Genomic DNA, 113738 nt, shown 5'->3' with positions numbered 1-113738 from the left:
GTGGTCGACCTGTGGGGTGGCGTCGCCGACGTCGACACCGGCCGACCGTGGACGCGGGACACCTTGCAGCTGGTCTACTCGGCAACCAAGGGAGCCACCGCGACTGCGGCGCACATGCTGGTCGAGCGCGGCATGCTCGACCTCGACGCGCCGGTGGCGAAGTACTGGCCGGAGTTCGCGGCGAACGGCAAGGCGGACATCCCCGTCCGCTGGCTCCTGTCCCACCAGGCCGGCCTGATCGCCCTCGATCAACCGCTGCCACTGGTCGAGGCGCTGGCCTGGGATCCCATGGCGGCAGCGCTGGCAGCCCAGCGCCCGCTATGGACTCCGGGCACTGCACACGGGTACCACGGTCGCACCTGGGGCTGGCTGGTCGGTGAAGTGATCCGCCGAGTCGCCGGCCGTTCGCCGGGCCGTTTCTTCGCCGAGGAGATCGCGCGCCCTCTGGGGCTGGACTTCTTCATCGGCCTGCCGACGAGCGAACGCGAGCGAGTCAGCCGCATGGCGTACCGGCGCCCGGCCGTCGACCTCACCACCGTGCCCGCCGAGGAGGTTCCCGAGGAACTCCGCGAACAAGTCGCCGCCTGGCGCGACCCGAACTCCTTCAGTAACCGGGCCTTCGCGGTCACCGACCCGGCCGCGATCGACTTCGACTCCCCCGAGGTGCAGGCCGCCGAACTCCCCTCCTCTAACGGAATCGGCACCGCACGGGCACTCGCGCGCATGTACGCGGCTGTGATCGGCGAGGTGGACGGCGTGCGCCTGCTCACCCCGGAGACCCTGGCGTCGGCGACCGAGGAGCAGGCCAGCGGGATGGACCAGGTGCTGGTGTTCCCGAGCCGCTTTAGCACCGGATACATGCTCCCTACCGAGGGCAACCTCATGACTGGCCCGAACGCCTTCGGTCACACCGGCCGCGGCGGCTCACTCGCCTTCGCCGACCCTGCACAAGGCATCGCCTTCGGCTACGTCATGAACCACGTCATCAGCGGCGCAGACGACGTACGCGCGGTATTCCTGACCGAAGCGGTCAGGAAGTCGCTGGCGTAGGCGGTCGCCCTCGGGGCCGGCGTCTTCACTCTGGCCCCGAGGGCGGGCGCTATGTTGGCCCGCAGTGCTTCCACATGACATCAGTCTGCGGAGGCCAGATTCGTTCGCGCAGTCAGCCTTGGTTCCCGGTGCTTGGCGGTATGTGCTGCCTCGATCTCACAGCCCGGCTCACCTCCTGCGCGGCTTCATCGGGATCTTGGTGTTCCCACACTCGAATGACGAGCCATCCCGCATCGCGCAGCGCTTCGTTGGTCTCAAGGTCGCGAGCTCGGTTTCCAGCGATCTTCTCCCGCCAGAACGTCGCGTCCTTCTTGGCGGGGCGGTGATGCTCTGGGCAGCCATGCCAGTAGCAGCCATCGACGAAGACAGCGACTCGCGCCTTCGTGAACACCACGTCGGCCGTACGGCGTAGATCCGGCACTGGCCTGATTCCCACGCGGTACCGCAGACCACGTCGGTGAAGAGCGGACCGCAACAGCTTCTCGGGCTTCGTATCCCGCCCTTTGTTGGCGGACATCACGGCTCGGGAAGCGGGAGAGGACGCCCATGAGTCGGGGGGGAGCGTCTCAGTGGTTACATAGCCAGCGGCGTGAGCCATCTTCCAGGCTTGCGCCAAGTTCGCGGCGCGGGTCTCGGCGTCCACCTCTCCGACATACCGCTCCTGTGTCTCACCCTCCTGGGACCACCGCAGGTACGCCCGAATTCGGCGTGTGCTGCGGTAGACGCGCAGGGCGATGGAGGCACGCGCGTACCGGCCTTCGCCGCACTCGACAGCGCGAGCGAGACGGCTGCCGGCGGCCCGATCTTGCTCAGCCGCTCGGGCCTCCCTGTTCATTCCCGGTCTCGGCTTCCACGCTCGATCGGGAGGCATCCGGTCATTCCAGCGCCTCTGCCGATCGCTCGCGGGGTCAGTCACTTCTGCCTCTCCGGGGCCTCCAGAGCCCCAACCGACTTGAGCGCACTAGCGACGGCCTTCGAGAAGGCCATACCAAGCTTCACGGGTACGGCATTGCCCAACTGCCGCATCTTCTCTCCACGCGGCCCATCGAGAATCCATCGATCCGGGAACGTCATGACTCGTGCGGTTTCACGTACGGTCATGTATCGATATCCGGTCTCGCCGCCAAAGTTGGCGAATTCCACGTCGTCAAGCTGCATGACGGACTCTCCGCCTGGTACGCCATGCACTCCAGCCTTCACCGTCTTCGCCGGACGGTCTAGCAGGTTTGCGGTATGCCCGGTGTAGAGGCGAGCGCCAGGCCATCCAATGTGATCAGGGATGCCGTCCACGACGAGCTTGTTCTTGACGGCGTCCTCTGAGACCGGCGGTAGCGGATTTCCCTCGTTCTCATCGATGCCCGCGATGGCATCGCGCAGAGTACGCCAAGGCTCCAGCTTCAGCTTCTCTTTTACCTTCTCGCTCTCGTAATTGAGCTGTGGAAGGTTGGCGATGACACGCTTGCGAACTTCGGGATCCACCTCATGCCGCGTCCAGTAGGATCCGCCCTCGCGCATCGAGTGGATCATCGCCTCTTCCGAATGCGTCTCCTTGGGCATGAACTCGGTCCAGTCGACACCGAGGTCAGCGCGGAACGCGACGATGATCACTCGATTCCTGATCTGAGGAACGCCGTAATCAGCCGCGTTAACTTCCATCTCCTTGACGACGTACCGCTGCGACGGGTCGACGGAGTCGTTGGCGATGAGCTTCTCAAGGAGTTCGTTGTGGTCTTCCCATGTCGAGTCCTTGCCGCGCTCCACGAACGGCAGACGCATCTCATTCAAGATGTAGTCAAAGTAGGGCCTGAAAGACGGCCGGAGCAGACCGCGTACGTTCTCGCAGATAACTGCCTTCGGCCTCAGTTCGCGGATGGCACGGAACATCTCAGGGAACATGTTCCGCTCGTCTTCCATCCCCTTGTGGGCGCCACCCAGGCTGAAGGGCTGGCATGGCGGTCCGCCGGCGAGGACATCGACCTCGTCCGAGACAAGGTCGGTGAAGTCGATGTCACGCACATCGCCAGGAACGAGCGGCCAGCGCTTCTCCGGCTCGGAGGCGTCCGGCGGGTTGATCCTCAAGGACTCGCACGCCCGCTTGGCGTACTCGTTCACCAGTAGCGGGCGGAAGCCCGCCGCATGCACGGCCATGGCGAGCCCGCCACCGCCGGCGAACAGCTCGACGCAGGTCCCGACCTCTTGGCGTTCTTCTCGCAGCTCAGGCATGGCGGAAGTGTACCGCGGAGTTAACGATCATCAAGGGGTTCAAGGGCAAGAGGCGGCGAGCGCCTGCTTTTCACCGGTTAGGGTGATCCCGATCACTCACTGGAGGGGGCTAGGTCGTGTCGCTGGAGAACCATGCCGAGTTCAAGTTGAGCATCACCAAGGCGCTCGGCGATCAGTTGGCGATGGCTCTGCGTGACTTGAGCCCCGCGCCCCTGACGGAGGGCAATATTGACCTCCTCCCGCGCCATAAGGGTGTCTATCAGCTCTTCCGTCACGGTGATCCCGTCTATATCGGAAAAGCAGACGCCACTCTTGCCCAGAGGCTGAACAAGCACCACAAGAAGCTGAAGGGCCGCGAGAACATCCACCTGGACTGGATGAGCTTCAAAGCCTTGTCCGTGGATGAGGATTTCGCCGCAGTCGCACCGGAAAAGCTTCTCATCGACAGGTTTCAGGGCGATGGGCAAGCCCCCTGGAACGAGAACGGCTTCGGTATCAATGATCCGGGCGTCGAGCGAGACACCACGGTCTTCGCGGACGATCACTTCGATCAGCTCTATCCCGCCAGGCTCGATTGGGTTATCAGCGATCTCCCTCAAGGGGTCCAAAGCCTGCGTACCTTCTTGAAGTTCGTTAAGGTGGCGCTCCCCTACACTTTCAGGTACGCGTACAATCGAACCAAGAAGGAAAGCTACTACGACCAATTTGAGGTGACCATCCAGCAGTCTGAAATGACGGCGGATGAGTTCTTTCGATTTGTGAGCGCCCAGCTTCCTGATCCGTGGCAGGTGATGATACTTCCGGGGTATGCCGTAATGTACCCAAAGGAGTTGGAGTCGCGGAGTGCCCGCAAGTATTACATCGCGGGAGAAGAATTCCTCGCGAAGCCCGCAGCGGGATCCTGACCCTTTTGCTTCGGCGGAGCAAGGCCCCCATCCGCAGTGCGCCGTCAATCGCTAGGAGAGACCTCGCCGCCCGTCGGGCACGCTAGCGCGGCCGGCCCTGCCGGATTGACGACGGTGCTTGATCGAGGAGTCCATCGGGCGCGCGGTGCCTCTGAAAATTTCAGTGTCCCCTGGGCGGTATGCGGGGGACGCTGATGCGTCAGCAGATCAGCCAGCGAAACGCGGCTTTGTGTGCTTTTCGGTCAGTCGGCGGAGGGGGGCCACGGATTCTGGGGCCGTGAACCCTCGACTTCCTTGGCCCCGATGGCCGCACCTTTGAGTTGGCCGATCGTCGCTGCCACCCTGCCACGGTCCCGCCCTCAAGCCACCGCCACGCATACGCAGAAGAGGGACACGCCGTAGAGGGCGATGGCTAGGTGCAGAACCATCCAAAGGCGGTGCAGTCGGACCCGGTGCAGTCGGGGAAATCTGCGGTTGTGCTCCCCGCGCGCCTGTACGAGCCCCTCTTTGGACCCCAACACTCCTCGCGCCACCAGGTCTGCGGTCAACGCCCGTGCTTGGGAGAGGTGGTAGGAGGCTCGTTCGTAGTACTTGGATACGGCAACGGCCCCGTACACTCCCGTCAACGCGACGAAGAGGCATAGGGGCACGACGTTCAGTGTGAACTTCTGCTGAACGATCAGAGCGCTCAGAGCGGCCGTAACGACAAGCAGGAGGTTCGTCAGAGTGGAGCGTTGGGTTTCGCACTGCCGTAGCTGCTCTCGATGCTCCTTCCAGTAGGCGCGTATTGCCTCGTCTGAAGCGTCGGGCATAAAGCAACTCCCTCCCCTACATCGGCACACTAGGCACATGAGCCAACCGGTTCGCCCGGCAAGGCGAACCCGCAGCAGTGGAGACACGGTAGCGTGAAGATCTTCATCAGCAGCGCCCGCAAAGGTCTGGAGGAAGAGCGCGACGCCCTTGATGGGTTGATCCGCGCGCTGGGCCACACTCCTGTGCGATTCGAGGACTTTTCCGCACAAACTACCCCCAGTCGGGAGGCATGTCTGAGGGCACTGGCATCTGCGGATGTGTGTTTCTTCCTCCTCGGTCCGTTCTACGGCCACGTCTTCCCCGAGACAGGGCAATCGGCGACGCACGACGAGTGGGTGGCTGCGCAAGCAGCAGGAATGCCCAGGGCGGTCTACCGCAAGCAGGGCGTAACGTTCGAGCCGGCTCAGCACGCGTTCACACAGAGCGTGGAAGCCTACGCCACTGGGGTGTTCCGCGACTCCTTCCACACCACTGCGGAGCTGATGACCAAAGTGGTGCAGAAGGTTCAGGAGTTGGCGTCAGCTGAGTCTCCTTTGGCCTTCGCCAAACTAGCGCAGCCACCGACCCTGCACTGGGACTCGGACGATACGGCTTCCCAGAACGTCCGCAACCACGAGTCCCTGCTGGAACTGCATGTCCTGCCCCTGGACTTCGTCGGCTACTCGGCACGGGAACTGGAGCAACTGGGCGCATCGCTGATGGACCGCATCCGGGCTACTCGGTTGGTTGGGAGCGATGTCGCGCTGAGCTCCACCAGGTCTGACGGATACGTAGCCGTCGGTATCCCCGCCGGTCGGCCACCGGCATGGGGCACACCCCAGCCGGGCGAGCTCGTGGAAGTCCGTCTGTACAAGACCGGCCAGCTCTCCATGCGGGCCACGTTGCCCCGAGACGGCCTTGGGCCGATCCTCGATCCTGACGCCCTGCCGCAGCAGGTGGCCGGCCTGCTGCGGTCTGCCGGGGCGCTGGGTATCGTCCAGGCGGACCGCATTGTGGTGGCGGCCGGAGTGTCGACCGAGGCACTCATGAGTATCGACACCTTTAACCCACGGCAGTCTCGACAGTCTGCGCACCCGATGGGCTTCGGGCATGCGAGGCGCCCGCTGCGGACCGAACCCGATGAGTCCGTCACTCTTGCCGCCCTCGGGGCGGGCGCTGCGGAGGTTGCTCCCCACCTTGCGCAAGCGCTGATCTCGCAGGCCGGCAGGTAGCACCGAACCGACGCAGTGGACCCGGTGTGGACCGCCGGAGGCGGCGAGGGGCCCGGAGGGCGGGGAACGTCCAGGTCAGACACGTACAGCAGGCTTCCCACAGCACTCTCTTGAAAACCGTCGTGGCGCAAGTCACCGTGGGTTCAAATCCCACACCCACCGCAGTGTTTGACGGCCCCTGACCAGGCGTTACGGTCGGGGGTCGTCGGCGTGTGCGCTGCCTGACGCATGCTGCTGTGCGTCGCGATTTCCTGGCAGATCGGGTACGGAAGGGGCGCGCGTGTCGGGGGCGTCAAGGTCCGCTGTTCGGTCGGGAACGGGGTGGTTGTCGACGCCGACACCCGTCTGATCGTCGTGGCCGGCCGTCTGCACCACCTCTCACTCGTGGGGTAGCGCTCGTCCTGGCGCGAGCAGATCGCTCGATCCGGCCTCTGTACGGGACTCCCCCGCTCGTAGATCCTTTGGAGCTGTGACAGACACGGCGAGCACCTTCTCATGGCCCGCGGGCATCAGTGCGATCACCCTCTTCACCGAGGATCTGGACGCCACGAAGCGGTTCTACCGGGAGGTGTTCGGATTGCCGGTGGCCTTCGAGAACGACAACTCAGCCGTCTTCGAGTTCGGCAATACCATCATCAACCTGCTGAAGACCACCGCGGCACCCGAGCTCATCGCGCCCGCTCGCGTTGCCGAGGCCGACTCCGGTTCCCGTCTCCAGCTCACCCTGCCGGTGGACGATGTGGACGCGATGTGCAAGGAACTGGCCGACCGCGGTGTCACACTGCTGAACGGTCCCGTGGACCGGCCCTGGGGCATACGGACCGCCAGTTTCCGTGATCCCGGCGGCCACATCTGGGAGATCGCCAAGTGACCGCGTCGCCGGACCCCGAGATCCGGACACTGCTGTCCTTCCTGCACGGACAACGCCGCCACGTCCTCGGCATACTCGACGGCCTCGACCCGGATGCCCTGCGCCGGCCTGTGCTGCCGTCGGGGTGGAACTGCCTCGGCCTCGTCCAGCATCTCGCCCTCGATGTGGAGCGGTTCTGGTTCCGCGCGGTGGTGGTCGGCGAAGAAGAGGTCATCAATGCCTTGGGCGACGAGGGCGACGCGTGGCAGGTGGGTCCAGAGGTGCAGGCTGCCGAGGTCCTCGACCGGTACCGCACGGAGACCGACCTCGCAGACGGCATCATCGGTGCCACCGTTGTGGACGCTCCCCTGGCCTGGTGGCCCCACGACCTTTTCGGTGAGCCTCACCTGCACACCCTTCGAGACGTCCTGCTGCATGTCATCACGGAGACTGCCTGCCATGCCGGACATCTTGATGCGGCGCGGGAACTCCTCGACGGCCGACGGTGGATGGTCCTGTCCTGAATGACCAGGCGTTACGGTCGGGGGCCGTCGGCGTGGAGCGGGCCGGTGCCGCGGGGTGGGCTTCGGCGGGGCCTGTGACAGGGCTGTGACCGGAGGTGTGGCTTCCGCCACGGTCGGAGAGGGGCGGGGCTGGTGGGGTGGGGTCATGCGAATCCCCCAGCTCCGCACGGCGATTGCGGTCTCCGGTGCTCTCGTGGTCACTCTTCTGCTGGGTGCCTGTGGTACCCAGACCGCCGACTCGCAGGCGGGCGGCGGCGGAGAGCCGGAGGGGCGGTGCGGGGGCGGTGCCGCCACCGCTGACGGCGGTAGTGCGGACGCCGGTGACGAGCGGGACGGGGTTCGGGTCGTCGGGATGGTGGAGCGGGGCGGGGGCGGGACCGGGGCGAGTGCGTCGGCCGGTGAGCGGCCGGGGGTGTCGGTCACGGCGGATCGTCTCGAGGGGGTGGGGGAGTCGGCCGGCGGGGGGTCGTGTGCGGTCGTGTACGAGGTGACCAACCAGGAGACCGAGCCCTTCACTTACACCATCACCTTCTCCCTCATGGACGACCGGGGCAGGGCGATGTCGAACGTCGAGGAGACGGTGGCGTCCGTGGGCGCGGGGAAGACCGTGCGGCGGACGCTGGAGCACGCGGGGTACCCGGCCGGTGGTCGCCTCGACGCCGGGCGGGTGCGGATCCTCGACGTGGAGCGGGTGCCTTCCGGCGAAGCGCCGGCCGCTGCCGGTTCCTGTCCGGCGTCGGGGCTGCGGCTGACCGCCGACCAGGGCGATGCGGCGATGGGACTGCGCGTCGTGGGGCTCCATCTGGAGAACTGCGGGAGCCGGACGTACTCCCTGAAGGGATACCCGGTACTGCAGCTGCTCGACGCGGAACGGCAGCCGGTGGACGGGATCGAGATCCTGCGCGGTACCGACGGCATACCGATGGCGGGCGGGGACGACGGGCCGCCGCGGCCGGTGACGTTGCGGCCGGGGGAGTCCGCCGTGTCGGGGTTGGCATGGCGCAACACCACCGAGTTCGGCGAGGCGGTGACCGTGCCGTACGTCAGGGTCCGGGCCGAGGCCGGCTCCGAACCGGTGACGGTCGCGCCGCACCTCGACCTCGGGACCACCGGCGAGTTGGGTGTCCGCGCGTGGCGGAAGGACGAGCGCGACGCCGATTCCGATGCCGGTGGGACGGGGAGCGGTGGGGCGGTGCGGCCGGGGGGCTGAGGTCTTGCCCGACGGTTCGCGCAGTTCGCGGGGTTCGGCGGTGCGGGTCGGTCGGCGGGGGCTGCTGTGATCCGCGCGTCGTCTCGGTCAGGGGCGGGGGCCTCCGGTCATGCGGGCCGCCGACGCGAGTGTCGCCCGGGCCTCGCGTTCGGTGAGGCCGGTGGCCTGGGCCGCCGCCAGCAAGGGGGCCAGCAGGGCCGGGCCGATGCCGTTCTCGTACGCCCGGCAGGCCGCCCAGAAGAGGCGGGTGTTGCGCTGGCCCTCGTGCGCGGCCAGGACGAACTGGACGAGGCCCCGGCCGCCCGTCACCGTCCCGCCCCCGGCACGCCGGGCGGGGTGCGGGAGCAGCAGGCGCAGGAGTGCGGGCGGGCAGGGCGCGGGCGCCAGGTGGGAGGTGCCGGGGGCGGTCGTGTAGGTGCCGTGGCGGGTGCGGGAGCCGGGGCCGACCAGGTAGCCGCCGGCGCCCCGGATGTCGATGCCGGGGGCGAGGCGGCCGGCCGAGTTGGGGACGACCTGGTCGGGCGGGCCGGTCAGCCAGAGGTGGCGGCCTCCGCCGGGGGTCAGGACGACGACCGTGGGCGGGATCGTGAAGAGGTGGCGCAGGGCCAGTTCACGCAGCGCGGCCGAGGAGTCCGCGTCCGGCTTCCGGTCCAGGTCGACGCCGATCAGGTGGTGCGGCGGCAGACCGCAGGCGATGCCGTACCCCGTGGCCCAGGGAGCGGCGGCGAAGAGGGCGCGGATGCGGACCGGGTCGGTGGAGGCGTCGTGCACACCGTGGCCGAGGCGTCCGCACTCGCCGTGGCAGGGGAACGGCTGCGGCGTCGGGGCGTCGCGGTGGGGGGAGCGCAGCGCCGGGAGCTTCGTCCGGGCCAGCGGGATGACGGCCAGTCCGCGTTCCGCGGCTGACAGGGCGTGTGCGAGGGCCAGCGTCGTGGCCCGCCGGTCGGTGGTGGCCATGGGTCTATGTTCGTACGCATGTTCGACAAAGGGAAGGGCGGGAGCGCGACGCGCCGGGGAGGCGGGGGCGGGAAGAAAAAGTGGCGGAACGCTTCACCCCTTGTGGGGCTTGGGGTGGAAGAGCCCTTGCTGTCCCGTGCTGAGGCGGAAGGGGCGCAAAGGGGTTTATCGACTTGTCCTCACGCTTGAGGGCGAATCAGGGCTTCCGAGGTGGTTCGCCGGGGTCCGGTGGGCAATTCTGATCACGCGACGTCGTGCACAGCGTCGAGGCGGTCGGCCAACTGCCTTGGCATAAGCGCTAGTTCACATACTTCTCGCGTTGTCGGCTGGAAGCCGGTGCGCACTTGTTCTGGAGGAACAACATGGCAAGCATCCGTACCGCCCGTGTCGTCGCCGCCGTCGCCGCCCTTCCGCTCGCCTTCGCCCTCCTCGGCGGGGTGGCGACGGCGGACAACGGCGCCTTCGCGGACGACGGATCGAGCGCGACCGCCGCCAGCGCCAACGCCGGCATCCTCGGCAGCGGCGTCGGTGACGACAACAACGGCAACTCGTCGACCACGCAGCAGCAGGCGGTCGGCTCGGGGGCCTCGAACCAGAGCAACACCGCGCAGGTCGACGGGTCCGCGTTCACGGCGATCAACCAGGGCAACGAGAACGTGGCCGTCAGCTTCTCCCCGCTGTGGTGGTGAGCTGAGGGTCCGGCGCGGGTGCGCTGCCGCGCCGGCCCCTCGGTTGCTTGTGCGGGTGTGCTTCATGGGGTCGCAGTACGTTCGGGCGGCGGTGCTTCGGTACCGCCGCTCCGGCGTTTCCGGCCCCGGCCCCGGTGCTTCCGGCCCCGGCCCCGGTGCTTCCGGTCCCGGTGGTCGCGGTGGTCGCGGTGGTCGCGGTGGTCCCGGTGGTCCGGGCAGCCCCGGTGGCTCCCGTGCCCGGCGGCCAGCCGCTCCACCGCCCCGGCGGGCCCACTGCTCCACCGCCTCGACGTTCTCGTGTCCGCGCCCGTCCCGCGGAACCCGGGCGTCTCGACGTCGCCGGTGCCGCGGGGCAGCCCCCAGGGGTGAACCCGCAGTACCTCTCCTCCCCCCGTCCACCTACAGGAGGTGGGGCCACCACCACCCCTACAACCTGAGGCGGACTCCGCTTCGGGACCTGCGGGCGATCCGCGGGGCGCCCGCTCGCTCATAGCGTTGAGCCATGACCACACCCGTCTGCACCAGCGCTTCGAACGCCGCCACCGCCATGGCGCCGGCCAAGGCACCGGCCAGGACGCCGGCCGCGGCCGCGGCAAGGGCGCAGACCTTCCCGTATCCCTCGTTCTCGTCTTACGTGAAGGCCCGCCAGCCGGTGCTGCTGCGTACCGCCCGGTCGCTCACCGCGAACCCGAGCGACGCGGAGGACCTGCTGCAGACCGCGCTCGCCAAGACCTACGTGGCCTGGGAGCGCATCGAGGACCATCGTGCCCTGGACGGCTACGTACGCCGGGCGCTGCTGAACACCCGGACCTCGCAGTGGCGCAAGCGCAAGGTCGACGAGTTCGCCTGCGACGAACTGCCCGAGCCGGAGCCCGTGCCCGGCGGCGACGATCCGGCGGAGCGGCAGGCCCTGCACGACGCGATGTGGCGGGCGATCATGAAGCTGCCCGCACGGCAGCGTGCGATGGTCGTCCTCAGGTACTACGAGGACCTCAGTGAGGCCCGGACGGCCGAAGTGCTCGGAGTTTCCGTGGGCACCGTGAAGTCGGCGGTCTCCCGCGCCCTCGGCAAGCTCCGCGAGGACCCTGAGCTGGGGATTGCCCGATAACGATCCGGTATGTGGACCCCTGATGGGATCGCGTGTCCGGCCCCGTCCACTGATCGATCACCCGGGACTAGTGACATACCGCGCGGTATGTGCGCAGAATCAGCGCAACCCTTACCGCCGCGTAGGCAATGTCGCCCCGGGAGGACACCGTGCTGAGCACGATGCAGGACGTACCGCTGCTGATATCGAGGATCCTGACCCACGGGTCGGCCATCCACGGCAGCTCGCAGGTGACCACCTGGACCGGTGAGGACGAGCCGCACCGCCGCTCCTTCGCCGAGATCGGGGCCCGTGCCGCGCGGCTGGCGCACGCCCTGCGCGAGGACCTCGCCGTCGACGGCGACGAACGCGTCGCCACCCTCATGTGGAACAACGCCGAGCACGTCGAGGCGTACTTCGCGATCCCCTCCATGGGCGCGGTCCTCCACACCCTCAATCTCCGCCTTCCGCCCGAGCAGCTGGCCTGGATCGTCAACCACGCCGCCGACCGGGTCGTGATCGCCAACGGCTCCCTGCTGCCACTGCTGGCCCCGCTGCTGCCGCACCTGAAGACGGTGGAGCACGTCGTCGTCAGCGGACCGGGCGACCGCTCGCCGCTGGCCGGGGCCGCCGTCCGGGTGCACGAGTACGAGGACCTGATCGCCGGGAAGCCGGACACCTACGACTGGCCCGAGCTGGACGAGCGCGCCGCGGCCGCCATGTGCTACACCTCCGGCACCACGGGCGACCCCAAGGGCGTGGTGTACAGCCACCGCTCCATCTACCTGCACTCCATGCAGGTCAACATGGCCCAGTCGATGGGCCTGACCGACGAGGACACCACGCTGGTCGTGGTCCCGCAGTTCCACGTCAACGCCTGGGGACTGCCGCACGCCACCTTCATGACCGGCGTCAACATGCTGATGCCGGACCGCTTCCTGCAGCCCGCGCCGCTCGCCGCGATGATCGAGGGCGAGCGGCCGACGCACGCCGCCGCGGTCCCCACCATCTGGCAGGGGCTGCTGGCCGAGCTGACGGCCAAGCCGCGGGACGTCTCCTCGCTCACCCAGGTCACCATCGGCGGCTCCGCCTGTCCCCCGTCCCTGATGGAGGCGTTCGACGCCCTCGGCATGCGGGTCTGCCACGCCTGGGGCATGACGGAGACCTCGCCGCTCGGCACGATCGCCCGGCCGCCGGCCCACGCGATCGGCACGGAGCGGGAGTTCGGCTACCGCCTCACCCAGGGCCGTTTCCCGGCCGGTGTCGAGGCCCGGCTCACCGGCCCCGGCGGCGAGCGGCTCCGCTGGGACGGCGAGTCCGCCGGTGAGCTGGAGGTCCGCGGCAACTGGATCGCCGGCGCCTACTACAACGGGCCCGGGGCCGAGCCGCTGCGTCCCGACGACAAGTTCAGCGAGGACGGCTGGCTGAAGACGGGCGACGTCGGCACCATCTCCCCGGACGGCTTCCTCACGCTCACCGACCGGGCCAAGGACGTCATCAAGTCCGGCGGCGAGTGGATCTCCTCCGTCGAGCTGGAGAACGCGCTGATGGCCCACCCGGACGTCGCCGAGGCCGCCGTCGTCGCCGTACCGGACGACAAGTGGGGCGAGCGTCCGCTGGCCACCGTCGTCCTCAGGGAGGGCGCCAGCACCGACTTCGCCGCCCTGCGCACCTTCCTCGCCGAGGACGGCAAGATCGCCAAGTGGCAGCTGCCGGAACGCTGGACGGTCATCGAGACGGTGCCGAAGACGAGCGTCGGCAAGTTCGACAAGAAGGTGCTGCGCAGGCAGTACGCCGACGGGGGCCTCGACGTCACCCGGCTCTGACCGACCCTGGCCGGCCCGACCGGCCCCGACCGGCCCCGACAGGCTCTGGCTGGTCCTGACGGATTCGGCCGGTTCGAGCGGCCAGCCTGGCCAGACGTGTCCGAGCGGCCAGCCGGGTCAGACGTGTCCGAGCGGTCCGAGCGGCCGCACGGGCCAGACGAGCCCCCGCGGTCCGAGCGGCGAGACGGCGGACGGCCAGACGGCCAGACGGCCGGACCGGGCACCCGAGCACGACCACGCCGGGCCGGGGACGGACCCACGGCCCCGCCCGGCGTCCGGCGACACGGCCCCCGCCCGCCCGCGGTCCGCCGGCTCACCGGGCCTGGCACCTGCCGTCCGCTGGCTTACCGGGCCTGGCACCTGCCGTCCGCTGGCCCACCGCGCCCGGCACCTGCCGTCCGCCGGCTTACCGGGCCCGGCACCTGCCGTCCGCCGGCCCACCGCGCCCGGCACCCGCCGTCACCGTCACCGTCCCCGGCGTACGGCCGTGGCCGTCCAGCCCAGGACCAGCCACGCCCCCGCCACCGCGCACACGCCGCCCCAGCCCCAGTGGCCGAAGGCGGGTCCCGCGAGGGCCGAGGCCAGCGCGCCGCCCGCGAAGCCGGCGACGACGTACGCCGTGTTGGCGGTGGCCGGGGCGGAGGTGGTGGTCAGGGCGAGGGTCTGGTTGGCGACGTGGGAGGCGACCAGGGCGGCGTGCACCAGCACGGCCGCAGCGCACAGGGCCGCCATCGCCCGCCCGCCCAGCCAGAACAGCGGCACCGACAGGGCGGCCAGCAGATACGCGGACCGTACGACCCTGGCGGCGCCGAACCGGTCGACCAGGCCGCCCGCGAGGGGTGCGACCGCACTCGCCGCGAGACCGAACAGGCCGAACAGCCCGGCCGCCGCGGTGGTCATGCCGTACCCCTCGTCCCCCGCGAGGAGCAGGGCGAGCGACGTCCACAGGGCGCTCCAGGCGCCGTACATCCCCGCCTGGCGCACGCAGGCCCGCCACAGGTCGGGCGAGCGGCGCACCACGCCCGGTATCGCGACGAGCCCCGCGAACAGCGGGCCCCGGCGCTGCCGCCGCTCCACGGGCAGGATGTAGGCGGTCGCCAGCCCCAGTACGGCGGTCAGCACGGCGGCGCCCACGAACACCGCGCGCCAGCCGAAGGCCTGCCCGGCGAGGCCGCCCAGCACCCGGGCCGCGACGACGCCGGTGAACAGGCCCGCGATGACGGCCGCGACATGACGGGCCCGGCGGTCGGCGGGGGCGCGTGCGGCGACCAGCGGGACGAGCAGTTGCGGTACGACGGTCGCGGCCGAGGCGACCAGGACGGCGCCCGCGAGCGCACCGGTCCCGGCGGACGCGGCGGCCGCGAGCAGGGCCGCCGTGGCGACCAGCGAGAGGACGGCGACCAGGCGGCGCCGGTTGACGCTGTCCCCGAGCGGGGCGAAGAACAGTAGGCCGGCCGCGTATCCCAGCTGGGCGACCGAGGCGAGCCAGGCGATCGCCGACGGGGTGGAACCCAGGTCGTGGGCGATGAGGGGGAGCAGCGGCGCCGCGAGGTAGATGTTGGCGGCCGTCACGGCGGTGCACAGGGCGATCAGGGGGAGGAAGAGCCGGGCGGCGGCGCCGGACGACGGGCCGGTCCCGGAGGGCGACGGTCCCGCGGACGGCCCGACGGACGGTCGTACGGGAGCCGGAACCGGAGCCGGAGCGGGTGCGGGGCCGGGGCCGGGGCCGGGGGCGGGCTGGACCCGCGGGGCTGCGGACGCGGAGGACGCGGACGGTGCGGACGGCGCGGACGACGATGACGGCATGAGCGGGGCGACTCCTTCGGGCGCACTAACAACTAACTGGTTGGTTGGAAGCAACCCGGGGAGTGTCGCCCGCATTCCCGACCCGTGTCAACCAAATGGTTGGTTACCCCGCCCGCCCCGCTACGCTGGGCCCATGGCAGCAAGGGACCCCGAGGCCACCAAGGCCCGGATCTTCGAGGCGGCGGTGGCGGAGTTCGCCCGCCACGGCATCGCCGGCGCGCGCATCGACCGCATCGCGGCCGAGGCCAGGGCCAACAAGCAGCTGATCTACGCCTACTACGGCAACAAGGGCGAGCTGTTCGCGTCCGTCCTCGAGAAGAAGATGCTCGACCTGGCGATCTCCGTCCCCGTCGATCCGGACGACATCGAGGGCTGGATCGACCGCCTGCTCGACTACCACGCGGCCCACCCCGAACTGCTGCGCCTCCTCTTCTGGGAGGGCATGGAGTACGGCAGCGCCGAGCTGCCCCACGAGGCCGAACGCCAGGCCCACTACGCCCGCAAGGTCGCCGCCGTGCGGGACGCCCAGGAACGCGGCGTGGTCACCGACGCCATTCCGGCGTCCGACCTGCTGTTCCTGCTGGTCGCGATGGCCAACTGGGCCGTGGTCGTGCCCCAGATGAAACGCATCCTGGTCGGGGGCGAGGACACGGACGCGGGCCGCCTGCGCGACTCGATCAAGCTGGCCGCGCGCAGGATCGTCGACCGGTAGGACCCGGGCCGCCGCCGGGGCGTCAGTTGGTCCCGATCCGCGCCAGCAGCTCGACGATCCGGGCCTGCACCTCGCCACTGGTGGACCGCTCCGCCAGGAACAGCACCGTCTCGCCCGAGGCCAGTCGCGGCAGGTCGGCCTGGTCGACGGCGGCGGTGTAGACGACGAGCGGGGTGCGGTTGAGCTGCCCGTTCGCCCGCAGCCAGTCGACGATCCCGGCGGCACCCTCCTGGCCCCGCTGCACCCGCATCAGGTCCATCACGACCAGGTTCGGCCGGAACTGCCCCGCCAGCGTCACCGCGTCGGCGTCGCTCGTCGCCCGCGCCACCTGCATCCCGCGGCGCTCCAGCGTCGCCGTCAGCGCCAGCGCGATCTCCGCGTGCTCCTCGATCAGCAGCACGCGCGACGGGTGCTGCTCACTGTCCCGGGGCGCGAGCGCCTTCAGCAGCACGGCGGGGTCGGCGCCGTACGCGGCGTCCCGCGAGGCCTGCCCGAGCCCGGCCGTCACCAGCACCGGGACCTCGGCCGCCACCGCCGCCTGCCGCAGCGACTGGAGCGCCGTACGCGTGATCGGCCCGGTCAGCGGGTCCACGAACAGCGCGGCCGGGAACGCCGCGATCTGCGCGTCGACCTCCTCGCGGGAGTGCACGATCACCGGCCGGTAGCCGCGGTCGCTCAGCGCCTGCTGGGTGGAGACGTCCGGCGCGGGCCACACCAGCAGCCGGCGCGGGTTGTCCAGCGGCTCCGGCGGCAGCTCGTCGTCCATCGGCTGCGGACGCGGCGGGTCCGCCACCTCCACGGCACCGCCGGGCCCGTCCAGCGGTTCGGGCCCCTCGGCGGCGTCCTTGTCCGGCGCCCCTATGGCGTAGGACCGTCCGGCGCCCTCGCTGACCGGCGCGAGCCGTCCGGGACCGCCCGCCGGTGCCTGCTGCTCCGCCGGCCGGGGCTGCGCCTGGGCCTGCTGCTTCGGCTGCGCGGTGGGCGGCGGCGTGATGGACGGCTGGCCGGCCGACGGGTGCGGGCGGGCCGACTGCTCCGGGCGGGCGGCGTCCGGATCGGGCGGCGTGCCCAGCTTGCGGCGCCGACCGCCGCCGCCCGGCTGGTGCGGTGCGGGCGTCGCCGACGGCTGCTGCACCTGGACCGCCTGCCGGTTGAACGGCACACCCTGGCCCAGGGTCCGCACGCTGAACGCCCGTCCCTGCGTCGAGTTCGGGTCGACGGGCGCCGACGCCTCGGCGGGCAGCGGCTGCGCCGCACGCGGGGCGGGCGCGTTCTCGGGCGGCAGCGGGGTGCCCCGGCTCGGCGTGCCGACGGGGACGCCCTGCGGTGGTGCCGGTGGTGCCGGTGGCGTCGGTGCCGCGGCGGTCGGCGGCTCGGCGGGGGCCACGGGGACCCCGGCCCCCTGGGTGTCCGCGGCGGCGGGCCACGGCTGCGGCGCGGGGGCGGGCCGGCCTGCGGGCGGCGCGGTGTCCGGACGGGCGGGTACGGGCTGCGCGGGACGGGGCTGCGCGGGTACGGGCTGCGCGGGGTCGGCGCCGGTCTCGGCGGGCCGGGGCGCCCGGTCCTGGGGTCCCGTTCCGGCGTGGGCGGCCGGAGCGGGCGGGCTTCCGGCGGCCGGGTGCCGGGCCGGCCCGTGGGCGTCGGGCACCGCGGGCGCCCCTTGCGCCGGGATGCCCTGCGCCGGGGCGTTCCGCGGCGGCTGAGCCGTCGTCGGCGCCGCCTCCTCGACGGGGCGGGCGGCCCCGGCCCGGCGGCGGCGTCCCGTGGGCGCCTCGGCCGGGTGCGGCTGCGGCGGAGTGTGGTCGTCGGCCTGGTCGTGCGGTACGGCGTCGTGGCGGCCGTCGTCGGGCAGGGCGTCACCGGAAGCGGCCGGTCCCGGCACCCGGACCCGGCCCGCCTGCCCCTGTGCCTCGCCCCCGGCGCGGCGACGGGCGCCCTGGGTGCCTGCGCCGTCCCGTCGGACGGCCGGTCGGTGTCGGCGGGCGGCAGGGCGAACACCTGGCGCGGAGCCGCCTCCTGCGCGGCGGCGCGCTCGTTCGCGGAGGCCAGGGCGCGGCGTCGGCGCCCCGTCGGCCGGTCCATGTCCGTCGCGTCCGTCGCGTCCGTCGCGTCGGCCGGGCCCACGGCGTCCGCCGGGTCGGACTCACCGGCCTGCGCGGGCAGGGCCGGAGGCAGCGCGTGCTGCTCGCCACCGTCCCGGGCACGCCGACCGGCGGGCACGGGGACGCCCTGCGGCGGTACGGTCCCGCCCAGACCGGTGTTGGACGCGGCGGAGCCCCCGCCGTGCTCGCCCGCCATGACGACGGCGCCCTCGGACACCCCGGCGCGCGCCCCCGGGGCACCCCGGCGGCCTCGGCACCCGGGGCCTCCGCGGGCCGTCCGCGCCGACGCCCGGTACCACCGGACCCGGCGCCCTCGCCCGGCCCCGACTGCGCGGGCACCGGAAGCGGGCCCGGAGCCCCGGCCGGTCCCTGCGCGAGCTGCTCCGGTGCGGGCTGCCCGGGTGCGACCCGCGCGGGTGCGACCTGCTCGTTCTCGTGCCCGTTCTCGTTCTCGTGCTCGTGTTCCTGGGCCTCGGCCCGCGCCGCGCGCCGCCTGCGCCGCCCGGTCGGGGCGGTGTTCTCCGCCTCCGGTCCGGCACCCTCCGCGCCCGCGACCCCGCTCTCCAGGAACGCGTCGACGGACGCCCGCCGGGCGCGTCGCCGCCCGCCCCCGGGAACCGGCTCACGGACGGCCACGGCGTTCCCGCCCTGCGCGGCACCGTCGCCCCGACCTTGCCCGCCGGAAGCGACCTGGCCCTCCTGGCCCGCCTGGCCTGCCTGGTCCACGGTGGCGACCCGGGCGATCTCGGCGCTTTGGGCCTCGACGGCCCCCGCCCCGCCCCCGATCGGCACCTCCAGCACGTACGCGCTGCCACTCATGCCCGGCACCTCGTGCGTCTGCAGTACGCCGCCGTGCGCCCGCACGATCCCGCGCACCACCGGCTCGTGCACCGGGTCTCCCCCGGCGTACGGTCCGCGCACCTCGATGCGTACGACCTCGCCGCGCTGCGCCGCCGCGACCACGACGGTGTTGTCCAGGTACCCGCCCGTCGCCGACACGGGCGAGTTGCCGGTGGCGTCGACGCCCGCGACGTCCGCCACGAGATGCGCGAGCGCGGTGGCCAGCAGCCGGGCATCGACCTCGGCCTCGATCGGCGGCGCGTGCACCGCGAACTGCACGCGCCCCGGACCGATCAGCTCCACGGCCCCGTCGACGCCCGCGGCGACGACGGCGTCGAGCATGACCTTCGTCCGGGCGACCTGTTCGCTGCCGACGTCGAGGCGCTGGTAGCCGAGGACGTTGTCGATGAGGGTGGTGATGCGCGAGTAGCCGGCCGACAGATGGTGCAGCACCTGGTTGGCCTCGGGCCACAACTGCCCGGCGTCGTCCGACGCCAGCGCGGCCAGCTCCTGGCGCAGCTCGTCCAGGGGGCCGCGCAGGGAGTCGCCGAGGAGGGTGAGCAACTGCTCGTGCCGGCCGGCGAGCGCCTCGTACCGGTCCTTCTCCCGCTCACCGAGGGCGGCGTAGCGGTCGGCGTCGGCGGCGACCTCCTCCGCGTGCTGCTCCCGCAGCTCCTCCAGTTCGGCGACGTGCCGCTGGCGCAGCGCGGTCAGCTCGGAGGCGTGCTCCTCGGCGAGCCGCTCCCGTTCCTCTACGTGCCGCTGCTCCGCCTCCTCGTGCTCCTTGACGAGGGCGTCGTAGGGGCGCCGGTCGGTGAAGGTCATCACGGCGCCGACGAGCTGGTCGCCGTCGCGCACGGGCGCGGTCGTCAGGTCGACCGGCAGCTGGTCCCCGCTCTTGGCGAACACCACCTGCCCGCGCACCCGGTGCTTGCGACCGGAGCGCAGGGTGTCGGCGAGCGGGGACTCGTCGTAGGGGAAGGGCGAGCCGTCGGCGCGCGAGTGCAGGACGAGGGTGTGCAGCTCCCGGCCGCCGAGTTCACCGGCCCGGTAGCCCAGGATCTGGGCGGCGGCCGGGTTGACGAGGACGATCCGCCCGTCGGTGTCGGTGCCGACGACGCCCTCGGAGGCGGCCCGCAGGATCATCTCGGTCTGCCGCTGCGAACGGGCCAGCTCGGCCTCGGTGTCGACGGTGCCGGAGAGGTCGCGGACGACGAGCATCAGCAGTTCGTCGCCGGTGTAGCCGTAGGTGTCGTAGGCCTGCTGGCCGGTCTCCAGGTTGGCGCTGGTGACCTCGACCGGGAACTCGGAGCCGTCGGTGCGCCGCGCGACCATCCGGGTCGGCTTGGTGCGCGCCCGGGGGTCGACGTGGTCCGGGCGCCGCATGGACCCGGGGATGAGCCGCGAGTCGAACTGCGGCAGCAGGTCGAGGAGTCCGCGACCGACCAGCGCGGTGCCCGGCGTCTCGAACGCCTCCAGCGCGATGGTGTTCGCGTTGACCACGGTGCCGTTCGCGTTGACCAGGACCAACGCGTCCGGCAGCGCGTCCAGTATGGCTGCGAGGCGAGCAGCGCCTCGGGATGGCCTGCTGCTCACGAGACGCTTCCCTCCTGTTACCGCACTTGCCGACCGCCCGGGCCATCTTGCCAACCGGCCCGCAGCGTGTCACGCGAGGGAGTCTAAGGCCCCGGGCCCCGCGGGCGCCGGGGGATGGGACGGAGGTCGCACGAGGAAGTGACGTAGAACGTGTGACCGGGTGACCGCCGGCGGGCCGCCCCCGGTCCTCGCGGGGCCCCTACGACCGCCGCTCCGCCCCCACCCGGGGCAGCAGCGGCACCATGCGGTCCCAGCGGGAGATCTCGCAGCCGTCGCCGCGGTCGTACGTCACGTCCACCGGGCGACCGGCCCAGACGCCGGTGACGCGCGCGGTGGCCGGGCCGCCGTACTGCATGGTGCAGACGCTGCCCTCGGGCACGGGCGCGAAGGTGTCCTCGCCCCACCGGGTGTCGCGCTCGACGACGGCGCAGGCGCCCTCCGGGTCGGGGTGGTCGCCGCCGCCGGGGTGGCAGTACAGCTCGTACGTGCCGTCCGCCTCCGGGCCGGCGTCCCGGACGGTGACCGTCAGGTGATCACCGCCCGGGACGGCGGGGCCGGCGGCCGCGCCGGGTGCGCGGCGCAGACGGAGGCGAGGGCGGCGGCGGACAGGGCGGCGGCGCCGAGGAGGCGCGCGGCGGGGGAGCGGGTGACCTGGAACATGACCTGACCAACGCGTCGGCAGGCCGGACGTTGCGCGACCCGCCGCGGAGTACGCCGTTAGGGCTTTGCCCTGCGGCCCGCGCGCCTAGTACCGTAGGGGCCGATTGGTGACAGCGCGCTCAACTGTGTCATCATCGGCACGCGCCACTCGCGCTCGCACGCGAAGTGGTGATGTTGTCTGGAGGCGTCGCCTAGTCCGGTCTATGGCGCCGCACTGCTAATGCGGTTTGGGTTTTAAAGCCCATCGAGGGTTCAAATCCCTCCGCCTCCGCACCGAACACCGAAGCCCCGGCCATCCGGCCGGGGCTTCGGTGTTGTCGGCCGCCCCGAAGGTCGTTCGTGCAGGTCGCAAGGGGTGTGGCCAATGGATTTCACATGACGGCGGCAGTCATGTAATGTTCTTCCTGTCGCCGCGAGCGGGCCGGAAGGACCGGGAGCGGCGGTAAAACTGAAGAACACAAGCACTCGTAGCTTAACGGATAGAGCATCTGACTACGGATCAGAAGGTTGCAGGTTCGAATCCTGCCGAGTGCACACAAGGCAAAGGCCCCGGATCACTCCGGGGCCTTTGACGTTGAAGTGGATATCGCCGGCCGACACCACGCCTGGCGCGGTGTTCGCAGTCGCCGACCGGACGTGATGACGGCCCCCGACTGTGTCTAGGGTGTGCCCATGTTGCGAGGACCCGTCTTTATATCCACCCGGATATCCATCCGGCCGAGCCTCGACGGAGGCCGACGGTGAACAAGCCGCTGAGGGCCGTGGCGATCTTCTGCGGGCTGCTGGTGCTCGGCCTGCTGGTCCGCGCGAACTGGCTGCAGTACGTCCGGGCCCCCGAGCTGGCCTCCGACACCAAGAACCGGCGGGTGCAGATCGAGCAGTTCGCCACCCCGCGCGGCGACATCGTCGTCGGCGGCCGGGCCGTCACCGGTTCCGCGGAGACCCAGAGCACCGACCTCAAGTACAAGCGCACCTACGCCGACGGGCCGATGTACGCGCCCGTGACCGGGTACGCGTCGCAGGCCCAGGGCATGACGCTGCTGGAGAAGACCTACGACTCCATCCTCACCGGGAAGGACGACCGGCTGGCCTTCCAGCGGTTCGCCGACGTGGTCAGCGGTGAGGGCCGGCGGGCCGGGTCGGTGGTCACCACCATCGACCCGAAGGCGCAGAAGGCCGCCTGGGACGGACTGACCGACCTGAAGGGCGCGCGGGGCGCCGTGGTCGCGCTCGACCCGAAGACCGGGAAGGTGCTGGCGCTGGTCTCGGCGCCCTCCTACGATCCGTCGACGTTCGCGGGCAGCACCTTCAAGGAGTCCGACCGCTTCGTGGCGCTCGACAAGAAGAAGAACAAGCCGCTGGCCAACCGCGCGCTGCGCGAGACCTACCCGCCGGGCTCCACCTTCAAGATCCTCACCGCGGCGGCCGCGCTGGAGCACGGGGTCGTCACCGACATCGACGCCCGCACGGACGCCGTCTCCCCGTACCCGCTGCCGCAGTCCAGCAACAAGATCGGCAGTGAGGCCGGCGACGCGGTCTGCAACAAGGCCTCGATGAAGACCGCCATGCAGCACTCCTGCAACAACGTGTTCCTCGACGCCGCGTCCAAGCTCGGGCAGGACAAACTGCGCGAGACGGCCCAGAAGTTCGGCTTCAACGAGGACGTCTACTCCGACGACTTCGGCGACCTGCTCGCCACCAAGAGCCTCTACCCCGAGAACCTGGACGCGCCGGGCACCGCGCTCACCGGCATGGGACAGGGCAGCCTCACCAGTACGCCGATGCAGATGGCCATGGTCACCGCCGGGCTCGCCAACGACGGAAAGGTGATGCAGCCCTACATCGTCGACGAGGTCAAGGGCCCGGACCTCGACACCCTGGAGAAGACCGAGCCCGCGGTGATGAGCGAGGCGGTCTCCGCCGAGACCGCGCAGAAGGTCCAGCAGATGATGGAGTTCACCGCCAAGGAGGGCAGCGCCCGCCGCGCCCAGATCGACGGCATCACGGTCGGCGGCAAGACCGGTACCGCGCAGCGCGGTGTGAACGTGAACGACGAGGTGCCGTACGGCTGGTTCGTGTCCTACGGCAAGAAGGACGACGGGTCCTCGGTCGCCGTGGCCGTGTTCATCGACCCGACCGACATGGACATCTCCCGTGAGGACATCTCCGGCGGCGGGCTCGGCGCTCCCATCGCCAAGAAGGTGATGGAGGCCGTGCTCAAGCAGTGACGCGGCCCGGACGGGCGGCGTCCGCCGCGGACGGCGGGCCGGTCAGGGCCGCGTCGCGTCGTACGCCCCGCGGGCCCGCTCGACCGCCGCCAGCCGCCGCTCCGTCCAGCGCGCGAGGCCCCGGACCTGTTCGGCGGCCTCGCGGCCGAGGTCGGTGAGGGAGTAGTCCACGCGGGGCGGGATCACGGGCTTGGCGTCCCGGTGGACCAGGCCGTCCCGCTCCAGGGTCCGCAGGGTCTGCGCCAGCATCTTCTCGCTGACCCCGCCGATCTCCCGGCGCAGTTCGCCGAAGCGGTGCACGCGGTCCAGGAGGGTGATCAGGACCAGGGTGCCCCAGCGGCTGGTGATGTGCTCCATGATGAGCCGCTCGGGGCACACCGCTTCACTTTCTGCCATGTCCGTACCGTACGTCCGGGCGGGCACTCACCGTGAGTGAGTGCCCGCCCGTCGTCGTCCCCGGTCGGTGGTTCCCGGTCGTCGTGGCCGGCCGGTGTCCCGGGCTTTGTCAGTGGTGCCCTCTACGCTCGGCGGGGATGGCACAGGCATGGAAGTGCGCGGGGCTGCGGTGGGCGGCGGACGGTCCCGTGCTGGCGTGGGTCGGGGGTCGGCGCAGTGCGCTGGTCCGGGGGCAGCGGGTGGCCTTCGCGGTCGCCGAGGGGGGCGTGCGGACCTGTGTGGGAGCGCGGGGGAACGCCTGCCCGGTGCGGGCCGAGGTGCCGGGGCGCGGTACGGGGGCGCGGTGCGAGGAGTGCGCGCGCCTCCACCGGGCCCACTCGGTGGCCGCCGACACCATGGCGGACGATCCGCAGCCGTACCGCGTCTACCTGGCCTGGTTCGGGCCGGGCCTCGTCAAGGTCGGGATCACCGCGCACGCACGGGGAGCCGCCCGGCTGCTGGAGCAGGGCGCCGTGTGCTTCAGCTGGCTGGGCCGCGGGCCCCTGATGGCCGCGCGCCGGACCGAGGAGCTGCTGCGGGCCGCGCTGGGCGTGCCCGACCGCATCGCGTACGCGCACAAGCGCGCGGTGCGGGCCTGGCTGCCGCCGAGGGAGGCGGAGCGGGCGGCCGGGATCGCCGGGTTGCACGCGCGGGCGGTGGCGCTCGGCGGCTGGCCGCAGTCGCTGACGCCGGAGCCGTTCCGGGCCGTCGACCACGCGGGCGTCTTCGGGATCGCGGGGGCGGAGCGCGGGCCGGCCGCCGTGGCGGAGGTGGCCGAGCTGGTGGCGGGCCTGGCGATCGGGGGCGAGCTGGTGGCGGCGGCCGGTCCGGACCTGCATCTGGCGACGGAACGCGGGGTCGTGGTGCTGGACACGCGGCTGATGGCCGGGTGGGAGCTGGTGTCCGCCGGGGGCGAGCCGTGCACCGTGCCCCTGCGGGACCTCGGACGCGCGGCGGGAGTGCAGGACGGACTGTTCTGACCCCGCCCGCCGGGCCCCCCGGCGACCTCCGCCCTCCGCCCGCCGGCCTCCGCCCGCCCTCCGACCTCCGGTCTCCCGCCCCTGACCTCCGACCTCCGGTCTCCCGCCTCCCGCCTCCCGGCCCCCGGCCTCCGGCCTCCCGCCTCCCGCCTCCCGGCCTCCGGCCTCCGCCCCCGGTCTCCCGCCCCTGACCTCCACCCGCCGGTCTCCCGCCTCCGCCCGCCGGCCTCCGCCCGCCAGCCTCCGGCCTCCCGCCCGTCCGCCGACCTCCCGCCCGTCCGCCGACCTCCCGCCCCCGGCCTTCGCCCCCTGACCTCCGCCCCCGGCCTCCGCCTCCGGCCTCCCTCCGGCCTCCCTCCGGCCTCCCTCCGACCTCCCGCCCCGCCTTCCCCCCCGGGCCTCCCCCCTTCCGCGACCTCACCCCTTGATTCGCAGGACCGCAGGGAGCGATCGTGGCCGCATGAGGGATCACGAGGCCGGGCAGGTCCGCCGGTTCTGGGAGGGGCTCGGGCTGCCCGGGCTGGTCGACGTGCACACGCACTTCATGCCCGAGCGGGTGCTGCGCAAGGTGTGGGCCTACTTCGACGCCCTCGGGCCGCTGACCGGCGGGGTGGAGTGGCCGATCACCTACCGGCAGGAGGAGGACGAACGCGCCGCGCTGCTGAGGCGGTTCGGCGTCCGGGCCTTCACCGCGATGCTCTACCCGCACAAGGCGGGCATGGCCCAGTGGCTGAACGACTGGGCGGTGGACTTCGCCCGCCGCACGCCCGACTGCCTGCACACCTCCACCCTCTTCCCCGAACCGGGCGTCGAGGCGTACGTGCGCCGGGCCGTCGAGGACGGAGCGCGGGTCTTCAAGGCGCACGTGCAGGTGGGGGCGTACGACCCGGCCGACGAACTGCTCGACCCGGCCTGGGGCGTGCTCGCCGAGGCAGGGGTCCCGATCGTCGTCCACTGCGGTTCGGGCCCGGCGCCCGGCAAGCACACCGGGCCCGAACCGATCGCCCGCGTCCTGGCGCGGCACCCCCGGCTGCGGCTGGTCGTCGCCCACCTCGGCATGCCCGAGTACGAGGACTTCCTGGACCTCGCCGAACGGTACGGCGAGGTGCGGCTGGACACGACCATGGCGTTCACCGACTTCAGCGAGCGCCTCGCCCCCTTCCCGCGCCGGGCGCTGCCCCGGCTCGCCGACCTCGGCGACCGCGTCCTGCTCGGCTCGGACTTCCCCAACATCCCCTATCCCTACCCGCATCAGCTGCACGCGCTGGAGCGGCTCGGGCTCGGGGACGCGTGGCTGCGCGGGGTGTGCCACGACAACGCGGCCCGGCTGTTCGGGCTGCCGGCGGGCCGGGCGGGCTGAGGAGCCGCATCTGAGCGGTGCCTGTGGGTTTCTCAGAGAAATCACAGCCGGGGGAAAGGGTGCTCTCAGAGCGCCCCGACATCGTGTCCGGTATGACCACGACCTCGCCCCAGGGGCGCACCGAACTGCTGAGGCCGGACGGGAGCCCCGTCCGGGTGCTTGTAGTGGACGACGAGCTGTCCATCACGGAACTGCTCTCCATGGCCCTGCGCTACGAGGGCTGGCAGATCCGCAGCGCGGGCGACGGCCAGGGCGCCGTCCAGGCCGCGCGCGAGTTCCGGCCCGACGCCGTCGTGCTGGACATGATGCTGCCCGACATGGACGGCCTGAGCGTGCTGGGGCGGCTGCGCCGCGACCTGCCGGACGTGCCGGTGCTGTTCCTGACCGCCAAGGACGCGGTGGAGGACCGTATCGCGGGGCTCACGGCGGGCGGGGACGACTACGTCACCAAGCCGTTCAGCCTGGAGGAGGTCGTCGCCCGGCTGCGTGGACTGATCCGGCGCTCCGGCGCCGCCGACCGGCGTTCCGACTCCGTCCTCGTCGTCGGCGACCTCACCCTCGACGAGGACAGCCACGAGGTCGCCCGGGGCGGCGACGGCATCCACCTCACCGCCACCGAGTTCGAGCTGCTGCGCTTCCTGATGCGCAATCCCCGGCGGGTGCTGAGCAAGGCGCAGATCCTGGACCGGGTCTGGTCGTACGACTTCGGCGGGCAGGCCAACGTCGTGGAGCTGTACATCTCCTACCTGCGCCGCAAGATCGACGCGGGGCGCGAGCCGATGATCCACACCCGGCGCGGCGCCGGGTACCTGATCAAGCCCGCGGCATGACCCGTCGGCGACGACCGCGGCCGCGGACCCTGCGGACGCGGCTCGTCGTCGCGTCGGTGGCGCTGATCGCGGTGGTGTGCGCGGTGATCGGCACGGTGACGACGGTGGCGCTGCGCTCGCACCTGTACGAGCAGTTGGACGGGCAGGTGCACGAGGTCGCGATGCGGCTGTCCGGGTTCGGGCCGCCGGGTGACCCGCAGCCCGGCGGAGCGGGACCGCAGCGGATGGACCTCGACGCGTTCGTCCGGCACGGGCCGCAGCCGCGCGACACGATCGTCGCCGAGGTGCGGGGCGCCGACGTCACCGACGCCAAGTACGGCAAGGAGGACCAGGAGAGCACCGACCTCAGCCGCACCACGGCGGTCTCCCTCGACGAGGCCCAGCGCGCCGCGCTCGCCACCGTCCCCCGGGACGGCGACGCGCACACCGTCGAGATCCCCGTCCTCGGCGACTACCGCGTCCAGTACCACGACGGCTACTACGCCGCCCTGCCCACCTCCGAGGTCGACAGCACCGTCAACACGCTGATCCTCGTCGAGGCCAGCGTCACCGCGGCCGGCCTCATCGCCGCCTCCCTCGCCGGCACGGTCATCGTCGGCGTCGCCACCCGCCCGCTGCGCAAGGTCGCCGCCACCGCCGGCCGGGTCTCCGAACTCCCCCTGCACGCGGGCGAGGTGAACCTCGACGAACGGGTCCCGGAGTCCGAGTGCGACCCGCACACCGAGGTCGGCCGGGTCGGCTCCGCGCTCAACAGGCTGCTCGACCACGTCCACGGCGCCCTGCACGCACGGCAGGCGAGCGAGACCCGGGTACGGCGGTTCGTCGCCGACGCCAGCCACGAACTGCGCACCCCCCTCGCCTCCATCCGCGGGTACGCCGAACTCACCCGCCGGGGACGCGAGCAGGTCGGCCCCGACACCCGGCACGCGCTGGGCCGCATCGAGTCCGAGGCGGGCCGCATGACCCTGCTCGTCGAGGACCTGCTGCTGCTGGCCCGGCTGGACGCCGGGCGCCCGCTGGAGTTCGAGCGGACCGACCTCGTACCGCTCGTCGTGGACACCGTCAGCGACGCCCGCGCGGCCGGCCTCGACCACACCTGGCGGCTCGACCTGCCCGACGAACCGGCCCTGGTGTCGGCCGACCCGGCCCGGCTCCAGCAGGTGCTGGTCAACCTCCTGGGCAACGCCCGCACCCACACCCCGCCGGGCACGACCGTCACCGCGCGCGTGCGGCGGAGCGGGGCGTGGCTGTGCGTGGACGTGACGGACAACGGGCCCGGCATCCCGGCCCTGTTGCTGCCGCACGTCTTCGAACGGTTCGCGCGGGGTGACTCGGCGCGGTCCCGCGCGACCGGCTCGACCGGTCTCGGGCTCGCCATCGTGCAGGCCGTGACGGCCGCGCACGGCGGCGGCGTGACGGTGGACAGCGCGCCGGGGCGGACGGTCTTCACCGCGCACCTGCCCGCCGTACCGGGCCCGCCGGCGGCACGAGCGGACTCACAGGCACAGCACAGCGCCACCACACGGGTGCGACAGGGGACTTGAGAAGAGTCGGTCCCATGCGAACCGACTCTTCTCCCGGCTCCCTGCCGGCGCGGGAGCACCTCCCGGCCGCAGGAGCCGGTACGCCTGTTCTGGACGTAGTGGTCCCCGTCTACAACGAGGAGAAGGACCTCGGGCCGTGCGTGCGCGGACTGCACGAGCACCTCACCCGGACGTTCCCCTACGCCTTCCGCATCACGGTCGCGGACAACGCCTCGACGGACGGCACCCCGCACGTCGCCGCCCGGCTGGCGGCGGACCTCGACGCGGTCAGGTCCGTGCGGCTGGAGCAGAAGGGGCGGGGCCGGGCGCTGCGGACCGTGTGGTCGGCCTCGGACGCCCCGGTCCTCGCCTACATGGACGTGGACCTCTCCACCGATTTGAACGCGCTGCTGCCGCTGGTGGCGCCACTGATCTCCGGCCACTCGGACCTCGCGATCGGCTCCCGGCTCGCCCGCAGTTCCCGGGTGGTGCGCGGCGCCAAGCGCGAGTTCATCTCCCGCACCTACAACCTCATCCTGCGCGGCTCGCTCCAGGCCCGCTTCTCCGACGCCCAGTGCGGCTTCAAGGCGATCCGCCGGGACGTCGCCCAGGTGCTGCTGCCGCTGGTGGAGGACACCGGCTGGTTCTTCGACACCGAGATGCTGGTGCTCGCCGAGCGGGCCGGGTGCCGGATCCACGAGGTGCCGGTCGACTGGGTCGACGACCCGGACTCCACCGTGCACCTCGTGCGGACGGCGACCGACGACCTCAAGGGCGTGTGGCGGGTCGGCAGGGCGCTGGCCACCGGTTCGCTGCCGCTGGACCGGCTGGTCCGCCCCTTCGGTGACGACCCGCGCGACCGCGACCTGACCGGCGTGCCGCAGGGCCTGGCCCGGCAGCTCGTCGGCTTCTGCGTCGTGGGCGCCCTGTCCACCCTGTTCTACCTCCTCCTTTACAGCGGTTTCCGGCACTTCGCCGGCTCCCAGCTCGCCAACGCGCTCGCGCTGCTGGTCTCGGCGATCGCCAACACCGCCGCCAACCGGCGGCTGACCTTCGGGGTGCGGGGCCGGGGCGGCGCCGTGCGGCACCAGGCGCAGGGCCTGGTCGTCTTCGGTATCGGCCTCGCGCTGACCAGCGGTTCGCTGGCCGCCCTGAGCGCGGCGACGGCCGACCCGGACCACTCCACGGAGCTGGCGGTGCTGATCGCCGCCAACCTCGCGGCCACCGTGCTGCGCTTCCTCCTCTTCCGCGCCTGGGTCTTCCCGGACGCGCCCCCCCGCGGCCCACTCGCCGGAGCCGCACCTTCCGGAATCCCGCCTTCCGGAGTCGCACCTCCGGGAACCGCACCTCCCGGAACCGCACCGCCGGGAACCGCACCTCCCGGAATCTCGCCTTCCGGACCCGTACCGCGGCCGGAGCGACGCCACCGTGCGGCTCCAGCCGGTGCGGCCCGCCGACACCGACCCGAGGGACGCCCGATGACGACGCACCACGACCCGACCGCGCACGTCGACGGCGCGCACGCCCCCGCCGGCCGGGACGGAAGCCCACCGCCCCCCACGCCCCCGCACCGCCCGCCCACTCCCGGCCCCGGCTGTCCCGGGCCGCCCGGCTGTGGCGCGGCCGCCCCGAGGACCCGCGCTGGGTACGTCCGGCCCTCCTCGCCCTGCTCCTGGCCACCGCCCTGCTCTACCTCCTCAACCTGAGCGCCTCCGGCTACGCCAACTCCTTCTACTCGGCGGCCGTGCAGGCGGGCAGCCAGTCCTGGAAGGCGTTCTTCTTCGGCTCGCTCGACGCCGGGAACGCCATCACCGTCGACAAGCCCCCGGCCGCGCTGTGGCCGATGGCGCTGGCGGTGCGGATCTTCGGCCTCTCCTCCTGGTCGATCCTCGTCCCCGAGGTGCTGATGGGGGTGGGCACGGTCGCCGTCGTGTACGCCGCCGTACGCCGCCGGTTCAGCCCCGCGGCCGGACTGATCGCGGGCGCCGTCCTGGCGCTCACCCCGGTCGCGGCGCTGATGTTCCGCTTCAACAACCCGGACGCGCTGCTCGCGCTGCTGATGTCCGTCGCCTGCTACCTCGTCGTACGGGCACTGGAGGACGGCCGGACCGGATGGCTGGTGTGGGCGGGCGCCGCGGTCGGCCTCGCGTTCCTCGCGAAGACGCTCCAGGCGTTCCTGATCCTGCCCCCGCTCGCCCTCGTGTACGGCGTCTGCGCGCCGGTGCGGCTGAAGAGGCGCCTCGGGCAGCTCGCGCTCGCCACCCTCGCGATCGTCGTCTCCGGCGGCTGGTGGGTCGCGGTCGTGGAGCTGTGGCCGGCGTCGTCCCGGCCGTACGTCGGCGGCTCGCAGAACAACAGCTTCCTGGAGCTGACCTTCGGCTACAACGGCCTCGGCCGGCTCAACGGCGAGGAGACCGGCAGCGTCGGCGGTGGCGGCGGCATGGGCGGCGGCATGGGCGGCGGCGGGCAGTGGGGTGAGACCGGCTGGGGCCGGATGTTCAACTCCGAGATCGGCGGCCAGATCTCCTGGCTGCTCCCGGCCGCCCTGATCCTGCTCGCCGCGGGCCTGGTCGCCACGCGCCGCGCGGCCCGCACGGACACCGCTCGGGCGTCCTTCCTGGTCTGGGGCGGCTCGCTGCTGATGACCACGGCCGTCTTCAGCTACATGGCGGGCATCTTCCACCAGTACTACACGGTGGCCCTCGCGCCCTACCTGGCCGCCGTGATCGGCATGGGTGCCGCGACGCTGTGGGAGCGGCGCGAGCGGCTCTGGGCGTCGCTCGCCCTCGCCGCCGCCGTGACGGCGAGCGCGGCCTGGGGGTACGTGCTCCTCAACCGCACGCCCGACTACCTCCCCTGGCTGAGGCTGCCGGTCCTGGTCGGCGGACTGGTCGCCGCGCTCGGGCTCGTCTTCGCCGGTCGGCTGGGGCGCCGGGCCGCCCTCGCGGCGGCGGGCCTCGGCCTCGTGGCGTCGCTGGCAGCGCCCACCGCGTACACGCTGAGCACCGTGCGGGAGGGGCACAGCGGTTCCATCGTCACGGCCGGTCCGTCCGGCGCCGGCATGAGGGGCGGCGGTCCCGGCGGTGGCGGCGGCTTCCCGGACGGCGGCTTCCCGGGCGGCGGTACCGCACCCGGGCAGGGACAGGGCGGCCCCGGCAACGGAGGCTTCCCCGGCGGTGCCCCCGGCACCGGCCAGACGCCACCGAACGGCCAGGCGGCCCCGAACGGCCAGAACGGCCAGAACGGCCCGAACGGCGAAGCAGGTGGCCGCATGGGCGCCGGCGGTGGCATGGGCGGCCTGCTCAACGGCGCCGAGGTCGACTCGGACGCCAAGAAGCTGCTGGAGACCGACGCCGACGCCTACACCTGGGCCGCCGCCGCGATCGGGTCCCAGAACGCCGCGAGCTACCAGCTCAGCACCGGTGAGCCGGTGATGGCGATCGGCGGCTTCAACGGCACGGACCCGTCGCCGACCCTCGCGCAGTTCAAGAAGTACGTCGCGGACGGCAGGATCCACTACTTCGTCGGCGGCGGTTCCGGGGGCGGCATGGGCGGCGGCTCCGGCACCGCGTCGCAGATCACCTCGTGGGTCGAGGCCAACTTCGAGGAGGTCACGGCCGGCTCGGCCACCTTCTACGACCTCACCTCGCCGACGGACTGACTCCCGGACGCCCCCGATCGTCGTACCGCGCACAGGGCCCCTGTGCGCTGTACAACATGACGATGCGGAGCAGCCGGTTGGTGGGGGCGGTGGCCGTGCTGCTCGGCGGGGCGGTGGCGGCGGTGCTGCCGCGTCGGGCGGAGAAGGTGGTCGCCTGAGGGCCCAGGTGGGAGGGTAGCTGTGCGGCCGTGGGCCTGTTGTGGCTGGTCGCGCCGTTCCCCGCACCCCCGTGCGGGGCGTCCGGCCGACCGGCGTCCGACGAGTCGAGGAGAAGACGCGCATGGCGAAGGCAGGGCGGCAGGGCCCCCGGGCGAGTGTCTGGCTGGCGGGTGAGGAGCGGCGCGGGGGGCGGCGCGGCGGGCAGCCGTCGGGTCTCGACCGGGAGCGGATCACCGCGGCCACGGTCGGGCTGCTGGACGCCGAGGGCCTGGCCGGGTTCTCGATGCGCCGCCTGGCCACCGAGCTGAACGTCACCGCGATGTCCGTCTACTGGTACGTCGACACCAAGGACGAGCTGCTCGAACTCGCCCTGGACGCCGTCTTCGGCGAGCTGCGCCACATCGACCCGGAGGCCGGGGACGACTGGCGCGAGCAGCTGCGCACGCTGGCCCGGGAGAACCGCGCCCTGCTGGTGCGCCACCCCTGGCTGTCCCGGCTGGTCGGCACCTACCTCAACATCGGGCCCCACTCGCTGGCCTTCTCCCGGGCGGTGCAGGTCGTCGTGCGCCGCAGCGGGCTGCCCGCGCACCGTGTGACCGGCGCCATCTCCGCCGTCTTCCAGTTCGTCCACGGCTACGGCACCATCGAGAGCCGCTTCCTCGCCCGGGCCGCGGGCACCGGCCTGAGCCCGGACGAGTACTTCCGGGACTCGATGAACGCGGCGACCGAGATGCCGGACACCGGGGGCGTCATCGAGGACGCCCGGGAGATCATGGCGGCCCGCGGCGGCGACACCGTCGCGGAGATGCTGGACCGGGACTTCGAGTTCGCGCTGGACCTGCTGGTCGCGGGCATCGAGGCGATGGTCGAACGGGGCTGACCCGGTCTCAGTCGTCGGCCGCCGGGCGGGCCGGGAAGCCGCCCGTCGCCACCGGGCCCCACTTCTCGGGCGTCACCCGGACGATGGACTTGCCCTGCTCGACCATGGCCTGCCGGTACTCGTCCCAGTCGGGGTGCTCGCCGGAGATGTTGCGGAAGTACTCCACGAGCGGCTCCACGGAGTCGGGCGCGTCGATCACCTCGGCGGTGCCGTCGATCTGGACCCAGGGGCCGTTCCACTCGTCGCTGAGCACGATGAGGCTGACGCGGGGGTCACGGCGCGCGTTGCGCGTCTTGGCGCGCTCCGGATAGGTGGAGACCACGATCCGCCCAGAGTCGTCGACGCCGCAGGTCAGCGGCGACCCCTGGGGGCTGCCGTCGCCCCGCCGGGTCAGCAGGATCGCCCGGTGCCGGGGGCGTACGAAGTCCAGCAACTCGTCGAGGGAGACCCGGGTGTTCGTCGCGATGTTCGGTGCCATGCCGCCAGCCTAGGCCGCGGCGCCGCCTTTCGCCGTTCCGTTCTCCGCGCGCAGCGCCTCCGCGAGGTTGTCGTGCACCGGTACGTCGCGGCGCAGGCCGGACAGTTCCAGGACGCGGCTCGGTACGCCCCTCTGGGCGGCCACGACCCGCAGCCGGGCGGGTCCGGGCAGGGCGCGGCGTACCGCGTCGAGGAGGCGGACGCCCTGGGAGTCCATGAAGCGGGTCGCGGTGAGGTCCAGGACGAGCAGGCGCAACCCGTCGGCGTGCTGGTCCACGGCGGCCGTGATCAGGGGCAGCAGCCCCGCGGCGTTGCAGAAGTCGATCTCGCTGGGCATGGCGAGCACGGCGCAGCCGGGCGGGTCGCACGGCTCACACGGCTCGCAGGGCTGGGGGAGGAAGGTCACAGCACTCACCTGACAGACGTCCGTCGGGCTTCCGGCCGGGCCGCTTCCTGACCCGCCCCCATTCCACCACGAGGCGCGGCGGTGCGAAAGGCGCCCGCCCGGTCCTTCGGCCGGGCGTCACCGGCACGCAACCAAGCAGCTAAAGTGCTGTTCGTCCTGTGCTCGCAGTCGGGAATGTGCTGCGGAGCTCTCCTGCGCACGGCCGTGAGGCCGCGCATGCCGAAGAGGTTCGTGGTGGCTGCGTCCGAATTTACTGATTTGCCGCGTTTTCCAGTGGGTTTCGAGCTGGCCGACGCCCTGACCACCGCGGCGCGTCAGCTGCACGCGGCGGGCGCCCCGGAGGACACCCTGAACACCGCGGTGGGGCTGGCGGTGCGCCTGCTGCCCGGCGCGGAGCACGCGGGCATCTCGGAGGTCCAGCGCGGCGGCAGGCTCCGCACCCTCGCCTGGACGGACGAGGCCGTACGGTTCGCGGTCGAGTCCCGGCAGGCGGGCCGTGAGCCGCATCCGGACTGGGAGCACCTGTGGACCACGCCCGTGGTGCGCATAGACGACAGCGAGGCCGACGGCGGCGGCAACGTCCTGTCCGGGCTCGGCCTGCGCTCGGCGCTGTCCCTGCGGCTGCGCGCCGACCGGCGCCGCCTGACCGTGCTGACCGCCTACGCCCGCAAACCGCAGGCCTTCGGCGAGGACGCCACCCGCATCGGCCGGCTGTTCACGGCGCACGTCTCCCTCGCCCTGGACTCGGCGACCGTGCGCGAGCAGCTCACCGAGGCGATGCGTACCCGGGACCTGATCGGGCAGGCCACCGGCATCCTGATGGAGCGTCTGGACATCGACGCGGCCGGTGCCTTCGACTCCCTGGTGAAGGCATCCCAGCGGGAGAACGTGAAGCTGCGCGACCTGGCCCGCCGCATCGTCGACGCGAACTCCGGTGCGGGCGCCTGAGGTGTGACCCGGCGGTGACGGGACATCCGTACGGTCATGACCTCGCGCAGCTCGGACACGCTCGGCCACGCCATGGCGCGCAGCCAGGGTCTCGACACCCTGCTGCGCGATCTGACCGACCGGGCGGTCGTGCAGGTGCCCGGCGCCGACGCCTGCTCGGTGACGGTGCGCCGCGCCGACCGGCTGATGACCCTCGCGGGCAGCACCGGCCTGCCCGGCGGCCTGGACCTGCGCCAGTACGAGAACGGTTCGGGTCCCTGTGTGGACGCCGCCGAGACGGGGAGCGCCCAGTACGCCCCCGACCTGGCGGCCGAGACCCGCTGGCCCGCGTACACGGAGTACGCGCTGGCCACCGGGGTGCGCTGCGTCCTGGCGCTGCCGCTGGCCGTCGAGGGCGAGACGGGCGCCGCGCTCAACCTGTACGGCGTCGGGCCCGACTCCCTGGCCCGGGGACGGGAAGAGGCCCGCGCCTTCGCGGAGCGGGCCTCCGACGCCGTGAACGAGGCCCTGCGCATCGAACGGCAGCAGGCCTCGGCGGCCGACGTGCGCACCGCCCTGCTCTCCCGCAGCATCATCGACCAGGCGGTCGGCATGCTCATGGCCCGGGAGCGCATCGACGCCCACCGGGCCCTGGAGCGGCTGCGCCGGGCCTCACAGGACCGGAACGTCAAGCTCCGGGACCTGTGCGCCCGGATGGTGGCCCGGGCGTCCGGCGGTGACTCACACGGCGGGCAGTGACTCCCCCTGGACCGCCTGGACGTCCAGCTCGACCCTGAGGGTGGTGCCGATGGCGGCGATGCCGGCCTGGACGACCTGGTTGTAGTTCATGGCGAAGTCCTCGCGGTGCAGTTCCGTCGTCGCGCGGAAGGCCGCCCGGGTGCCGCCCCAGGGGTCGGCGCCGGTGCCGAGGTAGGCCAGGTCGAGGTCGACCTCGCGGACGACGCCGTGCAGCCCCAGTTCGCCGCGGACGGTCCAGCGGTCCGGACCGGCCTCGCTCACCTGCGTGGAGCGGTAGGTGATCTCCGGGAAGCGCTCGACGTCCAGGAAGTCCGGCGAGCGCAGGTGGGTGTCGCGCATGCCGTTGCCGGTGTCGATGGAGGCCGCCCTGATCACCGCCTCCACCCGGGACTTGGTGACGTCGTCCGGCGCGATCTCGACGGTGGCGGCGAAGTCGGTGAAGCGGCCGCGGACGCTGGAGATGCCGAGGTGCTGGGCGACGGCGGCCACGCTCGAGTGCGCCGGGTCGACCGTCCACGGTCCCGGCGGCGGCAGTTCGGTGCCGCCCTGACGGGCCAGCGTCACCGTGCCGACCTCGGCCCGGCCGCTCGCGGTGACGATCGCGCTGGAGGCGGCGGGCGCGTAGCCGACCGCGGTGACGATGACGGTGTACGCCCCGGGGGTGAGCGCGGTGGTGTCCCGCACGGTGCCCTCGGTGTCGGCCTCGGCGCGCAGTACCTGCACGCCCGTCATGTCGGTCACCGTGACGACCGCGTGCGACACGGCCCATCCGTCCCGCGTTCGGATCCTCGCGGTCAGTGCCATCCCGTTTTCTCCCTGCAAAGACTCAGAAAGTGGTCGTAAAGAGACCGGCCCGTGGTGGGCGGGCGCACCTCCGCTCAGAGCGCGCACGCCACCACGGGCCGGGGTCCTGCTACTCGCCGGGGTGGGCGAGCTCGATGTCGTGGCCGTCGGCACCGGGGCCGGCGACCGTCAGGGCCGTCGCCACCGGCGGGTAGCCGGTCGCGATGACGGTGTACTCACCGGCGTCCAGGTCGGTGAAGGCGTACGCCCCGTCCGCGCCGGTGGTGGCCGTGCCGACGACGTTGCCCGCCGCGTCGACCAGGGTGACGCGGGCGTCGGCCAGTGGACCGTGCGGTGCCCGCACGACGCCCTGGACCTGCGCCCCGGCCTGGAGGTCGACCTCGACGCGGGTGACGCCGGTGCCGCCCACCTCGAGGGGCAGGGCGCGCGGCCGGTAGCCGACCGCGTTGACCGCGACGGTCACCGTGCCCGGCACCAGGTCGGTGAGCGAGAACTCGCCCTGCTCCCCGGTGGTGGCGCTGGCCAGCAGGTCACCGCGCACGTCGGTCACGATCACCATGGCGTCCTTGACCGGCAGCCCGCCCTCGACGGCACGGACCAGGCCGGTGAGCCCGCTGGTGCCGCTGAGCAGGATGTCGTAGGCGACCGGTTCGTCGTTGACGACGATGGTGGAGGCCTGCGGCTGGAAGCCGTCCGCGGAGGCGATCAGGACGTACGACCCGGCGCTGGGCGCGTCGAGGGCGTAGGTGCCGTCGGCCTGGGCGACGGACCGGCCGAGCTGGCGGCCGGCCAGGGAGATCAGCGTGACGGCGGCCTGCGGGACCGGGGCGGACTCGGCGCCGCGGACGGAGCCGCGGACCGCGATGCCACCGGAGACGGGCGCCTGCGGTTCGCCGGAGCCGGTCGCCGTGGCGACGGCGGCCAGCCGCTGCGTGGTCGCGGGCCCGGCGGCGGGTTCGGCCGCCGAGGTGGCCGAACCGTCCGGGGCGACCGGGGCCGCCGAGGGTGCCGCCACGGCGGCCATGGCACCGGCCGGAACCGGCGCGTCGGCGACGCGGGTGGCCTCCGCGGGGGTGCCCGCGACCGGCGGGGCGGACTCGGCCGCGGCCTCCGCGGCCTGGGCGAGGGCGCCGGTGGTGCGCAGCGGGACCTCCTTGATGAACAGGGTCACCAGGAAGCCGAGCAGGGCGATCGGCGCGACGTACAGGAAGATGTCGGCGATGCCGTGCCCGTAGGCGCTCTCCAGCCAGGTGCGGATGGGCGCGGGGAGCAGGTCCATGTCGGGGATCTGCCCGGAGCCCAGGGCCTTGCCGGCCGCCATCTGGTCCTCGGGCTTGAGCTGCCCGATGCTGTCGGTGGCGTAGTGGCTGATCCGGGTCGACATGATGGAGCCGAGCACCGAGACGCCCACCGCGCCGCCGAGGGAGCGGAAGAAGGTGACCGTGGAGGACGCGGCACCCAGGTCGCCGGGGGCCACCTGGTTCTGCGTGCAGAGCACCAGGTTCTGCATCATCATGCCGACGCCGAGACCCATCAGCGCCATGAAGATCGCGATGTGCCAGTACGCGGTGTCGTAGCGCATGGTGCTCAGCAGGCCCAGGCCCGCGGTGAGCAGCACGCCGCCGGCCAGCAGCCAGCGCTTCCACTTGCCGGTCTTGGTGATGATGATGCCGGAGGCCGTCGAGGATATGAACAGGCCGCCGATCATCGGGATCGTCATGAGCCCGGACATCGTCGGGGACTTGTCCCGGGCCAGCTGGAAGTACTGGCTGAAGTAGACGGTGCCCGCGAACATCGCGATACCGACGAACAGCGAGGCCAGCGAGGCCAGGGTGATGGTGCGGTTCCTGAACAGGCGCAGCGGGATGATCGGCTCGCTGGCCCTGGACTCGACGAAGAGGAAGATCAGCGTCAGCAGGATCGAGCCGCCGACCATGACGCCGGTCTGCCACGACATCCAGGAGTACTTGTCGTCGGCGAAGGTGACCCAGACGAGCAGCAGGCAGACGGCCGCGGTGACGAAGAAGGCGCCGGCCCAGTCGACCTTGACCTTCCGCTTGACCACGGGCAGGTTCAGTGTCTTCTGCAGCACGAGCAGCGCGATGATCGCGAACGGCACGCCGACGTAGAGGCACCAGCGCCAGCCGAGCCAGCTGGTGTCGGTGATGACGCCGCCGAGCAGCGGTCCGCCGACGGTCGCGACGGCGAAGGTCGCGCCCAGGTAGCCGGAGTAGCGGCCGCGCTCACGCGGGGCGATCATCGCGGCCATGATGATCTGGGCCAGGGCGGACAGACCGCCGGCGCCCAGGCCCTGGATGCCTCGCGCGGTGATCAGCATGGCCGGGTTCTGCGCCAGACCGGCCACGACAGAGCCGATGACGAAGACGACCAGGGCTATCTGGACCAGGGCCTTCTTGCTGAACAGGTCGGCGAGCTTGCCCCACAGGGGGGTGGAGGCGGTCATCGTCAGCAGCGAGGCCGTGACGACCCAGGTGTAGGCGCTCTGGCCGCCACCGAGGTCGCCGATGATCTCCGGCAGGGCGTTGGTGACGATGGTCGAGGACAGGATCGCGCAGAACATGCCGAGCAGCAGCCCGGACAATGCCTCCATGATCTGCCGGTGCGTCATCGGAGCGTCTCCGGTGGAGCCTCCCCCGTGCTTGGCATGAGCCCGCACACCGGCTGGTGTGGTCGTTGCCATGGACTTCCTTTACTTACGTGGTGATCGCGGGTGTACGGGTGGACTGTTCGTCCCCGGACAGTGCGGGAGGCCGGGCCGCGGGGGCCCGGCAGTCGTCGAAGCTGGCCCTGAGGCGGGCCATGAGCCGGGAGAGCTGACCGACCTCGTCGTCGGACCAGTCGCTCAGACGGTGGGCGAGCATCTGGGAGGACCGCTCGGCGATCTCGTCGAGCTGCTCCTGCCCCTCGGGCGTCAGACGCAGAATGCGCGAGCGCTTGTCCGCGGGGTCGGGGAAACGTTCGATCCAGCCCCGCTCGGCGACGTGGGCGACGTGCCGGCTGGTCACCGACATGTCCACCGCGAGCAGCTCGGCGAGCTTGCTCATGCGCATGTCCCCGTGGCGGCCGAGCAGTGTCATCACGGCGGCGGAGCCGCCGGGGCAGTCGGACGGCAGTAGCCGCCCCATCTCCCTCTTCACTGCACCGAAGGCGCTGAACTGGCGGATCAGCTCCTCGTACTGCGCCTTCTCGGCCATGCGCACCTCCCGATTCGTTGCTTAGGGCAACCATAAGTTCGGTTGGTTGCTACAGGCAAACAAAGACGGTCATCACGGAATAAAAAGTTGGCAAAGGCAAGTATTGCGATAGTAAACGCGCAGGTGGCGGGTGGTGGTGCCGGGCAAGGGCCGGAAGGAGCCCCGCACTTGGGCCGCACCCGCGGATTCGCTAGTGTCTCGGCCCATGGCTAACAACCAGGGCCCCCAGGGCACCAACGACCCCGCAGGCAGCACCCAGATGTTCCGCGCGTTCGTCGACGACGCCCCGCAGGCCCGGCAGGCGGCCCCCGCCGCCTCCTCCGGCCCGCGCGTCGGCCTGATCGTCGGCATCGTGGCCGCAGTGATCGTCGTCGCGGCCGTGGCCTGGCTGGCGCTCGGCTAGGAACGGCAGCGGGACACACGACGGCGACCGCCGCGGCACCCCCGAGGTGCCGCGGCGGTCGCCGGGCTGTCGTGACGGGCGGCGCGGTGGCCGCCGCCGTGGAGCGCGGGCTCAGTCGGAGATGAGGCCCTCGCGCAGCTGCGACAGGGTCCGGGTCAGCAGCCGGGAGACGTGCATCTGCGAGATGCCGACCTCCTCGCCGATCTGCGACTGGGTCATGTTGGCGAAGAAGCGCAGCATGATGATCCGGCGCTCCCGGGGCGGCAGCTTGGCCAGCAGCGGCTTGAGGGACTCGCGGTACTCCACGCCCTCCAGTGCCGTGTCCTCGTAGCCCAGGCGGTCCGCCAGCGAGCCCTCGCCGCCGTCGTCCTCCGGGGCCGGGGAGTCCAGCGAGGAGGCGGTGTAGGCGTTGCCGACCGCGAGGCCGTCGACGACGTCCTCCTCGGACACGCCCAGCACGGTGGCGAGTTCGCCGACCGTCGGGGAGCGGTCCAGCTTCTGGGACAGCTCGTCGCTGGCCTTGGTCAGGGCCAGGCGCAGCTCCTGGAGGCGGCGCGGGACGCGCACCGACCACGAGGTGTCGCGGAAGAACCGCTTGATCTCCCCGACCACCGTCGGCATCGCGAACGTCGGGAACTCGACGCCCCGCTCGCAGTCGAAGCGGTCGATCGCCTTGATCAGGCCGATCGTGCCGACCTGGACGATGTCCTCCATCGGTTCGTTGCGGGAGCGGAAGCGGGCGGCGGCGTAGCGCACCAGCGGGAGGTTGAGCTCGATCAGGGTGTCCCGGACGTAGACACGCTCGGGGCTGTCCTGGTCGAGGGCGGCGAGCCGCAGGAACAGGGAGCGGGACAGGGTGCGGGTGTCGATGGCCTCCGTGGCCGGAAGGGTCTGGGCCGGCACGGCATCGAGGTTCGGCACGGCTTCGACGGCCTGAACGCCGTCGCTGCCGTCGACGGGGCCGAGCGCCTCGATCGTGTCGGGCGCGGTCTCGCTCTCCGCGAGCGCGAGCACCTTCGAGCTGCCCTGTTCTGCGGACATGCCACCCCCTTTGGGTCGCGGGACGGTCGCGGCACACGCTCCCACGCCGGGAACGCAGCCTTCACCTGAATACCGGAGCCGGGGCTCCGGCAAACGCGTCTCCGGCAGAATGTCACATGTCGGCAACGCGCTGTAGTGACATGTCGACATGCGAGATGCCAATACCCCCTGGAAACAGGGGGTCTGACGGCCTTTCGGCCCGAATCCGCAGCAAAGGCCCTGGTGAGCGATTCGCTCTTCCCGGTGACCCCTCGATCGCGCTTTCGACTCCGTCCGGAGCCGGTCTCGAGGTTACGCGTCGATCCGGTTCGCGGACCTCAATCGCTGGAAACTACGCGCCAGTAGCCGCGAGACGTGCATCTGGGAGACGCCGAGTTCCGCGCTGATCTGGGACTGGGTGAGGTTGCTGTAGTAGCGCAGCAGCAGGATCCGCTGCTCCCGCTCGGGGAGCTGGACGAGCAGGTGCCGGACCAGGTCGCGGTGTTCGACCCCGTCGAGGGCGGGGTCCTCGTAGCCGAGCCGGTCGAGCAGCCCGGGCAGCCCGTCGCCCTCCTGGGCGGCCTCCAGCGAGGTGGCGTGGTAGGACCGTCCCGCCTCGATGCAGGACAGCACCTCCTCCTCGGTGATGCGCAGCCGCTCGGCGATCTCGGCGGTCGTCGGGGAGCGCCCGAAGGCGGTGGTGAGGTCCTCGGTGGCACTGTTGACCTGCACCCACAGCTCGTGCAGCCGGCGCGGTACGTGCACCGTGCGCACGTTGTCGCGGAAGTACCGCTTGATCTCACCGACGACGGTCGGCATCGCGAACGTCGGGAACTGCACGCCCCGCTCCGGGTCGAAGCGGTCGATGGCGTTGATGAGCCCGATGGTGCCGACCTGGACGACGTCCTCCATCGGCTCGTTGCGGGAGCGGAACCGGGCGGCCGCGTAGCGCACCAGCGGCAGGTTCGCCTCGATGAGCGCCGCGCGCACCCGGTCGTGCTCCGGCGTGCCCGGGGTGAGGCCCTTCAGCTCGCCGAAGAGCACCTGGGTCAGGGCCCGGGTGTCGGCACCCCGGCTGCGCTGCGGCGCGGGAGCCTCCGGGGCCTGGGCCTGGGCCTGGGCCTGGGCGGGCGGTGCGGGCGGTGCTTGAGGCGCAGTACTGGCCGGCACGGTCAACTCCACCTCGTGATCCGTCGCTCTTTCGTCAACTCATCCGTCAAAAGCGGTCATAGCATCACAAGACATGTCCACTGTGTGCAAGCACCGCATAACGCCGTGTTGAGCGAACGCGGAACGGCCCCGCACCGGACAGGTGCGGGGCCGTGGGCACGCGCGGGAGGCGCGCGGGGCGCGCGGTCGTACTAGAACTCGTAGTCGGCGATCACCCAGGTGGCGAACTCCCGCCACCGTGCGACGCCCGCCTGGTGCGCCGGGTGTTCGAGGTAGCGCTTCAGCGCGTCGGTGTCGTCCACGGCCGAGTTGATGGCGAAGTCGTGGGCGATGGGCCGGTCGCTGATGTTCCAGGCGCACTCCCAGAAGCGGAGGTCGTCGATCTGGCCGCCGAGCGCCCGGAAGGCCTCGACGCCCTCGACGACGCGCGGGTCGTCCCGCTCGACGCCGTCGTTCAGCTTGAACAGCACGAGATGGCGGATCATCACTTTCCTCCGTTGGCGGCCCAGGTCATGAAGTCGCCCACGGCGCTGGCCGCGTCGGATATGCCCTGGAAACCTATCTGGACGTAGTCGGCTGCCTTCGCCGGGTCCGTGATGATCACGTACAGCACGAAGACCACGACCAGATAGACGGCGATCTTCTTCGAGTTCACCGCCACCGCGGCCTCCCCTGTCCTTTCGACCCACGCCTTCGGTCGCTCATGATCGCACGAAGGGCCCCGTCTTTCGACGGGGCCCTTCAGAAGCGGTAGCGGAGGGATTTGAACCCTCGGTGACTTGCGCCACACTCGCTTTCGAGGCGAGCTCCTTCGGCCGCTCGGACACGCTACCGAGAGAGACCTTACAGCACGGAGCGGCATGCTCAGAAATCGGTATCGCGGCCGACGAACAGCCGTCCGAGCGGTCGTCCCGGCACCCCGTGCGGACCGGGTCAGCGGTCGCGGAAGAAGTCCGTGAGCAGCCGGGCGCAGTCGTCCGCGAGCACGCCCTCGATCACCTCGGGACGGTGGTTGAGGCGCCGGTCGCGCACCAGGTCCCACAGCGATCCGGCCGCGCCCGCCTTGTCGTCGCGGGCGCCGTAGACGACACGGTCCACGCGGGACTGGACGAGGGCGCCCGCACACATCGTGCACGGCTCCAGGGTGACGACGAGCGTGCACCCGGCCAGCCTCCACTCGCCGAGTTCTCCGGCGGCCCGCCGGATCGCGAGGACCTCGGCGTGGGCCGTCGGGTCGCCGGTGGCCTCGCGTTCGTTGTGCCCGGCGGACAGCACGGTGCGCCCGTCCGGCGCCAGCACGACGGCGCCGACGGGGACGTCACCGCCCCGCCGGGCCCGCCCGGCCTCGGCCAGGGCGAGCCGCATCGCGGCCCGCCACCGGTCGCGCACCGGGTCGGGTGGTGCTCCCTCGGGGTTCTCCTCGGCCGGCGCGGTCAGCGGACGGTCTCCAGGACGTCCGAGGCGCCCAGGGCCTCGGCGATCTCCCCGACCGCGTCCCCGGACATCGAGCGCAGCTCCTTCTCGCTCACGCCGAGGTCGTCGAGGACCTCGGCGTCACCGACCGGTCCGTGCGGCACGGCCTCGCCGGAGCCGGTCGACGCGTCGCCGCCGCCGTCACCGTCACCGCCGTCCTCGTCGTCGTCGGACTCGCCGTCCTCCGTGCCGTCGAGGTCGAGGGCGTCGAGATCGTCGCCGTCGTCACCGGGGTCCCGGCCGAGCAGCTCGTCGGTGAGCAGGATCTCCCCGTAGCTGCTGCGGGCGGCCGCGGCGGCGTCGGAGACGTAGATGCGGGGGTCCTCCTCGCCGTCCACGCGGACGACTCCGAACCACGCGTCCTCCTGCTCGATGAGCACGAGCACCGTGTCCTCGTCGGGAGAGGCCTCCCGGGCCAGGTCGGCAAGATCCGACAGGGTTTCCACATCGTCGAGCTCTGTGTCGCTCGCTTCCCACCCGTCTTCGGTGCGCGCGAGCAGTGCGGCGAAGTACACCGTGACTCTCCCACTGGTCCTAGGCGTGCCGGTTGGGGATCCCCCCGGCGGAGGCTACGGGCGGGGGAGCGGTGCTCCGAGCCCCACCCACTCGGAATCGTGGCAGAAACAAGGCACTCAGGGGACGTCTTCGCCACCCTGTGTCCGGCGGTTTCGACCGGCGCCCGGAACAGACGCGTCCGAGCAGCCGCCCAGCAGCGCTCTCGTCGCCACCACGTGCGGATCGTACGCGGATTCTCGCGGTCCCCGCGTCCGTCCGTCACCACCAACCCCGGCGCGGCGCGCGATCTTCCCCGGCCGGGCCAGTCTCCCGGGGGAGCTACCAGCGGAAGGTGCGCATGCGCATCGCGTGCCGCAGCCGGGCGGTCTTGGCGCGGCGCGGCTGCACGCGGTCCCGCAACTGGCGGGCCTCCGCCAGATCCCGCAGGAACTGGGCCCGGCGCCGCCGCCGTTCGGCCTCTCGCGCGGGCTCCGGATCACGCTCCGGCTCCGCGCTCGGCTCGGCCCCGCGTCCCGTCCCCCGCCGAGCCCCGGGGGTCGGCGTGTGGGGGAAGTCCCGGTCAGGCACAGTCTCACCACCCAGCGTTCGTCCCTCCCGCCTTCCCCCGGTCGGGCGGTTTGACGCCCGCGAACGAGTGGCGGGCCCGTCCCCGGCCTTGCCCGCCGCGGGGACGCCGCCCCCACGGGGCCCGGTTACTGTGGTGGGCATGCGTCTCCACGTCGTCGACCACCCCCTGGTCGCCCACAAGCTCACCACGTTGCGCGACCGCCGCACCGACTCCGCGACCTTCCGCCGTCTCGCCGACGAGCTGGTCACCCTGCTCGCCTACGAGGCCACGCGCGACGTGCGTACCGAACAGGTCGACATCCAGACACCAGTCTGCCCGACCACCGGCGTCAAGCTCTCCCACCCGCGTCCGCTGGTGGTGCCGATCCTGCGGGCCGGTCTCGGCATGCTCGACGGCATGGTCCGGCTGCTGCCGACCGCGGAGGTGGGCTTCCTCGGCATGGTGCGCAACGAGGAGACGCTGCAGGCATCCACGTACGCCACGCGCATGCCGGACGACCTGTCCGGTCGCCAGGTGTACGTCCTGGACCCGATGCTGGCCACCGGCGGCACCCTGGTCGCGTCCATCCGGGAGCTGATCAAGCGCGGCGCCGACGACGTGACGGCCGTGGTGCTGCTCGCCGCCCCCGAGGGCGTCGAACTCATGGAGCGCGAGCTGGCCGGCACCCCGGTGACGGTCGTGACGGCCTCGGTCGACGAGCGTCTCAACGAGAACGGCTACATCGTCCCGGGCCTCGGCGACGCGGGCGACCGGATGTACGGAGCGGCCGAGTAGGACCCGGAGCGCCGCTCAGCAGCTCTTCTTCTCCACGGCGGGGGCCGGCCGCGGCGCGGTCAGCGCGGCCAGCGCCGCGTCGGCGTCCGCGCCCTTGGCGAGTCCCTTGAAGCCGTTGCCGATGATCAGGTCGACGGTGGCGCCCTTGCGGGCCGCGTCGGCGCGGTGTTCGGCGCCGGGGAGCTGGGTGCCGAGCACGGTGAGCGAACTCTTCAGGGAGGCGGCCGGGCCGAGCAGCAGGCCCGTGCCGTCGACCTTCTTGTCGTACTCCTCGGGCGCGTTGCTCACCTCGCCCACGCGGAAGCCGCGCTTCTTCAGCTCGTCGGCGGTCTTCTGCGCCAGGCCGCCGCGGGTCGTCGCGTTGAGCACGTTGACCGTGACCTGACCCGGCTTCGGCAGCACCGCGGCAGCTGGCGAGGCGCTCGCCCGCGCGGGGGCGACACAGCCCGCGGCACCGGCCGCCGAGGCCTTGTCGCCGCCGGTGAAGACGTCGATGAGCTGCAGCGTGCCCCAGCCGAGCACACCGAGCACGGTGACGCAGGCGACGGCGACGAACGCGAACCTGCCGCGTCGTCGGACCGGGCGCATCCGCGGGTACTTGTCCCCCGTGATCTTGTACTGGCCACCCATGCCGGGAGGAGTCAGCATGCTCATGAGCGCAGAGTAGTGCGCCGGAGCGGCGATGCCTATTAGATGATCAGTCGACGTTCCGTGGTTCGGTGCAAGGCAACCCGAAAGGGTCAAGCGGAAGCCTCGCCGACGGCCGTCGGGGCCCGGTCAGTCCAGTTCGAGGACGCGGGCGTGCAGCACCTGGCGCTGCTGCAGCGCGGCGCGCACCGCCCGGTGCAGACCGTCCTCCAGATACAGGTCGCCCTGCCACTTCACGACGTGCGCGAAGAGGTCGCCGTAGAAGGTGGAGTCCTCGGCCAGCAGCGTTTCGAGGTCGAGCTGGCCCTTGGTCGTCACGAGCTGATCGAGGCGGACCGGGCGCGGTGCGACGTCCGCCCACTGCCGGGTGCTTTCCCGGCCGTGGTCGGGGTACGGCCGGCCGTTTCCGATGCGCTTGAAGATCACACGGAAAGCCTACCGGCCCGGACGTTGCGGGCGCAGCCATGGCGCCGGAGTGCGGCGCCGGAAAAGACGCCGTAAACGGGAGCAATGGGTTGTCCGCCGACCGTGCGGGTTCTTCCGCCGGCGGCGGAGACGGTGTGTGACCCGCCTCCGCCGCCCGGCCCTCCCGTCAGGCACGCCTCCGTTCCCGTACGGGGAGCCGCTGTTCGCCGGGGGCCTGCGGGGCGGCGCCGGGCTTCGGGGTGCGGCGGGCGGCCTCGGCGCGCAGAAGGGCGCGCAGGACGGCGTAGGGGTCGCTGGGCATGGGTGGTTCCTCGTTCCTGGTGGTCGCGTGGTGGTCGCGTGGTGTCCCTGTCTCGCGGGGGACCGGCGGGCGAGCCGGTCCGGCCCGGTCAGCAGCGCAGGACCACGGAGCGCGGGCCGCGCGGGGAGGGCGGCGGCCCGACCGGAGGGAGGAGGTCGCGGCGGACGCGACGGCCGGCCGCGGGGGACGGCGGAGCCGGCCGGACCGCGGCGGCACGCCGGCCGCTGCGGGCCGGGGTGCGCAGGGCGGTGTCGAGGTGGTCGTGCTCCGCGGCGGTACCGCCCGAGGCGGCCGCCTGGACGACCGGCGCCGCCTGGGCCGTCGCATGGGCGCACGGCACCACCAGGGCGAGCAGCAGGACCAGCAGTACCCGCGGCCAGGCGCTACGGCGCGCGGCGCGTGCGGCAGGGGCGTGCGGGGCGGGTCTCACCTGGGTCCTGTCCCCGCCCGGCGTGCGCCGCCCCTCGCGCCGGGGAGGAGAACCGCCCGCTCGGCGTACGGAAGGGCGGCGCCGTTCACAGGCTGCGGGGGACCCGGCCCGCCTGTCCGCGCAGCCGCAGGGACGTGACGATCTCGACGACGCCGACGACGACCAGCCACCAGCCGCCGACCAGCATGAGGACGGTGGCCGACTCGACCGGCGAGTCGATCAGCACGATGCCGGCGACGACGGTGACGACGCCGAGGAAGACGTGCCAGCCGCGCGCGGGCATCGCCGGGTCGTGCGCGGCGGCCACGATCTGCGTGACGCCGCGGAACAGCCAGCCGATGCCGATCCACAGCGCGAGCAGCAGCACCGACTGCAGCGGGCCGCGGAAGCAGAACAGCCCCAGCAGGATCGACACGGCGCCGCTGATGAAGGCCAGCACCCGCAGCGAGGTCCTCCGGTGCGTGCCGAAGGCGGCGGCCAGCTGGAGGATGCCGCTGATGACGAGGTACAGGCCGAAGAGCACTCCGGCCGCGAGCAGCGACGCCCCGGGCCAGACCAGGACCAGCACGCCCAGGACCAGTGAGGCGACCCCCGTGAACAGCACGGTCTGCCAGGCGGCGCGGGACAGCAGGTGCAGGGGCCCCTCGAACGCGGGTTCGGGCTCGTGCTCCCGCGGTCCGGCGCCCGGCTCGTGGGCGCCGTGCCGGGCGTGCACCCCGCGGTCGTCGTACGGTGCCCCGCCCGGGGGCCCGCCAGGTGGTTCGGTCATGCCCCATGCTGCGAGCGCGCCCGGCGCCCCCGCCACCGGAGAGCACCCGCGCGACTGACGCGGCGCCCCGCCCGGCCTCCCGGCTCGGCGGCAACCGGGCCGGGGAGGCGCGTACCGCGCCACGCGCACCCCCGCCGAACCCGTGATCCCCGCCGATCCCGCGATCCCCGCCTACGTGCCGGAGGCCTTCGCCGCCTTCGCCGCCGCCTTCATCTCCTGCTTGTGCGCCCGCACCTTCGTCAGGGACTCCGGCCCCCTGATGTCCGCGACCGACCGGAAGGAGTCGGGCTCCCCGTACGCCCCCGCGGCCTCGCGCCACCCCTCGGGGCGGACGCCGAGCTGCTTGCCGAGCAGCGCCAGGAAGATCTGGGCCTTCTGCATGCCGAAGCCCGGCAGTTCCCGGAGCCGCTTCAGCAGCTCCCCGCCGGTGGACACGCCCCGCCAGACGGCCTCGGCGTCACCGTCGTACGTCTCGACGAGGTACCGGCACAGCTGCTGCACCCGCCCCGCCATCGACCCGGGGTAGCGGTGCACGGCCGGCTTCTCGGAGAGCAGCGCCGCGAACCCCTCCGGGTCGTACGCCGCGATGTCGTGCGCGTCCAGGTCCTCCGCGCTCATCCGCCGGGCGATGGTCGACGGTCCCTTGAACGCCCACTCCATGGGCACTTGCTGGTCCAGCAGCATGCCGACCAGCGCGGCGAGCGGGCTGCGTCCGAGGAGTTCGTCGGCCTCGGGGTCCTGGGCGAGGTGAAGTGTGACGTCCATGGTCCCGATGATCGCGCGTGCGGGCTCAGGTCGCGCGCCAGTACCCCAGCGCGTTCACCCGCTGCTTCGCCACCCCCAGGTCCTTGCGGACGTACGAGGCCAGCGTCCGCGTGGTCGCCGTGTCGCAGGCGATCCAGACGTACGGCTCCGGGGCGGACGCCAGCAGCTCCGGCAGCTCCTCCCTCACCCGTGCCACCAGCCCCGCACCCGCGTCCCGGCGCGGAACCGCGCGGACCTCGTGCCGCTCGGGGTCGGCGCGGAAGGGCAGGCCGTCGTCCGTGGCGCCCTCGAACCACACCGTCGCGGGCACCGGCCCCAGCGCGTCGAGCAGGGAGTTGAGCGCGGGCAGGGACGCCGGGTCCGCGACCGCGAAGACACGGGAGGGCAGGGGCCGCGGTACCTCGAACCCCGTGCCCTGGACGGTCGCCTCGATCGTGTCCCCCGGCTTCGCCGCCCGCGCCCAGTCGCTCGCGCACCCCTCGTGCAGGGCGAACTCCATGGCGAAGGTGCCGGCCGCCGGGTCCGGGTCGACCAGCGTGTACCCGCGCTGGTGCGGCCTGCCCGCGTTGTCGAACCACAGCCGTACCCACATCGTGGGGTGGACGCCGGTCGCCGCCAGCATGCCGCCGTCGCTCAGCCGCAGCCGCCGGTAGTGCGGGGTCACGTCCTCGGCGTCCGTCACGGTGAACTCGAAGTCCTTCGCGCGCATCAGCTTGAGGACCGCGCCCTCCCAACCCCGCCCCTGCCCCATGATTCCTCCACCCTTCACGTACTATTCGGCCACGACGTCCATTAACTTAGGTGAGCCTAACCTAAAGGTCTGAGGGAAAGCAGAGGCACAGGGGTGAGCGCCGAGACCTACCGCGACGCCTGGGGGATCCCGCACCTGCGCGCGGACACCCCGCTCGAACTCGCCCGCGCCCAGGGCCGGGTGACGGCCCGGGACCGCGCCTGGCAACTGGAGGTCGAGCGGCACCGCGCCCAGGGCACCTCCGCGTCCTTCCTCGGTCCCGAGGCCCTGTCCTGGGACCGCCTCGCCCGCCGCGCCCGCCTCGCGGACACCGCCCGCCGCTGCTTCACCGCCCTGGAGGCGAACGACCCGGAGACGGCCGCCTGGGTACGGGCGTACGTCGACGGCGTGAACGAGGGGCTGGCCGGAGCCCCGGAAGACGGCCCCGCCCCCGAGTTCGCCCGCACCGGCCTGACCCCCGGCCGCTGGGAGCCCTGGACCCCGCTCGGCGTCTGGCTCGCCACGCACCTCCTCTTCGCGGGCTTCCCCGCCAAGCTCTGGCGCGAGCACATCACCGCCCACCTCGGCCCGGAAGCCGTCCCCCTGTTCGCCGCCGACGGCCCCGGCACCGCGGGCAGCAACGGCTGGCTGGTGAGCGGCGAGCGGACCACCACCGGGCACGCGCTCATCGCGGGCGACCCGCACCGCTTCATCGAGGACCCCGGCGTCTACCAGCAGATCCACCTCTCCTGCCCGGAGTTCGACGTCGTCGGCCTCGCCGTGCCCGGCATCCCCGGCATCGCCCACTTCGGCCACACCGGCACGGTCGCCTGGGCCATCACCAATGCCATGGCCGACTACCAGGACCTGTACCGCGAGCGCCTGCGCCGCACCGGCGCCGGCGTGGAGGCGCTCGGCCCGGACGGCGTCTGGCGCCGCGCCGCCCGCCACACGGAGACGGTCGAGGTCGCCGGGGAGCCGGGCGGGCGGGAGTCCGTGGAGGTCGAGGTCATCGAGACCGACCGGGGACCGGTGATCGCCGGCGGCCCCGAGGGCCTGGACGACGGCACCCCGGCCGCCCTCAGCCTGCGCCACCCGCCCCGCGTCACCTCCGACCTCGGCTTCGGCGCCCTGCTGCCGCTGCTGCGGGCCCGCACGGTCGCCGACGTGGACCGCGCCCTGGACGCGTGGACCGAGCCGGTCAACGTGGTGCAGGCCGCCGACACCGGCGGCGGCCTGCTGCACCGGGTCGCGGGCCGGGTACCGGTACGGCCGGACGCGAACCGCCTGCGCCCCGTGCCGGCCTGGGAACCCGGCCACGAGTGGACCGGCTGGCACACCCCGCCCCGCGCCGGCCTCACCGGCGGCGTCGCCGTGATGGCCAACCAGCGCGGCCCGGCCGCCCCCCTCGGCGTCGAGTTCGCCCCGCCGCACCGCGCCGACCGCATCGCCACCCTGCTCGCCGGCCGGGAGCGCTGGTCGGCGGCGGACATGCCCGCGATCCACACCGACACCCACCTGGGCTCGGCGGGCCCCCTCCTGGACCACCTCGCCGCCCTGACCGGCCTCACCCCCGAGGCCGCCGCCCTCCGCGACCGCCTCCTCGCCTGGGACCGTCGCATGGACGCCGACAGCACCGGCGCGGCGGCCTACGCGGCGGTGCGCACGGCGGTCGTACGCGAACTGGCGGCGCACCCGGTCCTGGCCGCCGCCTCCGCCGCACCCGCCTACCCCGAGGCGCTCCTGCCGTGGCTCGCGCTGGTACCGCGCGTCGCGTACGCCCTCGAACACCTCCTGCGCGCGGACGGGCTGTACGGCATCGACCGCGCCGCGGCCGTCCGCGCGGCGCTGGAGGAGGTCGCGGCGCGCGGGCCCGCCGGAACGTGGGGCGACACCCACCGCCTGGCTCCGTGGCGTGCGCTGCCCGGCGCCACCGCCCACGCGGACGAACCCGGCCTCTCCGGCGACCACGACTGCGTGCTGTGCACCTCCCCCGTGCCCGGCCTCACCGACCGCGCCGCCCGCGGCCCGGCCGCCCGGTACGTCTGGGACCTGGCCGACCGCGCGGACAGCCGCTGGGTGGTGCCCCACGGGGCCTCGGGCATCCCGGGCTCGGCCCACCACCGCGACCAGCAGCCCCTGTGGCTCGCCGGGGAACTCGCCCCGGTGGTCACCGACTTCGACCGGCTCACGAAGGAGACCGATGACTGACCCGCGCCCGGCCCCGTCCCCGTACGCCTCCCGCGTCCCCGTCCACGAGCAGCGGCTCGACGGCTTCGGAACCGTCCGGATCCTCCCCCTGGACCCCGCCGCGGACGCCGCGGTCGTCCACGGCTGGGTGAGCGAGGAGCGGGCGGCCTTCTGGGGCATGAACGGGCTGACGCGGGACCAGGTCGCCGAGGTCTACGCCCACATGGACACGCTCGACACCCACCACGCCTTCCTGGTCGTCAAGGACGGCGAGCCGGCCGCCCTGCTCCAGACCTACGACCCCGCGGCCGACCGGGTGAGCGAGTGCTACCCCGCCGAGCCCGGTGACGTCGGCGTCCACCTGCTGCTCGCGCCCACCGGCACCGGCGGCGCGCGGCCCGGCTGGACCGCCGCGCTGTCGGGCGCCCTCATGACGTACGTCCTGCTGGGCCTGGACCGGACGCGGATCGTGGTCGACCCGGACGTCGGCAACGACAAGGCGATCGCCCGCTTCCTCCGGCTCGGCTTCACCGCGGGACCGGCGGTCGTCCTGCCCGAGATCGACCTGCCGGACGTGTACCTGCCGGAGAAGAAGGCACAACTCGCCTTCCTCCGCCGGGAGGTAGCGTTCGCCGGGTGACTTCCGCGCCGACCGCCGAGGACCTGATCACGTACTACGGGATGGAGCCCATCCCGCGCGAGGGCGGCCTGTACAGACGCACCTGGGCCGGCCCCGAGGGCCCGGACGGACACCCGGCGGGCTCGGCCATCGTGGCCCTGCTCACCACCCGTCCGGGTGACTTCTCCGCCCTGCACCGCCTGCCCGTCGACGAGGTCTGGCACTTCTACCTCGGCGACCCGCTGGAGCTGCTGCTCCTCGCCCCGGACGGCGGCACCCGCACGGCCGTACTGGGACCGGACGTCCTGGGCGGACAGCACGTGCAGTTCACGGTCCCCGCCGGAACCTGGATGGGCGGCAGGGTGGCGGCGGGCGGCGCGTGGTCGTTCTTCGGCTGCACGATGGCGCCCGGATTCACCCCCGGGGACTACGAGCACGGTGACGCCGCCGACCTCGCGGCGCGTTACCCGGCCGAGGCCGCGCGGATCGTGGAACTGTGCCGTCCATGAACCCGCCCACACGTCTCCTCGACGGCCAGGTCGCCCTGGTGACGGGCGCGGGCGGCGGCATCGGCCGGGGGATCGCGCGGCGGTTCGCCGAGGAGGGCGCGGCGGTCGCGCTGCACTGCCGTACGGCGGTGGCGGCGGCACGGCAGGTGGCGGAACGGATCCGGGACGGCGGGGGCGCGGCCACGGTCCTGCGCGCCGACCTCACCGACGAGGACGCCTGCCGGCGCGTGGTCGCCGAGGCCGCCGAGTGGGGCGGCGGACGGCTCACCGCGCTGGTCAACAACGCGGGTGTGCAGCCGCTTCGGGAACTGCCCGGCATGACGGCCACCGAGTGGCGGACGGTGCTGGACACCAACCTCACGGGCGTCTTCGCCTGCACGCAGGCGGCGGCCGAGGTCATGCGGGCCCAGGAGGGCGGCGGCACGGTCACCCACATCGCCTCCATCGAGGCCGGCGCCCCCGCTCCCGCCCACGCGCACTACAGCGCCTCCAAGGCGGCGGTCGTGATGCACGCCCGTTCGGCGGCCCTGGAGTACGGCCCGTGGGGAGTGCGGGTCAACTCCGTCTCGCCCGGCCTCGTCGACCGTGAGGGCCTCGCCGAGTCCTGGCCGGAGGGCGTACGGCGGTGGCGCCGGGCAACGCCGACGGGACGGCTCGGGCGCCCCGAGGACGTGGGCGACGCGTGCGTGTTCCTCGCCTCGCGGCTGGCGTCCTGGGTGACCGGCCACGACCTGGTGGTGGACGGCGGGGTGACGGCACGCCCGTCGTGGTGAGAGCCCGCCCGGCCCACCGGTGAGCGGAGCGGGCCCCACGTCCGTACGTATCGGCGAGGCAGTGGCTCCCGACGACGGAGATGCGACGTGAGGTGTGGTGACGGCGCGCGCGCCGGAGACCGGGTACGAGGGGGCGAACGGGCCCGCGACCAGCGAGGAGACCGCCGAGCCCGACGGACCACGACCGAACACCGACCGGCCCGGCCTGCACGGGCGCCCCGGGCCGACGGAAGCGAGCATGCCGGCGGGGTTGGCAGGGTCGCCGGGGCTAGGGGGGCTGCCAAGGTTGCCGGGACTGCCGGGGCTGACGGGGCTACGGAGGCTGGCGGGGCCACCTGGGCTGTCGGGGCTAGCGGGACTGTTGGGGTCACCTGGGCTGCCGGGTCTGCTGGGACTGGCGGGGCCACCTGCGTTGCCAGGGCTGCCATGGTCGGCAGGGTTGGCGGGGCCGTCAGGGCTGTTGGGGTTGGCAGGACTGCCGGGGTCACCGGGACTGCCAGGGGCGCCGGGGTCGACGGGCGGTCCCTTCCGGGGTGCCCGGGCGGGCGGGGGGTTCGGCGGCTGGTGCTGGTGGGCGCCGTGCTGGTCCTGCTGCTCCTCGGTGGCGCGGGCCCGGCGTCCGCGCATGCCGCCCTCGGCTCCAGCGTCCCCGAGGACGGCGCCGTCCTCCAGCGGGCCCCCGGCGACGTCACCCTGGCCTTCAGCGAGTCCGTCGGCCTGCGCGACGACTCCTTCCGCGTCCTGGACCCGGGCGGCCACCGCGTCCGCACCGGGGCGACCGGACACGCCGACGGCCGGTCCGACACGGCCCGGGTCGCGCTGCCGGGCGAGCTGGGCGAGGGCACGTACACCGTCGCCTGGCGGGTGGTGTCCGCCGACAGCCACCCCGTCTCGGGCGCCTTCACCTTCTCCGTGGGCCGGCCCTCCCCGACGGCCGCGCCCGCGGACACCGGCCCCACCGAGGACCCCCTGACCGCGACCCTCCACAAGCTCGCCCGCTACCTCTCCTACCTCGCCGCCGCCCTGCTCATCGGCACCGCCGCCTTCGTCGCCCTGTGCCGCCCGCCGGACCCCGCCCCGCTGCGCCACCCGCTGGCGGCCGGCTGGTGGACCCTGCTGGGCGCCACCGTCGCACTGCTGGTGCTGCGTGCCCCGTACGAGGCGGGGACGGGCCCGGCGACGGCCCTCGACGCGGGCGCGCTCGCCGACACCCTCACCGCGCGCCCCGGCGTGCTGCTGCTGATCAGGCTGGCGCTGCTGGGCCCGGCCGCTCTGTTCCTCGTCCGGGTCTCACGCGCGGACCGGTACCGGCGCGGCCCCCTCGCCGGCGCGGTGGGCGGCGCACTGGCCGTCGCCCTCGCCCTGACCTGGGCCGCCGCGGAGCACGCCGCCGCGGGAATCCAGGTGCCGCTCGCCCTCACCTCGTCCACGCTGCACCTGCTCGCCACCGCGGTCTGGTTCGGCGGCCTCGTCGCCCTGCTCCTCACCCTGCGCTCCGCCGCCTCGGACGCCGCCACGGCCGCCCGCTTCTCCCGCGTCGCCTTCGCCTCGGTGACGGTCCTGGTGGCCACGGGCGTCTACCAGTCCTGGCGCGGCCTCGGCTCCTGGCAGGCCCTCACCGGGACGACGTACGGCAGGCTGCTGCTGGTCAAGGTAATCCTGGTGTCCGTACTGCTGGCCGCGGCGGCGGTGTCCCGGAGGTGGACGGCCGTGTCGGCGACGGCGGCGACCGCCGTGCGCGGGCCCGACCGCGTGCCCGAGCGGATCCCGCAGCCGGCGGGCGGCCCACCGGTTCCGGTACCGGTACCGGAACCGGAACCGGAGTCGGAGTCAGGGCCGAAGTCGGCCGACGCGGCCGACGCCGCCACCCTCCGCCGCGGCCTGCGCCGCTCCGTCCTCGCGGAGGCGGTCGTCGCCGCCGCCGTCCTGGCGGTCACGACGGTGCTGACCGGTACCCCGCCCGGCCGCGCGGCGGAGGAGGCGGCGCGGACGGCCGCACCGGCGGGCGGTGTGCTGCCCGCGTCCGTGACCACCATCCCGTTCGAGATCGGCACCGCCGGACGCGGCACGGTCGGACGCGGCACGGTCCAGATCACCCTGGACCCCGGCCGCACCGGCGACAACGCCGTCCAGGCCGTCGTCTTCGGCCCCGACGGCAGCCTGGCCGCCGTACCCGAACTGCGCCTCTCCTTCACCCTCGCCGACCAGCACGTCGGCCCCCTCCACGCGGACCTGGTCGACCGCGGCGGGTACTGGAGCGCGAACACCCTCACCCTGCCGCTCCCCGGCACCTGGACGATGAAGGCGACGGTCCGGGTGTCGGAGACCGACCAGGTGAGCGAGACCCGGCGGATACGGGTGGAGCGGTAGCCGCCGGCCCGGCGTACGGCCGAGCGCGGGCGGCGCTCCGCCGGGGCGGACCTTGCCGGAGTACGGAAGCCCCGGCCCCTCTCCGGCTGCGCGCGCCGGGGCCCTGGCGGAGGCTACGCGGCCGCCGCTACGGGTGCAGGACCACCTTCGTGTAGCCCTCGATCCGCTTGTCGAACTTGTCGTAGCCGGACGGAGCCTGGTCCAGCGGCAGTTCGTGGGAGACGACGAAGCTCGGCTTCGCCCGGCCCTCGATGATCAGGTCGCGCCGCGCAGCAGCGCCGAGTACGCGGCCATCAGACCGACCGGCCCCGCCCCGTACACCGCGACGCTCTCGCCGGGACGGACCTGGGCGAGTTCGCAACCGTGGTAGCCGGTGGGGAAGATGTCGGCGAGCAGGATGAAGTCGCTCTCGTGCGCGTCGCCCCGAGGCAGCTTCAGGCAGTTGAAGTCGGCGTAGGGGACGCGCAGGTACTCGGCCTGGCCGCCCTGCCAGGGGCCCATGGAGACGTAGCCGTACGCTCCGCCCGCGAAACCGGGATTGACCGTCGTGCAGTACCCGGTGTACCCGGCGACGCAGTTGACGCAGAAGCCGCAGGCGACGTTGAAGGGCATGACCACGCGGTCGCCCTTCTCCAGACCGGTGACGCCCTGACCGACCTCGTCGACGATCCCCATGTTCTCGTGCCCGAAGACGATGCCGGCCTCGGCGGCGGTGCGTCCCTCGTACATGTGCAGGTCGGAGCCGCAGATCGCGGTCGACGTGACCTTCACGACCACGTCGTTCGGGTGCTGGATGTCCGGCTTCGGAACGTCTTCGACCGCGACAGAGAACGGCCCTTTGTAGACGACGGCCTTCATGATCGACACCTCCGCTCGTCGATCCCCCCGGTTGATCCTGATTCTCCCGGTACTCCCGATACCTGTCTTCAGGGTCGTCCGGTCCACGCGACGGGGCAAGTCTCCACGTGCGGCACGGTGCCGCGGCCGGAAGCTCCGGGGGCGGGGCACGTGGACCCCGCGCCCCGGCTACTCGGGAAACGGGCCGCGGACCGAGACCCCGCCGTCCAGCACGATCTGCTGGCCGGTGATGTAGCGGGCCTGGTCCGAGGCCAGGTAGACGGCCGCGGTGGCCATCTCGTCCGACGTGCCGTAGCGGCCGGCCGGGATCTCCGGGACCCACTCCGCGGAGGGGCCGGCGTTGACGGCGGTGCTGATCGCCCCGCCCGCCACGACGTTCATCCGGATGCCGTCGGCCGCGTACTCGGCCGCGACGGTCCGCGCCAGGCTGTACAGGCCTGCCTTGGCCGCGCCGTAACCGGCCTGCTTCGGCGCGGCCATGAAGCCGGTGACGGAGCCGATGCCGACGATACTGCCGCCCGTGCCCTGCTCCAGGAACAGCCGCAGCACCCGGCGCACCGCGCGAGCCACGTAGCGCAGGTTGAGGTCGTAGACGGTGTCCCAGTCCTCGTCGGTCATCTCGTGCAGCCTGACCGCGGGTACGAACGCCACCTGCCCGCCCACCACGGTGATCAGCACGTCCAGCCCGCCGAGCCGTTCGGCCGCGCCCTCGATCACGCCGTCCAGCTGCTCGCGGGAACGGACGTCGCCGCTCAGCGCGTGGGCGACGTGTCCGGCCGCCCGCAGTTCGTCGGCCGCCTCGGCCGCCCGCGCGGCGTCCACGTCGGCCACGGCCACCGCCGCCCCGGCCGCCGCACAGGAACGGACGATGCCGCGGCCGATCCCCGCCCCGCCACCGCCGATCACCAGAGTCCGCTTGCCGTCGAGCCTGTCCAACCCGGTCATGCACCCCTCCACCCGCTGCGACCAGAACTGAGACCAGAAACGTCGAAGGCCCCCACTGCGAGCAGTGGGGGCCTTCGACATCGTGCCCGGTGAGGCACTGGCGGAGGATACGAGATTCGAACTCGTGAGGGGTTGCCCCCAACACGCTTTCCAAGCGTGCGCCCTAGGCCTCTAGGCGAATCCTCCGCAGAGAACATTACATGACGCCGGAGAGTGCTTGCGAACTCGTTCTGAGGCCCCCACATCGGGTAACGTGTGGCCCAGCCCCTCACGCGGCGCTATCTGACTGAACTCCCCCAGGGCCGGAAGGCAGCAAGGGTAGGTCGGCTCTGGCGGGTGCGTGGGGGGCGTCTCCTTTGCGGGCGGTCCGGTTGTCAGTGGGCGCCTATAACCTCGTATGCGTGTCGTCTCTCGCGCTCTACCGCCGTTACCGCCCGGAGTCCTTCGCCGAGGTCATCGGGCAGGGGCATGTCACCGACCCGCTGCAGCAGGCGCTGCGGAACAACCGGGTCAATCACGCGTACCTGTTCAGCGGTCCGCGCGGGTGCGGCAAGACGACCAGCGCCCGGATCCTGGCCCGCTGTCTGAACTGCGAGCAGGGCCCCACGCCCACCCCGTGCGGCGAGTGCCAGTCCTGCCGCGACCTCGCGCGCAACGGGCCGGGTTCGATCGACGTCATCGAGATCGACGCCGCCTCCCACGGTGGTGTGGACGACGCCCGTGACCTGCGCGAGAAGGCCTTCTTCGGACCGGCCTCCAGCCGGTACAAGATCTACATCATCGACGAGGCCCACATGGTCTCCCCGCAGGGCTTCAACGCCCTGCTGAAGGTCGTCGAGGAGCCCCCGGAGCACCTCAAGTTCATCTTCGCGACCACGGAGCCCGAGAAGGTCATCGGCACCATCCGGTCGCGCACCCACCACTACCCGTTCCGGCTCGTGCCGCCCGGCACCCTGCGCGACTACCTCGCCGAGGTGTGCGGCAGGGAGGGCATCGCGGTCGAGGAGGGCGTGCTGCCGCTGGTCGTGCGGGCCGGCGCGGGGTCCGTGCGTGACTCCATGTCCGTCATGGATCAGCTGCTCGCCGGCGCCGCCGCCGACGGTGTGACGTACGACATGACCACCTCCCTGCTCGGCTACACGGACGGCTCGCTGCTCGACTCCGTCGTCGAGTCGTTCGTCACCGGCGACGGCTCCGCCGCCTTCGAGGTCGTGGACCGGGTGATCGAGGGGGGCAACGACCCGCGGCGCTTCGTCACCGACCTGCTGGAGCGCCTCCGTGACCTGGTGATCCTCGCCGCCGTGCCCGACGCCGCGGAGAAGGGGCTCATCGACGCCCCCGCCGACGTCGTCGAGCGGATGCAGGCCCAGGCGAGGTCCTTCGGCTCCGCCGAGCTGAGCCGCGCCGCCGACATCGTCAACGAGGGCCTCACCGAGATGCGCGGCGCCCACTCGCCGCGCCTCCAGCTGGAGCTGATCTGCGCCCGCGTGCTGCTGCCCGCCGCCTACGGCGACGAGCGGTCCGTCATGGCGCGGCTGGACCGGATCGAGCGCGGGGTGCAGTTCTCGGCGGGCGCGGGCGCACCCGCCATGGGGTACGCGCCCGGACCCGAGGCGCATGCCGGAACGGGGAGCGCGGCCGGTGCGGGGGGCTTCGCCGCCCCGGTTCCGCCCGCCGCCGCCCCGGTTCCGCCGGGTGGCAGGCCCGCCGCGGCGCGGGCCGCGGTACGGGGGCCGGGCTCCGGTGCCCCGGCGGGGGCGGGTGCGGGTACGCCGGGCGGCGGGTCGTCCTCCGGTGCGGCCACCGGTGCCGGTCCCTCGCCCGATGCCGGTGCCGGTGCCGGTGCCTCGTCCGACGCGGGTGGCGGCCCCGCCGACGGTGGGCCCGCCGGTGGTGGGTCTGCCGGTGGCGGGCATCCGCAGGCGGCGCCCGCTCCGGCCGCCGGTCCCACCCCGGCGCCGCATGCCCCGGCGCCCGCCTCCGCTCCTGCCTCGGCGCCCGCGCCGGGCGCCTGGCCCACCGCGGCTCCCGCCGGGGCGGCCGACGCCCCGGCGGGTGGCCCACGGCGGCGCCGACGGGCGGTGGCCAGCCTCGGACACCGGCCGCACCCGGCCCCGCCGCGACCCCGGCGGCCGCACCGGTCCCCGCGCCGGCCGCTGCCGCCCCGGCAGCCCCCGCGCCAGGCTCCGCGCCGACGGGCGGCTCCGGGGTCGACCCGCGCTCGCTCTGGCCCAACATCCTGGAGGCGGTCAAGAACCGCCGCCGCTTCACCTGGATCCTGCTCAGCCAGAACGCCCAGGTGACCGGTTTCGACGGCACCTCCCTCCAGCTCGGCTTCGTCAACGCCGGGGCGCGCGACAACTTCGTGAGCAGCGGCAGCGAGGACGTCCTGCGGCAGGCCCTGGCCGAGCAGTTCAACGTGCAGTGGAAGATCGAGGCGGTCGTCGACCCCTCCGGCGGCTCGGCGCCCCCGCCCGGCCCCTCCGGCGGCTACGGCGGACCCGGGAGCGGCGGCATCGGCGGTGGTGGCGGAGGCGGCTTCGGCGGCGGCGCCCCCGCACCGCGGCCGTCGGCGCCCGCGTCCGCCGCCCCGGCTCCCGCGCCCTCCCCGGCTTCCGCCCCCGCGCCCGCCCCCGGCCCCCGGCACCCGAGCCGCCCCCGGTCTCCCCCGAGGACGACATCCCCGAGGACGACGACCCGGACCTCGACGAGTCGGCCCTCTCCGGCAAGGAGCTGCTGGTGCGCGAGCTGGGCGCGACGGTGGTCGAGGAGATCGCGAACGAGTAGCGGCGCACGGCGGGCAGCGCCCCGGCGCGTTCCCGGGGTGCTCCCGGGGTGCTCCTGGAGTGCTCCTGGAGGAACGTACGAGCCCACGCTCACCGGCCTCTCGGAAGCCCGCACAAACCGCACCGGTCCGCTCCCATTAGGCTTCACCCCGTGAAGGTCCTTGTCATCGGCGGCGGCGCCCGCGAACACGCCCTGTGCCGTTCCCTGTCCCTCGACCCCGACGTCACCGCGCTGCACTGCGCACCCGGCAACGCCGGTATCGCCGAGGTCGCCGAACTGCACCAGGTCGACGCCCTCGACGGCGCGGCCGTCACCGCGCTGGCCACCCGGCTCGGCGCCGAACTGGTCGTCGTCGGACCCGAGGCGCCACTGGTCGCCGGGGTCGCCGACGCCGTGCGCGAGGCGGGCATCCCGGTCTTCGGGCCGTCGGGCGAGGCCGCGCGGCTGGAGGGCTCCAAGGCCTTCGCCAAGGACGTCATGGCCGGTGCCGGCGTCCCCACGGCCCGCTCCTACGTCTGCACGAACCCCGACGAGACCGACGCGGCCCTCGCCGCCTTCGGCGCCCCCTACGTCGTCAAGGACGACGGGCTGGCCGCCGGCAAGGGCGTCGTCGTCACCGACGACGTCGAGGCCGCCCGGACGCACGCGGCGGCCTGCGACCGCGTCGTCATCGAGGAGTTCCTGGACGGCCCCGAGGTGTCCCTCTTCGCCATCACCGACGGCGAGAACGTACGGCCGCTCCAGCCCGCCCAGGACTTCAAGCGCGCCCTCGACGGCGACCGGGGCCCGAACACCGGCGGCATGGGCGCGTACTCGCCGCTGCCCTGGGCCGACCCCAAGCTGGTCGACGAGGTCGTGCAGAGCGTGCTCCAGCCGACCGTCGACGAGATGCGCCGCCGCGGCACCCCCTTCTCCGGCCTGCTGTACGCCGGACTCGCGATCACCTCGCGCGGCGTTCGCGTGATCGAGTTCAACGCCCGCTTCGGCGACCCCGAGACGCAGGTCGTGCTGGCCCGCCTGCAGACCCCGCTCGCCGGTCTGCTGATGGCCGCCGCCACCGGCAACCTCGCCGACCTCGAACCGCTGCGCTGGAGCGACGACGCGGCCGTCACGGTGGTCGTCGCCTCCCCCAACTACCCCGGCACCCCGCGCACCGGCGACCCGATCACCGGCCTCGACGAGGTGGCCGCCCAGGACGCCCCGCACGCCTACGTCCTGCACGCCGGTACCCGCGCCGAGGGCGACGCCGTCGTCAGCGCCGGCGGACGCGTCCTGTCCGTCACGGCGACCGGCGCCGACCTCACCGAGGCCCGCGACCGTGCCTACCGGGCCGTCGCCCGTATCGGCCTCGACGGCTCGCAGCACCGCACCGACATCGCGGCGAGGGCGGCGGGCGCGTAGCCCTCGCGACACTCCCGGACACCCGTTCCACACCGAACCCGGCAGGCCCCGGCTCCGTCTCAGGAGCCGGGGCCTGACCCTTGCTGTCCGTCTCCAGCTCTCCCCAAAGCCATTCCATCGGGTGACCGATAGGCCATACGGCTGACGGGCGGGAAGGCCCCAACTATGGTGCCGCGCAAGCGTTCCGGCACTTGGCCCACCGGCATTGCGATGTCAGTGCCCGGTGCCACAGTGGGGGAGTGAGCAGAAGCAGAGAAGCAGCGGAGCAGCAGCAGGACGGTCCAGGACAGACAGGGCAGCGATGAGGGGATGAGGTCCGGCCGTGACCGGTAACGGTGGTGTGGAGATGGGCGCGCTGGCCGCGCGTTCCCGGGCGCTGGCGGTGCTGCGCGTGCGCAGCCGGGCGCTGGCCGTGGCCCTGCTGCCGGCCGCCGCCGCCGTGATCCTCCTCGTCGGGGGCTCCAGCGGGCGTCTCACGGGCGCCGGCTGGGACGCCCTGCGCTGGGCCGTGTGCGTCCTCGCACTGCTCGTGCTGCCGGCCGCCGCCGGAGTCGCCCTGGTGGTGGCCCGCTCCCGGCCCGCGACGACTCCCACGGTCACGGTCGCCGAGGAGTCGGCGCCCGACCTGTACCGGATGGTGCGCGACCTGGCCGACCGCCTCGACGTCCCCGCGCCCTCCGCGATAGCGCTCACCCCGGACTGCGACAGCTGGCTGGAGGACCGCACCCACGCGACCCACGGCCCGCCGCCCGCCCTCAAGCACGACGACGACCTGACCGGCCCGGGCGGCCCCGCCCGCCGCCGGAGTGCTCCCACCGCGCCCGTCCTGGTCATCGGCTCCCCCTTCCTGTGGTGGATGCGGGTGGGGGAGCTGCGTGCCGTGCTCGCCCCGGTCGTCGCCGGTACGGGGCCCTCGGCCCACCCGGACATAGCCGCGGCCCGGCGCTTCATACGGGGCCTGGACGCCGCCGTGGCGGTGGCCTCCGTGAGGAGGCGCGACCCGCTGTCCCGGGTGGTCTGCGCGGGCCTCGGCCGGGTGTCACGGCTCCTGCTGCGCAGTTGTCGCGGCCATGCGACCGAGATGGAGCGCGGGGTCGCGGCCGCCGCCGCCGAGCGTGCACAGGCTGTGGACTACGGTCTGCGGATCGTCGCGCAGGAGCAGGTCGGGCTCGCCTACGCGGGCTGGGACCGGCTGCTGACCCGGGTGGCGCTGCCCGCCTGGCGGATGGGCCGCTGGCCCTCCCGGCTGGACGTGGGAGTCGTCGCGGCCCTCACGGAGCTGTCCCGCCGCGACCGCCTGGCCGAGGGCTTCGCCTCCCGTCTGGGCGAGCGTCCCGCCTGTGACCTGCTGGAGGAGCCCGGGGCGATGGACGAGGCGGTCTCCCTCCTCGCCGCGCGCCTCTTCCACGGAGGCCCCGCCGAGACCGGCCCCGACTGGTCTCCGGTCGGATGGGACGAGTACCCCGAGGAGGTCGTCGACCGGACCTGGCGCACGGACGCCGCCCGCCTGCACCGCGTCCTGGACACCCTGGGCGTCCGCCGGGAGGCGCAGGGCACACCACCGGGCACGGACGGCCCCACCCTGGCCCGCCTCCTGGACCACCTCACCACCCCGGGCCATGCGACCACCGACGACCCTCCCGGGACGACCACGACCACGACCACGACCACGACCGTGGCCGAGGGGGAGGCGGCGGCGGAGACAGCCCCGAGCGCAGGGGCCGAATCCCCCGTCCGGCCGGAACCGACGAGCGGCACCCCCGCCCGGCCGGGCGCCCCGACCCTCCCCACCAACGCCCCGCTGTCGCCGTCCGACGCCAACGGCGCCCCGCACCCGCCGTCCGGTGACCCGGACACCCCGGCTGACGTGCCGCCGGGGGCCGCTGGCTCCGATGCCCTGGCCGATGCGGCGCCGCGGCAGCCCGGTGGCCATGACGCCCCGCTGTCGGCGTCCGGTCCCAACGGTGTTCCGCACCTGCCGTCCGGTGGCCCGGGCACCCCCGCTGACGTGCCGCCGACGGCCCCTGGCCTCGACGCCCCGGCGCCGTCGCCGTCGGGTGCCGATGCCACCGCGCCGCAGCGGGCCGGTGGCCATGACGCTCCGCACCCGCCGTCCGCCGACCCCGGCACCCCCACCGGCGTAGCGCCGTCGCCACCCGGTGCCAACGCCGCCGACACCGCGCCGCAGCGGGCCGGTGGCCATGACGCCCCGCACTCCCCGACCGGCGCCGGCGCCGGCGCCCCGCACCCTCCGACCGACGGCCCCCACGCCCCCGCCGATCACCTCCGCACCCCCCTCGACGACGAGGACGACCTCGACGGCACCACGGCTCGCGGTGCCGCCCTCGCTGCCGGGCTCAGTGCGCAACTGGCCCGCGAGGAGGCGGAGGGGAGGCTCACCGGTGCCGGGGGCGCTCCCGCCGCCGGGGCGGGCGGCCCCGATGCCGTTCTCTGGGACGATCGGGCGCTCCCCCTCCTCCCGCTGCAGCCCCCGCGCACCGGCCGCGAGATCCTCACCGCGCACGTCACGGCGATGGTGTGCTGCGCGGCGATGGACACCGCCGGAGCCGCCCCCGGCCTCGACTGGCTCGACGGGCCCTCGCTCCTCTTCGACGGCGCCCGCGCCGCGGACCTGGCGCCCGGAGTGCTCAGCCTGGTCGAGACGGGCGACCCGGGCCCGTTGCGCGCCTGGATGACCGACCTCGGCATACGCCCGGAGAAGCCGGTGCGGCTGGTCTGAGTACCCCCGCCGGTCTCCAGGCGGCCCGGCGACCCGGCCGTCCCGGCCCGACCCCGGGAGACGAACCAAACGGACCGAACCAAACGGACCCCCCAATTCCACTTTCGGCCACTTCGCAACGAACGGTGACAGCTCGCGTGCGAAATGTGATGTGCTGGGACCGATCGCGCACATGGCAAAGGCATTCGTCATACGCACGACCACGGGGGCACGAGGGAGGGGACTGTCCCATGGGGCCCGAGCAGATCCGCCGCTGGGAGTCGGGAGCACTCGCGCACGCCGTGACGGACCCCTTCGGACAGGGGCCCGTCCCGTGGTTGCGCGGCGGCGAGACGTACTTCGGAGACACCGGCCAGGTGGTCGCCTGGTACGCGGACCAGGACGCCGCCGCGTCCGACGGGAGCGCTCCCCGTGCCGCCGACGACGTCCGCCGCCAGATCAAGGGCTTCACCGCGACGGGAGCCGCCGCCCCGGGCGAGGCCATCGACTTCCACGTCACCGTCGACCCGCCGCAGGAGTTCAGCGTCGACGTCTACCGGATCGGCCACTACGGCGGGGACGGCGCCGCCAAGATCACCACCAGCCCCCGGCTGTCCGGCATCGTGCAGCCGCCGCCGCTCACCGCCGACCGCACGGTCTCCTGCCACCACTGGTGGCTGTCCTGGCGGCTCCAGATCCCCTCGTACTGGAACATCGGCGCGTACGTGGCCGTCCTCACCACCGCCGACGGCTACCGCTCCCACGTCCCCTTCACGGTCCGCGACAGCCACCCCGCCGACCTGCTGCTCCTCCTGCCGGACGTCACCTGGCAGGCGTACAACCTGTACCCGGAGGACGGCCGGACCGGTGCGAGCCTCTACCACGCCTGGGACGAGGAGGGCCGGCTCCTCGGTGAGGCGGACGCCGCGACGACCGTCTCCTTCGACCGCCCGTACGCCGGGGCCGGTCTCCCCCTCCACGTGGGCCACGCCTACGACTTCATCCGCTTCGCCGAGCGCTACGGCTACGACGTCGCCTACGCCGACGCCCGCGACCTGCACTCCGGCCGGGTGGATCCGACCCGCTACCGGGGGCTGGTCTTCCCGGGCCACGACGAGTACTGGTCGAGCGCCATGCGCCGCACCACCGAACTCGCCCGCGAGCAGGGCACCTCCCTGGTCTTCCTCTCCGCCAACACCATGTACTGGCAGGTGGAACTGGCGCCCTCCCCGTCCGGGGCCCCCGACCGCCTGCTGACCTGCCGCAAGCGCAGGGGACCCGGCCGGCCCGCGCTGTGGCGGGAGCTGGACCGCGCCGAGCAGCAGCTCCTCGGCATCCAGTACGCCGGGCGCGTCCCCGAACCGCATCCGATGATCGTCCGCAACGCCGGCCACTGGCTCTGGGAGGCCACCGGGGCGCACGAGGGCGACGCGATCGAGGACCTGGTCGCGGGCGAGGCCGACCGCTACTTCCCGCGCACCGCGCTCCCCGAGCACGACGAGCGGATCCTGCTCGCCCACTCCCCGTACGCCGACGCCGGCGGCGCCCGCCGCCACCAGGAGACGTCGCTGTACCGGACCCCGTCGGGCGCCTGGGTCTTCGCGTCCGGGACCTTCGCCTGGTCCCCGGCCCTGGACCGCCCCGGCCACGTCGACCCGCGGGTCCAGCGGGCCACGGCCAACCTCCTGGACCGCATCTGCAAACGGGACTGAGACCGGCGCACGAGACCGCCCCGCCGTCCACCGCGCCCGCGACATACGGGAGAATCGACGTACTTGGACAGAACCACGGGGAGGAACCGTGTCCGGATTCGTTGAAAAGCCCGAGCCGATCCAGGTTCCGGGCCTGGTGCATCTGCACACCGGCAAGGTGCGCGAGCTGTACCGGAACGAGGCGGGCGACCTCGTGATGGTCGCCAGTGACCGCATCTCCGCCTACGACTGGGTGCTGCCGACCGAGATCCCCGACAAGGGCCGGGTCCTCACCCGGCTCTCCCTGTGGTGGTTCGAGCAGCTCGCCGACCTGGCCCCGAACCACGTCCTGAGCACCGAGCTGCCCGCCGGCGCCCCCGCCGACTGGGAGGGCCGCGCGCTGGTCTGCAAGTCGCTGCGGATGGTCCCCGTGGAGTGCGTGGCCCGCGGCTACCTCACCGGCTCGGGCCTGGCGGAGTACGACGAGACCCGCACCGTGTGCGGCCTCGCCCTCCCCGAGGGCCTCGTCGACGGCTCCGAGCTGCCCGCCCCGATCTTCACCCCGGCCACCAAGGCCGAGGTCGGCGAGCACGACGAGAACGTCTCCTACGAGGAGGTCGCCCGCCAGGTCGGCGCCGACACCGCCGCCGCCCTGCGCCAGGCCACCCTCGCCGTCTACTCCCGGGCCCGGGACATCTCCCGCGAGCGCGGCATCGTCCTCGCGGACACGAAGTTCGAGTTCGGCTTCGACGGGGACGACCTGGTCCTCGCCGACGAGGTCCTCACCCCGGACTCCTCCCGCTTCTGGCCGGCTGACCGGTGGCAGCCGGGCCGCGCGCAGCCGTCGTACGACAAGCAGTTCGTGCGGGACTGGCTGACCTCGGCGGAGTCCGGCTGGGACCGCAGGAGCGAGCAGCCTCCGCCGCCGCTGCCGCAGCAGGTCGTGGACGCCACCCGCGCCAAGTACGTGGAGGCCTACGAGCTGCTGACCGGCCAGAGCTGGTCGTAGCGGCAGAGGCCGCAGAAGGCCGCACACGAAGAAGCCCCCGGCCGAAAACCGGGGGCTTCTCGTCTGGAGCGAACGACGAGGTTCGAACTCGCGACCTCAACCTTGGCAAGGTTGCGCTCTACCAACTGAGCTACGTTCGCACTGCGCGCCGTGGATTTCTCCGTGGTGCGACAGCCACTATACCCAACCGCGCTCCCTCGCGATCCGCACCGCCGCGTGCCGGTTCTCCGCCCCGAGCTTGCTGGCGGCCGACGACAGGTAGTTCCGCACCGTCCCCTCGGCGAGCGCGGCGCGCTCGGCGATCTCCGCGACGGGCGCCCCGTCGGCGGCGTGCTCCAGCACCTCGGCCTCGCGCGCGGTCAGCGGGGAGTCCCCGGCGGAGATCGCGTCGGCGGCCAACTCGGGGTCGACGTAACGGTTTCCGGCGTGCACCGTGCGGATCAGTTCGGCGAGCCGCTGGGCGCTGACCGTCTTGGGGACGAACCCGCGCACGCCCGCCGCGAGCGCCCGCTTCAGATGCCCCGGCCGCCCGTGACTGGTCACGATCAGCACCTTGCAGGCGGGCAGCTCGGCCCGCAGCGATGTGGCGACCTTCACACCGTCGGCGCCGGGCATCTGGAGGTCCAGTACGGCGACGTCCGGCGCGTGTGCCCGGGCCATCGCCAGCGCCTCCGGGCCGGTGGCCGCCTCCGCGACGACGACCAGGTCGTCCTCGAGGGACAGCAGGGCCGCCAGCGCCCCGCGGATGAGGTGTTCGTCGTCGGCGAGCAGGACGCGCACGGTCGTCGTCACGACGCGACCTCCAGCGCGGCCCCGGCCGCGGTGGCGGGCAGCGGCACCTCGGCCGTCAGCCGGAACAGGCCCCGGCCGGCGGCCCCCGCCTCCAGCGTCCCGCCGACTGCCAAGAGCCGCTCCCGCAGCCCCGCGAGCCCCGAGCCGCCCGGGCCCGCCGGGGGACCGTCCCCGGCCGTCTCCGCCACCCCGTCGTTCTCCACCGTCAGCACCACTCGCCCCTCCGCAGGCCGTACCGTCACCGAGCACTTCTCCGCGTTCCCGTGCCGCAGCACGTTCGTCGTCGCCTCCCGCACCACCCAGCCGAGCGCCGACTGCACCTCGGCGGGCAGGCCGCTCGTCTCACCGGTGACCTTCGCGACGATGCCGGCCGCCGACAGCACCCCCCGGGCACCGGCCAGCTCGACGTCCAGGGCGGCCTCCCGGTAGCCGCGTACGACGTCCCGGACCTCCCGCTGCGACTCCTGGGCGATGCGCTGCACCTCGATCATCTGCTCCACCGCCTCGGGGCGTCCGCGCCGGGACAGCTGGACGGCCAGTTCGCTCTTGAGCGCGATCACCGACAGGTTGCGGCCCATCACGTCGTGCAGGTCCCGGCCGAACCGCAGCCGCTCCTCGGCGACGGCGAGTGCCGTCCGGGTCTCCTTGGCGTCGTCGAGCGCGTAGACCGCGTTGAGCAGCCAGAGGGAGAAGATCGAGGTGATGGAGAGGAACCCGCCGGTCACCAGCACCAGGCCGGCCAGCACGACCGACGCGAGGACGGGCATCTCCAGCGGGAACGTGAGGAGCCCCGCGCCCACCGCGAAGGCTCCGACGACGGCGGCCATGCGCCGCGGGCCGCTCACCCCGAGCGTCATGACACCGGCGGCGAAACACAGGACTCCGCCGTAGACGGAGCCCGCCGCGGTCTCCACCTCGCCGGCCGGTCCGCGGTCCGCGATCACGACCGCGGTGGCCGAGACCACGGCGCTGACGACGACGAGCGTCCACATCGCCCGCACGGGCTGCGGACGCCGGCCGCGCGTCCAGTCCAGCGCCCGGGACGAGACCAGCATGCAGACCGCGGCGTGCACGGTCACCAGCAGACACAGCACGGTGGCGAGTCCGGCGCCGGTCCGGCCGAAGGCGGTCACCCCCAGCGCGAGGATCTCGATGACCCCGAAGAAGTGGAACGACCACCGCGTGTACGTCTCCACCTTCGCCGGCGTGCTCTTGAGCCGCCACCATCCGCCCGGCCTGCGCATCCGTCCGCCGCTCCCGCTCGCCCCGTACCTCAGTGCCGTGGCTCCCAGCGGAACCACCGTCGTACAGCAAACACCGCCACCACGGTCCAGGCCACCGCCGTCGCCACGGCGCCCAGCGCGTCGGCGGCCGACAGGTCGCCGGTCCAGCCGCCGCGCACCAGGGTGATGACGGGTGTCAGCGGCAGCAGCTCGCACACGGAGGCCAGCCGGTCGGGGAGCAGGCCCAGCGGGAGGAACAAGCCGGAGCCGGCCATCGAGACGAACATGATCGGCAGCGGCGTGACCTGCGCGCTCTCGCCGGTCCTGGTGAAGCTCGCGGTGACCGCCGCGAGCGCGGCGCACAGCACCAGGCCCAGCAGCAGGCCGACGACGGCCAGGTGGGGCGCCGACGGCGCGGACAGGTCGAGGAGGACGGCGCAGCCCACCGCGAGCAGCACGCACTGCACGAGCCCGCTGAGGACGGCCGGCAGCGCGGACCCGGCGAGAATCTCCACGTCCCGCAGTTCGCCGGTGCGCAGCCGCTTGAGGACGAGTTCCTCGCGCCGGACGACGAAGACGCCGACCAGGGCCGAGTAGACGGCGAACAGCAGGGAGAAGCCGATCGCGGCGGGCAGCACGAGCGTGCCGACGGTCAGTCCGGCCCCGGCGAGGTCCATCTCCTTGGCCCCCGCCCGCACGCTGAACGGCAACACGAACGGGACGAACAGCGAGGCGAAGACGGTGCCCTTGTTCCGTCCCAGCAGGGTCATCTCGGCGCGGGCGAGCGCGGTCATGCGGCTCATCGGCGTGGTGGTGGCGGTCCCGGCGGCGCGCTCGGTGCGGGCCGGTGCGTCCGTGGCGCTCATGCCGTGTACTCCTTCTCCGTCTTCCGCGTCTTCTGCGCCTTCTGCGTATTCGTCGTGGTGGCGGCCGTCTGTGCGGACACCTTCTTGGCGATGCTCAGGAAGGCCTCCTCCAGGGACGCCGAACGCACGTCCAGGCGCCGCAGTTCCACTCCGGCCTGTCCGGCCCACACCAGCAGGCCGGTGGCCGCGCGCTGGAGTTCCCGGGTGCGCAGCCGGACGATCCGGCCGTCGGTCTCGTGGTCGTCCACGCCCAGTCCGGCCAGCGGCGGCAGGTCGCCCACGAAGTAGCCGTCGGGCAGTTCGAAGGAGATGTGGGACGGCTGTGCGGCGGTCACCTCGGCCGGGGTGCCGGTGGTGGCGATCCGGCCCTCGTGCATGATCGCGAGCCGGTCGGCGAGGTGCTCGGCCTCCTCCAGGTAGTGCGTGGTCAGCAGCACGGTCGTGCCCTGGTCGCGCAGCGCACCGACCAACTCCCAGGTGTCCCGGCGGCCTTCGGCGTCCAGTCCGGTGCTGGGTTCGTCGAGGAAGAGCACCTCGGGGTCGCCGAGCAGCGCGAGCGCCAGGTCCAGGCGGCGCCGCTGGCCCCCGGACAACTGCTTCACCCGGGTGTCGGTCTTCGCCGACAGACCGACCAGCGCCAGCACCTCCGCGGGCGGGCGGGCGCCGCTCACGCAACCCGCCCACATCCGTGCCGTCTCGGCGACGGTCAGTTCGGAGGGGAAGCCGCCCTCCTGGAGCATGACGCCGGTGCGGGGGCGTACGGCGGCCCGCTCGGTGTACGGGTCGTGTCCGAGGACGCGCACCCGCCCGGCGGCCGGAGCGGCGAGCCCCTCCAGCAGTTCGACCGTCGACGTCTTGCCCGCGCCGTTGGTGCCCAGCAGTGCGAAGACCTCGCCGCGGCGCACGGAGAAGTCGATTCCGCGCACGGCCTCGAACCCGCCCCCGTACACACGCCGCAGGTCGGTGACCTCAATCACGTGTTCGTGTCCGCTTGATTGCATGCCTCAAGCATTCCGGTGCCCGGGGCGCGTCAACAGTGCGGGCCGTCATCACCGTGCATGACAAATGTCAGAGCCGGTCCGCGGGACATCCGGGTGCGGGCACACGAAAAGACCCCGGTCCAGAAGGACCGGGGTCTGATTCCCGAGCGGACGACGAGGCTCGAACTCGCGACCTCAACCTTGGCAAGGTTGCGCTCTACCAACTGAGCTACGTCCGCATTCACCCCCGACCACCGGCCTGAACAGGCAGGGCCATCGATCGGTGCGAGCACCAGCCTACCTGATCCCAACGGGTCATCGGTACGGCGATGCAGAGCGGGTGACAGGAATTGCACACTGCGCCTTCCCCCTGGAAGGGGGATGTTCTACTACTGAACTACACCCGCATGTTCCGTGAGCTGGGCCTTTCGGCCTCGCCCCTCGGCGTGCTCCAGACTTTAGCTGATCACCCGGGGTGCTGCGCAAGTCGGTTGCCGCGAGGGGCGGCTGAGCGTCCGTCGACCGCCGTCACGGGAGGCGGCCGACGGAGTGGCGGCTCGCCGGGTGGCGGCTCACCGGGCCGCGGCGAACGCCTCGTACACCCTCTTCGGGATCCGGCCCCGCGCGGGCACGTCCATCCTGTTCGCCTGCGCCCAGGCCCGGACCGCCGCCGGGTCGGGGGCGACCTCCGTCTGCCGGTACGCCTTGCCGGACCGGGAGCGCTTGCGGCCGGCCGAGACGTACGGCTCGAGCGCCTTGCGCAGTTTCCGGGCGTTGGCTTCGTTCAGGTCGATCTCGTACGTCCGGCCGTCGACTCCGAAGGCGATCGTCTCCGCCGCTTCCGAGCCGTCGATGTCGTCAAAGAGAGTGACCACGACACGCTGCGCCACGAATATCGGTCCCTTCGTGCGGCATCTCCGCGATGACGTGCCCGAACGTGCCAAGACGCCGCGATGATGCCGACTGTTCGCCTGTAATTGGGCAAAGTATCGGCTAATGACATTTCATTTGTACAGTGCCCGGCATTGCAATGGGAAGACAGACTAAATCTCTTGGCGTGTCCGCCGGGCAATAGAGGTCCGTGGCTGATCCGGGATCTTTCCCGAAGTTTTTCGCGATCGCCCCCTCTCGATGCCCAATCGTGACTGGGATCACGTACTTTCCTCCAAGGCTACGCGCGTAGAAATTTTGTACGGGTAGTCTGAAGGAACCTGCTCAGCACCACACACCGGGAGTGCCAGTGGCACGCGTCGTAGTCGACGTCATGCTCAAGCCGGAGATCCTCGACCCCCAGGGCCAGGCGGTGCAGCGCGCACTGCCGCGACTGGGTTTCGAAGGGATCTCGGACGTCCGCCAGGGAAAGCGATTCGAACTGGAAGTGGACGGGCCGGTCGACGACGCCGCCCTCGCCCGCATCCATGATCTTGCGGAATCCTTCCTCGCCAACACCGTGATCGAGGACTTCACCGTCAAGGTCGAGTCCGAGGACGTAGTCGCGGGAGCCGCGAAGTGACCGCTCGTATTGGCGTCGTCACTTTCCCCGGCAGTCTCGACGACCGGGACACGCAGCGCGCGATCCGCGTCGCCGGCGCCGAACCCGTCGCTCTCTGGCACAAGGACAAGGACCTCAAGCAGGTCGACGCCGTGGTGCTGTGCGGCGGATTCTCGTACGGCGATTATCTGCGCGCCGGCGCCATCTCGCGCTTCTCGCCGGTGATGGACACCGTCATCGACCAGGCGAAGGCCGGCCTCCCGGTGCTGGGCATCTGCAACGGCTTCCAGATCCTCACGGAGGCCCACCTGCTGCCGGGCGCCATGCTGGGCAACGACCACCTGCACTTCGTCTGCCGCGACCAGAAGCTGCGGGTGGAGAACGCGGACACCTCCTGGACCGGCGACTACACCGCCGGCCAGGAGATCCACATCCCGCTGAAGAACAGGGACGGCCGCTACGTCGCGGACCGGCGCACGGTGGACGAGCTGGAGGCCGAGGGGCGGGTGGCGTTCCGCTACCTGGACGTGAACCCCAACGGCTCGCTCAACGACATCGCGGGCATCTCCAACGCCGCCGGGAACGTCGTCGGCCTCATGCCGCACCCCGAGCACGCCGTGGAGTCGCTGATCGGTACGGGCCGTACCGACGGCCTGCCGTTCTTCACCTCGATCCTCAAGAAGCTGGTCAACGCATGAGCCGGACGCCTCTGGACACGGTCGACAACGCGGCCGCGACCCCCGACGTCGAGCTGCCCTGGGCCGAGCTGGGCCTGAAGAAGGACGAGTACGAGAGGGTCGTGGAGATCCTCGGCCGCCGCCCCACCGGGGCGGAGCTGGCCATGTACTCCGTCATGTGGTCCGAGCACTGCTCGTACAAGAGCAGCAAGGTCCACCTGCGCCAGTTCGGCGAGAAGGCCCCCGAGTCCGAGGCGATGCTCGTCGGCATCGGCGAGAACGCCGGTGTGGTCGACGTCGGCCAGGGCTACGCGGTCACCTTCAAGGTCGAGTCGCACAACCACCCCTCCTACGTGGAGCCCTACCAGGGCGCGGCCACGGGCGTCGGCGGCATCGTCCGCGACATCATCGCGATGGGCGCCCGCCCGGTCGCCGTCGTGGACCCCCTGCGCTTCGGCGCCGCGGACCACCCGGACACCAAGCGCGTCCTGCCCGGCGTCGTCGCCGGCATCGGCGGCTACGGCAACTGCCTGGGCCTGCCCAACATCGGCGGCGAGGTCGTCTTCGACGCCTGCTACCAGGGCAACCCGCTGGTCAACGCCGGTGCCATCGGCGTCATGCGGCACGAGGACATCCACCTCGCCAAGGCGTCCGGCGCGGGCAACAAGGTCATCCTGTACGGCGCCCGCACCGGCGGCGACGGCATCGGCGGCGCGTCGATCCTCGCCTCCGAGACCTTCGACGACGCCAAGCCGTCCAAGCGCCCCGCCGTCCAGGTCGGCGACCCCTTCCAGGAGAAGCTCCTCATCGAGTGCACCCTGGAGGCGTTCGCCGAGAAGCTGGTCGTCGGCATCCAGGACCTGGGAGCGGCGGGCCTGTCCTGCGCGACCAGCGAACTGGCGTCGAACGGCTCGGGCGGCATGCGCGTCACCCTGGACGACGTGCCGCTGCGCGACTCCACGCTCTCGCCCGAGGAAATCCTCATGAGCGAGTCGCAGGAACGCATGTGCGCGGTGGTCGAGCCGGAGAAGGTCGACCGCTTCCTGGAGATCTGCGACAAGTGGGACGTCATCGCCACGGTGATCGGTGAGGTCACGGACGGCGACCGCCTGGAGATCTTCTGGCACGGCGGCAAGATCGTCGACGTCGACCCGCGCACGGTCGCCCACGACGGCCCGGTCTACGAGCGCCCCTACGCCCGCCCGGACTGGCAGGACGCCCTCCAGGCCGACGACGCGAACAAGCTGCCCCGGCCGAAGACGGGCGAGGAGCTGGCGGACCAGGTCCGTCGGCTGGTCGGCTCCCCGAACCAGGCGTCCAAGCAGTGGATCACCCAGCAGTACGACCACTTCGTGCAGGGCAACACGGTCCTCGCCCAGCCCGAGGACTCGGGCATGATCCGCGTGGACGAGGAGTCCGGCCTCGGCGTCGCCATCGCGACCGACGGCAACGGCCGCTACGCCAAGCTCGACCCGTACACGGGCGCGCAGCTGGCGCTCGCGGAGGCCTACCGCAACGTCGCCACGACCGGCGCGAAGCCGCTGGCGGTCTCCGACTGCCTGAACTTCGGCTCGCCGGAGGACCCGGCGGTCATGTGGCAGTTCGCGGAGGCCGTGCGCGGTCTGGCCGACGGCTGCCTGCAGCTCGGCACCCCGGTCACGGGCGGCAACGTCTCCCTCTACAACCAGACGGGCGAGGCCGCCATCCACCCCACCCCGGTGGTCGCGGTCCTCGGCGTCATCGACGACGTGGCCCGCCGCACGCCGGTCGCCTTCCAGGAGGACGGCCAGCTGCTGTACCTGCTGGGCGACACGCGTGAGGAGTTCGGCGGCTCGGCCTGGTCCCAGGTGATCCACGACCACCTCGGCGGCCTGCCCCCGAAGGTCGACCTGGAGCGAGAGCGCCTGCTCGGCGAGATCCTGATCTCCGCCTCCCGCGACGGCATGATCGACTCCGCGCACGACCTGTCCGACGGCGGTCTGGTCCAGGCGGTCGTCGAGTCGGCGCTGCTGGGCGGCAAGGGCGCGCGTCTGGTCGTCCCGGACGGGCTCGACGCGTTCACCTTCCTCTTCTCGGAGTCGGCCGGCCGCGCGGTCGTCGCCGTCCCGCGCTCGGAGGAGCTCCGCTTCAACGACATGTGCGGCGCCCGCGGCCTGCCCGTCACCCGCATCGGCGTGGTCGACGGCGACGCGGTCGAGGTCCAGGGCGAGTTCACCCTCCCCCTGACCGAGCTGCGCGAGGCCCACGAGGGGACGATCCCGGGGCTGCTGGCGTAGCCGCAGGCCCGCTGCGAACAGAGGTCCCGTCCGGAAGCTTCCGGACGGGACCTCTGTGTTTCAGCGGACGTGGTTCCGTTCGGGCCGGCTCTGCATACAGCGCCGGGTCAGCCAAGACAAGACAGTGGTGTGGTCTCCGTCGGTCACTGCTTTGGTCCCGATCCGTCCGTCAATGAACTCCAGCGTGACGGTCTCGGGAGCGGCGGAAGCGATCGTTTCGAACTCGTCCACCGACATCTGAGACGTGTGCTCGGCCATAACCGTCATGTTGCACCTCCTTCCAGGCGCGGACCAGTGTTTCCAGGGGGCGGCGCTCCAGGGCGAGCTTCCACCGTCAGACACACGTACGAGTGAAGCTTGCGCGAGATTACGAACGTACGTAATCTCGAAGAAGTGAAGCAACTGGAACAGCGCGTGGCCGACCTCGAACGGCGCCTCGCCGCCCTGGAAGCCGCCGACCGGCCCGCCTCCCGCCCGAAGGAGGGCGACCTCTGGGCCCTGGAAGGCCTGAAGGAGCAGCTCGCCGGGCTGGGGGCGGAAGCCGGGGGTGTCCTGTTCACCGGCTCCGTGCGCCTGCCGACCGGGGAGCAGTACGCCTGGCAGCACGGCGCGCTCACCGAAGGTCTGCTGGACGCCGACTGGACCGAGTCCGCCGAGGTGTTCGCCGCACTCGGGCACCCCGTGCGGCTGCGGCTGCTGCGGGAGGTGCTCGGCGGCCGACGCACCGCCGCCGAGCTGGCGGAGCTGGACGGAATGGGCACGACCGGCCAGATCTACCACCACCTGCGCCAGCTCACCGGCGCCGGCTGGCTGCACACCACCGGCCGGGGCCGCCACGAGGTGCCGCCGGGGCGCGTCGTACCGCTGCTGGTGGCGCTGTCGACCGCGCGGAACTGACCGCGACCGTCAGGACCGTCACGAACAAGGGGGAACGATGTCCGTCCAGTCCGTACTGTCCGCGCGCAAGCTCGCCATGGTCACCTTCCGGGCGCTGCAACTCGCCTTCGTCGCCCTGGTGGCCGTCGGTGTCCTCTTCGACCCGGGCGTTCCGTGGTGGTGCGTCTTCCTGCCGCTGGTCCTCGCCTACGTCCTGATCACCGTGGTCAACCGCTGGAACGGCGGCGCCCCGGACGCACCCGGCAGGTCCCGCGAGCCCGTCGAGGTCGCCCCGCCGGTCGCCGGCCGCTGGTCCGCGCTGAACAGCCCGGCCGACCGGACCCCGAGCCACGGCATCCACGCCTACGGGCAGACCTTCGCCATCGACCTCGTCGCCGAACCGGAGCCCGGCGCCCGCCCCGGCTTCCGCGCCCTGTGGCCCCTCGCCCGGCGCCCCCGCGACTTCCCGGCGTTCGGCGCCCCGCTCCTCGCGGTGGCCGACGGCACGGTCGTACGGGTCGAGGACGGCCGGCGCGACCACCTGAGCCGCACCTCGTTGCCCGCGCTGCTGTACCTGATGGTCGTCGAGGGCTCGGTGCGGGAGATGGCGGGCGTCCGCCGCATCGTCGGCAACCACCTCGTCCTCGACCTCGGCGACGGCACCCACGCCCTGTACGCCCACGTGCAGCGGGGTTCCCGCACCGTCCGCGAGGGCGACCGGGTCCGCGCCGGCCAGGTCCTCGCCCGGTGCGGCAACTCCGGCAACTCCACCGAGCCGCACGTCCACTTCCAGCTGATGGACGGCCCCGACCCGGACACCGCGCGGGGCATCCGCTTCACCTGGCGCGGCATCGGCGTACCGCGCAACGGCGAGGTCTTCGACGCCCCGGAACCGGCCACCGTGCCCTCCGGCTCCCCGGCATCGCCCGTATCCCCGACTTCGCGCGACTAGACACCTGCTGGGCCTCTCCGACGCGGGCGGCACCATCACGCACCGCGTCCTCGACGAGGACAGCTTCGACCCGGACACCGGGATCCCGCACGACCGCGAGATCTACAGCACGGAGGCGGGCGAACGGACCGGCACCGCCACCGGCATCCGCTGGTTCTTCACCGGCCAGACGGGCGTCCTGCCGGCCGGCCCCGGATCGCGGACGCACCGATGAAGGGCCCGCTCCGCATGCGCAGCCGGACCGCCTACCCGCCGCGGCCCCCGGGCGGCGACATCGCCGGCCGGCCGGCGTCGATGAGGTACCGCGCCTTCCGTGCGTCCTGCTCCGCCGGACAGGCTCTAGGCTCACCGCCATGCCGCCCGCCAGGAAACGCCCCCGCGCCTACGACCCCGCCCGCACCCGTGCCGCCGTTCTCGCCCAGTTCGGCAACGTACGGGCGGCCGTCCGCACCCTCGCCCCCGAGCAGCTCGCGCTGCCGACCCGGCTCGGGGACTGGACCGTGCGGGAGCTGGTCGCGCACGTCGGGATGGCGCTGACCGCAGTGGACCGGCTGCTGGACGAGCCCGAACCCGCGCGGCAGGACGGGCGGCTGCTCGACTGGCCGTTCGCCATCGCCGCCGACGCGGACGCCATCGCCGGGACGGCACGTCGGCTTTCCGCCGAGCACCCCGATCTCGACGCCCACCTCGCCGAGGTCGAGCGGCGCTTCACCGAGCGACTCGACACCCGGCCCGGCGCCAGGCTCCTCCCCACCAGCGCGGGTGCCCTGCCGCTGGCCGACTACGTCGTCACCCGCACCGTCGAGCTGGTCGTGCACACCGACGACCTGAACGCCGCGGTCCCCGGCCTCGACATCCCGCACGACCGGCAGGCCCTGGCCGCGGCGACCCGGCTGCTGGCCGACGCGCTCGCCGTCAAGGCCCCCGGCGGCTCGACCGAGGTGCGGGTCCCGCCGTACGCCGTCGTGCAGTGCGTCGAGGGCCCCCGGCACACCCGGGGCACCCCGCCCAACGTCGTCGAGACCGACCCGCTCACCTGGGTCCGGCTGGCCACCGGACGGCTGACCTGGGAGGACGCCCTGGACGGGGCGAAGGTGAGCGCGAGCGGGGAGCGGGCCGACCTCGGTGCCCTGCTGCCGCTGCTGAGCTGACGGGAAGCCGGGGAGGGAGGAAGGGGAGAGGGAGGGACGGAACCGGAACCTCCCCGTCTCCGTCGAATGGGCATGTACAGGCAGAGCAGGAAGAGCAGGAAGAGCAGGAAGAGCAGGAAGAGCAGGCAGAGCGGGCGGAAGCCGCAGCGCAGCATGACCCTGAGCGCGACCGTGGCGGCCGTCGCCGCGCTCGTCCCGCTCGCCGCGGCCTGCGGCAGCGAGGCGGCCGACGACGCCGGGAGCGGCTCCGTGGGCGCGGAGGGACAGCCCATCACCGGCGTCCGGTGGAGCATCGACAGCGTCACCATCGACGGCACCACCCACCGGGCGCCCGACACGGCCCACGTACGGATCGACGACGGCGGCGAAGCCGCGGGCAGCACCGGCTGTAACAGCTTCAGCGCCCGCGCCGACGTCGAAGGGGACGGCGGCCGCGTCCGGCTCAGCGACGCCATGTTCACCGAGAAGGCCTGCGCCAACACCCCCGCCGACTTCGAGAAGTCCCTCGGCCGCACCCTCACCACCGGCTCGCTCACCACGCGGAACGAGGGGGAGCGGCTCACCCTCACCACCGCCGACGGCGACACCGTCCGGCTCAGCAGGTCCCAGGACGCGTCCCTCTACGGGACGAAGTGGACCGTGGACACCCCGGGGCAGCGGGGCGGGAAGGGCCGCGCCGTCCTCACCTTCGACCAGGACGCGAAGACCGTCTCCGGACGGCTCCCCTGCAACCGCGTCAACGCCGACGCCACCGTCAGCGACGGCCGTATCACCCTCGGCGCCCCGTCCACCACCCGAATGGTGTGCGAAGGCTCACTCATGGATGCCGAGAAGCGGATACTGGGCCTCTTCGGCGGCCGGGCCGAATACCGGATCGATCATGAAACCCTCACGCTGACCAGCGAAGACGGCACCACGATCCGCGCCGTCGCCGGACAGTGAGCCGCCGGTGAGCCCCCGTCCCCAATTCGGACCAGTGGTCGACCTCGCCTACACTCGGTGGCGTGCCACGTGGTGACGGTCGACTCAATCACGATCTGCTTCCCGGCGAGAAGGGCCCCCAGGACGCATGCGGCGTCTTCGGTGTCTGGGCTCCGGGTGAAGAGGTCGCAAAGCTCTCCTACTTCGGGCTGTACGCCCTCCAGCATCGGGGCCAGGAATCCGCGGGAATCGCGGTCAGCAACGGCTCCCAGATCCTCGTCTTCAAGGACATGGGCCTGGTGTCCCAGGTCTTCGACGAGACCTCGCTCGGTTCGCTCCAGGGTCACATCGCGGTCGGTCACGCCCGCTACTCGACCACCGGTGCCTCCGTGTGGGAGAACGCCCAGCCGACGTTCCGTGCCACCGCGCAGGGTTCCATCGCGCTCGGGCACAACGGCAACCTCGTCAACACCGCCCAGCTCGCCGAGCTGGTCGCCGACCTGCCCAAGCAGGACGGCCGCTCCACCCGCGTCGCGGCGACCAACGACACCGACCTGGTCACCGCGCTGCTCGCGGGCCAGGTCGACGACGACGGCAAGCCGCTGACCGTCGAGGAGGCGGCCGGCAAGGTGCTGCCCCAGGTGCGCGGTGCCTTCTCCCTCGTCTTCATGGACGAGCACACCCTCTACGCCGCCCGCGACCCGCAGGGCATCCGCCCGCTGGTCCTCGGCCGCCTCGAGCGCGGCTGGGTGGTCGCCTCCGAGTCCGCCGCCCTCGACATCTGCGGCGCCAGCTTCGTCCGCGAGATCGAGCCGGGCGAGTTCGTCGCCATCGACGAGAACGGCCTGCGCACCTCCCGATTCGCAGAAGCGAAGCCCAAGGGCTGTGTCTTCGAGTACGTCTACCTGGCCCGCCCCGACACCGACATCGCCGGCCGCAACGTCTACCTCTCGCGTGTCGAGATGGGCCGCCGGCTGGCGAAGGAGGCCCCCGCCGAGGCCGATCTCGTCATAGCGACGCCGGAGTCCGGCACCCCCGCCGCGATCGGATACGCCGAGGCCTCCGGCATCCCCTTCGGCAACGGCCTGGTGAAGAACGCCTACGTCGGCCGGACCTTCATCCAGCCCTCGCAGACCATCCGCCAGCTGGGCATCCGCCTCAAGCTGAACCCCTTGAAGGAAGTCATCAAGGGCAAGCGGCTGGTCGTCGTCGACGACTCCATCGTCCGCGGCAACACCCAGCGGGCCCTGGTCCGCATGCTCCGCGAGGCCGGCGCCGCCGAGATCCACATCCGGATCTCGTCCCCGCCCGTGAAGTGGCCCTGCTTCTTCGGCATCGACTTCGCCACCCGCGCCGAACTCATCGCCAACGGCATGAGCGTCGAGGAGATCGGCAGCTCGATGGGCGCCGACTCGCTGGCGTACATCTCCATCGACGGCATGATCGAGTCGACGACCATCGCCAAGCCGAACCTGTGCCGCGCCTGCTTCGACGGCGAGTACCCGATGGAGCTCCCCGACCCCGAGCTGCTCGGCAAGCAGCTCCTGGAGACCGAGCTGGCCGCCGGGCCCGCCGGTACGGCCGCCGCCGACGCCATCCGTCGCCCGTAGCCGTCCGTTCCACAGGCATCCCGGGCTTCCCCCCGGCCTCCCTGCCGTACGACACGAAGGTTCTCATCGTCATGCCTGACACAACTGGTGCCAGCTACGCAGCCGCCGGCGTCGACATCGAGGCGGGCGACCGCGCCGTCGAGCTCATGAAGGAATGGGTCAAGAAGACGCGGCGCCCCGAGGTCCTCGGCGGCCTCGGCGGCTTCGCCGGGCTCTTCGACGCCTCCGCCCTCAAGAACTACGAGCGGCCGCTGCTCGCCTCCGCCACCGACGGCGTCGGCACCAAGGTCGACATCGCCCGGCAGCTCGGTGTGTACGACACCATCGGCCACGACCTGGTCGCCATGGTCATGGACGACATCGTGGTGTGCGGTGCCGAGCCGCTCTTCATGACCGACTACATCTGCGTCGGCAAGGTCCACCCCGAGCGTGTCGCCGCCATCGTCAAGGGCATCGCCGAAGGCTGCGTGCTGGCCGGATGCGCCCTGGTGGGCGGTGAGACGGCCGAACACCCCGGCCTGCTGGGCGCGGACGACTTCGACGTCGCCGGGGCCGGTACGGGCGTCGTGGAGGCCGACCGGCTGCTCGGCCCGGATCGCATCCGTACGGGTGACGCGGTGATCGCCATGGCGTCCTCCGGGCTTCACTCGAACGGGTACTCGCTGGTCCGCCACGTCCTGCTGAACGAGGGCGGGCTGTCCATGGACGCCCACCTCGACGGCCTCGGCCGCACCCTCGGCGAGGAGCTGCTGGAGCCGACCAAGATCTACTCCCTGGACTGCCTGGCCCTCATGCGCACCGCCGAGGTCCACGCCTTCAGCCACGTCACCGGCGGCGGGCTCGCGGCCAACCTGGCCCGCGTGATCCCCGACGGCCTGCACGCCGTGGTCGACCGCTCCACCTGGGCCCCGGGCGCGATCTTCGACCTCGTCGGCCGGACCGGCCGGGTCGAGCGCCTGGAGCTGGAGAAGACCCTCAACATGGGCGTGGGCATGATCGCGATCGTGCCCGAGGAATCGACGGACGTCGCCCTGACGACCCTCGCCGACCGCGGCGTGGACGCCTGGGTGGCCGGCGAGATCACCGACCGGGCAGACCACGAGAGCGGCGCGGCGCTGGTGGGCGACTACGCCGTCTGAGACGCCGCGGATGCGGCGGGTGACGTGGGTAGCACAGAACCCGGTCGGTGACAGAGGTCACCGACCGGGAAGGTGTTCAGTGCAAGGTCAAGCGCCGCGTCGCTGTTGGGATGGGGACTGGCCGTCCTCATCCTCGTCGTCGTCCTCATAGAGGTCGGCGTACTTTGCGTACACGTCGTCGTCCTGCTCATCGTCCTCGAATTGCTCGCCATTCGGCGGTTGCGAATTCGAGGGCGATGCGCCCAGCTCCTCGGCCAGGCGGGAGAGATCAGTCCCACCGCTGTTGTACTTCAGCTGGCGGGCGACCTTCGTCTGCTTGGCCTTGGCCCGGCCGCGCCCCATGGCTCGACCCCCTCAACGACGGGGCTCGACGGCCCCAGAGTCTTGACACGCGTTCATGGTCCGGAACGGGCTCTCCGCAGAGAGACCGGTCCGTAGGGCTTCCACGGTACCTGAGCCCACGCCCATACGGTACGTCGCCCGCAGCACGTGGCCCTGCCCAGGACCGCCGAGGCGCCCCGTCCTCGCTGGTCAACCGCGATTTTAACCACCTTTCGGCGGTCGACCCGCCGGGATAAGTGAGAGTTCTCTCCAACTGCCCCCCGACGGGTACCCGTCAAACGTGCGAAGACCCTGCCGGGCCACCGCCGTACGACGGCCGGATCACCGCCGGTTCACCGGCGGGTGCGCGCCTCCGCCATCCGCTGCTCGGCGATCCGGTCGGCCGCGGCGGCCGGCGGAATACCGTCCTCCTTCGCACGTGCGAATATGGCCAGCGTGGTGTCGTAGATCTTCGCGGCCTTCGTCTTGCACCGGTCGAAGTCGAACCCGTGCAGCTCGTCGGCGACCTGGATGACACCGCCGGCGTTCACCACGTAGTCCGGGGCGTAGAGGATCCCGCGGTCGGCGAGGTCCTTCTCGACGCCGGGGTGGGCGAGCTGGTTGTTGGCCGCGCCGCACACCACCTTGGCGGTCAGCACCGGCACGGTGTCGTCGTTCAGCGCGCCGCCGAGCGCACAGGGCGCGTAGATGTCCAGGTTCTCCACCCGGATCAGCGCGTCGGTGTCGGCGACGGCGACCACCGACGGGTGCCGCTCGGTGATGCTTCGTACGACGTCCTTGCGCACGTCGGTCACGACCACGTGCGCCCCCTCGGCGAGCAGGTGCTCGACCAGGTGGTGGCCGACCTTGCCGACACCCGCGATGCCGACCGTGCGGTCGCGCAGCGTCGGGTCGCCCCACAGGTGCTGGGCGGCGGCCCGCATGCCCTGGTAGACGCCGAAGGAGGTGAGGACGGAGGAGTCGCCCGCGCCGCCGTTCTCGGGGGAGCGACCGGTGGTCCAGCGGCACTCGCGGGCCACGACGTCCATGTCGGCGACGTAGGTGCCGACGTCGCACGCGGTGACGTAGCGGCCGCCGAGCGAGGCGACGAACCGGCCGTAGGCGAGGAGCAGCTCCTCGCTCTTGATCTGCTCCGGGTCACCGATGATCACGGCCTTGCCGCCGCCGTGGTCGAGACCGGCCATGGCGTTCTTGTACGACATCCCGCGCGCGAGGTTCAGCGCGTCGGCGACGGCCTCCGCCTCGCTCGCGTACGGGTAGAAGCGGGTGCCGCCGAGCGCGGGGCCCAGATCGGTGGAGTGGATGGCGATGACGGCCTTGAGACCGCTGGCACGGTCCTGGCAGAGCACGACTTGCTCATGACCCCCCTGATCCGAGTGGAACAGGGTGTGCAGTACATCAGCAGGTGCGCCGGTTACGTCGGTCACGGTGGTGACTCCTGTGTAGTTGCGGCGATTCGAGGCAGGCCCCGTGCGGGTGGCGGGGACTGTGGCACGAGATTAGAGCCTGGTGGTGCCCGCCCGCCGCACAGTGCTCAGGATCACCTCCGCACGGAGTACAGGCGTGCGACGATTTGCTGAGATTCTCGCGCGTTTGTGATCTGTTTCCATGAGTTTCCGCAGGTTTTCGCGTCGGTGCGCGGGGGAGGGAGCAGGCGTGCCCAAGGTGTCCTCGGTGATCGTTCCCTACGCGGCGTACCTGCGGGTGTACGAACCGCTGGCCGCCTTCCCCGACGAGGAGCGCGCCCACTGGGCCCGGTACGCCCGCCGTCCCGACCGGCCCTCCTACCAGGACGAGCTGCGCCGCTCCCTGGCCGACCTGCTGCCCACCCCGCCCGTGGCCGTGCCGGTGCACGAGAGCGCCGACGCCTTCGTGGCGGAGGCCGACGGCGTGGTCTGCGTCTGCCCCTGGCGGACCCGGCTGCGCGGCTGGCAGGCCCTCGGGGAACTGGCCGAGGACTTCCCGGAGCCCGTCCTGGACGCCCTGATCCCACCCGTCGTACGCCGCCAGAGCACGCAGGACTACGAGCGCTGGCTGCTGCGCAACCCGGACGCCCGGCCCTGGATCCGCACGGCCACCTGGCAGGTGCCGATCAACTGGTTCGTGCTGGTCTCCGACGAGGAGCGGGAGTACGACGCGGGCGGCGCGGGACCCGGGGCGGCCGCTCCGGTGCTGCGCTACCGCACGCCGATGGTGCAGGCCCGCCGGCGGGTGGCCCGGGGGCTGCGGGCCCTGCGGGAGGCCGTGGACGAGGGGCCGCTCATCGACGGGCTGGTGGACGTGGGGCGCTGGCTGGAGGAGTTCCATCCGCGCTCCCTGGTCGAGCTGGACTACGGCGGGCTGGTGCACGCCCTGCCGGCCGGGGAGTTGGCGGACGACCACTCCGCGGCGGACGTGGCCGAGGGGATCGACGCGCTGCGCCACGGCGACGGTGCCGCCGCGGGGGCGGCCTACGGGCGGCTGGTGGAGCGCTGGCGGGCGGTCCGTGACCGGCGGTCCGCGAACTGACGTTTGACGTACCGCCCGATGTGGGGTTTCGTCTTCCGCTCCGACACGTGTTCGGTGTGGGCTGATGTTTTGTCAACAAGGGACGTAGGTCCCGATCCGGGCGTATGTGTCAAGCGTGACGGACCGCACGTACATCACTCTTGCGCCGCTTCCCCCTCCTCGTGCCAAAATAGGACAAGGAGTCCGGGGAGGGCTCCTTCCGTCCTGCTGTGGTGCACTGTGGGCGGAATCTCGGCATTGTGCGCTTTGGGGGGTCTGATGACAGGTCGAGTGACCCCTGATCGTCCTGTGACTGATCGTCACAGTGGCGTGACTGTCCGCTATGGCATGGTCCATCGGCTTCCGTCGCTGATGAACACCTGGGAGGGCAATTCCATCGGTTTGGCCGACGCGGCTGGACAGATGGTGTAGTTGTAGTGCCGAGGACAAGCCGTTCGTCCTATAACCGACTCGACTCGCGTCCGCCATTTCGGGCAACGCGGGTCAAGGTGCAGAATTTAGAGGAATGAACCGAGAAGGTTCGGTTCTCCCGAGGAGGCCGCTCATGACCGCTCGCACCCCTGATGCCGAGCCGCTGCTGACCCCGGCTGAGGTCGCCACCATGTTCCGCGTCGACCCGAAGACGGTCACGCGCTGGGCGAAGGCCGGCAAGCTCACGTCGATCCGCACGCTCGGCGGGCATCGCCGCTACCGCGAGGCCGAGGTCCGCGCTCTGCTCGCGGGCATTCCGCAGCAGCGCAGCGAGGCCTGAACAACTGAATAACCGGGCAAAACGGCGGGTCCCCCAACCTGTCCGGGCGTCCGGACCCACAGCTCCAAGCGACGCCGTCCCTGCCCCAACAGTGGTGCGTCGTTGATCGCGCTGGACTCCGCCGGGTCCAGCGCGATTTTCTGTGTCCGGGCCGTGTCCGGTCCTGTGCCCGGCGGTGGCTCGTGAGCCGGTTCTGTGCGCGGCCTTGGTCGAGTCTGGGGAGGGGTGTCGGATCGGCTGTGCGTGTACTGCGGACCGAGGTGCAATTGCACATATTAAATTGACCAGTTGTAGGGGAGCTGTAAGTGCCACGGTTTCCAGAATTGATGCGGTGACACCCGTCACACGACGCGGTGGTTGTTGGGCCCGGCATCGGTGCGCTAATGGAGGCGCGGCTTCCACGAGGTCTGCGGAGCAAGGGCGTTGGGGCCCGCGCGGTTCAGGCCGTGGGCGCGCTCCCGTCCTCGACGCCCTCTTGACGGCCTGTCGGAGACTGTGGCGCCGGCGAGTCCAGCGCCAGCCGCAACAGCCGGTGGCAGATCGGACAGTGGCGCGTGGTGTGACCGTATGACGACGCGGCCGACAGATGCGCACGGAGCAGGGCCCGCGTCTCGTGCCTGACCGATGCCGCCATACGCCACCTCCAGGGGTCACACGGGGGATGTGCCCTGTCTTTGGAGTACCGAGCGAATGTGACGCCGTCAAGGCCGCGAGAGGGCCTCTGAGGGGCCCTGAGAGCCTTCGGGGGCCGGGGCCCCGGTCGGGACTGCGCGGTCGGGAGGTGCACCGAGGCACGCAGAGCAGAGGCCCATTGGGGGTGGTGGGGCTTCTGCTGCGGTTCTGACGGGATTTGCTGTGCCCGATTGCGGCTGCGCCGCGGGCGCGGCCTCCGCCTTGACCGGGTGATCGGCGTTCTGGAAGCGGAGGGTGTCGCACGAAGAAGCCCCGCGCCGATTACTCGGTGCGGGGCTTCTGCTGCGGTCCTGACGGGATTTGAACCCGCAGCCTCCACCTTGACAGGGTGGCGAGCACTCCAAACTGCTCCACAGGACCAGGTTTCGCGGCGCTTCTTGTGCGTTGCGCTGCGAGAAGAGACTGTACAGGAGGGTGGGCCGCCGGTCGAACTCACCCTCCGTACGGGCTCCGTCACGGCGCGAGCGCGTCGATCGCCTTCACGATCCGCTTGTCGGAGACGGGGTACGCCGTGCCCAGCGCGTGCGCGAAATAGCTGACCCGCAGCTCCTCGATCATCCAGCGGACGTCGAGGACCTGCTGCGGCACCGGCCGGCCCTGCGGCATCTGCTCGAGCAGCCACGCGTACTCGTCCCGCATCTCGTGGACCTTCTCCATGCGGGAGGTGTCCCGCTGCACCCCGGTCGGCATCTGCTGCAGCCGGCGGTCCGCGGCGACCAGGTAGCGCATCAGGTCCGGCAGCCGCTTGATCCCGGCCTCCGTGACGAAGCCCGGCTTCACCAGCGCGTCCAGCTGCCCCCGCACGTCCTGGAGGTTCGCCAGCAGCGCCGGGCTGCGCACGGCCTTCAGGCGGCGCTCGCAGGCCTGCCAGGCGGCCAGCACCTGCTGCACCTGGCCCACCGTGCGGATGGTCGTGTCGACGATCTCCGCGCGGACCTTGTCGTAGAGCTTGCGGTACGACTCCTCGTCCCACGCCGGGCCGCCGAAGTCCGCGATCAGCTTGTCCGCCGCCGCCATGGCGCAGTCGTCGAACAGCGCCTGGATCGAACCGTGCGGATTGGCCGACAGGCCCAGCTTCTGCTGGTTGGTCAGCTTCTCGGACGCGAACTTCGCCGGGTTGACCGGGATGTTGCGCAGGATCAGCCGCCGTGTGCCCTTCCACATCGCCTGCGCCTGCTCGGCCTCGGTGTCGAAGAGCCGGACGGAGACGGTGTTCGCCTTCGGCCCGTCGTCGACCAGCGCCGGGTACGCCTTCACCGGCTGGCCGGCCCGGCGGGTCTCGAAGACCCGGGTCAGCGTGCCGATCGTCCAGTCCGTCAGCCCGGAGCGCTCCAGGGACTCGCCGCCGCTGCGCTCCGCGGTGGCCGCCGCGGCCTGGGACAGCGCCTTGCGGGCCTTCGGACGCAGCCGGAGCTTCAACGCCTCCAGATCCTTGTCCTCGGCGAGTTTGCGGCGCCGCTCGTCGACGATCCGGAAGGTGATCTTCAGGTGGTCGGGGACCTTCGACCAGTCGAAGTCCTCCGCGTCGAACGGCACGCCCACCATGCGCTTCAGCTCCCGCGCCATGGTCACCGTCAGCGGCTCCTGGAGGGGCACGGCACGGTCGAGGAACGCCTGGGCGTAGTTCGGCGCCGGGACGTAGTTGCGGCGGACCGGCTTGGGCAGGGAGCGGATCAGCTCCGTGACGACCTGCTCGCGCAGGCCCGGGATCTGCCAGTCGAAGCCCTCGTCCGTCACCTGGTTGAGCACCTGGAGCGGCACGTGGACGGTCACGCCGTCCGCGTCGGCCCCCGGCTCGAACTGGTACGTCACCCGGAACTTCAGCGGCCCCTGCCGCCAGGAGTCCGGGTAGTCGTCCTTGGTGACCGCCCCGGCCTTCTCGTTGATGAGCATCTCGCGCTCGAAGTCGAGGAAGTCGGGCTGCTCGTGCCGCTTGTGCTTCCACCACGAGTCGAAGTGCGCGCCGGAGACGACGTGTTCGGGCACCCGCTGGTCGTAGAAGTCGTACAGCGTCTCGTCGTCGACCAGGATGTCCCGGCGCCGCGCCCGGTGCTCCAGCTCCTCGACCTCGGTCAGCAGCCTGCGGTTGTCGGCGAAGAACTTGTGGTGCGTGCGCCAGTCGCCCTCGACCAGGGCGTTGCGGATGAACAGTTCGCGGCTGACCTCGGGGTCGATCCGCCCGTAGTTCACCTTGCGCTGGGCCACGATCGGTACGCCGTACAGCGTGACCTTCTCGTACGCCATCACGGCCGCCTGGTCCTTCTCCCAGTGCGGTTCGCTGTAGGTGTGCTTGAGGAGGTGCCCGGCGAGCGGCTCCACCCACTCGGGTTCGATCTTCGCGTTGACGCGGGCCCAGAGCCGGGAGGTCTCCACCAGCTCCGCCGACATCACGAACCGCGGGGGCTTCTTGAACAGCGCCGAGCCCGGGAAGATCGCGAACTTGGCGCTGCGCGCGCCCAGGTACTCGTTCTTCGCGCCCTCCTTCACGTCCTTCATGCCGACGTGGGAGAGCAGACCGGCCAGCAGCGACACGTGCACCCGGTCGTCGGGAGCGGCGTCGTCGGCTTCGTTGAGGTGGATGCCCATCTGCTCGGCGACCGTGCGCAGCTGGGTGTAGATGTCCTGCCACTCGCGGATGCGCAGGAAGTTCAGGTACTCCTGCTTGCACATCCGGCGGAAGGACGACGAGCCGCGTTCCTTCTGCTGTTCGCGCACGTAGCGCCAGAGGTTGAGGAAGGCGAGGAAGTCGCTGGTCTCGTCCTTGAAGCGGGCGTGCTGCTGGTCGGCCTGGGCCTGCTTCTCCGCGGGGCGCTCCCGCGGATCCTGGATGGACAGCGCGGCGGCTATGACCATGACCTCGCGGACACAGCCGTTCTTGTCCGCCTCCAGCACCATCCGGGCCAGCCGCGGGTCGACGGGCAGCTGGGCGAGCTTGCGGCCGGTGTCGGTCAGCCGCTTGCGTACGTCCTTCTGCGCCGGGTCGAGTGCGCCCAGCTCCTGGAGCAGCTGCACACCGTCGCGGATGTTGCGGTGGTCCGGGGGATCGATGAAGGGGAACTTCTCGATGTCCCCGAGGCCGGCCGCGGTCATCTGGAGGATGACGGAGGCGAGGTTCGTACGGAGGATCTCCGCGTCCGTGAACTCCGGGCGGGCGGTGAAGTCGTCCTCGGAGTACAGCCGGACGCAGATGCCGTCGGACGTACGGCCGCAGCGGCCCTTGCGCTGGTTGGCGCTGGCCTGCGAGACCGGCTCGATCGGCAGCCGCTGCACCTTGGTGCGGTGGCTGTAGCGGGAGATGCGGGCGAAGCCGGGATCGATGACGTACTTGATGCCCGGCACGGTGAGGGACGTCTCGGCGACGTTGGTGGCGAGGACGATGCGGCGCCCGGTGTGCTGCTGGAAGACGCGGTGCTGCTCGGCGTGCGACAGCCGCGCGTACAGCGGCAGTACCTCCGTGAATCTGTACTTCTTCTTCTCCAGCGCGTCCGCCGTGTCCCGGATCTCCCGCTCGCCGGAGAGGAAGACGAGGATGTCGCCCTTGCCCTCGCCCATCAGCTCCTCGACGGCGTCGGTGATCGCCGTGATCTGGTCCCGGTCGGCGTCGTCGCCCTCCTCCTCCAGGAGCGGCCGGTAGCGCACCTCCACGGGGTACGTCCGGCCGCTGACCTCGACGATGGGGGCGTCGCCGAAGTGCCGGGAGAAGCGCTCGGGGTCGATGGTCGCCGAGGTGATGACGACCTTGAGGTCGGGGCGCTTGGGCAGCAGTTGGGCGAGGTAGCCCAGCAGGAAGTCGATGTTGAGGGAGCGCTCGTGGGCCTCGTCGATGATGATCGTGTCGTAGGCGCGCAGCTCGCGGTCGGTCTGGATCTCGGCGAGCAGGATGCCGTCGGTCATCAGCTTGATGAAGGTGGACTGCGGGTTCACCTGGTCGGTGAAGCGGACCTTCCAGCCGACGGTCTCCCCGAGCGGGGTGTCCAGCTCGTCCGCGACCCGCTCGGCGACGGTGCGGGCGGCGATCCGGCGGGGCTGGGTGTGCCCGATCATGCCGCGGACGCCGCGGCCCAGCTCGACACAGATCTTCGGGATCTGGGTGGTCTTCCCGGAACCCGTCTCACCGGCGACGATCACGACCTGGTGGTCACGGATGGCCGCCGCGATCTCGTCCTTCTTCTGGCTGACCGGGAGCTGCTCGGGGTAGCTGACGGCCGGCACGCGCGCCCGGCGCTCACCGATGCGCTGCTCGGCCTTGGCCACCTCCGTCTCGATCTCGGCGAGAACGGTGGCGCGGGCCTCCGGCTTGCGGATCTTCCGTGCACCCTCCAGCCTGCGGCCGAGCCGGTGCGCGTCGCGCAGCGACAGCTCGGTCAGCCGGGGGGCGAGGGTTCCGAGGGCGGGGGCAGGGTGCGTAGACATACGGGTTCCAGGATCTCATCCCCGGGAAAAACCTGGCGAACGATTTCCCTGCGGTGTCGACCGGTGCCGTCCGGGCAACACAGAACCCCCGCCGATGATCTCGACAGGGGTTGTATGTGGCTGGGGCCGGGGTCGAACCGGCGACCTATCGCTTTTCAGGCGATCGCTCGTACCAACTGAGCTACCCAGCCGCGAGGTTTCACGTGAAACCTCAGCGGTCCTGACGGGATTTGAACCCGCGGCCTCCACCTTGACAGGGTGGCGAGCACTCCAAACTGCTCCACAGGACCAAGCTTCGTACGACAGTGTCGCACATGTACTGCGTGCCCCCAACGGGATTCGAACCCGTGCTACCGCCTTGAAAGGGCGGCGTCCTAGGCCGCTAGACGATGAGGGCTATCGGCCCGCCTGGGCGCTTCTCAGCGCGTCGGGGACGTGAGAAGCATATGGGATGGCGGGAGGTATCGCCAAAACGGTTTACGGAGTCCCGGGGACGGGGCTGCCCGGTGCGGTGGCAGAGGGGTCGGTGGTGGAGGGGGACGGGGTCGCGCCCGGCTGGTTCTCCTTCGGCAGATGACGGCTGACCTCGGCCGTCGTCAGGCCGAGACCGCCGAGCTTGATCTCGTCCCAGGCCTGGAGGTGCCGGGTGTTCCGGTCGAAGTAGAGGATCGACGCCTGGATCGGGTCGGGGTGCTTGCCCTCCACCGCGCGCAGGCCGCTGCCCCCGGTGGAGCCCTCGACGCGCAGTCGGGTGCCGTACTTCATGACCTCCGTGTCCTCGTGGTGGAGGTGCCCGGCGAGGACCAGCGGCACGTCGCCGTCGACCTCCCGGGCGGCCGACGGTTCGTGGGCGATGGCGACGTCCACGGGGGTCCCGGCCGCGCTCTGGTCGCGCAGGGCGGAGGCGAGGCGGGCGCCGGCCAGCTCCTGGGAGGCCTCGGCGCCGTCCGCCTTGGAGCGGTCGGGGGTGTACTGCGGGTCGCCCATGCCGGCGAAGCGCAGTCCGGCGACCGTCCGGGCCCGGCCGTCGTCCAGGACGTGTGCGTTCTTCAGGTGCTCGAGGTACTTCTGGGTGCCGCGCGAGTCGTGGTTGCCGCGCACCCAGACGTAGGCGGCGCCGAGGTCCTCGACCGGGTCCAGGAAGCCGTTCTCCGCGGCGGTGCCGTGGTCCATCGTGTCGCCGGAGTCGACGATCACGTTCACCTTGTACTGCTCCACCAGCGAGGCGATGATCTTCCAGCTCGCCGGGTTCAGATGGATGTCCGACACGTGCAGGACGCGGATCGTGCTCGGGTCGGGCTGGTAGGCGGGGAGCGTGGACGTGACGTCGTAGAGCTTGGTCACGTTGGTCACCAGCCGGGCCAGTTCCTTCTGGTAGACGTCGAACTCGGTCACGATGCTGCGCGCGTTGCCGACGAGGGACGGCGCGGAGGAGAGCAGCCCGGAGAACTTCGGTTCCAGGACGGAGTCGGGGTTCCAGGTCGCGTACGCGGTGCCGCCGGACGCCACCAGGAGGGTGAGCGCGAGTCCCCCGGCGGCGAGGGCACGCCGGGGCCGGCGGTAGACGACGAGGCCGAGGGCGGTGGCGCCGGTGACGACGGCGACGCACGAGCGGACGGCGAGGTCGAGGGTGCCGTGCTCGACGTCCTGGGCGACCTCGTCCTGGAGGCCGGAGAGCCGTTCGGGGTGGTCGACGAGGGCCTGGGCGCGGTCGGGGTCGAGCTGGTCGACGTTGACGTCGAGGCGGACCGGGGCGACATGGCTGTCGAGCTGGAGGGCGCCCAGCGGCGAGACGTTGATCTTCGTGCCGCCGGTGAGCGACGGGCGCAGCGTCATCGTCGTGTTCATCGGCCCGACCGGCACCCGCACGTTGCCCACGACCAGCAGCCCCAGCCAGGCGCCCAGCAGCACCACGGCGACGAGTCCGGCGGCGCGGGTCCAGGGGTGCGGGCGGGCGGCGAGGTCGGGTGTCGGGGGCGTACGGCGGATGCGCCGCCGGAGGAAGAGGGCGCGCGGGGCGTTGCGGATGGGGTTCATCACCTCGGCCAGGGCGTGCAGGGCTGCGGCGGGGACGCGGGCCATTGGTCCCGTATGCCCAGGGCCCGGGGCGGATATGCGGGTCGTACTCCACGGTCGTACCCGACAATGGGGCTGTGCTGGAGATGACGCGCGAGGAGTTCGAGGAACTGGTCGCCGAGGCCCTGGACCGGATCCCGCCGGAGCTGACGCGGCTGATGGACAACGTCGCGGTGTTCGTGGAGGACGAACCGCCGGCGGACGATCCCGAGCTGCTCGGCCTGTACGAGGGGACGCCGCTGACGGAGCGCGGGGAGTGGTACGCGGGCGTGCTGCCGGACCGGATCACCATCTACCGGGGGCCGACGCTGCGGTTCTGCGACACGCGTGAGGACGTCGTGGCCGAGACCGAGGTGACGGTCGTTCACGAGATCGCCCACCACTTCGGGATCGACGACGCGCGGCTGCACGCCCTCGGGTACGGGTGACGCGGCCGGCACGCCGCCGGCGACCGTGACGCGCTCGGGTCAAGTCCGCCTCGCCGGGCGCGTGTCCTCTTGTGGGTGACGGGAGTTGGGCACGTCGACTCCTTGAACCCCGGAGGTGGCCGCCCGTGCGCCCCTTGTACGTACCCGTCCGTCTGGCCGCCACGGCCGTGGCCGTCGTCGCCGCCGCCGGCTGCATGAGCGTCGGCGACGAGTCCGGAGGGGACGTCAGGCCGTCGCACTCCGCCGGGGAGCGGGGCGGTGAGGCACCCGAGGGCGGCCCCGCGGTGTCGGGCGGCACCGCCGGGTACCGCGAGGCGGCGGCCGACGAGGGCCACGGCGAGGGGAAGAAGGCCGGGGGCGGGGGCAGGGGCGACGGCAGGGAGAAGGGCGAGGACGGGACGGACGGGGACGCGTCCGCTTCGGCGTCCTCGGCCGGGCATCCGAGTCGGGGAGCGCCGCCGAAGGGCGGGGACCCCGAGCCCGAGCCCACCCGGATGCCGCCGGAGGAGCCCACCCGGACGGCCGAGCCGGAGCCGACGCCGACCCAGGAGCCGCCCGCCCCGCCGACGCCGGAGCCGACGGTGGCCGAGCCGTCCTCGTCGGCGCACGAGCCTCCCGGTACGCAGCTCGAGCAGCGGGAGCCGGCGCCGGCGGCCGGAGCACCGGTGTAGGCGGCCGGGCCGACGGTGCGGATCGGGTGCCGACCCCGCTGAGCTGGGCATGTGTCGGCGCGTTGCCTTCCGGTTTGCCTTCGGGGGTGGAGGGTGCGTATGGTGGTAGATCGTTTGATCCCATTTGCCCGGCGCCACCGCAGAGCGCGCCGTGTGGCGCGTTCTCTCCCCCTGCCGTGGTGGACCGCATTGAGGCGGTCGTATTGCGAATCGCGATTCACGGAGTTGACGGGCGCGTGCCGACGAGAGACTCCGGAAGGTTTCGCATTCGCATGTCCATGACCAGTACCGACCACGTCGTCGTGCCCGAGAACGCCGAAGGCGTCGAGGGTGCACCGGAGGCCGCAGAGGCCGCCACGACCCCCGAGTCCACCGAGACCGTCGAGGCCCCCGCGGCTCCCGAGTCGACGTTCGCCGACCTCGGTCTCCCCGAGGGCGTCGTGCGCAAGCTCGCGCAGAACGGCGTGACCACCCCCTTCCCGATCCAGGCCGCGACCATTCCGGACGCCCTGGCCGGCAAGGACATCCTCGGCCGAGGCCGCACCGGCTCCGGCAAGACCCTCTCCTTCGGTCTGCCGACCCTGGCCACGCTGGCCGGCGGCCGCACCGAGAAGCACAAGCCCCGCGCCGTCATCCTCACCCCGACCCGCGAGCTGGCCATGCAGGTCGCCGACGCGCTCCAGCCGTACGGCGACGTCATGGGCCTGAAGATGAAGGTCGTCTGCGGCGGTACCTCGATGGGCAACCAGATCTACGCCCTCGAGCGCGGCGTCGACATCCTGGTCGCCACCCCGGGCCGGCTGCGCGACATCATCAACCGCGGCGCCTGCTCCCTGGAGAACGTGCAGATCGCGGTCCTCGACGAGGCCGACCAGATGTCCGACCTGGGCTTCCTGCCCGAGGTCACCGAGCTGCTCGACCAGGTCCCGGCCGGCGGTCAGCGCATGCTCTTCTCCGCCACCATGGAGAACGAGATCAAGACCCTCGTCGACCGGTACCTGACGGACCCGGCCCTCCACGAGGTGGACGCCGCCCAGGGCGCGGTGACGACCATGTCGCACCACATCCTGGTCGTGAAGCCCAAGGACAAGGCGCCGGTCACCGCGGCCATCGCCTCCCGCAAGGGCCGCACCATCATCTTCGTCCGCACCCAGCTGGGCGCCGACCGCGTCGCCGAGCAGCTGCGCGACGCCGGTGCCAAGGCGGACGCGCTGCACGGCGGCATGACCCAGGGCGCCCGCACCCGCACGCTGGCGGACTTCAAGGACGGTTACGTCAACGTCCTGGTCGCCACCGACGTCGCCGCCCGCGGCATCCACGTCGACGGCATCGACCTGGTCCTGAACGTGGACCCGGCCGGCGACCACAAGGACTACCTGCACCGCGCCGGCCGTACGGCGCGCGCGGGCCGCACCGGCACGGTCGTGTCCCTGTCCCTGCCGCACCAGCGCCGCCAGATCTTCCGGCTGATGGAGGACGCGGGCGTCGACGCCACGCGCCACATCATCCAGGGCGGCGCCGCCTTCGACCCGGAGGTCGCCGAGATCACCGGCGCCCGGTCGATGACCGAGGTCCAAGCCGAGTCCGCGGGCAACGCGGCGCAGCAGGCCGAGCGCGAGGTCACCCAGCTCACCAAGGAGCTGGAGCGGGCCCAGCGCCGCGCCACCGAGCTTCGCGAGGAGGCGGACCGCCTGGTCGCCAGGTCCGCGCGGGAGCGCGGCGAGGACCCGGAGACGGTGCTGGCCGAGGTGGCCGCCGCCGCGACCGAGACCGAGGTCTCGCTGCCCGAGCAGCCCGGCGCCCGCGACGTCGAGAAGACGGAGCGCACCGGCGGCAACGGCCGCGACCGCTTCGCCGACCGCGGCGACCGCTCGTACGACCGCCGTGACGACCGGGGTGACCGCGGGGGCCGTTCCTTCGACCGCCGTGACGACCGGGGCGACCGTGGTGGCCGTTCCTTCGAGCGTCGTGACCGTGACGACCGCGGTGGTCGTTCGTTCGAGCGTCGTGACGACCGGGGTGACCGTGGCGACCGCGGTGGTTTCCGCCGGGACGACCGGGGTGACCGCGGGGGTCGTTCCTTCGACCGCCGTGACGACCGGGGCGACCGTGGTGGTCGTTCGTTCGAGCGTCGTGACCGTGACGACCGCGGTGGTCGTTCGTTCGAGCGTCGTGACGACCGGGGTGACCGTGGCGACCGCGGTGGTTTCCGCCGGGACGACCGGGGTGACCGCGGGGGTCGTTCCTTCGACCGTCGTGACGACCGCGGTGGCCGTTCCTTCGAGCGCCGCGACGACCGCGGTGAGCGCGGTGGGCACCGGGGCAGCGACCGTCCGTTCAACCGCGACCGCCAGGGCGACCGCCCTGGCTTCCGTTCCGGCGGCCACGACCGTCCGTCCGGCCGCCGCGACGACCACCGTGGCTCGTCCTTCGGCCGCCGTGACGACAAGCCGCGCTGGAAGCGCAACGGCTGACGCCTGAACACCTGAGAAGCGCCGTGGCCTCCACCTCACCGGGTGGAGGCCACGGCGCTTCGCGTTGCGGTCCGGTTTCGGCCACGAAGTCCACGGAGTGACGCATGTCACGCTCGCCGCAAGGGAATTGCTGGGGGCATGACAGATGACGCCAAGGCGAGTGGGCTGTCGGACGAGGAACGGCTGGCCCAGCTCGGCTACACCCAGGTTCTGGCCCGCCGCATGTCGGCGTTCTCCAACTACGCGGTCTCCTTCACCATCATCTCGGTCCTGTCGGGCTGCCTGACCCTGTACCTCTTCGGCATGAACACGGGCGGCCCCGCCGTCATCACCTGGGGCTGGGTCGCCGTCGGCCTGATGACCCTCTTCGTCGGCCTGGCGATGGCCGAGATCTGCTCGGCGTACCCGACCTCGGCGGGCCTGTACTTCTGGGCGCACCGCCTGGCGCCCCCGCGCACCGCGGCGGCCTGGGCGTGGTTCACGGGCTGGTTCAACGTGCTGGGCCAGGTCGCGGTCACCGCCGGCATCGACTTCGGCGCCGCGTCCTTCCTGGGCGCCTACCTGAACCTCCAGTTCGACTTCGAGGTGACGCCCGGCCGCACGATCCTGCTCTTCGCCGCGATCCTGGTCCTGCACGGCCTGCTGAACACCTTCGGTGTCCGCATCGTCGGCCTCCTCAACAGCGTGAGCGTGTGGTGGCACGTCTTCGGCGTCGCGGTGATCGTCGGCGCGCTGACCTTCGCGCCGGACCACCACCAGTCGGCGTCCTTCGTCTTCGGGGAGTTCGTCAACAACACCGGCTGGGGCAGCGGCGTCTACGTGGTCCTCATCGGGCTCCTGATGGCCCAGTACACCTTCACCGGCTACGACGCCTCCGCCCACATGACCGAGGAGACGCACGACGCGTCCACGGCCGGTCCCAAGGGCATCGTCCGCTCCATCTGGACCTCCTGGATCGCCGGTTTCGTCCTCCTCCTCGGCTTCACCTTCGCCATCCAGTCCTACGAGGGCGCCCTGACGTCCCCCACGGGCGCTCCTCCCGCGCAGATCCTCCTGGACGCCCTCGGCGCGACGGCGGGCAAACTCCTGCTCCTCGTCGTGATCGGCGCCCAACTCTTCTGCGGGATGGCGTCGGTGACGGCCAACAGCCGCATGATCTACGCCTTCTCCCGGGACGGCGCGCTGCCCTGGTCCCACATCTGGCACTCGGTGAACCCGCGCACCCGCACGCCGGTCGCGGCGGTCTGGCTGGCGGCCCTGGCCGCGCTGGTCCTCGGCCTCCCGTACCTGATCAACGTCACCGCGTACGCGGCCGTGACGTCCATCGCGGTCATCGGCCTCTACATCGCGTACGTCATCCCGACCCTGCTCCGGGTCCGCAAGGGCGCCGCCTTCGAACGCGGGCCGTGGCACCTGGGCCGCTGGTCGCAGCCGGTGGGTGTGATCGCGGTGACGTGGGTCGGCGTCATCACGGTCCTGTTCATGCTGCCCCAGGTCTCGCCGGTCACCTGGGAGACCTTCAACTACGCGCCGATCGCCGTCCTGGTCGTCCTGGGCTTCGCCGCCACCTGGTGGCTCGCGTCGGCCCGCCACTGGTTCCTCAACCCCGACCACGAACGCACCCGCGCCCGCGCGTCCGCCCGCGCGAACACCCCGGAGCCGGTGGACCCGTAGCCCCGGGCAGCCCCGGCCCCCTCCTCTCCCTTCCTCGCCCCTCCTCTCCCCTCTCCTCCTCTCCGCCCGACGCGGCCGGGACCCCGATACCCGATCGGCGTCCCGGCCGCGGCGGGCTATGCTCGGTGTGGCAACATCACGCAGCACCGCGCGAGACACCGCCTGGGCCCTTAGCTCAATTGGCAGAGCAGTGGACTTTTAATCCATTGGTTGTGGGTTCGAGTCCCACAGGGCCTACACGAAGCGCAGGGGGCCGTCCGGCCCGCGCCTGCCACGCAGCGTCCGGGTCGGCTTCGGCCGACCCGGGCGCTGACTCGTTTTCGACGGCGAGTCCCTGCCGATGGCTAGGGTGCGTCGGCATGAGCACAACACCGTTCGACGGGCGCCGGATCACCCCGCGCCGCCTCGGCGCCGCCGCGGTGGTCTACGGCGTGTTCGTCACCGGCTGGTACCTGGGGCAGCCCGTGACGCCCGACTGCCACGCCGATCAGGCCGCCGTCGACCGGGCCGCGAAGCAGTACGAGCCGGATCCGCCCTCCGAGCCCATGCGCAGGCCCGAGCCCATTCCCACCCCCGCCCCGTCGGCGTTCCCGGACGCCTACACGTTCGACCGCTCCTACTCCACGACCCTCACGGTCACCTCCTACGCCGTCACCTGCACCAACGACACGAGTGAACGCCCCCGCCTCCGGGCGTGGTTCGGCGGCGACTGGAGGTAGTGCGGGATGCCCGCCTGGATAACCCTGCGCCGCCTCGGCGTCGTCACCACCCTGTACGCCGTGTTCCTGGCCGGGTGGTGGCTGGGGCAGCCCGTGCGGTCCGACGGCTGTGCCGAGGACCGGTACGCCGCCGGGGCCGACGGCTCTCCCGCACCGGTGGAGCCGGCCGACCCCGGCCGATACCTGGAGAACCTGGGCTTCCTGGACTTCGGACTCCTCGACTGGGCCGACGACATGGACGGCCGCCGGGACGGCGAGTACGGCCCCGGCGACACCGGGTACGAGCTGCGGTTCGGGGACGGGACCCACGTCACGTCCGGCGCGGACCACACCTTCTGCTACTACAAGAAGCGCGCCCGCCTGCTGGCGTGGGTCAACGGGGACTGGGGCTGACCCGGCCGGACCGGCGGAGGGCTTGGACCATCCAGGGCTGGAAGGGCAGGTGGCCGGGGATCACCTGCCAGTCGTTGACGGCCCACACCAGGCGCCAGTACCGCTCGACGAGCGGGTCGTGCCCCGCCGCGAACCGCCGTGCCATCCAGTCCCGCAGCTCCGGGCCGTCGGGACGGCCGAGCACGGCCGCGAAGCGCTCCACGACGGCGTCGACCACCGGGACGGCCTCGGCACCGTCCGGGTCGATGCCCGCCTCCCTCGCGTCGGCGACGGCCTGCCGGACGAACGGCACCAGCTCGGCCGCCTTCTCGGAGTCCGCGCCCGGCAGGGCGTCCTCGTCGGAGGGCGGGAGTGCCGCCCGGGCCATGCCCGCGCGGAAGTCGGCGTCGGCCATGAGTTCGGCCAGCTCCACCCAGGCGGCGAGCTGGGCGTCGGACGGTTCGTCGGGGAGGTCGGGCAGGGCCGTGCGCAGGGCGGCGCCGGCCTCGTGGGCCTGTGGTGTGCCGGCGTCGAGGGCGGCGACGAAGTCGGCCACCATGCGCCGTCGTTCGTCGGAGGTGAGGCGGGCGAGCCGGTGCATGAGAACGGTCTCCTCGGGATTGGGGCCGCGTCGGGCGACGAGCCGCAGCACGCTGTGCCGCAGTCGGAGCGCGCGGATTTGCAGGGCGGTGGCGTCGGCGTGCGCGGCGGCGACCTCGGCGACGGAGAGGTCCCCGTCCAGGACCCGGCGGACCGTGGCGAGGTCGACGTCCAGCTCCCGCAGGACGCCGATGAGGTGGAGCCGGCCGAGGGCCGCGTCGCCGTAGCGGCGGTACCCGGCCGGCGTGCGGCTGGTGGGCGGCAGCAGTCCGGTGTCCGAGTAGAACCGGATCGTCCGTACGGGGACGCCGGTACGGGCCGACAGTTCACCGATCGAGTGCGAGTGCGAGTGCGAGGGCTGGGGCTGGGGCGTCGCGCCGTTCATGACCCCCACCTTCCGGTCTCCAGCCACTGGAGAGTCAAGCCGTACGAGGCTCGCGCGGAGGTCCCTACGCGGCGCGGTCTCCGAGCCAGGCGAGGGCGGCCACCGTCAGCGCGCTCACGCCCGTGTCCAGGGTCGGCTGGACGACGGGGGCGAAGGCGGCGCTGTGGTTGACCGGGATGTCCTGGGCGACGGTGCCGTCGCGGGCGGCCTCGGCGTAGCGCTCGGGGTCGATGCCGCCGATCGCCCAGTAGGTGAACGGCACCCCGAACGCCTGGGGCAGCTCACTCATGTCCTCGCTGGCGGTCTGCAGCTCGACGGTGTGGGCGTCGTCGCCGAAGTACGCGGTGAACGCCTCCGCGACGCGCCGGGTCGGCTCCTCGTCGTTGACGGTGGGCGGGAAGGACGAGAGCCGCTCGAACTCCGGTTCCTCGGGGGAGCGGGACGCCTCGCACTCGGCGCGGACGATGCGCTTGATCGCGTCCAGGACCTGGGTGCGGGTGGCGTCGTCGTACGTGCGGACGTTCAGTTCGAGGACGGCCCGGTCGGGGATGACGTTGGGACCGCTGCCCGCGTGGATGCTGCCCACCGTGACGACGGCGGGCGTGGTGGCGGCCAGTTCGCGGGAGACGACGGTCTGCAGCCGTACGACGATCGAGGCGGCGATCACCACGGGATCCACGGAGGCCTGCGGTGCCGAACCGTGCGCGCCCCGGCCGTGCACGGTGACGCGGAGGCTGTCCGCCGCGGACAGGAAGGACCCGGCCCGGGTGCCGACGTAGCCGGCGGGGTAGGGCAGGACATGCTGGGCGAGCACGACGTCGGGGCGGGGCGACCGGTCGGTCAGACCGTCCCCGATCATGGCGTCGGCGCCGTCCCCGTTCTCCTCGGAGGGCTGGAACAGCGCGACGAAGGTGCCGCGCCAGGCGTCCCGGGACTCGGCCATCAGGCGCGCGGACCCGACCAGGGAGGCGACGTGCACGTCGTGCCCGCACGCGTGCATCACCGGCTGCTCGCGGCCGTCGCCGTCGGTCACCGTCGCGGTGGAGGCGTACGGGAGGCCGGTCCGCTCGCGCACCGGCAGGGCGTCCATGTCGGCCCGGACCATGACGACCGGGCCGTCCCCGTTCGCGAGGACCCCGATCACGCCGGTGCCGCCGACGCCCTCGGTGACGTCGTAGCCGCTCTCCCGCAGGGCGTCCGCCGCCTTCTTCGCCGTCCGGTGCTCCCGCAGACCCAGCTCGGGGTTCCGGTGCAGGTCCCGGTAGAGGTCCTCCACGTCGGAGCGGACGGCGTCGAGGCCGGCGAGGACGGTGCGGGCGGGGTCGCTCATCGGGGGTGCTCCATCATCGCGGGGGCTCCATGATGTCGAGGCTACTCACGGTCGCGGGTTCGGCCACCCGGCGGACGCGTCTCGGGCGGCTCCGGCGCGTTCAGCCCGAAGCGGAGGCCGAGCACGCGGATCAGGAAGCAGGCGGTCGCCGCCCCGAGGGCGGCCGGGAGGCCGTAGAGCCCCGTCTCGTCGGCGGCGACCGTCACCGCCGCGCCCACCAGCGCGGGGATGGCGTACAGCCCGGTGCGCAGCACCGTCGGGATCCGGCCGACGAGGGTGTCGCGGATCGTCCCTCCGCCCACCGCGGTGATCACGCCCAGCAGCATGGCCGGTACGACGGCCAGCCCGGCGTCCAGCGCCTTGCTCGCGCCGATCACCGCGAAGGTGCTCAGGCCGACCGCGTCCAGCACGGTGATCGCCGGTTCCAGCCGGCGCAGGTGCCTGCTGACGGCGAAGGCGATCAGGCCCCCGGCGGCGGCGAGCGTGTAGTACCGCCAGTCCAGGAACGTGGCGGGCGGCAGCGAGTCGATGAGGACGTCCCGGATGACCCCGCCGCCCAACGCGGTGATCATCCCGAGCACCACCACGCCGACCAGGTCCAGCCGCGCGGCCCGCACCGCGGTCAGCGCCCCGTTCAGCCCGAACGCGAACGTGCCGGTCAGATCCAGGGCGAGCAGCGGAGCGGGTTCGGTGCTCATGGGGCGCCGGGTACCACGGGGCCGGTGGTGAACACCGGTCCCTCATCCTCCCGCGGCCGGTGCCCCCTCCTCGCGGTGGGCGAGGGCGACCGCGCCCGCCGCGGCCAGGGCACACGCCCCGGCGACGACCCACAGCACCACGTAGGCGCGCTCGCCGGGCGCCTCGCCGTCGACGGTGAGCAGCGAGCCGAGGACCGACGCGAACACCCCGCCCGCGACCGCACCGCCGAGTGTCTTGACGTTGTTGTAGACGGCGGTCGCGACACCGGAACGGGACGGGTCGCCCGACTCGACGACGACCGTGGGCATCGCCCCCAGCGCCAGCCCGACCGCGAGACCCAGCACGGCGTACGTCAGCGACATCTGCCACCACGCGTCGTGCAGCAGCGCGAACGAGCCGAAGGAGAGCGCGACGAGCGTGAACGCCCCGACGAGCGCCCGGCGGTAACCGGTCCGGCCGGCGATACGGGCGGTCAGCGTCGAGCCGACCACGCTGCACACCGCCCCCGGCAGGGACATCAGGGAGATGGACAGGGCGCCGAGGGCGAACCCGTAGCCGGTCTCGGCCGGATCCGCCGCCCAGAACGTCGCGTTGGGCGCCTGACTGCCGAAGAAGAACACTCCGAACAGGAACGAGGCCAGGTAGAACGGCGCGCTGCCCCGCCCCTTCATCGCCCGCAGGTCCAGCAGCGGGTCGGCGCTGCGCAGCTCCACGGCGGCGAACACGGCCAGCAGACCCGCCCCCGCGGCGATCGGCCCGAGGACCGGTGCGGTGAGCCAGCCCTGCTCCTCGGCGGCGGACACCCCCAGCAGCAGACCGATCATGGCCGCGCCGAGCAGCACGATGCCGGGCAGGTCGACGCGCCCCGCCGCGAGGCGCCGGCTCTCCGGGACGCTCAGGAAGGAGACCGGCACGCAGACGACGGTCAGCACCGCGGGGAGCAGCAGCGTCAGCCGGACGTCGCCGAGCGCCTCGTCCGCCGCGCCCATGGCCAGCGCGCCGAGGAGCGAGCCGACGGTGAGGGCGCCCACCAGCCGGGCGATGGCGCGGCGCGCGAGCGCGACCGGGAGCCGGTCGCGGACGAGCGCGATCTCCAGCGGCAGCAGCGCGGCGAGCGGCCCTTGCAGGATCCGGCCGAGGAGCAGCACCTCGAACGACGGCGCGAGGGCAACGAGGCACGTCCCGGCGGCCACCGTGGCGAGGGAGATCCGCAGCATCAGCCGGTGCCCGTGGAGGTCGCCCAGCCGCCCGAAGGCCGGGACGCAGACCGCGGCGGCCAGCAGCTGCACGGCGACGACCCAGGACAGGTCGGAGTCCGACGCGCCGAGCCGGTCGCCGATCTTCGGGAGCAGCGGCACCATGCCCATCTGCAGGAAGCCGCTCACGAACTCGAAGAGGACGAGCAGTCCGACGACGGCCTTCACGGAGGCGCCGGTCCCGGTGCCGGACGGATTCCGTGTGGTGGGCGCGGCGCTCACCTGGACTTCTCCGTGGGCGACGGAGTCGGCACGGCGGCGGCGAGTTCCAGGCGGTCGGCGGCGAGCCGGGCGAGCAGCACCGCCGCGTCGGTAAGCACCGCGTCGTCGTAGACGGCCTGCGGCGAGTGGTTCATCGGCGCGGTCGCCGGGTCGCGGTCCGGCGGGCAGGCGCCGAGGCCGAGGAAGGCACCCGGTACCTCCTGGAGCACGAAGGAGAAGTCCTCCGAGCCTGCGATGGGCTGCGGCGCCTCGACGGCCCGCCCGGCGCCGAAGAGGTCGCGGGCGGTACGCAGGGCGAAGGCGGCCTCGTCCGCGTCGTTGACCGTGGGCGGGTACAGGTCCTGGTAGTCGACCTGCGCCCGGACGCCGTGGGCGGCCGCGACGCCCTGGACCGTGCGGTGTACGCCCTGGCGGACCGCCCGCTGCGTGGTGGCGGAGAAGCTGCGCACCGTCGCCTCGAAGCGGGCGGTCTCCGGGATGACGTTGTGCGCCGTCCCGGTGTGCAGCGAGCCGACGGTGAGGACGGCCGGGTCGAAGACGTCCACCGTCCGCGTGACCATCGTCTGCAGGGCGGTGACCATCTCGCAGACCGCCTGGACCGGGTCGGCGGCAGCGTGCGGCGACGAGCCGTGGCCGCCGCGCCCGGTGACGGTGACCGTGACGGCGTCGGACGCGGCCAGCAGCGGTCCGGGGCGGGTGGCGACCACGCCGAGGGGCAGGATCGTGGAGAACACGTGCAGCCCGTAGGCGGCGACCACGCGTGTCCCGGCGGCGTCCAGCACCCCCTCCTCGACCATGAGCCGGGCCCCGCCGTAGCCCTCTTCACCCGGCTGGAACATGAACACCACGTCCCCGGCCAGCTCGTCCCGCCGAGCGGCCAGCAGACGCGCGGCGCCCACCAGCGCGGCGGTGTGCACGTCGTGGCCGCAGGCGTGCATCACGCCGGGCACCTCGGAGGCGTACGGCACCCCGCTCTCCTCCCGCACCGGCAGCGCGTCCATGTCCCCGCGCAGCAGGACGGCCGGCCCCGGGCGGCCACCGCGCAGGACGGCGGTGACGGAACCGAGACGCTTGCCCGTACTGATCTCCAGCGGCAGCCCGTCGAGGGCGGCGAGCACCTTCGCCCGGGTGCGGGGGAGGTCGAGGCCGGTCTCGGGTTCGCGGTGCAGGGCGTGGCGGAGCCGGACCAGGTCGTCGTGCAGGCCGCCGGAGCCGGAGTAGGAGTCGGCGTCGCCGTCGTGGAGTGCGTTCATGTGGGGTACGGTCGGCGCCACCCACCGATCGCCCGGGCAAAGTACCCAGGATGCGCCACAGGAGCGCTTCTGATGCAGACATCCGCCGAGCGGGACGAGCTCGACGAGCTGGACCGCATGCTCGTCACCGCCCTCCAGGCCGCGCCGCGCGCCGACTGGCGCCGCGTCGGACGGGCGCTGGACGTGGACGCCTCCACCGCGGCCAGGCGCTGGGCCCGGCTCACCGAGGCGGGGCTGGCCTGGCTGAGCTGCCACCCGGCGGTCGGCCCCGGACTCGCCCCGCTCGTGGCGTTCATCGAGATCGACTGCGCGCCGGGGCTGCTGAGACAGGTCGCCGCCGGGATCGCCGCCGACCCGCACGTCTTCACCGTCGAGCACGTCACCGGCGCCCGGGACCTGCTGGTCACCGCCGCCTTCCAGGACCAGGCCGCGCTCGCCCGCTACCTCGGGTTCCGGCTCGGCGCCCTGGACGGGGTGACCGCGACGCGCAGCCAGATCGCCACCATGGTGCACGTGGAGGGCAGCCACTGGCGCCTCGACCGGCTGGCCGAACGCCGCCGCGCCGTCCTCGTCGACCGTGCGCCGACGGAGCGCTCCGCCAGTGCGTCTGCCCCCGCCGCCCCGGACGGCGCGGACCTCGCCCTGTTCACCGCGCTCAGCGAGGACTGCCGGATGCCGGCCGCGAGACTCGCGGAGCGTACGGGACTCAGCCCGACGACGGTCCGCCGCCGCCTCGCCCGGATGCGGGCCGAGCGGGCCCTCGTCTTCCGCTGCGAGGTGGCCCGCTTCCTCTCCGGCTGGCCGGTCTCGGTGACCCTGTGGTGCGCGGCCCCGCCGGGCGACGTCCCCAAGATCGCCGCGCAGCTCATCGGCACGCGCGAGACCCGCCTGTGCGCGTCGCTGTCCGGCCCGCACAACGTGATGGCCACGGTGTGGCTCCGCTCGGTCGAGGAGATCCAGCCGTACGAGGCACGACTGGTGGCCCGCTTCCCCGGCCTGGTCATCGCCGACCGCGCGGTCGCCCTGTGGCCGCTCAAGCTCGGCGGCCACATCCTCGACCCGTACGGCCGCCACGTCCGCGCCGTACCGGTCGCCCCCTGGGAGGACGCGGCGGCGGCTACGGCGGAGGAGACGTTGCTGGCGCGGTTCCGGTCATGAAGCGCTGTCGGGCTCCGCGATGACGTACGTCCCCTTCGCGGGCAGTGTGGCGACGAGACCTCGGTTCCGAAGCTCGACGATCGCGCGTCGTACGGTGCCGATGCTCACGCCGTACAGGTCCGTCATTGCGCGCTCGCCGGGAAGCGCCGCACCCTGCGGCAACTTGCCCGAGGCGATGTCGGCGGCGATGGCGTCCGCGAGCTTCACGTATTCGTAGCGCGGGAGATCAGTCATCCCTCCACGGTGGTGCACCCCTGTGCACCTTGCAGAGCCCGAACGCGTCCCGCCGCGTCGGAACGCGGTGGGGCGAAGAGGGGTTCAGAGGGACGCGGTTGCGAGTATGGTCAGCAATGACAAGACCCCGGCGAGGTGGCTAGACCTCCCGGGGCACGGCCAACGCTTACCAACAGGAGCGTCGACATGCACGACCTTATCCACCGCATCGCCCACTGGCTGACCCTTCTCCTCGGTCCGGGCACCGGAACCCACCGCGCAGGCGCCCCGCGGCCCCGTCCCTCTCACGGCGCCGCCCCCGCGAGTCCCCCGGTCCACCACTCCCCGTACTGCCGACACCTCCCCCTCGACGGCGCAGCCTCCCGCCTCGTCCGCCCCTACCTCGCCGCCCACGAACAGGAGCTGGACCGCCAGCGGCACCGCCGCCTCGCCCTCGTGCTCGCCGCCGACTTCGGTATCGACCTGGACCAGCACGTCGTCGGCGCGCGGAAGGCGGCCGCCTGATGGAAGGGTTCACCGCGCTACGGCTGCTGCCCTGGCTGTCGCCCGACGGCAAGCGCTGCTTCCTCGCCCCGGGCGACGGCAGCGGATTCGTGTCCCGGCTCGCCGACGAGACGGAGACCCGGCAGCTCGCCGAAGGGATGGACGTGTGCCGCTCCGCCCACCGTGTGCTGGGCGACCCGCTCACCCCGAACGCCGAGGTCCGCTACACCGCGATCCGGCTCACCGAATGCCTCGCCGACGCCCTGAGGGTGGCGGAGTCCCGAGGCCGACGCCTGCCTCCGGCCGGCGACGACACCGGCGACCTGGGCGGCGAGCCCGCTCCCGAGGCCGGCGTCGGCACCGTCGACCGTGACCCGGGAGTGCGACCATGACCTACCGCATGACGTCCCTCGCGCAGCCTCAGAAGCCCGTCGACGACCGGATCACCTGGGCCGCCGAGGCGGGCTATCGTCGGAGGCACGGTGCGCTGAAGGAGCACGAAGGAGTACATCCGGCCATGTCCGCTCACGCCGCAGAACCCACGCCAGTCGTTCCGCCCATGCCCGAGCGGAACCCGAAGGCGCTCCGCGCTGCCATCGCCCAGTACGCTCCGCAGCTTCTGCCGGACTTCGATGAGCACTGGAAGCGGGCGATCGCCGACACCTTCGACATCGCTCCGCTTCCCGCGTTCATGGCCCGTTGGTGGGGCGAATACGCGATCGCCCGCGATCCGGAGCTGGACGCGCGCATGGCTGATCTCCACCACCGCGCGGCGGAGTCCACCGACCTCGCCGAGGCCCAGGCACTTCTCGAAGAGGCGTCGGAGATCCGGCACAGGGTGCGAGAGACGGAGCCCGGCGAGTGACCGACGCGTTCATGGGGCCGCCTTGGCAGATGGACTGGCGGCTCGACGCGCTGGCGGACCGTGACAGGTTGCCGGAGTCGGCCCGGAGGCTGGTCGACGAGGCCCGCGCCGAACTGGTCACCGCCAAGGACCCGCTGTTCCGGGGAATCGACGCCGATGCCGGCCTCCCGACGTCCATGCACGTCGAACCGGTACGGTCCACCGATCCCAAAGGGCCCCACATCCTGTTCTTCGACAACCATCGGGGATGGCTGGTCTACATCTTCGTCCCGCGTGTCCAGGACCCCCAGATCACCGTGGAGGAGATCTTCTGGCAGTGACCGGGGTTCCGATGGCTCATCGGAACCCCTCGTCCGCCCCCGCCGGAGCCAGCCGCTCGCCCGCCTTACCGGAGGACAACCCATGCCCCTCCCCCACGTCCTCCTCTCCGCCGCCGTCTCCCTCGACGGCTACCTGGACGACACCGGCCCCGAACGCCTCCTGCTGTCCGGCCCCGCCGACTTCGATCGGGTGGACGAGGTGCGGGCGTCGGTCGACGCGATCCTGGTCGGCGCCGGGACGATCCGGGCCGACGATCCGCGGCTGCTGGTGAACTCGGCCGAGCGGCGGGCGGCGCGCGTCGCGGCCGGGGAGGCGGCGTATCCGCTCAAGGTCACCGTCAGCGGCAGCGGCGAGCTGGATCCGGCGGCGCGGTTCTGGCACACGGGCGGGGACAAGGTGCTGCTGACCACGGACGACGGCGCCCGGCGGGCCCGTGCGCTGGGGATCGGCGCCGATGTGGTGTCCCTGGGGGCGGAGATCGACTGGCAGGCGGCGTTGGAATATCTGCACGACCGGCGGGGCGTGCGCAGGCTCATGGTCGAAGGGGGCGGGACCGTGCACACCCAGCTGCTCCAGCGGGAACTCGCCGACGAGCTGCACCTCGTCCTCGCGCCGATCCTCGTCGGGGACCCGGCCGCACCCCGGCTGTTCGGGCCCGGTGCCTACCAGGGTGGGCGGCTGCGGCTGGTGGAGTCGCGGCGGATCGAGGACGTGGTGCTGAACCGGTACCTCCCCACCGCACCCGGTGCCGGTGACCGCGTGGCCGCCGCCGACCGGCACTGGCTGGCGCTCGCCTGTGAGCTGGCCGAGCTGTGCCCGCCGTCGGACACGGCGTTCAGCGTGGGGGCCGTCGTGGTCGCCGCCGACGGGAGCGAACTGGCCCGGGGGTACTCGCGGGAAGGGGGCGATCCCGTCGTGCACGCCGAGGAGGCCGCGCTCGCGAAGATCGACCCGCACGACCCACGGCTCGCCCGGGCCACCGTGTACAGCAGCCTGGAGCCCTGCGCCCGACGCGCCTCCCGGCCCGCGCCCTGCGCCCGGCTGATCCTCGACGCCGGGGTGCGCCGCGTCGTCACGGCCTGGCGCGAGCCGGACACCTTCGTGGCGGGGGCGGACGGGAGCGGGGTGCTCGCCGCGCACGGCGCCGCCGTCGTCGTACTGGGCGAGTACGCGCAGCGGGCGAAGGCGCCGAACCGGCATCTGGAGGGGTAGGGGATACGGATGTGCAATGCACCCCCGGGATGGCGTACAGTAGTGAACACAACGACGCGGGGTGGAGCAGCTCGGTAGCTCGCTGGGCTCATAACCCAGAGGTCGCAGGTTCAAATCCTGTCCCCGCTACTGAAGGCCGAGGGCCGGAATCCGAAAGGGTTCCGGCCCTCGGTGCGTTTCGGTCCACGGTGCGTTGCGGTGCCGCTTCCGTCGGGGCCCGTGTCACCCGGTCGGCCCCTCACCGCTCGCCGCCCGCCCCCGCCCCCGGAAACCTGGATGTCCGGGACGGCAAGCGGCGCGGACGTGCGGGGCGGCGGGAGACGAGTGGTGCGGCCAGGTGACGTGGACGACGAGGGAGCGGCCGCCAGGGCCGGTGGCCGGCTCCCCGGCGATCCCGTGCCCGACCCGGGTCTCGGCCTCGGCGACGAGGCGCGTCCCGTGCCGCCCCCGAAACCACCGCCGCGGTGGCGGACCACCTACGGACGGGCCCTCCTGCACGCGCTGCCCGTACTGCTGATCGCCGTCGCCATCCTGTACGACATCTTCACCCCCAGGTACTTCACCGCCGGCCCCCTCTACACCGCCGCACCCCTGATCGCCGCGCCGATCTACTCCCGGCGGGGCACGGCGCTCACCGGCGTCGCCGTGGTCGCCTCGGTCATCGGGCTCCAGCTCGGCAAGGGCGTCATCCACTACGTCGACTCCCTCACCGAGCTGATCACCATCGCCACGGTCGCCGTCCTCGCGGTCCTGGTGAACGGCCTCGTCCGCCGCAGCGACGAGCGCCTCGTCTCCGTCCGCGAGATCGCCGCGGCCGCCCAGCGCGCCGTACTGCCCGAACCCGCCGAGCGCATCGCCGGCTTCGAGATCGCCGTCTGCTACGAGGCGGCGCAGGCCGACGCCTTCATCGGCGGCGACCTGTACGCCGTGCAGGACAGCGCCCGCGGCGTCCGGCTCATCGTCGGGGACGTGCGCGGCAAGGGCATGGGCGCGGTGGCCGCCGTCGCCGTCGTGATCGGCGCCTTCCGGGAGGCCGCCGAGCAGGAGGCGACCCTGGAGGCGGTGGCGCAACGGCTGGAGCGGGCGCTGGCGCGCGAGGGCACCCGGCGCGACGGGCTGGACGCCTTCGAGGGCTTCACCACCGCCGTCCTCGTCGAACTCCCGCACGGCGACGGCACCGTACGCATCGTCAACCGCGGCCACCCGCCGCCCCTGCTGCTCTACGCCGACGGAACCCTGGGCGCGCTGCCCGCCCGCGAGTCGGCGCTGCCGCTCGGCATGGGCGATCTGGGTGTGTGGCCCGACCGGGCGGAGGAGGTCGCCTTCCCCGGTGGGGCCACGCTGCTGCTCTACACCGACGGGCTGACCGAAGCCCGGGACGCAAGGGGTGAGTTCTACGATCCGCAGGCGCGGCTGGCCGGCCGCGCCTTCCGCCATCCGGTGAAGCTGCTCGACACCCTCGCCGAGGACGTGCGCCGGCACTCCGGGGGCGGCATGGCCGACGACATGGCGCTGCTCGCCGTACGGCGCCCCCGACCCGGCGAGCATGATCATTGTCACGAGCCGTGACAGCGCGACCTCCCTCCGCATAACAACTGATACACCGTCAGAAACGAACGGCGTGAAGGGGAATACGGACGGAGGGTCAAGTCGCCCCGTTTTCGCCGTTCATGAGGTGTACGCACCGGCCGTTTTCGTTAATGATCAAGAGGAACGGCTTGGAATCCGAGGCCCGCGTCTATTAACGTTCGATAACGCAGCGCGGTCGTCCCAGTCGTCACAGAAGGCGGCTCCGTGCGCACGCGCCGAATCCCGCAAGGGAACCGGGGAACCACCACATTGGGGTGAATCGGGCGTATGGCGCCGTGGAAACACGGTCGCCGCACACCCGTAGGAGACCTTCCTGCTCCGAACCCGTCAGCTAACCCGGTAGGCGAAAGGAAGGAAAGGAGTGCGCCCACGTGGCGTCCAACCGGCCTGCCCCCGAGGCCCCGTTCGTGTCCGCAGGGCACGGCAGCGACACCTTCGGTCATGACGTCCCCCGCGCCGAAGAGGGCCCCTGGGAGGAGTGGAATCCCACCGCGGAGTCCATCCGCCCCGTGCGCGGCCGGCACCGCGTCGCCAAACAGCGCGGCGGACTCGCCCGCAGCTCCACCGTCCTCGGCGTCGGTGTCATAGCCGCCGTCGGCGCGGGCGGCATGGCCAGCGCGCAGACCGGCAAGCCGCCGGTCGCGATCTCCATGCCGGACCTGCCGAACGTCGGCTCACTCATGCCCGGCGGCGAGGAGGAGGCCGAGCCCGAGGGCTCCGCCACCCCGCTCAGCGGCATCGCCGCGGCCTCCGCCGGCGTCTCGGACGAGAGCGCCGCCGACGCCGGTGAGTCGCTGCGCGCCCGGATCATGGCGCAGGCCGAGCAGCAGCAGGCGCAGGTCGAGTCGAAGGCCGCCGCCGAGGCCCAGGCGGCCGCCGAGAAGAAGGCGCAGGAAGCCGCCGCCAAGGCCGAGAAGGAGGCCGAGGCCAAGGCCGCCGCCGCCAAGAAGAAGGCGGAGGAGGAGGCCGCGAAGAAGGCCGAGGCAGAACGGCTCGCGAAGCTGGCCAAGCAGTACACGCTGCCGACCTCGTCGTACACGATCTCCTCGACCTTCGGCCAGGCCGGCGCCTACTGGTCCTCCGGCCACCACACCGGCCTCGACTTCGCCGCCCCCACGGGCACGCTGCTCAAGGCGGTGCACAGCGGCACGATCACGTCGGCCGGCTGGGACGGGTCGTACGGCTACAAGACCGTCCTCACGCTCGACGACGGCACCGAGCTCTGGTACGCCCACCAGTCCTCCATCAGCGTCAACGTCGGCCAGAAGGTCGCCACCGGTGACGTCATCGGCCGCGTCGGCGCCACCGGCAACGTCACGGGCGCCCACCTCCACCTCGAGGTCCACCCGGACGGCGGCTCCGGCATCGACCCGATGGCCTGGCTGCAGGGCAAGGGCATCAACCCCTGACCCCGGCGGCGGCACGCCGCACCCCGCCCGCTCCCGGCCTCATCCGCTCCCGCTGATCCCCGGCGGTCCTGACGGCGACCCCCCGACGTCAGGGCTGCCGGTTTGCGCGGTTTTTGCACCGATGTCGGAATGGTCCACTCCGGTGCGGTCGTTGACGCGCTACATGACTTCTCCGCGCAAGCTCGGCTCCTCCGACCTCGAGGTCTTCCCTCTCGCCCTCGGCGGCAACGTCTTCGGCTGGACCGCCGACCAGGACGCGTCCTTCGCCGTCCTGGACGCCTACACGGCGGTCGGCGGCAACTTCGTCGACACCGCCGACTCCTACTCCGCCTGGGTCGACGGCAACAGCGGCGGCGAGTCCGAGACCGTCCTCGGCGCGTGGCTCGCCGCCCGCGGCAACCGCGACGACGTCGTCCTCGCCACCAAGGTCAGCCAGCACCCCGACTACCCCGGACTGTCCGCCGCGAACATCAAGGCCGCGGCCGACGCCTCGCTGCGCCGCCTGGGCACCGACCGCATCGACCTCTACTACACCCACTTCGACAAGCCCGACGTGCCGGTCGAGGAGATCGTCGGGGCGCTCGACGCGCTGGTGCGGGCCGGCAAGGTGCGGCACATCGCCGCCTCCAACATCTCCGCCGAACGCCTCGCGGCGTCCCTGGAGTTCTCCGACCGCGAGGGCCTCGCCCGGTACGTCGCCCTCCAGCCGCACTACAACCTCGTCTCCCGCGACACGTACGAGGGCGGGCTGCGCGACCTCGCCGAGCGGACCGGTCTCGCCGCCGTGCCGTACTACTCCCTGGCGTCCGGGTTCCTCACCGGCAAGTACCGGCCCGGCACGGCCGTGGACAGCCCGCGTGCGGGCGGTGCGGCCAAGCACCTGGAGAGCGAGCGCGGCCCCCGCGTGCTCGCCGCCCTGGACGAGATCGCCGAGGCCCACGACGCTCCCGTCGCCACGGTCGCCCTCGCCTGGCTGGCCGCGCAGCCGACGGTCGCCGCGCCCCTCGCTTCCGCGCGCACGGTGGAGCAGTTGCCGGCGCTTCTGGGCGTGGCGGAACTGAGCCTGACGGAGGACG

Annotated in this window: 102 protein-coding genes, 13 tRNA genes, 1 other RNA gene, 3 pseudogenes and 1 riboswitch (2 of these 120 running past the window's edge); of the genes and pseudogenes, 64 read left to right on the top strand and 55 right to left on the bottom strand. The window is 72.4% G+C overall.

Going from position 1 to position 113738, the window contains the following annotated elements; translation table 11 throughout:
* Nucleotides 1–1050, top strand: partial view of a serine hydrolase domain-containing protein gene (locus BJ961_RS35395; protein WP_271416827.1) — the 3' portion only. 123 nt of this gene lie to the left of the window's left edge; 1050 of the gene's 1173 nt are visible here — the last part of the coding sequence; its start codon lies off the left edge, out of view; the stop codon is at nt 1048–1050.
* Nucleotides 1051–1162: 112 nt separating this feature from the next.
* Here the strand turns inward: BJ961_RS35395 and BJ961_RS35390 are convergent, their stop codons facing one another.
* Both BJ961_RS35390 and BJ961_RS35385 read right to left on the bottom strand, forming a co-directional pair.
* Nucleotides 1163–1648: a very short patch repair endonuclease gene (locus BJ961_RS35390; protein WP_271417269.1), complete on the bottom strand. Its 486-nt coding sequence runs from the start codon at nt 1646–1648 to the stop codon at nt 1163–1165.
* A gap of 314 nt (nt 1649–1962) precedes the next feature.
* Nucleotides 1963–3273: a DNA cytosine methyltransferase gene (locus tag BJ961_RS35385; RefSeq protein ID WP_271416826.1), complete on the bottom strand. Its 1311-nt coding sequence runs from the start codon at nt 3271–3273 to the stop codon at nt 1963–1965.
* A 116-nt stretch (nt 3274–3389) separates the two neighbouring features.
* Between BJ961_RS35385 and BJ961_RS35380 the strand changes: the two genes are divergently transcribed.
* The 5 genes from BJ961_RS35380 (at nt 3390) to BJ961_RS35360 (ending at nt 8786) form a co-directional block, all read left to right on the top strand.
* Entirely contained in the window at nt 3390–4178 is a 789-nt protein-coding gene (locus tag BJ961_RS35380) for a GIY-YIG nuclease family protein (RefSeq protein ID WP_271416825.1), read from the top strand.
* A 905-nt stretch (nt 4179–5083) separates the two neighbouring features.
* Nucleotides 5084–6202 carry a DUF4062 domain-containing protein gene (locus BJ961_RS35375; protein ID WP_271416824.1) on the top strand — a complete coding sequence of 373 codons (1119 nt, stop codon included), beginning with the start codon at nt 5084–5086 and terminating at the stop codon, nt 6200–6202.
* Between the two features lie 469 nt (nt 6203–6671).
* Nucleotides 6672–7073 carry a VOC family protein gene (locus BJ961_RS35370; protein WP_271416823.1) on the top strand — a complete coding sequence of 134 codons (402 nt, stop codon included), beginning with the start codon at nt 6672–6674 and terminating at the stop codon, nt 7071–7073.
* Nucleotides 7070–7576 carry a DinB family protein gene (locus tag BJ961_RS35365; protein ID WP_271416822.1) on the top strand — a complete coding sequence of 169 codons (507 nt, stop codon included), beginning with the start codon at nt 7070–7072 and terminating at the stop codon, nt 7574–7576. Before BJ961_RS35370 ends, BJ961_RS35365 begins: the two co-directional genes overlap by 4 nt.
* A gap of 478 nt (nt 7577–8054) precedes the next feature.
* Entirely contained in the window at nt 8055–8786 is a 732-nt protein-coding gene (locus tag BJ961_RS35360) for a DUF4232 domain-containing protein (protein ID WP_271416821.1), read from the top strand.
* A gap of 87 nt (nt 8787–8873) precedes the next feature.
* Here the strand turns inward: BJ961_RS35360 and BJ961_RS35355 are convergent, their stop codons facing one another.
* Nucleotides 8874–9743: a bifunctional DNA primase/polymerase gene (locus BJ961_RS35355; protein ID WP_271416820.1), complete on the bottom strand. Its 870-nt coding sequence runs from the start codon at nt 9741–9743 to the stop codon at nt 8874–8876.
* A 362-nt stretch (nt 9744–10105) separates the two neighbouring features.
* Here BJ961_RS35355 and BJ961_RS35350 point away from each other — a divergent pair, with 362 nt between their 5' ends.
* The 3 genes from BJ961_RS35350 to BJ961_RS35340 all read left to right on the top strand — a co-directional run bounded on the left by BJ961_RS35350 (nt 10106) and on the right by BJ961_RS35340 (nt 13345).
* Entirely contained in the window at nt 10106–10432 is a 327-nt protein-coding gene (locus BJ961_RS35350; RefSeq protein ID WP_271416819.1) for a hypothetical protein, read from the top strand.
* Between the two features lie 502 nt (nt 10433–10934).
* Nucleotides 10935–11540: a SigE family RNA polymerase sigma factor gene (locus tag BJ961_RS35345; protein WP_271416818.1), complete on the top strand. Its 606-nt coding sequence runs from the start codon at nt 10935–10937 to the stop codon at nt 11538–11540.
* A 128-nt stretch (nt 11541–11668) separates the two neighbouring features.
* Nucleotides 11669–13345 (top strand): long-chain fatty acid--CoA ligase, encoded by a 1677-nt coding sequence (locus BJ961_RS35340; RefSeq protein WP_271416817.1) that lies wholly within the window; start codon nt 11669–11671, stop codon nt 13343–13345.
* Between the two features lie 465 nt (nt 13346–13810).
* Here the strand turns inward: BJ961_RS35340 and BJ961_RS35335 are convergent, their stop codons facing one another.
* A complete protein-coding gene (locus BJ961_RS35335) occupies nt 13811–15151 on the bottom strand; it encodes an MFS transporter (protein ID WP_271416816.1) in 1341 nt (446 codons plus the stop codon).
* Between the two features lie 133 nt (nt 15152–15284).
* Between BJ961_RS35335 and BJ961_RS35330 the strand changes: the two genes are divergently transcribed.
* Nucleotides 15285–15863 carry a TetR family transcriptional regulator gene (locus BJ961_RS35330; protein WP_271416815.1) on the top strand — a complete coding sequence of 193 codons (579 nt, stop codon included), beginning with the start codon at nt 15285–15287 and terminating at the stop codon, nt 15861–15863.
* A 22-nt stretch (nt 15864–15885) separates the two neighbouring features.
* Here the strand turns inward: BJ961_RS35330 and BJ961_RS36275 are convergent, their stop codons facing one another.
* The 3 genes and pseudogenes from BJ961_RS36275 to BJ961_RS35320 all read right to left on the bottom strand — a co-directional run bounded on the left by BJ961_RS36275 (nt 15886) and on the right by BJ961_RS35320 (nt 21061).
* Nucleotides 15886–17745 (bottom strand): hypothetical protein, encoded by a 1860-nt coding sequence (locus BJ961_RS36275; protein ID WP_408648749.1) that lies wholly within the window; start codon nt 17743–17745, stop codon nt 15886–15888.
* Nucleotides 17720–20401: a PAS domain-containing protein gene (locus tag BJ961_RS36270; protein ID WP_408648748.1), complete on the bottom strand. Its 2682-nt coding sequence runs from the start codon at nt 20399–20401 to the stop codon at nt 17720–17722. Before BJ961_RS36270 ends, BJ961_RS36275 begins: the two co-directional genes overlap by 26 nt.
* Before the next feature lie 199 nt (nt 20402–20600).
* Nucleotides 20601–21061 (bottom strand): annotated as a pseudogene (locus BJ961_RS35320) (SSI family serine proteinase inhibitor).
* A gap of 180 nt (nt 21062–21241) precedes the next feature.
* On the opposite strand from BJ961_RS35320, the gene BJ961_RS35315 reads away from it, so the two are divergent.
* From BJ961_RS35315 to BJ961_RS35305, 3 genes are all read left to right on the top strand, one after another.
* Nucleotides 21242–21332 (top strand) — tRNA-Ser (locus tag BJ961_RS35315).
* A gap of 190 nt (nt 21333–21522) precedes the next feature.
* Nucleotides 21523–21595, top strand: a tRNA-Arg gene (locus tag BJ961_RS35310).
* A gap of 206 nt (nt 21596–21801) precedes the next feature.
* Nucleotides 21802–23289 (top strand): peptidoglycan D,D-transpeptidase FtsI family protein, encoded by a 1488-nt coding sequence (locus BJ961_RS35305; RefSeq protein WP_271416814.1) that lies wholly within the window; start codon nt 21802–21804, stop codon nt 23287–23289.
* A gap of 42 nt (nt 23290–23331) precedes the next feature.
* On the opposite strand, the gene BJ961_RS35300 is transcribed toward BJ961_RS35305, so the two are convergent.
* The gene (locus BJ961_RS35300; protein WP_271416813.1) at nt 23332–23685 is read right to left on the bottom strand and encodes a winged helix-turn-helix transcriptional regulator; all 354 of its coding nucleotides are present in this window, start codon (nt 23683–23685) and stop codon (nt 23332–23334) included.
* Nucleotides 23686–23822: 137 nt separating this feature from the next.
* On the opposite strand from BJ961_RS35300, the gene BJ961_RS35295 reads away from it, so the two are divergent.
* The 7 genes from BJ961_RS35295 to BJ961_RS35265 all read left to right on the top strand — a co-directional run bounded on the left by BJ961_RS35295 (nt 23823) and on the right by BJ961_RS35265 (nt 33117).
* Nucleotides 23823–24704, top strand: coding sequence for a DUF2797 domain-containing protein (locus BJ961_RS35295; protein ID WP_271416812.1), 882 nt, complete (start codon nt 23823–23825; stop codon nt 24702–24704).
* Between the two features lie 460 nt (nt 24705–25164).
* The gene (locus BJ961_RS35290) at nt 25165–26064 is read left to right on the top strand and encodes an amidohydrolase family protein (RefSeq protein ID WP_271416811.1); all 900 of its coding nucleotides are present in this window, start codon (nt 25165–25167) and stop codon (nt 26062–26064) included.
* A gap of 92 nt (nt 26065–26156) precedes the next feature.
* A complete protein-coding gene (locus tag BJ961_RS35285; RefSeq protein WP_271416810.1) occupies nt 26157–26894 on the top strand; it encodes a response regulator transcription factor in 738 nt (245 codons plus the stop codon).
* On the top strand, nt 26891–28438 hold the full coding sequence (locus BJ961_RS35280) for a sensor histidine kinase (protein WP_271416809.1): 1548 nt from the start codon (nt 26891–26893) through the stop codon (nt 28436–28438). The genes BJ961_RS35285 and BJ961_RS35280 overlap by 4 nt, the downstream gene beginning before the upstream one ends.
* Nucleotides 28439–28452: 14 nt before the next feature.
* The gene (locus tag BJ961_RS35275; RefSeq protein WP_271416808.1) at nt 28453–30123 is read left to right on the top strand and encodes a glycosyltransferase; all 1671 of its coding nucleotides are present in this window, start codon (nt 28453–28455) and stop codon (nt 30121–30123) included.
* Nucleotides 30124–30161: 38 nt separating this feature from the next.
* Nucleotides 30162–32078, top strand: a complete 1917-nt coding sequence (locus tag BJ961_RS35270; protein WP_408648747.1) for an ArnT family glycosyltransferase — start codon at nt 30162–30164, stop codon at nt 32076–32078.
* Nucleotides 32079–32358: 280 nt separating this feature from the next.
* Nucleotides 32359–33117: a TetR/AcrR family transcriptional regulator gene (locus BJ961_RS35265; RefSeq protein WP_271416807.1), complete on the top strand. Its 759-nt coding sequence runs from the start codon at nt 32359–32361 to the stop codon at nt 33115–33117.
* Between the two features lie 7 nt (nt 33118–33124).
* On the opposite strand, the gene BJ961_RS35260 is transcribed toward BJ961_RS35265, so the two are convergent.
* Both BJ961_RS35260 and BJ961_RS35255 read right to left on the bottom strand, forming a co-directional pair.
* Nucleotides 33125–33595, bottom strand: coding sequence for a PPOX class F420-dependent oxidoreductase (locus BJ961_RS35260; protein ID WP_271416806.1), 471 nt, complete (start codon nt 33593–33595; stop codon nt 33125–33127).
* A 9-nt stretch (nt 33596–33604) separates the two neighbouring features.
* On the bottom strand, nt 33605–34000 hold the full coding sequence (locus tag BJ961_RS35255; RefSeq protein ID WP_271416805.1) for an STAS domain-containing protein: 396 nt from the start codon (nt 33998–34000) through the stop codon (nt 33605–33607).
* 216 nt (nt 34001–34216) lie between these two features.
* On the opposite strand from BJ961_RS35255, the gene BJ961_RS35250 reads away from it, so the two are divergent.
* Both BJ961_RS35250 and BJ961_RS35245 read left to right on the top strand, forming a co-directional pair.
* Nucleotides 34217–34948, top strand: coding sequence for an ANTAR domain-containing protein (locus BJ961_RS35250; RefSeq protein ID WP_271416804.1), 732 nt, complete (start codon nt 34217–34219; stop codon nt 34946–34948).
* A gap of 36 nt (nt 34949–34984) precedes the next feature.
* Nucleotides 34985–35686: a GAF and ANTAR domain-containing protein gene (locus tag BJ961_RS35245; RefSeq protein WP_271416803.1), complete on the top strand. Its 702-nt coding sequence runs from the start codon at nt 34985–34987 to the stop codon at nt 35684–35686.
* Here the strand turns inward: BJ961_RS35245 and BJ961_RS35240 are convergent.
* From BJ961_RS35240 to BJ961_RS35230, 3 genes are all read right to left on the bottom strand, one after another.
* Nucleotides 35669–36490 carry a YceI family protein gene (locus BJ961_RS35240; RefSeq protein WP_271416802.1) on the bottom strand — a complete coding sequence of 274 codons (822 nt, stop codon included), beginning with the start codon at nt 36488–36490 and terminating at the stop codon, nt 35669–35671. The genes BJ961_RS35245 and BJ961_RS35240 overlap by 18 nt on opposite strands.
* Before the next feature lie 109 nt (nt 36491–36599).
* The gene (locus BJ961_RS35235) at nt 36600–39191 is read right to left on the bottom strand and encodes an MFS transporter (RefSeq protein WP_271416801.1); all 2592 of its coding nucleotides are present in this window, start codon (nt 39189–39191) and stop codon (nt 36600–36602) included.
* Between the two features lie 13 nt (nt 39192–39204).
* On the bottom strand, nt 39205–39705 hold the full coding sequence (locus BJ961_RS35230) for a MarR family winged helix-turn-helix transcriptional regulator (RefSeq protein ID WP_271416800.1): 501 nt from the start codon (nt 39703–39705) through the stop codon (nt 39205–39207).
* Between the two features lie 205 nt (nt 39706–39910).
* Here BJ961_RS35230 and BJ961_RS35225 point away from each other — a divergent pair, with 205 nt between their 5' ends.
* Nucleotides 39911–40108: a hypothetical protein gene (locus BJ961_RS35225; protein WP_161327521.1), complete on the top strand. Its 198-nt coding sequence runs from the start codon at nt 39911–39913 to the stop codon at nt 40106–40108.
* A gap of 111 nt (nt 40109–40219) precedes the next feature.
* Here BJ961_RS35225 and BJ961_RS35220 read toward each other — a convergent pair whose 3' ends face one another.
* The 8 genes from BJ961_RS35220 to BJ961_RS35185 form a co-directional block, all read right to left on the bottom strand.
* Entirely contained in the window at nt 40220–41149 is a 930-nt protein-coding gene (locus BJ961_RS35220) for an RNA polymerase sigma factor SigF (RefSeq protein WP_271416799.1), read from the bottom strand.
* A gap of 291 nt (nt 41150–41440) precedes the next feature.
* Nucleotides 41441–42298, bottom strand: coding sequence for an RNA polymerase sigma factor SigF (locus tag BJ961_RS35215; protein ID WP_271416798.1), 858 nt, complete (start codon nt 42296–42298; stop codon nt 41441–41443).
* Between the two features lie 191 nt (nt 42299–42489).
* Nucleotides 42490–42783 (bottom strand): Dabb family protein, encoded by a 294-nt coding sequence (locus BJ961_RS35210; protein ID WP_271416797.1) that lies wholly within the window; start codon nt 42781–42783, stop codon nt 42490–42492.
* Nucleotides 42783–42959 (bottom strand): hypothetical protein, encoded by a 177-nt coding sequence (locus BJ961_RS35205; protein WP_271416796.1) that lies wholly within the window; start codon nt 42957–42959, stop codon nt 42783–42785. Before BJ961_RS35205 ends, BJ961_RS35210 begins: the two co-directional genes overlap by 1 nt.
* An 87-nt stretch (nt 42960–43046) precedes the next feature.
* Nucleotides 43047–43131 (bottom strand) — tRNA-Ser (locus BJ961_RS35200).
* 100 nt (nt 43132–43231) lie between these two features.
* Nucleotides 43232–43663 (bottom strand): tRNA adenosine(34) deaminase TadA, encoded by a 432-nt coding sequence (tadA, locus tag BJ961_RS35195; protein ID WP_271417268.1) that lies wholly within the window; start codon nt 43661–43663, stop codon nt 43232–43234.
* Between the two features lie 68 nt (nt 43664–43731).
* Entirely contained in the window at nt 43732–44286 is a 555-nt protein-coding gene (locus BJ961_RS35190) for a tRNA adenosine deaminase-associated protein (RefSeq protein ID WP_271416795.1), read from the bottom strand.
* Nucleotides 44287–44605: 319 nt separating this feature from the next.
* Nucleotides 44606–44854, bottom strand: coding sequence for a hypothetical protein (locus BJ961_RS35185; protein ID WP_271416794.1), 249 nt, complete (start codon nt 44852–44854; stop codon nt 44606–44608).
* A gap of 139 nt (nt 44855–44993) precedes the next feature.
* On the opposite strand from BJ961_RS35185, the gene upp reads away from it, so the two are divergent.
* Nucleotides 44994–45629, top strand: coding sequence for a uracil phosphoribosyltransferase (upp, locus tag BJ961_RS35180; protein ID WP_271416793.1), 636 nt, complete (start codon nt 44994–44996; stop codon nt 45627–45629).
* A 15-nt stretch (nt 45630–45644) separates the two neighbouring features.
* On the opposite strand, the gene BJ961_RS35175 is transcribed toward upp, so the two are convergent.
* The 7 genes from BJ961_RS35175 to BJ961_RS35145 all read right to left on the bottom strand — a co-directional run bounded on the left by BJ961_RS35175 (nt 45645) and on the right by BJ961_RS35145 (nt 49719).
* Nucleotides 45645–46259 carry a LytR C-terminal domain-containing protein gene (locus BJ961_RS35175; RefSeq protein WP_271417267.1) on the bottom strand — a complete coding sequence of 205 codons (615 nt, stop codon included), beginning with the start codon at nt 46257–46259 and terminating at the stop codon, nt 45645–45647.
* A 147-nt stretch (nt 46260–46406) separates the two neighbouring features.
* Entirely contained in the window at nt 46407–46703 is a 297-nt protein-coding gene (locus BJ961_RS35170) for a type II toxin-antitoxin system VapB family antitoxin (protein ID WP_003999914.1), read from the bottom strand.
* Between the two features lie 166 nt (nt 46704–46869).
* Nucleotides 46870–47004, bottom strand: a complete 135-nt coding sequence (locus BJ961_RS35165; protein ID WP_271416792.1) for a hypothetical protein — start codon at nt 47002–47004, stop codon at nt 46870–46872.
* 88 nt (nt 47005–47092) lie between these two features.
* Nucleotides 47093–47434: a hypothetical protein gene (locus tag BJ961_RS35160; protein WP_271416791.1), complete on the bottom strand. Its 342-nt coding sequence runs from the start codon at nt 47432–47434 to the stop codon at nt 47093–47095.
* A gap of 85 nt (nt 47435–47519) precedes the next feature.
* Nucleotides 47520–48203 (bottom strand): HdeD family acid-resistance protein, encoded by a 684-nt coding sequence (locus BJ961_RS35155; protein ID WP_271416790.1) that lies wholly within the window; start codon nt 48201–48203, stop codon nt 47520–47522.
* A gap of 171 nt (nt 48204–48374) precedes the next feature.
* Nucleotides 48375–48968, bottom strand: coding sequence for an HhH-GPD-type base excision DNA repair protein (locus tag BJ961_RS35150; RefSeq protein WP_271416789.1), 594 nt, complete (start codon nt 48966–48968; stop codon nt 48375–48377).
* Nucleotides 48969–48993: 25 nt separating this feature from the next.
* A complete protein-coding gene (locus BJ961_RS35145; protein ID WP_271416788.1) occupies nt 48994–49719 on the bottom strand; it encodes a siderophore-interacting protein in 726 nt (241 codons plus the stop codon).
* Between the two features lie 93 nt (nt 49720–49812).
* Between BJ961_RS35145 and BJ961_RS35140 the strand changes: the two genes are divergently transcribed.
* From BJ961_RS35140 to BJ961_RS35120, 5 genes are all read left to right on the top strand, one after another.
* Complete coding sequence (locus BJ961_RS35140) at nt 49813–51909, top strand: penicillin acylase family protein (RefSeq protein WP_271416787.1); 2097 nt, start codon at nt 49813–49815, stop codon at nt 51907–51909.
* Nucleotides 51902–52528, top strand: coding sequence for a GNAT family N-acetyltransferase (locus tag BJ961_RS35135; protein WP_271416786.1), 627 nt, complete (start codon nt 51902–51904; stop codon nt 52526–52528). Before BJ961_RS35140 ends, BJ961_RS35135 begins: the two co-directional genes overlap by 8 nt.
* Entirely contained in the window at nt 52525–53016 is a 492-nt protein-coding gene (locus tag BJ961_RS35130) for a cupin domain-containing protein (protein WP_271416785.1), read from the top strand. Before BJ961_RS35135 ends, BJ961_RS35130 begins: the two co-directional genes overlap by 4 nt.
* Entirely contained in the window at nt 53013–53789 is a 777-nt protein-coding gene (locus BJ961_RS35125) for an SDR family NAD(P)-dependent oxidoreductase (RefSeq protein WP_271416784.1), read from the top strand. The genes BJ961_RS35130 and BJ961_RS35125 overlap by 4 nt, the downstream gene beginning before the upstream one ends.
* A gap of 564 nt (nt 53790–54353) precedes the next feature.
* A complete protein-coding gene (locus tag BJ961_RS35120) occupies nt 54354–56159 on the top strand; it encodes a copper resistance CopC/CopD family protein (protein ID WP_271416783.1) in 1806 nt (601 codons plus the stop codon).
* A 127-nt stretch (nt 56160–56286) separates the two neighbouring features.
* Here the strand turns inward: BJ961_RS35120 and BJ961_RS35115 are convergent.
* The 3 genes and pseudogenes from BJ961_RS35115 to BJ961_RS35105 form a co-directional block, all read right to left on the bottom strand.
* Nucleotides 56287–57017 (bottom strand): annotated as a pseudogene (locus BJ961_RS35115) (alcohol dehydrogenase catalytic domain-containing protein).
* A 168-nt stretch (nt 57018–57185) separates the two neighbouring features.
* Nucleotides 57186–57962, bottom strand: a complete 777-nt coding sequence (locus BJ961_RS35110; protein WP_271416782.1) for an SDR family oxidoreductase — start codon at nt 57960–57962, stop codon at nt 57186–57188.
* A 98-nt stretch (nt 57963–58060) separates the two neighbouring features.
* Nucleotides 58061–58148, bottom strand: a tRNA-Ser gene (locus BJ961_RS35105).
* 74 nt (nt 58149–58222) lie between these two features.
* Here BJ961_RS35105 and ffs point away from each other — a divergent pair.
* The 7 genes from ffs to BJ961_RS35070 all read left to right on the top strand — a co-directional run bounded on the left by ffs (nt 58223) and on the right by BJ961_RS35070 (nt 67569).
* Nucleotides 58223–58317: signal recognition particle sRNA small type (gene ffs, locus BJ961_RS35100), an RNA gene on the top strand.
* 46 nt (nt 58318–58363) lie between these two features.
* On the top strand, nt 58364–60265 hold the full coding sequence (locus BJ961_RS35095; protein ID WP_271416781.1) for a DNA polymerase III subunit gamma and tau: 1902 nt from the start codon (nt 58364–58366) through the stop codon (nt 60263–60265).
* Nucleotides 60266–60386: 121 nt separating this feature from the next.
* Nucleotides 60387–60749, top strand: a complete 363-nt coding sequence (locus BJ961_RS35090; protein WP_271416780.1) for a hypothetical protein — start codon at nt 60387–60389, stop codon at nt 60747–60749.
* A gap of 150 nt (nt 60750–60899) precedes the next feature.
* Nucleotides 60900–62150: a phosphoribosylamine--glycine ligase gene (purD, locus tag BJ961_RS35085; RefSeq protein WP_271416779.1), complete on the top strand. Its 1251-nt coding sequence runs from the start codon at nt 60900–60902 to the stop codon at nt 62148–62150.
* 322 nt (nt 62151–62472) lie between these two features.
* Entirely contained in the window at nt 62473–64890 is a 2418-nt protein-coding gene (locus BJ961_RS35080; protein ID WP_271416778.1) for a hypothetical protein, read from the top strand.
* A gap of 230 nt (nt 64891–65120) precedes the next feature.
* The gene (locus BJ961_RS35075) at nt 65121–66581 is read left to right on the top strand and encodes a N,N-dimethylformamidase beta subunit family domain-containing protein (RefSeq protein WP_271416777.1); all 1461 of its coding nucleotides are present in this window, start codon (nt 65121–65123) and stop codon (nt 66579–66581) included.
* A gap of 88 nt (nt 66582–66669) precedes the next feature.
* Nucleotides 66670–67569 (top strand): phosphoribosylaminoimidazolesuccinocarboxamide synthase, encoded by a 900-nt coding sequence (locus BJ961_RS35070; protein ID WP_271416776.1) that lies wholly within the window; start codon nt 66670–66672, stop codon nt 67567–67569.
* Between the two features lie 64 nt (nt 67570–67633).
* On the opposite strand, the gene BJ961_RS35065 is transcribed toward BJ961_RS35070, so the two are convergent.
* The 8 genes from BJ961_RS35065 to BJ961_RS35030 form a co-directional block, all read right to left on the bottom strand.
* Nucleotides 67634–67709 (bottom strand) — tRNA-Gly (locus BJ961_RS35065).
* Nucleotides 67710–67746: 37 nt separating this feature from the next.
* Entirely contained in the window at nt 67747–68361 is a 615-nt protein-coding gene (locus tag BJ961_RS35060; RefSeq protein WP_271416775.1) for a response regulator transcription factor, read from the bottom strand.
* On the bottom strand, nt 68358–69605 hold the full coding sequence (locus tag BJ961_RS35055) for a sensor histidine kinase (protein ID WP_271416774.1): 1248 nt from the start codon (nt 69603–69605) through the stop codon (nt 68358–68360). The genes BJ961_RS35060 and BJ961_RS35055 overlap by 4 nt, the downstream gene beginning before the upstream one ends.
* 29 nt (nt 69606–69634) lie before the next feature.
* The gene (locus BJ961_RS35050; protein WP_271416773.1) at nt 69635–70450 is read right to left on the bottom strand and encodes an ABC transporter permease; all 816 of its coding nucleotides are present in this window, start codon (nt 70448–70450) and stop codon (nt 69635–69637) included.
* The gene (locus BJ961_RS35045; RefSeq protein WP_271416772.1) at nt 70447–71451 is read right to left on the bottom strand and encodes an ABC transporter ATP-binding protein; all 1005 of its coding nucleotides are present in this window, start codon (nt 71449–71451) and stop codon (nt 70447–70449) included. The genes BJ961_RS35050 and BJ961_RS35045 overlap by 4 nt, the downstream gene beginning before the upstream one ends.
* A gap of 145 nt (nt 71452–71596) precedes the next feature.
* Nucleotides 71597–71669: transfer RNA gene (locus BJ961_RS35040), tRNA-Gly, on the bottom strand.
* Between the two features lie 96 nt (nt 71670–71765).
* Nucleotides 71766–71837: transfer RNA gene (locus tag BJ961_RS35035), tRNA-Gly, on the bottom strand.
* A 165-nt stretch (nt 71838–72002) separates the two neighbouring features.
* Nucleotides 72003–72320: a histone-like nucleoid-structuring protein Lsr2 gene (locus BJ961_RS35030; RefSeq protein ID WP_271416771.1), complete on the bottom strand. Its 318-nt coding sequence runs from the start codon at nt 72318–72320 to the stop codon at nt 72003–72005.
* A 350-nt stretch (nt 72321–72670) separates the two neighbouring features.
* Here BJ961_RS35030 and purS point away from each other — a divergent pair, with 350 nt between their 5' ends.
* The 3 genes from purS to purL are packed head-to-tail and all read left to right on the top strand — an operon-like array spanning nt 72671 to nt 75875.
* Nucleotides 72671–72943 carry a phosphoribosylformylglycinamidine synthase subunit PurS gene (gene purS, locus BJ961_RS35025; protein ID WP_003974895.1) on the top strand — a complete coding sequence of 91 codons (273 nt, stop codon included), beginning with the start codon at nt 72671–72673 and terminating at the stop codon, nt 72941–72943.
* Nucleotides 72940–73620, top strand: a complete 681-nt coding sequence (gene purQ / locus BJ961_RS35020) for a phosphoribosylformylglycinamidine synthase subunit PurQ (protein ID WP_271416770.1) — start codon at nt 72940–72942, stop codon at nt 73618–73620. The genes purS and purQ overlap by 4 nt, the downstream gene beginning before the upstream one ends.
* Nucleotides 73617–75875 (top strand): phosphoribosylformylglycinamidine synthase subunit PurL, encoded by a 2259-nt coding sequence (purL, locus tag BJ961_RS35015; RefSeq protein WP_271416769.1) that lies wholly within the window; start codon nt 73617–73619, stop codon nt 75873–75875. Before purQ ends, purL begins: the two co-directional genes overlap by 4 nt.
* Before the next feature lie 78 nt (nt 75876–75953).
* Here the strand turns inward: purL and BJ961_RS35010 are convergent.
* Nucleotides 75954–76142 (bottom strand): annotated as a pseudogene (locus BJ961_RS35010) (Uma2 family endonuclease); the annotation flags it as partial.
* A 147-nt stretch (nt 76143–76289) separates the two neighbouring features.
* Between BJ961_RS35010 and BJ961_RS35005 the strand changes: the two are divergent.
* The 6 genes from BJ961_RS35005 to purM all read left to right on the top strand — a co-directional run bounded on the left by BJ961_RS35005 (nt 76290) and on the right by purM (nt 82524).
* Entirely contained in the window at nt 76290–76772 is a 483-nt protein-coding gene (locus BJ961_RS35005; protein WP_271417266.1) for an ArsR/SmtB family transcription factor, read from the top strand.
* 55 nt (nt 76773–76827) lie between these two features.
* The gene (locus BJ961_RS35000) at nt 76828–77703 is read left to right on the top strand and encodes a M23 family metallopeptidase (RefSeq protein WP_271417265.1); all 876 of its coding nucleotides are present in this window, start codon (nt 76828–76830) and stop codon (nt 77701–77703) included.
* Nucleotides 77704–78056: 353 nt separating this feature from the next.
* Nucleotides 78057–78854 (top strand): maleylpyruvate isomerase family mycothiol-dependent enzyme, encoded by a 798-nt coding sequence (locus BJ961_RS34995; protein WP_271416768.1) that lies wholly within the window; start codon nt 78057–78059, stop codon nt 78852–78854.
* Nucleotides 78855–79007: 153 nt separating this feature from the next.
* Nucleotides 79008–79796 carry an META domain-containing protein gene (locus BJ961_RS34990; RefSeq protein ID WP_271417264.1) on the top strand — a complete coding sequence of 263 codons (789 nt, stop codon included), beginning with the start codon at nt 79008–79010 and terminating at the stop codon, nt 79794–79796.
* 62 nt (nt 79797–79858) lie between these two features.
* A complete protein-coding gene (gene purF / locus BJ961_RS34985) occupies nt 79859–81385 on the top strand; it encodes an amidophosphoribosyltransferase (RefSeq protein ID WP_271416767.1) in 1527 nt (508 codons plus the stop codon).
* Between the two features lie 71 nt (nt 81386–81456).
* On the top strand, nt 81457–82524 hold the full coding sequence (purM, locus tag BJ961_RS34980; RefSeq protein ID WP_271416766.1) for a phosphoribosylformylglycinamidine cyclo-ligase: 1068 nt from the start codon (nt 81457–81459) through the stop codon (nt 82522–82524).
* Between the two features lie 87 nt (nt 82525–82611).
* Here purM and BJ961_RS34975 read toward each other — a convergent pair whose 3' ends face one another.
* Both BJ961_RS34975 and BJ961_RS34970 read right to left on the bottom strand, forming a co-directional pair.
* Entirely contained in the window at nt 82612–82866 is a 255-nt protein-coding gene (locus BJ961_RS34975; protein WP_003974884.1) for a DUF3073 domain-containing protein, read from the bottom strand.
* A 332-nt stretch (nt 82867–83198) separates the two neighbouring features.
* Nucleotides 83199–84293: a Leu/Phe/Val dehydrogenase gene (locus BJ961_RS34970; RefSeq protein ID WP_271416765.1), complete on the bottom strand. Its 1095-nt coding sequence runs from the start codon at nt 84291–84293 to the stop codon at nt 83199–83201.
* 229 nt (nt 84294–84522) lie between these two features.
* Here BJ961_RS34970 and BJ961_RS34965 point away from each other — a divergent pair, with 229 nt between their 5' ends.
* Together BJ961_RS34965 and bldC are read left to right on the top strand one after the other, a co-directional pair.
* Entirely contained in the window at nt 84523–85374 is an 852-nt protein-coding gene (locus BJ961_RS34965; protein WP_271416764.1) for a hypothetical protein, read from the top strand.
* A 544-nt stretch (nt 85375–85918) separates the two neighbouring features.
* Entirely contained in the window at nt 85919–86125 is a 207-nt protein-coding gene (bldC, locus tag BJ961_RS34960) for a developmental transcriptional regulator BldC (protein ID WP_003949541.1), read from the top strand.
* Nucleotides 86126–86564: 439 nt separating this feature from the next.
* Here bldC and BJ961_RS34955 read toward each other — a convergent pair whose 3' ends face one another.
* From BJ961_RS34955 to BJ961_RS34925, 7 genes are all read right to left on the bottom strand, one after another.
* Nucleotides 86565–86759 (bottom strand): DUF6274 family protein, encoded by a 195-nt coding sequence (locus BJ961_RS34955; RefSeq protein WP_271416763.1) that lies wholly within the window; start codon nt 86757–86759, stop codon nt 86565–86567.
* Nucleotides 86760–87103: 344 nt separating this feature from the next.
* Nucleotides 87104–87178, bottom strand: a tRNA-Asp gene (locus tag BJ961_RS34950).
* A 93-nt stretch (nt 87179–87271) separates the two neighbouring features.
* Nucleotides 87272–91231, bottom strand: a complete 3960-nt coding sequence (gene hrpA, locus BJ961_RS34945; protein WP_271416762.1) for an ATP-dependent RNA helicase HrpA — start codon at nt 91229–91231, stop codon at nt 87272–87274.
* A gap of 117 nt (nt 91232–91348) precedes the next feature.
* Nucleotides 91349–91422: transfer RNA gene (locus tag BJ961_RS34940), tRNA-Phe, on the bottom strand.
* Nucleotides 91423–91446: 24 nt separating this feature from the next.
* Nucleotides 91447–91521: transfer RNA gene (locus BJ961_RS34935), tRNA-Asp, on the bottom strand.
* A 34-nt stretch (nt 91522–91555) separates the two neighbouring features.
* Nucleotides 91556–91628, bottom strand: a tRNA-Glu gene (locus BJ961_RS34930).
* 80 nt (nt 91629–91708) lie between these two features.
* Nucleotides 91709–93313, bottom strand: a complete 1605-nt coding sequence (locus BJ961_RS34925; protein ID WP_271416761.1) for a metallophosphoesterase family protein — start codon at nt 93311–93313, stop codon at nt 91709–91711.
* Between the two features lie 71 nt (nt 93314–93384).
* Here BJ961_RS34925 and BJ961_RS34920 point away from each other — a divergent pair, with 71 nt between their 5' ends.
* The 7 genes from BJ961_RS34920 to BJ961_RS34890 all read left to right on the top strand — a co-directional run bounded on the left by BJ961_RS34920 (nt 93385) and on the right by BJ961_RS34890 (nt 99666).
* Nucleotides 93385–93735, top strand: coding sequence for a metallopeptidase family protein (locus BJ961_RS34920; RefSeq protein ID WP_161165491.1), 351 nt, complete (start codon nt 93385–93387; stop codon nt 93733–93735).
* 125 nt (nt 93736–93860) lie between these two features.
* Nucleotides 93861–94406: a hypothetical protein gene (locus BJ961_RS34915; RefSeq protein ID WP_271416760.1), complete on the top strand. Its 546-nt coding sequence runs from the start codon at nt 93861–93863 to the stop codon at nt 94404–94406.
* A 272-nt stretch (nt 94407–94678) separates the two neighbouring features.
* Nucleotides 94679–96880 (top strand): DEAD/DEAH box helicase, encoded by a 2202-nt coding sequence (locus tag BJ961_RS34910; protein ID WP_271416759.1) that lies wholly within the window; start codon nt 94679–94681, stop codon nt 96878–96880.
* Nucleotides 96881–97018: 138 nt separating this feature from the next.
* The gene (locus BJ961_RS34905; protein WP_271416758.1) at nt 97019–98554 is read left to right on the top strand and encodes an amino acid permease; all 1536 of its coding nucleotides are present in this window, start codon (nt 97019–97021) and stop codon (nt 98552–98554) included.
* A gap of 164 nt (nt 98555–98718) precedes the next feature.
* Nucleotides 98719–98791 (top strand) — tRNA-Lys (locus tag BJ961_RS34900).
* Nucleotides 98792–98913: 122 nt separating this feature from the next.
* Nucleotides 98914–99273, top strand: a complete 360-nt coding sequence (locus BJ961_RS34895) for a hypothetical protein (RefSeq protein WP_271416757.1) — start codon at nt 98914–98916, stop codon at nt 99271–99273.
* Nucleotides 99274–99279: 6 nt separating this feature from the next.
* On the top strand, nt 99280–99666 hold the full coding sequence (locus BJ961_RS34890) for a hypothetical protein (RefSeq protein WP_271416756.1): 387 nt from the start codon (nt 99280–99282) through the stop codon (nt 99664–99666).
* Here BJ961_RS34890 and BJ961_RS34885 read toward each other — a convergent pair.
* The 5 genes from BJ961_RS34885 to BJ961_RS34865 form a co-directional block, all read right to left on the bottom strand.
* Entirely contained in the window at nt 99647–100630 is a 984-nt protein-coding gene (locus BJ961_RS34885) for a MerR family transcriptional regulator (protein WP_271416755.1), read from the bottom strand. The genes BJ961_RS34890 and BJ961_RS34885 overlap by 20 nt on opposite strands.
* A gap of 64 nt (nt 100631–100694) precedes the next feature.
* Nucleotides 100695–101960: a M20 family metallopeptidase gene (locus BJ961_RS34880; RefSeq protein ID WP_271416754.1), complete on the bottom strand. Its 1266-nt coding sequence runs from the start codon at nt 101958–101960 to the stop codon at nt 100695–100697.
* Between the two features lie 41 nt (nt 101961–102001).
* Nucleotides 102002–102658 carry a trimeric intracellular cation channel family protein gene (locus BJ961_RS34875; RefSeq protein WP_271416753.1) on the bottom strand — a complete coding sequence of 219 codons (657 nt, stop codon included), beginning with the start codon at nt 102656–102658 and terminating at the stop codon, nt 102002–102004.
* A 42-nt stretch (nt 102659–102700) separates the two neighbouring features.
* Nucleotides 102701–104137, bottom strand: a complete 1437-nt coding sequence (locus tag BJ961_RS34870; RefSeq protein ID WP_271416752.1) for an MFS transporter — start codon at nt 104135–104137, stop codon at nt 102701–102703.
* Entirely contained in the window at nt 104134–105390 is a 1257-nt protein-coding gene (locus BJ961_RS34865; RefSeq protein WP_271416751.1) for a M20 metallopeptidase family protein, read from the bottom strand. The genes BJ961_RS34870 and BJ961_RS34865 overlap by 4 nt, the downstream gene beginning before the upstream one ends.
* Before the next feature lie 72 nt (nt 105391–105462).
* On the opposite strand from BJ961_RS34865, the gene BJ961_RS34860 reads away from it, so the two are divergent.
* Nucleotides 105463–106548 carry an Lrp/AsnC family transcriptional regulator gene (locus tag BJ961_RS34860; protein ID WP_271416750.1) on the top strand — a complete coding sequence of 362 codons (1086 nt, stop codon included), beginning with the start codon at nt 105463–105465 and terminating at the stop codon, nt 106546–106548.
* Here the strand turns inward: BJ961_RS34860 and BJ961_RS34855 are convergent.
* Nucleotides 106543–106782 (bottom strand): winged helix-turn-helix domain-containing protein, encoded by a 240-nt coding sequence (locus tag BJ961_RS34855; protein ID WP_271416749.1) that lies wholly within the window; start codon nt 106780–106782, stop codon nt 106543–106545. The genes BJ961_RS34860 and BJ961_RS34855 overlap by 6 nt on opposite strands.
* Before the next feature lie 186 nt (nt 106783–106968).
* On the opposite strand from BJ961_RS34855, the gene BJ961_RS34850 reads away from it, so the two are divergent.
* The 9 genes from BJ961_RS34850 to BJ961_RS34810 all read left to right on the top strand — a co-directional run.
* The gene (locus BJ961_RS34850) at nt 106969–107286 is read left to right on the top strand and encodes a hypothetical protein (protein ID WP_271416748.1); all 318 of its coding nucleotides are present in this window, start codon (nt 106969–106971) and stop codon (nt 107284–107286) included.
* Nucleotides 107286–107657 carry a hypothetical protein gene (locus BJ961_RS34845; RefSeq protein WP_271416747.1) on the top strand — a complete coding sequence of 124 codons (372 nt, stop codon included), beginning with the start codon at nt 107286–107288 and terminating at the stop codon, nt 107655–107657. Before BJ961_RS34850 ends, BJ961_RS34845 begins: the two co-directional genes overlap by 1 nt.
* 125 nt (nt 107658–107782) lie before the next feature.
* A complete protein-coding gene (locus BJ961_RS34840; protein ID WP_271417263.1) occupies nt 107783–108130 on the top strand; it encodes a DUF6247 family protein in 348 nt (115 codons plus the stop codon).
* On the top strand, nt 108127–108450 hold the full coding sequence (locus BJ961_RS34835; RefSeq protein ID WP_271416746.1) for a hypothetical protein: 324 nt from the start codon (nt 108127–108129) through the stop codon (nt 108448–108450). Before BJ961_RS34840 ends, BJ961_RS34835 begins: the two co-directional genes overlap by 4 nt.
* A gap of 82 nt (nt 108451–108532) precedes the next feature.
* Nucleotides 108533–109663, top strand: a complete 1131-nt coding sequence (locus tag BJ961_RS34830; RefSeq protein WP_271416745.1) for a dihydrofolate reductase family protein — start codon at nt 108533–108535, stop codon at nt 109661–109663.
* A gap of 55 nt (nt 109664–109718) precedes the next feature.
* A tRNA-Met gene (locus BJ961_RS34825) sits at nt 109719–109792 on the top strand.
* Nucleotides 109793–109990: 198 nt separating this feature from the next.
* Nucleotides 109991–111232, top strand: coding sequence for a PP2C family protein-serine/threonine phosphatase (locus BJ961_RS34820; RefSeq protein ID WP_271416744.1), 1242 nt, complete (start codon nt 109991–109993; stop codon nt 111230–111232).
* Between the two features lie 224 nt (nt 111233–111456).
* Nucleotides 111457–111614, top strand: a riboswitch (cyclic di-AMP (ydaO/yuaA leader).
* Between the two features lie 10 nt (nt 111615–111624).
* Entirely contained in the window at nt 111625–112662 is a 1038-nt protein-coding gene (locus tag BJ961_RS34815) for a M23 family metallopeptidase (RefSeq protein WP_271416743.1), read from the top strand.
* 163 nt (nt 112663–112825) lie between these two features.
* Nucleotides 112826–113738: the 5' portion of an aldo/keto reductase gene (locus BJ961_RS34810; RefSeq protein ID WP_271416742.1), read on the top strand. It continues 32 nt past the right edge of the window; the window shows 913 of its 945 coding nt (coding positions 1–913); its start codon is at nt 112826–112828; its stop codon lies off the right edge, out of view.

It is taken from the genome of Streptomyces lienomycini, assembly GCF_027947595.1.
GTDB lineage: Bacteria > Actinomycetota > Actinomycetes > Streptomycetales > Streptomycetaceae > Streptomyces > Streptomyces lienomycini.
Note: the sequence above shows the minus strand (reverse complement) of the source record. Positions and strands in the feature narration are given on the sequence as shown.

Coding starts and splice junctions, on each gene's coding strand:
- BJ961_RS35230 (WP_271416800.1), bottom strand. CDS start 39,705: ATGGCCGAGAAGGCGCAGTACGAGGAGCTGATCCGCCAGTTCAGCGCC.
- BJ961_RS34830 (WP_271416745.1), top strand. CDS start 108,533: ATGCCCCTCCCCCACGTCCTCCTCTCCGCCGCCGTCTCCCTCGACGGC.
- BJ961_RS35145 (WP_271416788.1), bottom strand. CDS start 49,719: ATGGGGCAGGGGCGGGGTTGGGAGGGCGCGGTCCTCAAGCTGATGCGC.
- BJ961_RS35245 (WP_271416803.1), top strand. CDS start 34,985: ATGACCTCGCGCAGCTCGGACACGCTCGGCCACGCCATGGCGCGCAGC.
- BJ961_RS35280 (WP_271416809.1), top strand. CDS start 26,891: ATGACCCGTCGGCGACGACCGCGGCCGCGGACCCTGCGGACGCGGCTC.
- BJ961_RS35175 (WP_271417267.1), bottom strand. CDS start 46,259: ATGGGTGGCCAGTACAAGATCACGGGGGACAAGTACCCGCGGATGCGC.
- BJ961_RS35385 (WP_271416826.1), bottom strand. CDS start 3,273: ATGCCTGAGCTGCGAGAAGAACGCCAAGAGGTCGGGACCTGCGTCGAG.
- tadA (WP_271417268.1), bottom strand. CDS start 43,663: ATGCGGCTCGCCCTGGCCGAGGCCGGGCGGGCCCGGCGGGGCGGTGAC.
- BJ961_RS35235 (WP_271416801.1), bottom strand. CDS start 39,191: ATGGCAACGACCACACCAGCCGGTGTGCGGGCTCATGCCAAGCACGGG.
- BJ961_RS34890 (WP_271416756.1), top strand. CDS start 99,280: ATGCCCGCCTGGATAACCCTGCGCCGCCTCGGCGTCGTCACCACCCTG.
- BJ961_RS35275 (WP_271416808.1), top strand. CDS start 28,453: ATGCGAACCGACTCTTCTCCCGGCTCCCTGCCGGCGCGGGAGCACCTC.
- BJ961_RS34875 (WP_271416753.1), bottom strand. CDS start 102,658: ATGAGCACCGAACCCGCTCCGCTGCTCGCCCTGGATCTGACCGGCACG.
- BJ961_RS34910 (WP_271416759.1), top strand. CDS start 94,679: ATGTCCATGACCAGTACCGACCACGTCGTCGTGCCCGAGAACGCCGAA.
- BJ961_RS35265 (WP_271416807.1), top strand. CDS start 32,359: ATGGCGAAGGCAGGGCGGCAGGGCCCCCGGGCGAGTGTCTGGCTGGCG.
- purM (WP_271416766.1), top strand. CDS start 81,457: ATGCCTGACACAACTGGTGCCAGCTACGCAGCCGCCGGCGTCGACATC.
- BJ961_RS34925 (WP_271416761.1), bottom strand. CDS start 93,313: ATGGCCCGCGTCCCCGCCGCAGCCCTGCACGCCCTGGCCGAGGTGATG.
- BJ961_RS35345 (WP_271416818.1), top strand. CDS start 10,935: ATGACCACACCCGTCTGCACCAGCGCTTCGAACGCCGCCACCGCCATG.
- upp (WP_271416793.1), top strand. CDS start 44,994: ATGCGTCTCCACGTCGTCGACCACCCCCTGGTCGCCCACAAGCTCACC.
- BJ961_RS34865 (WP_271416751.1), bottom strand. CDS start 105,390: ATGAACGCACTCCACGACGGCGACGCCGACTCCTACTCCGGCTCCGGC.
- BJ961_RS34860 (WP_271416750.1), top strand. CDS start 105,463: ATGCAGACATCCGCCGAGCGGGACGAGCTCGACGAGCTGGACCGCATG.
- BJ961_RS35340 (WP_271416817.1), top strand. CDS start 11,669: ATGTCGCCCCGGGAGGACACCGTGCTGAGCACGATGCAGGACGTACCG.
- BJ961_RS34855 (WP_271416749.1), bottom strand. CDS start 106,782: ATGACTGATCTCCCGCGCTACGAATACGTGAAGCTCGCGGACGCCATC.
- BJ961_RS34905 (WP_271416758.1), top strand. CDS start 97,019: ATGACAGATGACGCCAAGGCGAGTGGGCTGTCGGACGAGGAACGGCTG.
- BJ961_RS34850 (WP_271416748.1), top strand. CDS start 106,969: ATGCACGACCTTATCCACCGCATCGCCCACTGGCTGACCCTTCTCCTC.
- BJ961_RS35110 (WP_271416782.1), bottom strand. CDS start 57,962: ATGACCGGGTTGGACAGGCTCGACGGCAAGCGGACTCTGGTGATCGGC.
- BJ961_RS35055 (WP_271416774.1), bottom strand. CDS start 69,605: ATGCGCAGGCCGGGCGGATGGTGGCGGCTCAAGAGCACGCCGGCGAAG.
- BJ961_RS35125 (WP_271416784.1), top strand. CDS start 53,013: ATGAACCCGCCCACACGTCTCCTCGACGGCCAGGTCGCCCTGGTGACG.
- BJ961_RS35335 (WP_271416816.1), bottom strand. CDS start 15,151: ATGCCGTCATCGTCGTCCGCGCCGTCCGCACCGTCCGCGTCCTCCGCG.
- BJ961_RS35285 (WP_271416810.1), top strand. CDS start 26,157: ATGACCACGACCTCGCCCCAGGGGCGCACCGAACTGCTGAGGCCGGAC.
- BJ961_RS35135 (WP_271416786.1), top strand. CDS start 51,902: ATGACTGACCCGCGCCCGGCCCCGTCCCCGTACGCCTCCCGCGTCCCC.
- BJ961_RS35295 (WP_271416812.1), top strand. CDS start 23,823: ATGGCACAGGCATGGAAGTGCGCGGGGCTGCGGTGGGCGGCGGACGGT.
- BJ961_RS35290 (WP_271416811.1), top strand. CDS start 25,165: ATGAGGGATCACGAGGCCGGGCAGGTCCGCCGGTTCTGGGAGGGGCTC.
- hrpA (WP_271416762.1), bottom strand. CDS start 91,231: ATGTCTACGCACCCTGCCCCCGCCCTCGGAACCCTCGCCCCCCGGCTG.
- BJ961_RS35210 (WP_271416797.1), bottom strand. CDS start 42,783: ATGATCCGCCATCTCGTGCTGTTCAAGCTGAACGACGGCGTCGAGCGG.
- BJ961_RS35155 (WP_271416790.1), bottom strand. CDS start 48,203: ATGACCGAACCACCTGGCGGGCCCCCGGGCGGGGCACCGTACGACGAC.
- BJ961_RS34955 (WP_271416763.1), bottom strand. CDS start 86,759: ATGGCGGCATCGGTCAGGCACGAGACGCGGGCCCTGCTCCGTGCGCAT.
- BJ961_RS34995 (WP_271416768.1), top strand. CDS start 78,057: ATGCCGCCCGCCAGGAAACGCCCCCGCGCCTACGACCCCGCCCGCACC.
- BJ961_RS34845 (WP_271416747.1), top strand. CDS start 107,286: ATGGAAGGGTTCACCGCGCTACGGCTGCTGCCCTGGCTGTCGCCCGAC.
- BJ961_RS35260 (WP_271416806.1), bottom strand. CDS start 33,595: ATGGCACCGAACATCGCGACGAACACCCGGGTCTCCCTCGACGAGTTG.
- BJ961_RS35225 (WP_161327521.1), top strand. CDS start 39,911: ATGGCTAACAACCAGGGCCCCCAGGGCACCAACGACCCCGCAGGCAGC.
- bldC (WP_003949541.1), top strand. CDS start 85,919: ATGACCGCTCGCACCCCTGATGCCGAGCCGCTGCTGACCCCGGCTGAG.
- BJ961_RS35350 (WP_271416819.1), top strand. CDS start 10,106: ATGGCAAGCATCCGTACCGCCCGTGTCGTCGCCGCCGTCGCCGCCCTT.
- BJ961_RS35250 (WP_271416804.1), top strand. CDS start 34,217: ATGCCGAAGAGGTTCGTGGTGGCTGCGTCCGAATTTACTGATTTGCCG.
- BJ961_RS35300 (WP_271416813.1), bottom strand. CDS start 23,685: ATGGCAGAAAGTGAAGCGGTGTGCCCCGAGCGGCTCATCATGGAGCAC.
- BJ961_RS35220 (WP_271416799.1), bottom strand. CDS start 41,149: ATGTCCGCAGAACAGGGCAGCTCGAAGGTGCTCGCGCTCGCGGAGAGC.
- BJ961_RS35355 (WP_271416820.1), bottom strand. CDS start 9,743: ATGGCCACCACCGACCGGCGGGCCACGACGCTGGCCCTCGCACACGCC.
- BJ961_RS35050 (WP_271416773.1), bottom strand. CDS start 70,450: ATGAGCGCCACGGACGCACCGGCCCGCACCGAGCGCGCCGCCGGGACC.
- BJ961_RS34975 (WP_003974884.1), bottom strand. CDS start 82,866: ATGGGGCGCGGCCGGGCCAAGGCCAAGCAGACGAAGGTCGCCCGCCAG.
- BJ961_RS35075 (WP_271416777.1), top strand. CDS start 65,121: ATGGGGCCCGAGCAGATCCGCCGCTGGGAGTCGGGAGCACTCGCGCAC.
- BJ961_RS35045 (WP_271416772.1), bottom strand. CDS start 71,451: ATGCAATCAAGCGGACACGAACACGTGATTGAGGTCACCGACCTGCGG.
- BJ961_RS35165 (WP_271416792.1), bottom strand. CDS start 47,004: ATGCCCAGCGACCCCTACGCCGTCCTGCGCGCCCTTCTGCGCGCCGAG.
- BJ961_RS34895 (WP_271416757.1), top strand. CDS start 98,914: ATGAGCACAACACCGTTCGACGGGCGCCGGATCACCCCGCGCCGCCTC.
- BJ961_RS34880 (WP_271416754.1), bottom strand. CDS start 101,960: ATGAGCGACCCCGCCCGCACCGTCCTCGCCGGCCTCGACGCCGTCCGC.
- BJ961_RS34990 (WP_271417264.1), top strand. CDS start 79,008: ATGACCCTGAGCGCGACCGTGGCGGCCGTCGCCGCGCTCGTCCCGCTC.
- BJ961_RS35390 (WP_271417269.1), bottom strand. CDS start 1,648: ATGGCTCACGCCGCTGGCTATGTAACCACTGAGACGCTCCCCCCCGAC.
- BJ961_RS35240 (WP_271416802.1), bottom strand. CDS start 36,490: ATGGCACTGACCGCGAGGATCCGAACGCGGGACGGATGGGCCGTGTCG.
- purL (WP_271416769.1), top strand. CDS start 73,617: ATGAGCCGGACGCCTCTGGACACGGTCGACAACGCGGCCGCGACCCCC.
- BJ961_RS34885 (WP_271416755.1), bottom strand. CDS start 100,630: ATGAACGGCGCGACGCCCCAGCCCCAGCCCTCGCACTCGCACTCGCAC.
- BJ961_RS34840 (WP_271417263.1), top strand. CDS start 107,783: ATGTCCGCTCACGCCGCAGAACCCACGCCAGTCGTTCCGCCCATGCCC.
- BJ961_RS35330 (WP_271416815.1), top strand. CDS start 15,285: ATGGCAGCAAGGGACCCCGAGGCCACCAAGGCCCGGATCTTCGAGGCG.
- BJ961_RS35150 (WP_271416789.1), bottom strand. CDS start 48,968: ATGGACGTCACACTTCACCTCGCCCAGGACCCCGAGGCCGACGAACTC.